Source organism: Pseudomonas alliivorans (genome assembly GCF_017826695.1).
Taxonomy (GTDB): Bacteria; Pseudomonadota; Gammaproteobacteria; order Pseudomonadales; family Pseudomonadaceae; genus Aquipseudomonas; species Aquipseudomonas alliivorans.
The window spans coordinates 229188-344530 of record NZ_JAFFZW010000005.1 but is presented as its reverse complement, the minus strand read 5'-3'; the positions used below and the strand labels follow the sequence as shown (position 1 = coordinate 344530).

Here is a 115343-nt window from a genome sequence, read left to right as displayed (position 1 = left end):
TTTCTGGCGCGACAAAGGCTGTCCGGCCTGCTCGGCTCGAATGCCTGCGCCGTCGATCATGTACAGCTTGCCGTCATGGCGCAGCAGGTTGTCCAAATGAAGGTCGTCCTGCCACAGGCCTTTGGCATGCAACAGGGCAATCGCCGAGAGTGCTTCGCCCAGCACGCTTTGCTGATCATCGGTCAACGGGGACTGGTGCTGCACGGCATTCCATGCATCGCCAAGGCTTGGTGCATTTTCGAGAAACTCGAACAACAGCCAGCCACCCTCGCCTTCCTGCAGCCCGTCGGCCAGCAGCAAAGGCGTAGTCACGCCCTGCTCGGCCAGCAGCCGTACGCCGCTCAGTTCACGCTGAAAATGCCGGGCGGCCTTGCTGCCGACCAGCAGCTTGGCCAGCACCGTGCGACCACGCCAGACACCTGCGCCTACGTAGCGCTGACCGGGCAGTACACGCAGCAGGGTCAACAATTGCAGTTCGGCGGCGCCTGCGGCATCGGCCAGGGTCAGGCTCATCGGCAGCTCGGGCGTGCGCCCGGCATTCTTGAGGTCGGACAAACGCATCAGCGGGTCTCTTTCTGGTCACGGTGTTGAAGGTCACGCTTGTGCTGGCCTCGCTGCCCGAGGCGCGCACGCCATTCGTTGACCCGTTCGCTGTCGGGACTGGCTTGCAGATAGGCAGCCAGCAATTCGCGCTGATCGGCTTCTGTCCACACCCGTGCGCGGCGCAACAGCGGCTCCAGATCCTTGACCCGGTCACGCTTGCCAAAGATGACCGGCCGGGTCTTTTCCAGATCGATCAGCTGCGCCTGACAGCCTGCTTGATCGGTGCGCAGAAAAATATGCTTGGGATAGAAACAGCCATGGATCTGCCCCGCGCCATGCAGCGTGCGCGCCAGCAGCCCACAGGCTTTCAGAATAGCCGATCGCGATGCGGCGCCCAGCTCCGTCCAGCCCTGCAGCAGTTCATCCAGATCGGTCCAGCCGTCGAGCGCGCGGGTCATCAGAATCGCCCGACGCTCGCCATCGACCCTGCTCTCGCCGTAAAACGCCGCCTGCAGGGCCGGGATACCCAGCTTCTGGTAGCGGCTGATGTTGCGAAACTCGCGGGAAAAGGACGGCTCGCCAAACGGATGATGCAACGTGTGGGTCAGGTAATTGCTCTGACGCTTGAGGTAAAAACCCTGGCCGTCCAGATCCAGCCGGAACACGCTGCTCCAGCCGCCTCGCCCGGTATTGGGCTCATCGACCGCGTCCAGCTTCATGCTCCACAGCGACTCGAAATCGGTCAGGCCATGACGCTCCAGCAGTGGCAGGTCGGCACTGGCAATGAAAACGCTCATTCGCGCCCCTCGAAAAAGCTGACGACATGGCGGATACGCTTTTTGTCAGAGGCGTTCAGACGCGCCCGCTGACGGTACTGCAGGTAGAAGCGCAGTCGCTGGGTGGCGGAAAGATGGTACTTGGCGACCTTGTCCAGGCACGCCAGATCCTTGGTGATCCGGTAGCGCAGCATGAAGCTCCACCAAAAGGCCCCGTTGGGGCAATCGATGAAGAACAGCCGGGCCTGATCGTCCACCAGCAGGTTGCGCCACTTCAGGTCGTTATGGGTGAAGTGATGGTCATGCATGATGCGCGTGTAGGACGCGAGCTGGCGGCTGATGCCATCCACCCACTGCCGATCGGACAGCAGCGGATCCTTGCGCAGCGCCAGCGCAGACATGTCTTCGGTGTTGGGCAATTCGCGGGTGATCAACGCACCACGGTCATAGGCTGCGCCGTTGCGCTCAAGGCCCCAGGCCACGACTTCGGCAGTGGGAATGCCCCACTTGGCGAAACGCTTGAGGTTCTGCCACTCGGACTTGACCCGGGGCCGCCCCAGATAACGTCGCAGGCCCTTGCCGGCACCCACGTAGCGTTTGACGTAGTAATTGATCCCGGCGCGCTGAACCCGGATCACCTCGGACAGCGGATCGCGGGTCAGGCGTTCGCCCTGCAAGGCAAACACGGCGTCCAGGCTTCCGAAGTCTTCAGCCAGAAACGCGTACGCAGGCTCCAGGTTCCAACCCGCCATCAGAGCGCATCCCCGTATCGCACTTTGCGCTGATAAAGCTTTTCGGCCTTGGCCTCAAGCCAGCCGAGCAGCTTCGCTTCCCTGGTCAATATTTCCCGCAACGGCTTCTGGAAATAACCCTTGAGAAAACGCAGTTTGTCGCGACGCGTCAGACCGATGTCCAGCGCCGAGAAATACAACGCCGCCAGGTCCTTGTTTCGCCAGCGCGGAGTGATCGCCCGGCGGGTCTGGGCGCGATGCAGGTCGATGACGGACAACTTGAAGTCGTCGGCCGTGACGGGCTTGTCGGTGTGCAACAGAAAATGGCAGATGTAACAGTCGCGGTGATTGACCCCGGCGCGGTGCATCATGCCGACCAGTCGGGCGACCTCGGCAATATACGCCCGCTTGAGGCGCGGCTCGGGCGGCTCGTTGCGCCAGTTGATGCTGACGTCTTCCAGGCTGGTGGTGGGTGCCAGCTCTTCGGTAACGATGAACGAGTGCTGCGCGGCCGGATTGTTGCCACGCTCGCCATAGGCCACGGCGGTCATGGTCGGCACACCGACTTCATGAAGACGCTCGATTGCGTCCCACTCCTTGCCTGCGCCCAGCACCGGCAACTTGGCGGTGACCAGATTCTTGGCAATTTCGCCCCAGCCGATCCCCCGGTGGATCTTCACGAAATAGCCGCGCCCGTCGACTTCGGTGCGCAGCGTCCGGCGACCTTCGAGCTCGCGATACACCTCACCGCTCAAGGCCTCGACCTCGGCGAATGCATCGCGCCCGGCCCACAGGGTCTTGAACGGTTCAGCAAGGAACAGCTTCATCAATAGTGCTCCGCCAGAATCACATCGGCAGCGTGCTGCGGCATGCTGTAAAGGTCCGCCGTATCAGCGAACGCCAGGCCGTTTCGGCTCCAGTTACTGCGCGCTGTATCGTCCTTGAGCATGTCTGCCAGATAACGATTGAGCTGCGCCTGGTCGAACGGTTCATCCAGCACCAGACCGCAGTCGGCTTCGGCGATGTAATGGGCATAGCCGCACACCGCGCTGACCAGAACGGGCAAACCTGCCACCAGTGCCTCAAGCAGCACGGTGCCGGTGTTCTCGTTGTAGGCCGGATGAATCAGAACGTCAGCGCCCATCAGGAAGCGCGGGATATCGCTGCGACCTTTCATGAAGGTCACTTGATCACCCAGGCCCAATGCAGCGCTTTGCAGCTGGAATACCTTGGGGTCGTCCTGGCCGATTACAAACAGCCGCGTGCGTTTCTTCAGCTCGGCCGGCAGTGCCGCCAGGGCCTTGAGGCTGCGATCCACGCCTTTTGTCTTGAAACCGGAGCCGATCTGCACCAATAACAGGTCATTGTCAGCGAGACCGAACTCCTGTCGAAAGCCCGAACGAATCTCCGGCGCTTCGGGTGGGGCACGGCGATCCGGTGAAATGCCGGGCGGCAGCAGATGAAAACGTGACAGCGGGGTGTCGTAGTGTTTGATGAACAGCGGCTGCTGCACTTCGGAAATCATCAGGACCTGGGTCTTGGCGTCCCTGGCGAACACAGCGCGTTCGTAATCGGCAAAGTGGCGGTAGCGTCCCCATTTGCGATACAGCGGGCTGCGCAGGTTTTGCGCCTTATCCTCGAAGCAGCCATCTGCCGCGTAATAAACGTCCAGACCCGGCATCTTGTTGAAGCCGATCAGACGGTCCACGGGGCGCCTGGCCAGATCCGCCTCCATCCACGCGCTGAGCTTCTCGTTGCGGCGATGGTTGAAAAAGGCTTTGACCGGCGCGACCAGAACCTCGAAGCCGGGCGGCACGTCGCCTTCCCAGATCAGGGTGTAGACGCGAATCTGATGACCGCGTTTCTGGCACTCCAGCGCGATGCGCATGAAGTCGCGTTGCAGTCCGCCGAACGGAAAGTATTTGTACAGGACGAAAGCCAGTTGCATCAGCCAGGTTCCTTTGCCAGCAACAGCGCGCCCAGTTGGCTCGCTACTCGCTCGGGATTCAGGCGAGTGAAGCACGGTGGCCACTCGCGTTTAAGGTCAAACCGGCGCTGATCTTCAGCGGTCGGCTGGTACGTGCATTTCTTTTGCAGGCACGGCGCGCAGCTCGGGTAATCGGCGGCCAGATGCACCTGAGATTTTCCATAGGCCCCGGTCAGCACCGGATTGGTCGGCCCGAACAGCGAGACGGTCGGTACATCCAGTGCAGCGGCCAGATGACCGATACCGGTGTCCACCGCCACGCAGGCCTGCGCCTGAGCCAGCACCCGCGCCACGCCCGCCAGATTCAATTTGGGTAACACATGCGCCGTCTCCAGCCCGTCGGCGATGCGCTCGGCGCGTGCCTTTTCAGCCGGATTGCCCCACGGCAGGCGAACCTGCAGGCCTTGAGCGGCCATCCGTTCAGCGAGCTGTCGCCAATACAGCTCCGGCCAATGCTTGGTGTCCCAAGTGGTGCCGTGCAAAAACAGCACGAAGGGAGCTTGGGGCGCGCCATCCTGAGCTGTCAGCTTATTCAACCCGTAGTCACCGATTTCAGTCGGAACGCTGTAGGCCAGCGCCTGAGCGAATAACTGCCGCAAACGCTCGACCGCATGCTGCCCCCGTGCCACCGGGTAGCGCTTGTCATAGAAACGGCTGGCCACCGGTTCGCGTGCCGAGTCACGGTCCAGACCGGCCACCGGCGCATCGACATAACGGGTCAGCCAGGCGCTCTTGAACAGACCCTGCGCGTCGATCACCAGGTCATAACGCTGCTCGCGCAGACGCGCCTTGAATCCGCGCCACTCGCCGCTTCTGAAGGTTTGCCACAGGTTCTTGCGCCAGCGGCGGATCGCCACCGGAATGACCCGGTCGACCGCAGGATGCCAGGCAGGAATCTCGGCAAAGCCTTCTTCCACCACCCAGTCGAAGCGGATGCCCGGCAGCGCGCGGGCCGCGTCGGTCAGCGCGGGCAGGGCATGGATCACATCACCCAGCGAAGACGTCTTGATCAGCAATACCCGCAACGTCAGATGACCTCTACCGGAGTGCTGTCCAGACGGCCCAGCGCCTGGATCACGGCGCCCGGCTCAAGCAGGCGCATGCAGTTGTAATGACCGAAGCGGCAGGTGCGATCAAAGCATGGGCTGCACTCGATACCCAACCGGACAACCTCGACCTCGTCGGCCAGCGGCGGGGTAAACGCCGGCGATGTCGAACCATACACGGCCACCAGCGGACGATTCAGCGCGGCCGCAACGTGCATCAGACCGGAATCGTTCGAAACGACCGAGTCGGCACACGACAGCAGATCAATGGCTTCGGCCAGCGAGGTCTGGCCGCTGAGATTGACGGACTCTTCACGCAGACCGGGAATCAGGTTCTCACGGATGGTCTCGCCGACCGGGTGATCCTTCTGCGAGCCGAACAGCCAGACCTGCCAGCCTTCGCGGATTCGCGCATCGGCGACCTGAGCGTAGTGCTCTGCGGGCCAGCGCTTGGACTCGCCGAACTCGGCACCGGGGCACAGCGCCAGCACCGGACGATCCAGCGTCAAACCAAACTTGGCCAACGCGGCATCGCGGGTTGCCGGGTCGATCTGCAGGCTTGGTTTGGGGTATGGCCGGGGCAGTTCTGCACCCTTGTCCCAGGCCAGCGCCATGAAGCGCTCGATCATCAGCGGATAACGCTGCTTGTCCAGCGTACGCACATCGTTGAGCAGCCCGTATCGGAACTCGCCACGCCAGCCGGTGCGCTGTTTGATGCCGGCGAAAAAAGGCACAAGCGCGGACTTCAGGGAATTGGGCAGCAGAATCGCCTGGTCGTACTGACCGGCCAGCGATTTGCCGATACGCCGACGCGTGGCCAGCTCCAGAGCACCGTGGCCGAGGGGAAAGCTGAGGGCGGCGCGCACTTCGGGCATACGCTCAAGCAACGGACGACTCCACTCGGGCGCCAGTACGTCGATCTGGCACTCGGGATGACGCTGCTTCAGGCACTGGAACAGCGTTTGCGCCATCACCATGTCACCGACCCAGCTAGGCCCAACGATCAGAATATTCATGCTTCATCCAAAAACGACCGGAAACGATCAGGGAGGCCGATCAGGCTGCGTGACATTCCCACACAACCTGTCGCCTCCCTGTCATAGCTTTATATAGTCTTGTTGTGAAAGGACGACATGTCGCCCGTTCAGCTCAACCCCATCTGCGCCCAGATCCGCATCACTTCACGCCGTTCGCAATGAAACTGATCGCCGCTGACCACACCCGCTTGTTTCTGCAAGGCCTGACGGTGCGCCGCCGAACGGTACGCCTTGTAGGCCTCGCGCAACAGGCTGGCATCGGCGTCGGGCAACAACCCGGCCTCTTCCAGCCCTTCGAGAATACGAATGTTATCGGTGTATTGCAGCAGCCCCGGATGCTCTCTGGACCACGCCAAGGCCGCGTATTGCACCATAAATTCGATATCGACGATACCTCCGGCGTCCTGCTTGAGGTCGAACGGCATGGAGGACTCGAAGGCATTGGCTCCCCTGCCCGCCGCCGTCAGACGGCTGCCGAGGTTGTCACGCATCTTGGCGCGCATCTCGCTGACTTCGGCACGCAGCTTGTCCAGATCCCGCTCGCGACCCAGTACGTCGGCGCGCACCTTCTCGACTTCACGGCCCAGGTCGGGGCTGCCGGTCAGGACGCGCGCGCGGACCAGCGCCTGATGCTCCCAGGTCCAGGCTTCCTTGTCCTGATAGCGGGCGAATGCGCCCAGCGAGCTGACCAGCAGCCCCGAGGCGCCGGACGGACGCAGACGCATGTCGACGTCATACAACTGACCGGAGTTGGTCTGAGTGGTCAGCAGGTGAATGATCCGCTGCCCCAGCCGGGTAAAGAACTGCGCGCTGTCGATCGGCCTGGCACCGTCGGTTTCGGTCTGCGGGTCGCCGTCATGAATGAACACCAGATCAAGGTCGGAGCCATGACCCAGTTCGATACCCCCCACCTTGCCGTACCCGACGATCACGAACCCCGGATCGCACAACGTGCCGTCAGGCCGCGATGGCGTGCCGTGCCTGGCCACGCTGTGACGCCAGGCCAGCGCCAGCACCTGTTCAAGGATCGCCTCGGCCAGCCAGGTCAGGTAGTCGCTGACCTTCATCAACGGCAGGCTGCCGGTAATTTCCGACGCCGCCACCCGCAGGCTGTGAGCCAGTTTGAAGTGTCGCAGCGCTTCCATCTGCTGCTCAAGGTCATCCTCGGGAATGCGGATCAACCGCTCGCGCAGTTCGGCGGCCAGTTCAGGCGCCAGTGGCGGATTGAACAGACGGCCTTCATTGAGCAGTTCGTCGAGCAGCAACGGGAAGCGGGCGATCTGCTCGGCGATCCACGGACTGGCTGCGCACAGGGTCAGCAAACGGCGCAGTGCATCGGGGTTCTCGGTGAGCAGCACCAGGTAGGCCGAACGCCGGGCCACCGCTTCCACCAACGGCAATACGCGTTCAAGCACCAGATCAGGTTTAGCGTGCTCCACGGCCTGGGCCAGCAGACGCGGGATGAAAGCGTCCAGCCGTTCGCGACTGAGGCGCTGCATCGAGCGCAGGTGCGGGCTGCTGCGCAGGTTCGCCAGATGTCTGATCGCCGTTTCGGCGTTGACGAAACCGGCCTGGGAAAGCTGGCGGCTGGCGGCCTCTTCGTCCTGGGACTCCTCCCACAATGGCAGCCACTCGCCGCCGACGATCACGTCACTGTCGTCTTCCTGCTCTTCATCCGGATCAGAATCCGGGTCGGCAATCACCTGACGGAAATGCCACGACACCCGCCCACGCCAGTACATCAGTCGTTCGTGAAAGCTCGCCCAGTCGGAAAAGCCCATCATCAATGCGATACGTGCCTGATCCTGCTCGTTGTCCGGCAGCATCTGGGTCTGACGGTCGGCAATTGCCTGAATGGCATGTTCGGTATAGCGCAGGAATTCATAGCCTTCGCGCAACTCTTCGGTCACGGCGCCGGGCAGATAGCCTTGCCCTTCGAGGGTTTTCAGCACCTTGAACAGCGGACGCTGCTGCAGGCTGAGGTCGCGACCGCCGTGAATCAGCTGAAAGGCCTGGGCGATGAACTCGACTTCGCGAATGCCGCCAGCGCCGAGCTTGATGTTCTCGGCCATGCCCTTGCGCTTCACTTCCTGCTGAATGAGCTGCTTCATGGTGCGCAGCGCTTCGATGGCCGAGAAATCCAGATAACGGCGATAGACGAACGGGCGCAGCATCTCCAGCAACTCGGCACCCGCCTTCTGATCGCCACCGACCACACGCGCCTTGATCATGGCGTAGCGTTCCCAGTCACGGCCCTGATCCTGGTAGTACTGCTCCAGCGCATTGAAACTGAGCACCAGCGCCCCGGATGAACCGTAAGGCCGCAGGCGCATATCGACGCGAAACACGAAGCCATCGACGGTCACCGGATCCAGCGCCTTGATCAGTCGCTGCCCCAGGCGAATGAAGAATTCCTGATTATCGAGAGGACGCTTCACGCCCACCGTCTCGCCGCCTTCCGGGTAGCCGAAGATCAGATCGATGTCCGAGGACAGGTTCAGCTCGACGGCGCCCAGCTTGCCCATGCCCAGGATCACCATCTGCTGCGGCAGCCCCGTGCGGCGCCCGGTGGGCGTACCGAACTGCTGACAAAGACGCTCGTGAAGCCAGTGGCAGGCCAGGTCGATGCAGGCATCGGCCATGTCCGACAGGTCGCGGCACGTCTCGATCAGATCCGCCTGGCGTGTCAGGTCGCGCCAGATAATCCGCACTTGATGCCGCATGCGTTGGCGACGTAGATTACGTCCCAGCTCATCGTCAGTGGTCGCGGTGCCCAATGCATTGGCTATTTGTCCACGCAACTCTCCTGCCGAAAAGCTACGCTCCAGTTCGCCCGCATCGGCCATGTCCAGCAGCATGCGCGGATCCCGGCAGATCTGTTCGGTGACGAAATCGCTGGCTGCGCAAACGCGGTCGAACGCCAGACGACGCGACTCGGGCCATGCGTCGAAAGAAGCCAGTGCCTCGGCAGACAAATCAGCGAGAGCTGTACGAAATGTCTGTTGTGCACGGGTAATCAATGGCAGCAGGATGGCCGGAAAATCGGTCAGTAAAGGTAGGCTCATGGTCTATCCTTGATCGGCGTGCGAAGGGCTACCTGCCATGACTGCGAGTTTCACCTGCCACCGCCGCTTGTCGAACAAAGGTTATAAATTGCTGGAAAAATCGTTTTAGAAGCATAAAATTCCGACTTTTTACCGCAATACTTTCGAAACACATCAACAGTAACGTTTTATCTCACAACACAACAGGAGCGATTTGGTCGCTTCTCTGTAGTTTTACTACTGGTTCAGTTACTCGGAGGGCTGAAATAGTCGTCGATTTGTAGTAAAACTACACGCCGCCGGGCCAACCTCCGGTAATCCAAGAATTTATGTCGTCTGCCCACAAGGCCAGTCGCAAACTCAGGCAACCGATTCTGGAAGCCTTTCCGCCCTGGAGCAAGCCATGCAAGACCTCGATCCCGTCGAAACCCAGGAATGGCTGGACGCCCTGGAATCGGTTCTCGACAAAGAAGGCGAAGACCGTGCTCATTACCTGATGACCCGTCTGGGCGAACTCGCCACCCGCAGTGGTTCGCAGCTGCCTTACGCCATCACCACGCCTTACCGCAACACGATTCCCGTCACCCACGAAGCACGCATGCCTGGCGACCTGTTCATGGAACGCCGCATTCGCTCGCTGGTGCGCTGGAACGCGTTGGCCATGGTTGTCAAAACCAACCTGAACGACCCGGATCTGGGCGGCCACATTTCGAGCTTCGCCTCCAGTGCCACGCTGTATGACATCGGCTTCAACTACTTCTTCCAGGCCCCGACCGAAGAGCACGGCGGCGACCTGATCTACTTCCAGGGTCACGCATCGCCAGGCGTCTACGCCCGTGCGTTCATGGAAGGCCGCATCACTGAAGAGCAGATGAACAACTTCCGTCAGGAAGTCGATGGCAATGGCCTGTCGTCCTATCCACACCCGTGGCTGATGAAAGATTTCTGGCAGTTCCCGACGGTATCGATGGGCCTTGGCCCGATCCAGGCGATCTACCAGGCACGCTTCATGAAGTACCTGGAACACCGCGGTTTCATCCCGGAAGGCAAGCAGAAAGTCTGGTGCTTCCTGGGCGACGGCGAGACCGACGAGCCGGAATCCCTGGGCGCCATCGCCCTGGCCGGTCGCGAGAAGCTGGACAACCTGATCTTCGTCGTGAACTGCAACCTGCAGCGTCTGGACGGTCCGGTTCGCGGCAACGCCAAGATCATCCAGGAACTGGAAGGCGTGTTCCGTGGTGCTCAGTGGAACGTCACCAAAGTCATCTGGGGCCGTTTCTGGGACCCACTACTGGCCAAGGACGTCGACGGCATCCTGCAGCGTCGCATGGACGAAGTCATCGACGGCGAATACCAGAACTACAAGGCCAAGGACGGCGCGTTCGTCCGTGAGCACTTCTTCAACTCGCCTGAACTCAAGGCGATGGTTGCCGATCTGTCCGATGACGAGATCTGGAAACTCAACCGTGGTGGCCATGACCCGTACAAGGTCTACGCGGCCTATCACGAAGCTGTGAACCACAAGGGTCAACCGACCGTGGTTCTGGCCAAGACCATCAAGGGTTATGGCACCGGCGCAGGCGAAGCGAAAAACACCGCGCACAACACCAAGAAGGTCGATGTCGACAGCCTGCGTCACTTCCGTGACCGCTTCGACATCCCGGTCAAGGATTCCGAGCTGGAAGCCCTGCCGTTCTACAAGCCGGAAGAAGGCAGCGCCGAAGCCCGTTACCTGAGCGAGCGCCGTGCCGCACTGGGCGGTTTCGTGCCACAGCGTCGTGCGCAGAGCTTCAACCTGCCGACGCCGCCGCTGGAAACCCTCAAGGCTATCCTTGACGGTTCGGGCGACCGCGAAATCTCCACCACCATGGCGTTCGTGCGTATCCTGGCCCAACTGGTCAAGGACAAGGAAATCGGCCAGCGTATCGTTCCGATCATCCCGGACGAAGCCCGTACCTTCGGTATGGAAGGCATGTTCCGTCAACTGGGCATCTACTCCTCCGTCGGCCAGCTCTACGAGCCAGTCGATAAAGAACAGGTGATGTTCTACCGCGAGGACAAGAAGGGCCAGATCCTCGAGGAAGGCATCAACGAAGCAGGCGCCATGTCCTCCTTCATCGCAGCCGGTACTTCGTACAGCAGCCACAACCAGCCGATGATCCCGTTCTACATCTTCTATTCGATGTTCGGTTTCCAGCGTATCGGCGACCTGGCCTGGGCCGCTGGCGACAGCCGCACCCGTGGCTTCCTGGTCGGCGGCACCGCCGGTCGTACCACGCTGAACGGCGAAGGCCTGCAGCACGAAGACGGTCACAGCCACATCCTGGCCTCGACCATCCCGAACTGCCGCACCTTCGACCCGACCTACGGTTACGAGCTGGCTGTCATCATTCGTGAAGGCATGCGCCTGATGTTCGAAGAACAGCAGGACGTTTTCTACTACCTGACCGTGATGAACGAGTCCTACACCCAGCCAGCCATGCCGGCCGGCGTGGAAGACGGCATCATCAAGGGCATGTACCTGCTCGAAGAAGACACCAAGGAAGCGGCGCACCACGTCCAGTTGCTGGGCTCGGGCACTATCCTGCGTGAAGTTCGCGAAGCGGCGAAAATCCTGCGTGACGAGTTCAACATCGGCGCTGACGTCTGGAGCGTAACCAGCTTCAACGAACTGCGTCGCGACGGTCTGGCGGTAGAGCGCAACAACCGCCTGCACCCAGGTCAGAAGCCTGAGCTGAGCTACGTCGAGCAGTGCCTGAACGGTCGCAAGGGTCCGGTCATCGCATCGACCGACTACATGAAGCTGTTCGCTGACCAGATTCGTCAGTGGGTTCCAACCAAGGAATACAAAGTACTGGGCACCGACGGTTTCGGCCGTAGCGACAGCCGCAAGAAGCTGCGTCACTTCTTTGAAGTCGACCGCCACTTCGTTGTGCTGGCAGCCCTGGAAGCCTTGGCTGATCGCGGCGATATCGAACCTAAAGTCGTGGCTGAAGCCATTGCCAGGTTCGGTATCGATCCAGAAAAACGCAATCCACTGGACTGCTAAGAGTCTGCTTCAAGAGCGCTGATCAGGGCGTGAACAGCCGAAGGTGCGGAATTTACCTCGCGTAAATGAGCATCCAAGGCTGTTTCGCCGTAACTGAACCAGCGTATTCGTGAGTGAACAGGTTCTCCCAAGGAGATACAGAGTGAGTGAGCTAATTCGCGTACCCGACATCGGCAACGGTGAAGGTGAAGTCATTGAATTGATGGTCAAGGTCGGTGATCGCATCGAAGCTGACCAGAGCGTTCTGACGCTTGAGTCCGACAAGGCAAGCATGGAAATCCCTGCCCCCAAGGCGGGCGTGATCAAGGCCATGAAGGTCAAACTGGGCGACCGCCTGAAAGAAGGCGACGAGTTGTTCGAGCTGGAAATCGAAGGCGAAGCGGCTGCCGCACCGGCCGAGGCCGCACCTGCTGCTGCCGCGTCGGTACAGGACATCCACGTGCCGGACATCGGCTCGTCGGGCAAGGCCAAGATCATCGAACTGATGGTCAAGGTCGGCGACAGCATCCAGGCCGATCAATCGCTGATCACCCTGGAATCCGACAAGGCCAGCATGGAGATTCCATCTCCTGCTGCGGGCGTTGTCGAAAGCATCGAAGTCAAACTGGACCAGGAAGTCGGCACCGGCGACCTGATCCTCAAGCTGAAAGTCGAAGGCGCAGCCCCTGCCGCCGCGCCTGCTCCGGCAGCCAGCGCACCGGCGGCCGCATCGGCCAAGACTGAAGCCGCGCCGGCTCCGGCCGCAGCACCTGCTCCCAAGGCGGACGCCGCGCCAGCACCGGCTGCACCGGCCAAAGACGGCGCCAAGGTCCATGCAGGCCCGGCAGTTCGTCAACTGGCCCGTGAATTCGGCGTCGAGCTGAACGCCGTCAGCGCCACCGGCCCGCACGGCCGCGTTCTGAAGGAAGACGTTCAGGCTTACGTCAAGGCCATGATGCAGAAGGCCAAAGACGCGCCGGCTGGCGGCGCAAGCGGCGGCATGGGCATCCAGCCGATTCCGGAAGTCGATTTCAGCCGTTTCGGCGAAATCGAAGAAGTGCCGATGACTCGCCTGATGCAACTGGGTGCGACCGGCCTGCACCGCAGCTGGCTCAACATCCCGCACGTCACGCAATTCGACCAGGCCGACATCACCGAACTGGAAGCTTTCCGCGTCGCGCAGAAAGGCGCTGCCGAGAAGGCAGGCGTCAAGCTGACCGTTCTGCCTCTGCTGCTCAAATCCTGCGCACACCTGCTCAAGGAGCTGCCGGACTTCAACGCCTCGCTGGCTCCAAGCGGCAAGGCTGTGATCCGCAAGAAGTACGTGCACATCGGTTTCGCAGTGGATACCCCGGACGGCCTGCTGGTCCCGGTCATCCGTGACGTCGATCAGAAGAGCCTGCTGCAACTGGCTGCCGAAGCCGCTGCACTGGCTGAAAAGGCACGCACCAAGAAGCTGACCGCCAACGACATGCAGGGCGCCTGCTTCACCATCTCCAGCCTCGGGCATATTGGCGGTACTGGCTTCACGCCAATCGTCAACGCGCCGGAAGTGGCTATCCTGGGTGTTTCCAAGGCAACCATCCAGCCAGTCTGGGACGGCAAAGCCTTCCAGCCAAAGCTGATGCTGCCGTTGTCGCTGTCCTACGATCACCGCGTGATCAACGGCGCGGCCGCTGCCCGCTTCACCAAGCGCTTGAGCGAATTGCTGGCGGACATCCGCACAATCCTGCTGTAAGCCCGAGCAGGCCTGCCTCACAGCGGGCCTTGCCGCACGTGTTTACGAGCTGCCACGCTCGAACCTCAACCCCGCCTTCAAGCGGGGCTTTTTTTGCCTGCCGGTTCCTTCGTCGACCTGACGCAGAGCCTCATGGGATTCGGGTGATCGTCCTCACGCTCCGGTGCCCGTCGCTCCGCGTGGGCATGGCTCCCGTGATGCGCTGCGTCACATTCAAGCGCGTCCTCGGCGGCGTTCCCACGCAAGAGCGTGGGAACGATCATCGTGTTCCTCCGTGAAGGCTTTTTGTATGACGATGAGCGCTGCGCGTGGAAGTGCAGCTCGGAAGCCAATGCCTGCACAACGCACGTCGAAACCATCAATTTCACGAGCCATCGGCTGTTTTATGCGCGACCATTTCCCCACTAACGACAGACCTCGGCTCCTTCAAAACTGAATCGTTTAGCCTATCCGATCATCTGCGCTGAAGAACTGGCCCTTGCGGCCGACACTTTTATAGCACTAAGCCACCGTGGTCTCTTGTAAGCATGGGCCGCATGATGCAACCTTGCCATACGCGGAAACAGGCCTTTGGCCCAACGCAATCAGTATTCCGGAAGCGAATTTGTTGATGAAGAGCCAGACCGATGCTGCCGGTAGATCCGCAGCCGAGGTAGTGACGCAATTGCCTGTGCCTTCGCGCCTGGGCATGCTGCGTTTCGAGCGGCTTAACGAAGCCAATTGGGCGCTGTTGTACCTCGACGCTAACTGTGAAAAACAGTTCGGCCTGCCTGCCGTGGATCTCTGCGCCCTGATTGGATCGCCCTACGCCAGTCTGATGGAGCCCGAAGCGCGCTACCAATTGCACGATGAGGTGCAACTGCAGCTGGCGACGTCCAACAATTACAGCATTCGCTATACCCTGCACACGCCCAGAGGCCCGGTTGGCCTGCTGGAAATCGGTGAAGCCTACAAGCAGCACAATCGCCATCTGTTGCGTGGCTATTTCCTCATCGTCGAAGACTCTCTCGCAGAAGGCGAAGTGGCTGTCGACAATGACCTGGAAACCCGCAACTCGCGCCTGCAGATCGCCCTGGAGCTGAACCAGCGCGCCCAGCGTGATCAATACGCGCATCTGGAGCGCGTCCGGGCTCAGCAGGACCTGATCCTGCGCCTGACGCGGCATCGCTACACCACCACCAATACCCTGCTGGAAGCGGCCGAGCTGATCACCAAAAGCGCCTGCGTCATCTACGACGTGGACCGCGCCAGCATCTGGAGCCTCAACGACAAGCGCATGGAGCCGATCGCCGATTACCACCGGCAGACTGGCGACTATCATCCTCGCTCGTTCATCGATGTCAGCCCGTACCCCGGCTACCTCAACGCCCTGCACACCAGCAGGGCGATTGATGCATTCAACATTCAGTCCGACCCTCGCACCCGGGAGCTGGCCGAAAGTCTCCACCCGCAGCAGACCAACGCCACCCTCGATGCGAGCATTCGCATCGACGGTCAGGTGGTGGGCGTGCTGTGCCTTGAGCAGACCGGTTCGACCCGTGAGTGGCAGTCCGACGAGATAGCCTTCGCCGGTGAGCTGGCCGATCAGTTCGCGCAGGTCATCAACAACCTCAACCGCCGGGCGGCGACCAACGCGCTGCACCTGTTCCAGCGTGCGGTGGAGCAAAGCGCCAATGCCTTTCTGCTGGTCAACTGCGACGGCGTGGTCGAGTACGTCAACCCAAGCTTCACGGCCATCACCCAATACAGCTCCGAAGAGGTGGCAGGTCGCAAGCTTTCTGAATTGCCGGCGCTGGAAAACCTCAACGAATTGCTGCTGGAAGCCAATTCCAGCCTGACGACCAGCAACAGTTGGCAGGGCGAGTTCAAGAGCCGCCGCAAGAATCTGGAACCCTACTGGAGCCAGCTGTCGATCTCCAAGGTGTACGGCGACAACCGCGAGCTGACGCATTACATCGGCATTTACGAAGACATCACCCAGAGCAAGCTGGCCCAGCAGCGCATCGAACGCCTGGCCTACACCGATAACCTGACCAACCTGGGCAACCGGCCGGCGTTCATCCGCAATCTGGACGAGCGCTTCGACCGCGACACCGATACGCCCATGAGTCTGCTGCTGGTCGATATCGACAACTTCAAGCGCATCAACGACAGCCTTGGCCACCAGACCGGCGACAAGCTGCTGATCAGCCTTGCACGCCGCCTGCGCAATACCTTGAGCCCGACCGACGTACTGGCACGCTTTGCCAGTAACGAATTTGCCGTGCTGCTCGATCACACCGATCAGGAAGCGGGTCAGAACATCGCCAGCCAGGTCCTGGCAACGCTGGACAAGCCGATGTTCGTCGATAACCAGTTGATCAGTGTGACCGGCTCTGTAGGCCTGGCCTGCGCGCCACTGCACGGGCGCGATCCGCAGACCCTGATGAAAAATGCGGGCCTGGCGCTGCACAAGGCCAAGGCCAACGGCAAACATCAAGTACAGGTGTTCACCGAAGCACTCAACGCTGAAGCCAGCTACAAGCTGTTCGTCGAGAACAACCTGCGCCGTGCCCTGACGCAGAACGAGCTGGAAGTCTTCTATCAACCCAAGCTGTGCCTGCTGTCCGGCAGGCTGATCGGAATGGAAGCGCTGCTGCGCTGGAACCACCCTGAAAAGGGCATGATTCGTCCCGATCAGTTCATCAGCGTGGCGGAAGAAACCGGCCTGATCATTCCCATCGGCAAGTGGGTCGCACGCCAGTCCTGCCGTATGAGCAAAGACCTGACCGCAGCCGGGTTCGGCAATCTGCAAGTGGCCATCAACGTGTCGCCCAAACAGTTCTCCGACCCCGATCTGGTGTCCTCGATTGCCTCGATCCTCAAAGAGGAAGAGCTGGATGCGTCGCTGCTGGAACTGGAACTGACCGAAGGCCTGCTGCTGGAAGCCACCGAAGACACGCGCCAGCAACTGGACTCGCTGAAGAAACTCGGCCTGTCGCTGGCCATGGATGACTTCGGCACTGGCTACTCGTCTTTCAGCTACCTGAAGAAATTTCCCATCGACGTGATCAAGATCGATCGCAGCTTCATCCGTGATATCCCGGATGATGAAGACGACATGGAAATCACCTCGGCAGTCATCGCCATGGCCCACAACCTCAAGCTCAAGGTGGTCGCCGAAGGCATTGAAACCGCCGCCCAGCTGGCGTTCCTGCGCCGTCACCGCTGCGACGTCGGGCAGGGTTATCTGTTCGACAGACCCATCCCGGGCGAAGAGCTGATCAAAAAACTGCAGCGTTACCCGCGCCGACCGCCGGCCTGATCCCTCTTCCTGCACCTTGCCCAGTCGGGCACACTGTCGGTCTGTTTTTACACGGCAGCACTTGTTTCTGCGTGTAACAGGACTTATGTAGAGGTATTCATCTGTCCTGGCCCCTGCTGCCTGTCTCTAAACGAGAGGATATGGTTCATGACTCTGCGCTCGGAAATTCTAGTGAACAAGAACGTACTGCCTACCAAAGAACAAGCACTGCCGGGCCGTGAAACACCCATGGCGCTGCCCGAGACCCATTACGTCAACGGCAATCCTCTGCTGGGGCCGTTCTCCAACAACGTGGAATTCGCCATCTTCGGCATGGGTTGCTTCTGGGGCGCAGAACGTCGCCTGTGGCAACAGGAAGGCGTCGTGAGCACTGCGGTTGGTTACGCAGGCGGACACACGCCGAACCCGACCTACGAAGAAGTCTGCTCAGGCCTGACAGGCCACACCGAAGTGGTGCTGGTGGTCTACGAGCCTGAAAAGATCAGCTATGCGTCGCTGCTCAAAGTGTTCTGGGAAGCTCACAACCCGACCCAGGGCATGCGTCAGGGCAACGACATCGGCACTCAATACCGCTCGGTGATCTACTGCACCACGCCTGAACAACTCGATACGGCCAAAACCAGTGCCGAAGTCTTTCAGGCAGAACTGAGCAAGGCCGGTCTGGGCGGAATCACCACTGAAATCGAAGAGGCGCCGACGGTGTTCTTCGCCGAGGCGTATCACCAGCAGTATCTGGCCAAGAACCCACAGGGCTACTGCGGCCTGGGCGGCACCGGGGTTTGTCTGCCGGCTTGATCGCTACGCACTGATCGTGCCCACGCCAAGCGTGGGCATGCATCCAGAGAGGCGTTACCACGCGGGCGCGTGAGAACACTCAGTCACGCGCGCTCCATCACTCCGCAATCAACCAATCCATCTTCCAGCCGCCCTGGGTCTGGCCCAGTTTGTCGGCCAGATACGGCATCAGTTCGCGCAGCTCTTCTTCAAGACCCCATGGCGGGTTGGCGATGGCCAGGCCTGAGCCGTTGAGGCTGGCCGGGGTGTCCAGCGGGTGGACGTACAATTCGACGCGCAACAACTTGGGTGCGCCGGTTTCGGCGAGATCCTGATAGAAGCGTCTGAGCAGGCGCGGGTCCTTGATCGGATACCAGATCGCCGCCACTGTCTGACGCATGCGGCCGATGGTTTCCTTCAGCGCCACGGCGCAGCGCTTCATTTCGTCCAACTGTTCGAACGGCGGATCGATGAGCATCACCGCACGCTTCTCGGCCACCGGCAGTAATGCACGCGGCACATGCCAGCCTTCACCCAGGTGAACGGCAACGCGGCGGTCGCCCTTCATGTTTTCCTTGAGCAGACGTCCGTCTTCCGGGTGCTTCTCGTTGAGCAGCACACGCTCGCGCTCGCGGGTCAGGCGGCGGGCCAGCTCGGGGGAGCCGGGGTAATAGCGCAGCTCGCCATCGGGGTTCATGTCGCGCAGCACTTGAAGATAATCGGCAGCCAGCGCAGGCACGTCCTCCGCCTCCCAAAGACGGCCAATGCCTTCCAGCCATTCGCCGGTACGGGTGGCCTGATCACCTTTGAGGTCGTAAAGCCCGAGGCCTGCGTGGGTGTCGAGGTAGGCGAACGGCTGCTCCTTGCGCGCCATGAGGGCGATCAAGCGAGTCAGTGCGATGTGTTTGAACACGTCGGCGTGGTTGCCGGCGTGGTAGGCGTGACGGTAATTCATGGCAGCTCCTGGAAGGCTGCGCAGTTTAGCAAAACTGAGCGATGAACAAGAATTTGTAACGAATTTGCAGGACCAGTCCCTTTCATTTGCAGGACATTTCCGAGAAACTCCCTGGCCCTTGTGTCTGTCAATCCCGGTCACTACTCTGCGCCGGTCGCTGCAAATTCAGCGATGAGGAGTAGTAGCCCTCGGTGTGATTAGGCGCAATGCGCCACCTGTGAAAGGCGCTTTTTTATGGCCTGCATTTTATGGTGGCCGTGCGTCAGGGCATCTTCGGGTGCACCGGTTCCTAATCACCGGGCTACTACCTGCGCATGGCCGCCACCTTCGATTAGTAGCCGATGGTGACGACCTACCGATATTCGATTAGGAGTCATCTGAAATGCTGAAAATGGTCCCCGCCCTGCCCGCTTTCAAAGCCAACCCCGACCTGAGTCAGGAAGACGCGCTCATGCACGCCAGCGACCTGCTGCGCTGCGCCGTCACCAGCGCCTATGAATTCAGCGACAGCATGAGCGGCGCGCAACGCGACCTGACCCTGTCGATCATGCACCTGACGGAAATGGCCAAGACCATGGTGGACCTGACCCTCGACAACATGGCCACCGACTGAAAACGACACGCTCATAGCCAATCCAGCCATTGTCGGCTCAAGAGGGTTGCCCGCGCACAAGGCTGCTACCAGAATCGAGGGAAATTGAACAAGGAAAGACACGCCATGATGCACGCGGACCTGATTGATCAAGAAGACCTGATTGGCCAATTCAGGGCGCTGGGCTTCGACATGCCCGGCGGCGCTACAGCCGAACAGGCCTGTGCCCACGTCGTACGCGGCCTCAACGCCGAACGCGCCACCGCGCTGCGGCGTCTGGTCGAACAACTCCTGACCGGCAGCGCAACCATCCTGCCCGCCGTGCGCCAGGCCATCGACCAGCAATTGTTGCCCGCGCTTGCGGCTTACAGACAGAGTCAGGGCTGAGCCGGGTGTGACGCGAAGCGCGTCTTCAGACAAAACCTGCCTGACTGACGAAACCTGATCAGGTAGGAAGCGGCTTGCCGGCGAAGCGGCTTTTCAGACACAAGGCCAGTGATTGAACTGACGCTATCGCCGGCAAGCCGCCCACGGTCCAGTGTCTGCGGCGAGCCCGCACTCACCCCTGCGACAGGGTCTTGGCAATCACATCAACCGTCGCACTGACCTGATCTTCATACCGCGCCAGTTCGCCCTTGTGCTTGTCCTTCAGGTCGATCTGTTGGGAGCACAAGTTCAGCGCGGCCAGCACCAGCAGGCGGTCGCCGATCAGGGTCGGGTATTTGCGTTTGGTGTCGGCCAGCGAGGCGTTGAGCATGGCGGCGGCTTGAAGAAGTTTGACGTCCTCGCCTTCCGGCGCCTTCACCGAATACTGATTGCCCAGGATGGACAGGACCGTCACCCCGTTTCTGTCGAAGTTCATGCCTCGACAGCGCTGGCGCTGGTCGCCCGATCAACCAGTGCCTGAATGCGGGCGGCGGTGCTGCCCTGCTTTTCTTCCTGCTCCATCAGGCTCAATTGCAAGCTGTCGTTTTCATCCCTGACTTTGGCCAGCTCGGCGGTGAGCTGGGCATTCGTGTTTTGCAGGTTCTGGTTCTGTTGCACCAGATCACCGACAAGGTGTTCCAACTGGCTTAGGGAGGCTTCCAACATTCTGATTACTCGAGCAAATTTCAACGGGCGCACACGATAAAGAAAAGTCACTGCGCATGCCAGCGCTCAGGCCCTGCGGCGCTGGCGTCTTACGCCATGGACACGTCTGTAACGGAACGCATGGGGGGCTTGTGACTGCGATTCGGGGATCTTGTTCCGGCTGTTCGTCAGAGCATTTCTGCCTGCGACATAAACGCACAGCCCGTGGGCAAGATGCCATATGCCGGAACCCCCTATCGCCAGTACTTTCAAGGCTTTGCGAGGGTAATCGTCCATGGATGAAAAAAACGTCATGAATCGAACGTCGACAGGGCAGCCCATTACGCTCAAGTCCTCAGTGGTTCGACCGATAGGCACGCATTCACGTTACTTATTGTTTCTGCCGCATGGATTGCGCACCCTGACTCTGGAAGCCTTCTATGTCCCTTCGCAATATGAATATCGCCCCGCGCGCCTTTCTCGGTTTTGCCATGATCGGCGCGCTGATGCTGATCCTCGGCGTTTTCGCGCTTTCCCAGATGAGCAAGATCCGCGGCGCGACCGAGGTGCTGGCCGATAACAATGTGCCCAGCATCAAGAGCCTTGATCGTTTTGCAGAGGTCAGCATCCGTTTGCGAGTGCTGTCGTACCGTTTGCTGGTAAACCGCGAGCCGGACATCCAGCAGAAGACCATCGAACTGCTGGCCATGCGTAACAAACAGATCAACGATGCCCAGGCCATTTACGAAAGACTGATCAGCGACCCGAACGAGCGCAACCTTTACAACCAGTATGTGCAGTTGCTAGGACAGTACCGTGAGCTCGAGTCGCGCATGAAGACACTGACGCTCGCCAACAAGGTCGATGAGCTGCAGGATCTGCTCAATAAGGACATGCTCAGCAACTCCGACCAGATGAATGCCGTACTGATCAAACTGGTCGAGATCAACACCGCGCAGTTGATACAGGTGAAGAAGCAGGCTGCCGAAGAATACGACTCGGCGTTCGACATGGTCATCGCCCTGCTGGTCGCGGCTACCCTGTTGACCCTGGTGTTTGCCTGGATGCTGATCAAAAGCATCACGACACCGATCGCCGCTGCGCTGAACGCTGCCGAAACCATTGCCCAGGGCAATCTGACTCAGCCGATCAAGGTTGATGGAACTGATGAAGCCGGTCGCTTGTTGCAGGCCATGAAAACCATGCAGGACAAGCTGCGCGACACATTGCAGCGCATCTCCGGTTCGGCCACACAGCTGGCATCTGCCGCCGAAGAACTCAATGCCGTGACCGATGAAAGCGCGCGCGGTCTGGTGCAGCAGAATAACGAGATCGAGCAGGCAGCGACTGCGGTCAATGAAATGACCAGCGCGGTGGAGGAAGTGGCGCGCAACGCGACCAGCACTTCTGAAGCTTCACGCAACGCCACCGCTTCGGCAGGTGACGGTCGTGATCTGGTCCTGGAAACCGTCGGTGCCATTGAACGCATGAGCGGCGATGTGAAGGAAACCGCCGAACTGATCAGCAATCTGGCGAATGAATCCCGTGACATCGGCAAGGTGCTGGACGTGATTCGCGGTCTCGCGGACCAGACCAACCTGCTGGCGCTCAACGCGGCCATCGAGGCTGCCCGTGCCGGTGAAGCCGGTCGTGGGTTTGCGGTCGTGGCTGACGAAGTCCGCGCTCTCGCCCACCGCACTCAGCAGTCGACCAGTGAAATCGAACGCATGATCGGCAGCATTCAGGGCGGTACCGAGCAAGCTGTAACATCGATGCGCAACAGCACGGAGCGGGCCGAATCGACCTTGAGCATCGCCAAGGGCGCAGGCCTGGCACTGGATACCATCAACACCGCGGTGGAAGAGATCAACGAGCGCAATCTGGTGATCGCCAGCGCGGCCGAAGAACAGGCGCAGGTGGCGCGTGAAGTGGACCGCAACCTGGTCAACATCCGCGACCTGTCCGCACAGTCCACCACCGGCGCCAACCAGACCAGCGCAGCCAGCACAGAGCTGTCGCGTCTGGCGGTTGATTTGAACAGCATGGTGGGGCGCTTCAGCCTCTGATCAGCGCCTCGCCAGTGCTCTGCGTCCGCTCAGGAGTGTGACGCAGAGCGTGCGGTCCTGAGCGCGATCACATCTCTACAGCCTGACACTCGCAAACGTCGATTCATTGCGTGCCTGACTGAGTGCCGACATCGGCCCTGACAGCGGTGCCAGTACCAGTGCCTGCGGGATCGGCATCATGGCGACCTGCTGTGCGGTGTTGGAGCCTACGCGCTCATCGCGCGGCGGGATGCCGAAGTATTCGCGGTAGCACTTGGAGAAATGCGGCGTGGAGACAAAACCACAGACCGACGCCACTTCGATGATCGACATCGGCGTCTGCTTGAGCAGTTGCCGTGCACGGATCAAACGCAGTTTCAGGTAATAGCGCGATGGCGAGCAGTGCAGGTATTTCTGGAACAACCGCTCCAGCTGCCTGCGGGAAACGGCGACGTAGACGGCCAGTTCGTCGAGGTCGATCGGCTCTTCGAGATTGGCCTCCATCAGCGCAACGATTTCCTGAAGCTTGGGCTGATTGGTGCCCAGCATGTGCTTGAGCGGCACGCGCTGGTGGTCCTGCTCGTTGCGGATGCGCTCGTAGACGAACATCTCGGAAATGGCCGCCGACAACTCGCGGCCATGATCGCGACTGATCAGGTGCAGCATCATATCCAGCGGCGCTGTGCCGCCGGAGCTGGTGAAACGATTACGGTCGAGGGTAAACAGACGTGTGCTCATCGCCACTCGTGGGAAGGCTTCCTGCATGGACGCCAGACACTCCCAGTGCACGCTGCAATCAAAACCGTCCAGCAGACCTGCACAGGCCAGCGCCCAGCTGCCGGTGCACACCGCACCCAGACGACGGGACTGACGCGCCTGACTTTGCAGCCAGCTCACGTGCTCGCGGGTAACGGTGCGCTGAATGCCAACACCACCACAGACGATCACGGTGTCCATGACGGGCGCCTGATGCATCGCCGCATCCGGAGTGATCTGCAGGCCGTCACTGGCCCAGACCTGACCACCGTCCACGCTCAGGGTCGTCCAGCGATACAGCTCACGGCCGGACAATTGGTTGGCCATTCGCAGAGGTTCTACCGCTGACGCAAGGGAGATCAGTGTGAAGTTGTCCAGCAGCAGGAAGCCGATGGATTGTGGGGCGCGGTTCTGGGGTTGAGCCCCTTGATTGAACGATGTCATCACATTATCTCCTCTCACGTGGCGGGGTCGGCCTCAGGCGAGGCTCTTGTTATAGCCCTCATCCGTCGAGGGCTTTGTAATGACATCGCAAATCCCGTGCCTGAATTTGACCAGCCATTCAATAATCCCTGAAAACGACGTCGCGATGCGTCTATCCGGTAGCGACGTGCCTGTCTGTTTGCGACGTGGAGATCCGCGCAGTGCGGTGCCGTGTGAGCAATTCGGTAGCACTCGAAGGAAACGGCACACGTGTAGGCGCTTGAGGAGTGCTACTCAAAGCACAGGGAAGCAGGCAAGGTGCCAGCCCGGATTTCGCGCTAAAAGGTGGCGGCTTTCGGCGCCGGTGTTCGAAAATCGAGCAGCCCTTCAAAGTATCAGGATCGGGTCATGACTTTGCCATCCCGGAACTAACCCGGAACAACCCCCTCAAAAAGACCGCGCTCGCGAAGGCGCTGCTCGTCATGAACGGGCTCATGACCGTTTTCAGGCCCGATAGCCTCGGTCCGGCTCTGCTACGCTGGAGCCGCATCGCCCGCAGCATGTACGTTCACGCAAGTGCTCGACGCCCGGCACCGACATGCCCATACCCATCAGCGCCACAGGCCTCGAGCAGCACAGCCAGAAGACGTTTTTGGCCGTTTTCTGGCTGCTCTACCCCTGCATAAGTGCGCTTGCACGATGGAATAAATCTGTAAGCGACCTTGCGCACACTGGATGCGACCCCGCCTGTACTGGATACGACGCCCCCAGTATGCGTTTGATTTTGCCTGTTACATGATCGGCCTCGACTCGATCGCCAGGCGCAGTGATGGAGCTTCGCGAAATGCTTCGCCAACACATAAGTCGCGTCAGCGCTCACCTGATGAAACGGTGAGTGGGTGACCAAGAAGAAACTTGAAGGAGTCCACCCCGATGAAAGGTTCCAAACCGTTACTGTTGGCCGCCACGCTCTGTATACCGGTGCTGGCTCAGGCCGCCGAACCAGAAGCCTGTCATACCGTGAACTTCTCCGATGTCGGCTGGACCGACATCACCGTCACCACCGCAGTGACCAGCGCCGTACTCGAATCGCTCGGCTACAAGACCAAGACCACCATGATCTCCGTTCCCGTGACCTACAAATCGCTGGCGGATGGCAAGAACATGGACGTGTTTCTGGGTAACTGGATGCCGACCATGGAAAACGACATCAAGGCTTATCGCGAAGCCGGCACCGTCGAGACCGTACGCGCTAACCTGGAAAACGCCAAGTACACGCTGGCCGTTCCTGAAGCACTCTACGACAAGGGTCTGAAAGACTTTTCCGACATCGCCAAATTCAAGAAGGAACTGGGCGGCAAGATCTACGGCATCGAGCCCGGCAACGATGGCAACCGCTTGATCCAGAGCATGATCGACAAGAATGCCTTCGGCCTCAAGGACGCAGGCTTCAAGGTGGTCGAGTCCAGCGAAGCGGGCATGCTGTCGCAGGTTGATCGTGCCACGCGTCGCAATACCGACGTGGTGTTCCTGGGCTGGGAACCGCACCCGATGAACAAGCGCTTCAAGATGAAGTACCTGACGGGCGGCGACGAATTCTTCGGCCCCAACTACGGCCAGGCGACTATCTACACCAACACCCGCAAGGGCTATACACAGGAATGCAGCAACGTAGGCCAATTGCTCAAGAACCTGTCGTTCACGCTGGACATGGAAAGCACGCTGATGGGTAACGTGCTCGACGACAAGATGAAGCCGGATGCCGCCGCCAAGGCGTGGATCAAGAAGAACCCTCAAGTGCTCGACACCTGGCTGGCGGGTGTGAACACCGTTGACGGCAAACCAGGCCTGGAGGCTGCCAAGGCCAAGCTGACCCAGTAAGCCGACAGCAGGCGGGCCGGCCCCGCCTGCTGTCTTCACTTTCCCCCGCAAGCGGACAATCACTATCATGCTGACTGATCATAAAATCCCTTTGGGCGAGTACATCGCGGCGTTCGTCGACTGGTTGACACGCAATGGTGCCGACTACTTCGATGCGATTGCCTCGACACTGGAAATGATGATCCACGGGCTGACCTTCGCCCTCACCTGGTTCAACCCGCTGGTACTGATTGGCCTGATCGCCGCACTCGCCCATTTCATCCAGCGCAAATGGGGCCTGACGGTCTTCGTCATTCTTTCGTTCCTGCTGATCCTGAACCTGCATTACTGGCAGGAAACCATGGAAACGCTGGCACAGGTGCTGTTCGCCACCATGGTCTGTGTCGTGATCGGCGTGCCGCTGGGCATCATTGCCGCGCACAAGCCGATGTTCTACACGGTCATCCGCCCGCTGCTCGACTTGATGCAGACGGTGCCCACTTTCGTTTACCTGATTCCGACGCTGACGCTGTTCGGTCTGGGCGTGGTGCCCGGCCTGATCTCGACGGTGGTGTTCGCCATCGCCGCGCCGATCCGCCTGACTTATCTGGGCATCCGCGACGTGCCTCATGAATTGCTGGACGCGGGCAAGGCCTTCGGCTCCTCGCGCCGCCAACTGCTGACACGCATCGAACTGCCCTACGCCATGCCCAGCATCGCGGCCGGTATCACCCAGTGCATCATGCTGTCACTGTCGATGGTGGTGATCGCCGCGCTGGTCGGTGCCGACGGTCTGGGCAAACCCGTGGTCAACGCATTGAACACCGCTGATATCGCCTTGGGCTTCGAGGCGGGCCTGGCGATTGTGTTGCTGGCAATCATGCTCGACCGCATCTGCAAACAACCCGAAGCCAAGGTAGGGTCCGACGCATGAGTATTATCAAATTCGACAAGGTAGACGTCATCTTCTCCAAGGACCCGCGTGAGGCCCTCAAGCTGCTGGACGAAGGCCTGACGCGTGACCAGATCCTCAAGAAAACCGGGCAGATCGTGGGTGTGGAAAACGCCACACTGGAGATCGAGAAAGGCGAAATCTGCGTGCTGATGGGCCTGTCCGGTTCCGGCAAGTCCAGCCTGTTGCGCTGCATCAATGGCCTCAACACCGTGAGCCGTGGCTCGCTGTTCGTCGAGCACGAAGGCTCGCAGATCAACATAGCCAATTGCACGGCGGCTGAACTGAAGATGATGCGCACCAAACGCATCGCCATGGTCTTCCAGAAGTTCGCCCTGATGCCCTGGCTGACCGTGCGCGAGAACATCAGCTTCGGCCTCGAAATGCAGGGTCGCCCTGAAAAGGAACGGCGCAAGCTGGTGGACGAAAAGCTGGAACTGGTCGGCCTGACGCAATGGCGCAACAAGAAGCCGGACGAGCTTTCCGGCGGCATGCAACAGCGCGTTGGCCTGGCCCGTGCGTTGGCCATGGACGCCGACATTCTGCTGATGGACGAACCGTTCTCGGCGCTCGACCCGTTGATCCGTCAGGGCCTGCAGGACGAACTGCTGGCGCTGCAAAGCAAGCTGAGCAAGACCATCGTGTTCGTCAGTCATGACCTGGATGAGGCGCTGAAACTGGGCAGCCGCATCGCAATCATGAAAGACGGCCGCATCGTTCAGTACAGCGTGCCGGAGCAGATCGTCCTCAATCCTGCAGACGAGTACGTGCGTACCTTCGTCGCTCACACCAACCCGCTGAACGTGCTGTGCGGCCGCAGCCTGATGCGCACGGTCGATCAATGCACCCGAGTCAACGGCTCGGTGTGTCTGGATCCGGGCGGCGACTCCTGGCTGGATCTGGCCGAAGGCAATGTCATCAAAGGCGCACGCCAAGGCACCGGCGCGCTGGACTTGCAGAACTGGACGCCGGGCCAGGACGTCAACACGCTGGACCGCCGCCCCACCCTGGTGCACTCCAACATCGGCATGCGCGACGCGTTGCAGATCCGCTACCAGACTGGCAACAAACTGGTGCTGCAGGACGGCAATCAGGTCGTCGGCATCCTCGGCGACACCGAGCTGTATCACGCACTGCTGGGCAAGAACCACGGCTGACCGCACTGCATCAGGACTCATGCGCCTGATGCAGCAGCATGATCAGACCCTTTGGGATGCATGACGTCCCGACTGCATCCTGAGCCTGAAACGCGGGAATGATCACTCATCTCCCGCGCTCTGATCACGCCCAATGTTTTTTATTGATTGATCGTTCAATTAAAAATCTTTAGACTGTGCCAGCCATTTCGGTATAACGATCACTTCAGCCACTCGGGAGAATCGCGCTTATGCCAAAGGTCGGTATGCAACCCATCCGCCGCCAACAGTTGATCCAGGCCACGCTTACTGCGGTCGATCAGGTCGGCATGGGCGACGCCAGTATCGCGTTGATCGCCCGCCTTGCAGGTGTTTCGAACGGCATCATCAGTCACTACTTTCAGGACAAGAACGGCCTGATCGCAGCCACCATGCGCCATCTGATGAATGCACTGATCCAGACCGTCAGAGACCGCCGTCAGGCCCTGACCGACGATAGTCCGCGTGCGCATCTGCAAGTGATCATCGAAGGCAACTTCGACGCCAGCCAGGTCAATGGCCCGGCCATGAAAACCTGGCTCGCCTTCTGGGCAACCAGCATGCACCACCCGTCGCTGCACCGTTTGCAGCGCATCAACGACCATCGCCTGTATTCGAATTTGTGCGGTCAGTTCCGTCGCGCCTTGCCGCTGGAACAGGCACGCAACGCAGCCCGCGGGCTCGCAGCCCTGATCGATGGGCTGTGGCTGAGAGGCGCGCTGTCAGGCGATGCATTCGACACCGAGCAAGCGCAACGGATCGCTTACGAATACATGGATTTTCAATTGGCGAAATCGGCGAACTGAGCGCTTTCGAAGCGCCATCACCGAACGACTGCACCACCGTGTTGCCCAATGTTTCCGGCACACTGAAATCAGTCATCGCCTCCCCCACTGAATTTGCGAGGACTTTATGGCCCGTTTTGAATTGCAAAAACTTTACATCGACGGCGGTTATGTCGATGCCAGCAACTCCGAGACCTTCGACTCCATCAACCCGGCGAACGGCGAAGTGCTGGCCAAGATCCAGCGCGCCAGTCAGGAAGATGTCGAGCGCGCCGTGGTCGCCGCTGAAAAGGGCCAGAAAATCTGGGCCGCCATGACCGCAGTCGAGCGTTCGCGCATCCTGCGTCGTGCCGTCGACATCCTTCGAGAGCGCAACGATGAACTGGCCGCTCTGGAAACACTGGACACCGGCAAGGCCATCTCGGAAACCCGTTACGTCGACATCGTCACCGGCGCTGACGTGCTGGAGTACTACGCAGGCCTGGTGCCCGCCATCGAAGGCGAACAGATCCCGCTGCGCGATTCATCCTTTGTCTACACCCGCCGCGAGCCGCTGGGTGTGGTGGCCGGGATCGGCGCGTGGAATTACCCGATCCAGATCGCCCTGTGGAAATCCGCGCCAGCGCTGGCCGCAGGCAACGCGATGATCTTCAAGCCAAGTGAAGTCACCTCGCTGACCACCTTGAAACTGGCCGAAATCTACACCGAAGCGGGCGTACCGGACGGCGTGTTCAACGTGCTGACCGGCAGCGGCCGTGAAGTCGGCACCTGGATCACCGAGCACCCGCGCATCGAGAAAGTCTCCTTCACCGGCGGCACCGACACCGGCAAGAAAGTCATGGCCAGCGCTTCGAGTTCGTCGCTCAAGGAAGTGACCATGGAGCTGGGCGGCAAATCGCCGCTGATCGTGTTCGAAGACGCCGATCTGGATCGCGCTGCCGACATCGCGATGATGGCCAACTTCTACAGCTCGGGTCAGGTCTGCACCAACGGCACACGCGTATTCGTACCGAACGCACTGAAGGCCGAGTTCGAAGCGAAGATCCTTGAGCGTGTGAAGCGCATTCGTGCCGGTAACCCGGAAGACGAAAACATCAACTTTGGCCCACTGGTGAGCTTCGAGCACATGGAAAGCGTGCTGGGCTACATCGCCAAGGGCAAGGAACAGGGCGCACGTCTGCTGTGTGGCGGCGAGCGACTGACTGGCGGTGAGTTCGCCAAAGGCGCCTATGTCGCGCCAACCGTGTTCACCGATTGCACCGACGAGATGACCATCGTGCGCGAAGAGATCTTCGGCCCGGTGATGAGCATCCTCGGCTACGACACCGAAGACGAAGTGGTCCGCCGCGCCAACGACACCGATTTCGGTCTGGCGGCCGGCATCGTGACCCGCGACCTGAACCGCGCTCATCGTGTGATCCATCTGCTGGAAGCCGGCATCTGCTGGATCAACGCCTGGGGCGAGTCGGCGGCACAAATGCCGGTCGGCGGTTACAAGCAGTCGGGTGTGGGCCGTGAAAACGGTATCAGCTCGCTGGCCCAGTACACACGAATCAAGTCGGTACAGATCGAGCTGGGTGACTACGCGTCGGTTTTCTGAGGTTCGTTGAGTTGAATTTCGTCTGAGGCGAGGCCTTCACGAGCCATCTCGTGAAGAGGCCCGCCTCAAGTAGCGCACTAGCATGGGGTGCTAGGGGTCGAGCCACAAGCTGCTCGACCCGCGCTGATTTGCATTTGCCCCACCTACCTTGAAGAGGGCGCATTTATGTCCCAGGAATTCGATTACATCATCATTGGTGCCGGTTCGGCCGGTAACACTCTGGCAGCCCGTCTGACCGAAGACGAAGGCGTCACCGTTCTGCTGCTGGAAGCCGGTGGCCCGGACTACCGTCTGGATTTCCGTACCCAGATGCCTGCGGCTTTGGCGTTTCCGCTGCAAGGCCGCCGCTACAACTGGGCGTACGAGACCGAGCCAGAGCCGCACATGAACAACCGCCGCATGGAGTGCGGTCGCGGCAAGGGCCTAGGCGGCTCGTCGTTGATCAACGGCATGTGCTACATCCGTGGCAACGCGATGGACTATGACGGTTGGGCGAAGGAACCCGGTCTGGAAGACTGGAGCTACCTCGACTGCCTGCCGTACTTCCGCAAGGCCGAAACCCGCGACATCGGTGCCAACGACTACCACGGCGGCGACGGTCCGGTGAGCGTCACCACGCCCAAGGCTGGCAACAATCCGTTGTTCCACGCCATGGTCGAAGCAGGCGTACAGGCCGGTTACCCGCGTACCGACGACCTTAACGGTTATCAGCAGGAAGGCTTCGGCCCGATGGACCGTACCGTGACGCCCAAGGGCCGCCGCGCCAGCACGGCGCGTGGCTATCTGGACGAAGCGAAAAAGCGCTCGACCCTGACCATCGTCACCCATGCCCTGACCGACCGCATCCTGTTCGAAGGCAAGCGTGCCACAGGCGTGGCGTATCTGGTGGGCGACAGCGACACCCGCCATGAAGCCCGTGCCCGCAAGGAAGTCCTGCTGTGTGCCGGCGCCATCGCGTCGCCGCAGATCCTTCAGCGCTCCGGCGTCGGCCCGGCCGAGCTGCTCAACAAGCTGGACATTCCTGTGGTTCACGATCTGCCGGGCGTCGGTCAGAACCTTCAGGATCACCTGGAGATGTACCTGCAATACGCCTGCACTCAGCCTGTGTCGCTCTACCCTTCCCTGATGTGGTGGAACCAGCCTGCAATCGGTGCGGAATGGATGTTCCTCGGCACCGGCATCGGCGCCAGCAACCAGTTCGAAGCCGGTGGCTTTATCCGTTCGAGCGAAGCGTTCGAGTGGCCGAACATTCAGTATCACTTTCTGCCGGTAGCGATTAACTACAACGGCACCAAGGGCGTGCAGGAGCATGGGTTCCAGGCTCACGTCGGCTCAATGCGTTCGCCAAGCCGTGGCCGCGTGCACGTCAGGTCCAAGGACCCGCGCGAGTACCCTAGCATTCTGTTCAATTACATGGCGTCCGAGCAGGACTGGCAGGAATTCCGTGACGGCATCCGCCTGACACGCGAAATCATGCAGCAGCCTGCGCTGGATCCGTACCGTGGTCGTGAAATCAGCCCCGGTATTGACGTGCAGTCGGACGAGGCGCTGGACCAGTTCGTGCGTGAACATGCGGAGACGGCCTATCACCCGTCTTGCTCCTGCAAGATGGGCACCGACGAGATGGCTGTGGTCGATGGTCAGGGTCGCGTGCATGGCATGCAGAGCCTGCGCGTGGTGGATGCGTCGATCATGCCGATCATCACCACCGGCAACCTGAACGCGCCAACGATCATGATCGCCGAGAAAATCGCCGACAAGATCCGCGGCCGCCAGCCCCTGCCGCGCAGCACTGCGGACTACTTCGTGGCTGGCGACAAGCCAGCGCGTGGCAAGCCGCTGCGCGAGGTCACGCACCAGGCATAATTGATCACGCCTGGGCTCTGCGCCCAGCGTCATACACCTGTCTTGCTGCAACCACCGGACGGTGGGAGGCGGCCTGCCGGCGATGCTTTTCAAGCAGCGACCTATCGGTGACTGAACGTACGCCATAGCTGGCAAGCCGCCTTCCAGGGGATATGCACTCAGTCAGATACTTCGTCCAAGGGCCACGCAAGCGTCTATCTCAACCTTATGGGTGCAGCGCGGCCCGTCCTCGGGTTAATCTCCGTCTTCAAGGCAATCGGTCCACAAGACCGTCCGGACTTCACCGACCGCCCTCAAGAAGGAGCTTGTCTGCATGTTCGATTTCTCCGCTCAGCTCAAGCAGCGGTTTGCTGCCCTCAAGAGTGATGCGCAATTCTTTTCCGTGCGTTATGTCCGTCGAAACGGTCAGCGTCTGTCTGTGCGCAAGAACGTGGCCGAGCCGCCTTCGCTGTTCGCCGATGAAGGGGCAATGCTGACGGTGCGCTTCAATGGCGTCGAAACTTACGCCGCGACCCATGATATTTCCCAAAACGGTCTGCAGACCGCCCTGAATCAGGCCGAGGCCATGGCTCGCCGTCTGGCGCCACATGCGTTGCTGGACCTGAGCGAACAGCCCGTGTCCACTGCAAAGGCCGACTACTTCTCGCCAAACTTCAACCAGGCTTTCCCGTCGCTGAGCGACTGCATCGGCCTGCTGATGAGCGAGTCCACGGCCGTCCCGAAAGACGACCGGCTCGTCAACTGGCAAGCCGAGTTGGGGCTGGAAACGGTCGAACAGATTTACTTAAACAGCGCAGGTGCCGAATTGCGCCAGGCGCAGCGCTTTGTCTTTCCGGGCGTGAGCGTCACGGCCTACGACGGAACCGACAGCCAGACCCGCAGCCTGGGGGGCCAGAACTTTGGCCAGCAGGGCGGCGTTGAAGTGCTGAGCAACTGTGGTTTGATCGGCGCGGCAGCGACAGTCGCCGATCAGGCGTTACAGCTGATACTGGCGCCCAACACACCGTCCGGCCAGCGCGACCTGCTGTTGATGCCGGACCAGATGGTGCTGCAGATTCACGAATCCATCGGCCACCCGCTGGAACTGGACCGGATTCTGGGCGACGAGCGCAATTACGCAGGCACCAGCTTCGTCAAGATGTCGGATTTCGGCACCCTGCAGTACGGCTCCAACCTGCTCAACGTGACGTTCGACCCGGACATCCCCGAGCAGCTCGCCAGTTATGGCCATGACGACGAAGGCACAGCGGCCAGCAAGCAATTCCTGATCCGCGACGGCCTGCTGCAACGTCCGCTGGGTGGCGCACTGTCGCAATACCGCAGCGGCCTGGACGGCGTGGCCAACAGCCGCGCCAGCAGTTGGAACCGACCGCCCATCGATCGCATGGCCAATTTGAACATCGAACCGGGTGATCAATCGATGGACAGCCTGATCGGCAACATCGAGCACGGCATTCTGATGTCGAGCAACCGTTCGTGGTCCATCGACGACGCGCGCAACAAATTCCAGTTCGGCTGCGAATGGGGCCAGTTGATCGAGAACGGCGAACTCAAAGGCGTGGTGAAGAACCCCAACTATCGGGCGATTTCCGCACGCTTCTGGAAGAGCCTCAGCGCAGTGGGCGATGCCAGCACCTTCAAGGTGCTGGGCACGCCGAACTGCGGCAAGGGTGAGCCTAACCAGGTGATCCGGGTCGGCCACGCGACGCCCGCGTGTGTCTTCAGCCAGGTCGATGTGTTTGGAGGAGATGCCTGATGACTCAGCAACAGCAATTCGAGGCGCTGGTCGCCTTGCTCAAGGCGGCCATCCGCCCGACCGAACAGTTCACCCTGGCCTATGACGCCGAGGCGTCGGATTTCATTCGTTTCAACCACGGCCAGGTGCGCCAGGCCGGGCAGGTGCAGCAGGCCATTCTGAGCTTGAAACTGATTGATGACGGCCGCCACGCCAATCTGGAAGTGACGCTGTCCGGCGATAACGACACCGATGCCCAACGTCTGACCGATGCCCTTCAGCAACTGCGCGAAACGTTGCCGCTGCTGTCGAAGGACCCGTATCTGCTGCCCAACACGCAGGCGTGGCAAAGCAATAACGTTCAGGAGAATCCGCTGCCTGACAGCGGGCAGGTCGTAGAACGGATCAGCGAACTGGCTCAAGGACTGGACCTGGTCGGTTTCTATGCTTCAGGCCCGCTGTACCGGGGTTTCGCCAGTTCATGGGGTGCGCTGGGCTGGCATCAGGCCAACAGCTTCAACTTCGACTGGAGCCTGTTTCACGAAAACGGTCAGGCCGTGAAGGCCAACTATGCTGGTCATGACTGGGACAACGAGGCGTTCAGCCGTCGCTTCGAGCAGGCCCGCGAGCAACTGGATTATCTGGGTCGCCCGCTGCATACCCTCGAACCCGGCCAGTACCGTGCCTATCTGGCTCCGGCGGCGCTGGACGAAGTCATCGGCATGCTGAGCTGGGGTGGGTTTTCTGCGCAGGCGATTGCCAGCAAACGCAGCCCTTTGCAGCGCCTGTACAACGGCGACGCGCAGTTCAGTCCATTGGTCAGCATCCAGGAAAAGGTCAGTGGTTCGCTGTCGCCTGCGTTTTCGCGTGAGGGCTACCCGCGCAAGGATCTGTCCCTCGTCGCGGACGGCAAGGCGGGCGAGCAACTGGTGGACTCCAGCAGCGCCGCCGAATACGACCTGCAGGCCAACGGTGCCGATTACGGCGAATGGCCCAGTGCGCTGGACATTGCCGGCGGTTCACTGGAGCTGGATCAGGTGCTGCAAAAGCTCGGCACTGGCCTGTACATCAGCAACCTCTGGTACCTGAACTTCTCCGATCAGGCTGCAGGACGCCTGACCGGCATGACACGTTTCGCGACCTTCTGGGTCGAGGACGGCAAGATTGTCGCGCCGGTCAGCACCATGCGTTTCGACGACAGCGCTTACAGCCTGCTGGGCAGCGCACTGGAAGATCTGACGCATGAAAGGGAACTCATTCTGCAATCGAGTACCTACAGTCAGCGCCAGACAGGATCCATTCAATTGCCCGGTGCTTTGATAAGCCGACTGACCCTCACGTTATAGCCAGGAGCTTATGGCCAACTCTGCCACGCACGTCATGGACGACAAGACCCTTCGCTGGATGCCTTGGGTCATCGCCATCGCTTTTTTCATGCAAAGCCTGGACGGCACGATTCTCAACACCGCCCTGCCGTCCATGGCTCACTCACTGGCTGAAGACCCACTGCGGATGCAGTCGGTGGTCATCGCTTACATGCTGACCATTGCGCTGCTGATCCCGGCCTCGGGCTGGATTGCCGACCGGTTCGGGATCAAGCGCATCTTTTTCAGTGCCATCCTGCTGTTCAGCTTCGGCTCTCTGCTGTGCGCGCTGTCCAATTCGCTGGGCATGCTGGTGGGTGCACGGGTGATTCAGGGGCTGGGCGGCGCGTTGATGGTGCCTATCGGGCGGCTGATCGTGCTGAGGGTCTATCCGCGTTCGGAGCTGGTGCGGATCATGGGTTTCATCACGGTGCCGGGGCTCATCGGACCGTTGCTCGGTCCGACACTGGGCGGCTGGATGGTGGAATACCTGAGCTGGCACTGGATTTTCCTGCTTAACATCCCGGTCGGCATCATTGGCTGCTATGCGGTCAAGCATTTCATCCCGGACATCCCCGGCGGCGGGCGCACCCGCTTCGACGGGGTCGGGTTCATTCTGTTCGGCGCAGCCATGGTGCTGATCACCATTGCACTCGAGGGGCTGGGCGAACTGAAACTGCCGCACATGCGGGTGGTGCTGCTGTTGTTCGCCGGAATGGGCTGCCTGGCGGCTTACTGGCTGCGGGCAGGACACATCGACGCGCCGCTGTTCGCGCCCTCACTGTTTCGTACCCGCACCTTCGCAGTCGGCATCATGGGCAACCTGTTCGCCCGACTCGGCAGCGGCGCGCTGCCGTTTCTGGTGCCGTTGCTGCTGCAGGTCGCGTTGGGCTATTCGCCGTCCGAGGCAGGCATGAGCATGCTGCCGCTGGCCGCCGCCGGAATGTTCGCCAAAACCGTGGCGCGCTGGCTGATCGAACATTTGGGCTATCGCACCCTTCTGACCAGCAACACGCTGCTGCTGGGCATACTGCTGGCGAGTTTCGCACTGGTCGAGGTGGACACCCCGTACTGGGTGTTGCTGGTGCACCTGGGACTTCTGGGCGCAGTGAACTCGCTGCAATTCACCGCGATGAACACCGTGACCCTGATCGATCTGAATGACGCCAGCGCGGCCAGCGGCAACGGCCTGCTGTCGGTGGTGGCGCAACTGTCGCTGAGTCTGGGAGTGGCCAGCGCCGCCGCCTTGCTGGGCGGCTTCAGTGACGAAGTGGCGACAGGCGAGGTCAGCGACGTGCTGGGCGCGTTCCATATGACCTTCCTGAGCGTCGGCATCCTGGCGATGTTCGCGGCGGGGATTTTTCTGCAACTGCCTGCAGGTGAGGGGCGCAAGAAGGTGTGACGCGCCTGCCACCTGGGAGGCGGCTTGCCGGCGATGGCGTCAGTTCAATCACTGATAGGTCGCGCCGGAATACGCATCGCCGGCAAGCCGTCTCCCACAGTCCATTGAACCGGGCCCAATAAGCTGGACAGCCATTTATCGACATCGCCATCTGAGCCGCCCCCGGGACCTGATACACTGCGCGACATTTTTGTTTTGCAGGTCCATCGTCGTGACAAACACCGCTTTCAATACTTTGCCTCTGTCCGCTGCCATGCTGGCTAACCTGGAGTCGCTTGGTTATGCCGAAATGACACCGATTCAGGCGCAGAGCCTGCCGGTGATCCTCAAGGGCATGGACCTGATCGCTCAGGCCAAGACCGGCAGCGGCAAGACCGCCGCCTTCGGCATCGGCCTGTTGAACCCGATCAATCCACGCTTCTTCGGCTGTCAGGCACTGGTCCTGTGCCCGACGCGCGAACTGGCCGATCAGGTGGCCAAGGAAATTCGTCGTCTGGCCCGTTCGGAAGACAACATCAAGGTGCTGACCCTGTGTGGTGGCGTGTCGTTCGGCCCGCAGATCGGTTCGCTGGAGCACGGCGCGCACATCATCGTCGGCACACCGGGCCGCATTCAGCAGCACTTGCGCAAAGGCTCGCTGATACTGGACGGCCTGAACACGCTGATCCTCGACGAAGCCGACCGCATGCTGGACATGGGCTTCTACGACGCCATCGCCGACATCATCGAGCAGACCCCGCAGCGTCGTCAGACCCTGCTGTTCTCGGCCACCTACCCGGTCGGCATCAAACAACTGTCGTCGAAGTTCATGCGCGATCCACAGACCGTGAAGGTCGAGGCGCTGCACGCTGACAGCCAGATCGAGCAGATTTTCTACGAAATATCCCCCGAGCAGCGTCTGGAAGCGGTGGTCAAGGTGCTGGGCCATTTCCGCCCGACTTCCTGCGTCGCGTTCTGCTTCACCAAGCAGCAGGTTCAGGAAGTGGTCGATCACCTGACTGCCAAGGGCATGTCTGCCGTCGGCCTGCATGGCGACCTGGAGCAGCGTGACCGTGATCAGGTGCTGGCGATGTTTGCCAACCGCAGCACCTCGGTGCTGGTCGCGACTGACGTGGCGGCACGCGGTCTGGACATCGATGCACTGGACATGGTGATCAACGTTGAGCTGGCACGCGATTCGGAAATCCACATCCACCGCGTTGGCCGGACCGGTCGTGCAGGCGAGAAAGGCATCGCGGTCAGCCTCGTGGCACCGTCGGAAAGCCAGCGCGCCCGAGCCATCGAAGAGCTGCAGAAAGCACCGTTGAACTGGCAGCAATACGATCAGCTGAGCATCAAGGAAGGCGGCAAACTGCTGCCGGCCATGACCACGCTGTGTATCGGCTCGGGTCGCAAGGACAAACTGCGTCCAGGCGACATCCTTGGTGCGCTGACAGGCGAAGCCGGTATTCCGGGTACGCAGGTCGGCAAGATCGCGATCTTCGACTTCCAGGCTTACGTAGCGGTCGAGCGCAGCATGGCCAAACAGGCGCTGGAGCGCTTGAACAACGGCAAGATCAAAGGCAAGTCGCTGCGCGTGCGGATTTTGTAACCCAAAAAGGATGATGATCGTGCCCGCGCTCCCGCCCGGGCACGCAGCCCGTGACGCATTGCGTCACCTCCAGAAGCGGACGCGCGGCGTCCATGCAGTCGATTCCCGAGGACCATGCTGTGCCCGTTACTGACGTTGTAATCATTGGCGCTGGCGCCGCAGGTTTGATGTGTGCGTTTACCGCGGCCAGTCGTGGGCGCAAGGTGATGCTGATCGATCACGCCAACAAACCCGGCAAGAAGATCCTCATGTCGGGTGGCGGGCGGTGCAACTTCACCAACATGTACACCGAGCCTGCCAACTTCCTCTCGCAGAACGCGCATTTCTGCAAGTCGGCGCTGGCACGCTACACCCAGTGGGACTTCATCGAGATGGTCGCCAGACATGGCGTGCCCTATCACGAGAAAAAGCTCGGCCAGCTGTTTTGCGACAACAAGTCCAGCGACATTCTGGAAATGCTGCTGGAAGAGTGCCGTCAGGCCGGTGCCAGCCTGCACATGGACACCTCGGTGCAGCAGATCGAAAAGACCGACTCGGGCTACCGCCTGCAAACCACGCTCGGCACGCTGGATTGCCAGTCACTGGTGATCGCCACCGGCGGACTGTCGATCCCGACGCTGGGCGCGACCGGGTTCGGCTATCAGGTCGGCAAACAATTTGGCCATACGCTTCTGCCAACGCGCGCAGGCCTTGTGCCATTCACCATCACCGATCAGCTCAAGGCATTGTGCACCGAGCTGTCGGGCACTTCGGTGGATTGTCTGGTGAGCTGCAACGACACCTGTTTCCGCGAGAACATACTGTTCACCCATCGCGGCCTCAGCGGCCCGGCGATCCTGCAGATTTCCTCGTTCTGGCAGCCCGGCGACACGGTTGAAATCAACCTGCTGCCCGATCACGACGTGCCTGCCTGGCTCGCACAACAACAGGCTGAGCGCCCCAACAGCGAGCTGAAGACGCTGCTGGGTGAGATCTTTACCAAGAAGATGGCCAACCTGATCGCCGAGCACTGGTTCGTGTCCAAACCGATGAAGCAGTACACCCACGCTGAACTGGCCGACATCGCCGCGAAGCTGGCGAGCTGGCAAGTCATCCCGGCGGGCACCGAAGGTTACCGCACCGCCGAGGTCACGCTGGGTGGGATCGACACACGTGAAGTGTCGTCCAAGACCATGGAGTCGCTGAAATCGCCCGGTCTTTATTTTGTCGGTGAAGTGCTGGACGTCAGCGGCCACCTGGGCGGCTTCAATTTCCAATGGGCGTGGGCATCGGCCTACGCTGCAGCGCAATACGTGTGACGCAACACTGAATGCCGGTATAAATTTTGCGAGCCGGATGTACAGCCAGCCGTTTGGTCTGTACATATCCTCCTGCAGGATCGATTAATTGAGCACAAGGCCGTCAGCTTATTCATGGCATCGAAATCGCTTCGTCATACTTTCCGCCGTTTGTGGGCGCTGGATAAATTCAGTTATAGCGTTCGAGTCTTCATTGCCCTGACCGGCAGCATGGCGCTGTGCTGGTATCAGAACGAAATGGCTTTGCTGATCCCGCTGTTCCTGGGGATTATCGCCAGCGCCCTGGCCGAGACCGACGACAGTTGGCAAGGCCGCCTCAACGCGCTGGCCGTGACGCTGGTGTGTTTCAGTGTTGCCGCCCTCGCTGTCGAATTACTGTTTCCCTACCCTTGGCTGTTCGTCTGCTCGCTGGCGCTGGCCAGTTTCTGCCTGACCATGCTCGGCGCACTGGGCGAGCGCTACGGCGCGATTGCCTACGGCACGCTGATTCTGTCGGTCTACACCATGATAGGCGTGGACCAGCGCGGCGGAGAGGTGCTGGATTTCTGGCATGAACCGATGCTGCTGGTGGCCGGCGCCGCATGGTACGGCCTGCTGTCAGTGCTGTGGCAGATGCTGTTTTCCAACCAACCGGTGCAGCAGGCGCTGGCCAGGTTGTTCCGCGAGCTGGGACAGTACCTGAAGCTCAAATCGACGCTGTTCGAGCCCATCCGTACCCTGAACGTGGAAGCCCGGCGTCTTGAACTGGCGCAGCAGAACGGCAAGGTGGTCGCCGCACTCAACGCGACCAAGGAGATCATTCTGCATCGGGTCGGCAGCGGTCGGCCGGGCTCGAAAGTCAGCCGCTACCTGAAGCTGTATTTCATCGCCCAGGACATCCATGAGCGCGCCAGCTCATCGCACTATCCCTACAACTCGTTGACTGACGCGTTTTTCCACAGCGACGTGCTGTTCCGCTGTCAGCGTCTGCTGCGCCAGCAAGGCAGTGCGTGCGAGGCGTTGTCCGAATCCATCCAGTTACGTCAGCCGTTCGTCTATGACCCCAACTTTGCCGAGGCCATGGAAGACCTGCATGCCTCGCTCGAACACCTGCGCATCCAGAGCAACCCGGCCTGGCGCGGGCTGTTGCGTTCGTTGCGCGCCCTGGCCGCCAACCTCACCACTCTGGACCGGTTGATCAGCGACGCCAGCAACCCGGATGCGTTAGCCGACGCCACCGACAGCAGCCTGCTGGACCGCTCGCCGCGCAACCTCAAGGACGTGTGGACACGCTTGCGCCTGCAGATGACGCCCACTTCCCTGCTGTTTCGTCACGCGCTGCGTCTGCCGCTGGCCCTGACGATCGGTTACGCGATGGTGCACCTGATTCATCCTTCGCAGGGCTACTGGATCATTCTGACCACGGTCTTCGTCTGCCAGCCAAGCTACGGCGCGACCCGGCGCAAACTCGGGCAGCGGATCATCGGCACCGCCATCGGTCTGACCGTCGGTTGGGTGTTGTTCGATCTGGTCACCAGCCCGATTCTGCAATCGATGTGCGCAGTGCTGGCCGGCGTGGTGTTCTTCGTCAACCGGACCACGCGCTACACGCTGTCGACGGCTGCGATCACGGTCATGGTGCTGTTCTGTTTCAATCAGGTGGGCGATGGCTACGGGCTGTTCCTGCCACGCCTGTTCGATACGCTGCTGGGCAGCCTGATCGCAGGGCTTGCGGTGTTCCTGTTCCTGCCTGACTGGCAGGGTCGACGCCTGAACAAGGTGCTGGCCAATACCCTGACCTGCAACAGCATCTATCTGCGTCAGATCATGCAGCAATACGCCAAGGGCAAGAGCGACGATCTGGCGTATCGGCTGGCCCGACGCAATGCACATAACGCCGATGCGGCGCTGTCGACGACGCTGGCCAACATGCTGATGGAGCCAGGACACTTCCGCAAGGAAGCCGACGTCGGATTCCGTTTTCTGGTGCTGTCGCATACGCTGCTGAGCTATCTGTCCGGCCTGGGCGCGCACCGTGACACGCAGCTACCCGGCGATGTTCACGAGTACCTCATCGACGGCGCAGGCGCCAGACTGGCCGCCAGCATCGACGAAATTGCCCGCGGTCTCGCCGAGAAACAAAGTGTTGCCGTGCAGAGTGATGAAGAAGAGGCACTGGCCGGGCAGCTTGAGCAGATTCCGGAAGAGATGGATGAAAGCCAGCGACTGGTGCAGACACAGCTCGCGCTGATCTGCCGCCAGCTGGCACCTCTGCGCACCCTCGCCGCTCATTTGATCAAAGCGCCGCAGGCTGTCCCAGACCATGCCGTATGAACAGCTCGTCGTAACTGCCGTCGGCTTTCATGGCGGCAATTTCCCGGTCGAAGTCCGCGACAATCTCGGCATGCTTCGGGTGCTTCAGACTGACCAGAATATGCAGGCCGTTCTCGCTCACTGAGCCGGGCAGAAATTCCACCCGGTCACGTACTTCCTCCGCCTCCAGCGACAGGCTGTAGCGGGCCACGTATTCGTCTTCGATCGCCAGGTCCACGCGCTCGGCCGCCAGCATGCGGATTGCCGTGGAGAAATTCTGCACCGGCACCTTTTGCAACAGCGGGTCGTTGTCGAATTCAGGCGAGTAGGCATAGCCGCGCACGATCGCGATCAGGTAGGCGTGCAGTTGCTGATGATTCAGGAGCGTTATGGGCGAGTCTTTTCGCTTGAGCAGGCGTATGCGGTTGACCAGATAAGGCTGGGAAAACTGCCCGATCAGCGTTCTGTCTTCGCTGAACCAGGCATTCACCAGCACATCATGACGCCCCTCGCTCACGCCCAGCAGGGCTCTGGCCCATGGCGCCTGCTGATACTCGACCGTGTAGCCGGCACGCTTGAGCGCGGTGCTGACAATGTCGGTCGCAAGCCCGCCGTTTTGCAGCAGAGCGTCGGTGAACGGCGGCCAAGGGTCAGCAACGATGCGCAGCCTTTCACCGGCATTGGCGGATGCCATCGCCAACATCACCAGCAACCCCAACACTCGAAGCAGGTACGGCATGCTTTGATTCCTGGAAGGACAGCTTGCCGGGTCGATATCTGACAACGGCGAGTCCACCCTTCATAAGGATGACTCTGACCCTGAGTGAAGACCCAAAACCGCTATAAAACAAGTCAAAAACAGGCAGCAATGCCTGCTTCGTCGCGGCGCAGGATCGGCTCGTTTGCAGACGATCGGGCTGGCCGCTGTTGCGATGCCCACCAGCACGATAGGATTGCCTCCCTGTATACAGTTTCAAGCCTTGAACACCGGGGCTGTTTGACCTGCGCGAGCGCGGATCAAGAGCTGACGAAGCGTTTCCGATTTCCGAAAAGTACGCCCATGCGAAATGATGAAAATATCCACCCCGAAGCCGCAGTCGCTCCGGGCTATCTGGCCAACCATGCTGAACGCGTTTTCAACCGGGCCGTCGAGGCCGCACTCAGGCCTCACGGCATCTCGCTGGCGTTGCTGGGGCCCCTGCTCTGGCTGTCATGGCGAGGCCCGATGCTTCAACGCGATCTGGTGCATGCCTCTGCCATCAAGCAGCCTGCCATGGTGGCGATTCTGGACAAGCTGGAGGCTGCAGGATTTGTCGAGCGCGCGCCCCTGCCAGAGGATCGCCGGGCATCGACGGTCAGCATCACAGAGCAAGGAAAACAGATCGCGGCCGTGGGCAAGCAGGTCCTGCTGGACACCAATGCACGCGGTGTTGACGGATTTACGCCTGAAGAGGCCACAGCGCTCGTAACGCTGCTTCATCGCTTCATCGGCAATCTCGAATAACGGGCAACATATATCACAAGTGATTGACTTTATATCATGCGTGATATTAAGTGCGGGCATTAGGAGTCATTCTCATGCCCAAACGAATTCTTATCAGCGGCGCAAGCGTCGCAGGCAACACCACCGCCTGGTGGCTCTCGCGTAACGGCTTTGATGTGACCGTCATCGAAAAGGCGCCCGCCTTTCGTGATGGCGGCCAGAACGTGGACGTACGCGGCGCAGGCCGAGAGGTTCTGCGCCGCATGAATCTGGAGCAAGCGGCGCTCGCCCTCAATACTGGCGAAGCAGGCACTGACTGGGTCGATGAGCAGGACAACGTCATTGCCCGCTTTGCCGTCGAAGACATCGGCGATGGTCCGACGGCTGAACTGGAAATCATGCGCGGCGACATCGCGCATATGATTTATGTACCTGCCAGCACCCGCGCCACCTATCGTTTTGGCGAGCGCATTGAAACGCTCGAACAGGACGCGTCCGGCGTAACCGTCAACTTCGCCAGCGGCATGCAGGAACGCTACGACCTGGTGATCGTTGCCGAAGGCGTCGGCTCGCCCACCCGCGAAAAGATGTTCCCGGGAGAGAGCACGCCCCGCTGGATGGACATCACCATCGCCTACTTCGGCATTGCCAAAACGGAACAGGATGGTGAGTTTGCCCGGCAATACAACACGCTCGGCGGCATCGGCGCGACGTTGAAGCCAGGTCGGGGAAACAGGGTCCATGTCTACATGGGCATGCAGAAGAAACCGGAAGGCGAAAACCTGTGGAGCCAAGAACGCCAGAAGCAGTTTCTGGCCGAGAAGTTTGCCAATGCGGGCTGGCATTTTCCGCGCATTCTGGACGGGATGTTCAAAACCGATGACTTCTACTTCGATGTGCTGCGTCAGGTCAGGATGGACCGCTGGTCCAACGGCCGCGTCGTTCTGACGGGCGACGCGGCATGGTGCGCCACGCCGCTTTCCGGCATCGGCACGACGCTGGCGGTGGTCGGAGGGTATGTGCTGGCGGGTGAGCTGTCGAAAACAGACGATCTTTCCGCTGCGTTGGCAGCCTATGACCGCGTGATGCGACCATTCGTGAAGGAAGGACAAGGCCTGCCGAAAGCCGTCCCGCGCATGCTCTGGCCCCACACCCGCAGAGGACTGGCGCTGCTGCGTGGTGCCATGCGGCTGGCGGGCAGACCTTCAGTGAGAAAGATTTTTTCACGGCTATTTCTTCGTGACTCCGAAAAAGTGAAATTGCCGGATTACGCAAACGATCAGGCCAGGTAACCGGCAGCAGGCTTGAACGGCAGGTCGCGAACGCGCGCGCTTGTTCGCCCATCTGCCAGCGTTTATTGGGAATGACGCCAGATGCGTTTAGACTTCGCTTCTGGTTTCTCTGCGAGTCGGCAACATGTCTATCAAATGGATCTGCAAACACCACACCGAGCTGAACATCCAACAGCTTTATGCCGTGCTGAAACTGCGCGCCGAGGTGTTCGTGGTGGAACAGCAATGTGTGTACCTGGACGTCGACGGACAGGACCTTACAGGCGACACCTGCCACCTGATGGCGTGGCAGGAAGATCAACTGGTCGCGTACCTGCGCCTGCTCGACCCTATCCAGCAAGGCGGCGACGTGACCATCGGCCGCGTGGTCACGGCACCCTCGATTCGCAGCAAGGGCATCGGCCATGAGCTGATGGTCCAGGCACTGGAACACGCCGAACGCAAATGGCCAGACCAGCCCATCTACCTGTCAGCACAGGCGCACCTGCAGGGCTACTACAGCCGTTATGGCTTCAATCCGGTGGGCGAGGTCTATTTGGAAGACGACATCCCCCACATCGGCATGCGTCGGGATCTGGAGTGAGGCAGCCGATCTGCATCAGCGTCAATACTGGCTATGCGGCGGAATCTCAGAATCCATATCCGTAGATCGAGCCACCCGCAGCGCGGCGAACGCACGCTTCGTCACGGATAACCCAACACCGCCTTGATCGTGGTCAGGTGATGAGTGATCCAGTCGCGATCGATGGCGCCCCAGTCGATGATGCGGTATCGCCCGGCATGGTTGCGGGCGCCGTCCTGTTGTTCAAACTCGCACTGGATGTCCAGATCAGCCAGTGCGGCGATGGTGTCCTGTGCGGTGCGGCGTGGCATGCCAGTCACTTTTTCCAGTTCCGGGACGCTGCTGGCGAGCTGACAGTCGATCAGGTACGCCACGTAAAGGCGGCGGTAGAAACTGCTTTTGGTCTTGCTGACCTCCATCGTCGTATCCTTCAATGCGTTGTTCAGGTGATCGATCCAGAGGCGGATTGCAGGTCGCGGTACGTCAGGTAAACGCGCAAGTCGAATTCCAGCTGGTGGTAAGCGGGCAGCATGTGTTCACACAGTTTGTAGAACGCCTTGTTATGGTCCGACTCACGAAAGTGCGCCAGCTCATGCACCACGATCATTTGCAGAAATTCCGGCGGCGCGTCCTTGAACAGCGACGCCACGCGAATCTCGTTCTTGGCCTTGAGCTTGCCGCCCTGCACTCTTGAAATTTTAGTATGCAAGCCAAGCGCACGATGGGTCAGGTCCAGACGATTATCGAATAGAACCTTGTCGATACTGGGCGCATTGCGCAGATGATCCTGCTTCAACGCCAGCGCATAGGCATACAGGGCCTTGTCACTCTGCACCTGATGACGCGCCGGGTAGCGTTGCTGCAGGTAGTCGGCAAGCCGACCCTGCGCGATCAGTTGATGCACCTGATCCTGCAGCGCCTGAGGGTAGGCCTGCAGGTATTTGAGTGGAGCGTGGCTGGTCATGACGTCGGGGCACAGGCTTGAAAAGACGCCAGTCTACCGCACTCAGCCCCGTTTCAAGCCTGGCACCTCAAACTGTGCCGGGAAGTGCAGCGTTTCCTCCGCCAGCATCGGATGGGCGATGAAAAACCCCTGTACGGCCTGGCAGCCGCTGTCGGCCAGCCACTGGTACTGCTCCTGGGTCTCGACGCCCTCGGCAATGATCAGCATGTCGAGGTTGCGGGCCAGATCAATGATGCTGCGCGCCATCGCAGCCTCTCGCGGCGAGCCCAGAATATTGGCCACGAAATGCCGGTCCAGCTTCAGCGTGTCCAACTGCAGATTGCGCAGATGCGACAACGAGCACTCGCCGACACCGAAGTCGTCCAGCGCGATCCGTACCCCGATGTCATGCAACTCGGCCAACTGCTTGTGGCTGTGTGAGAGGTTGTGCACCAGCGAGCTTTCGGTGATTTCGACCTCCAGCTGACCCGGCCTGAGGCCGAACCGATCCATGGCGCGCTTGAGTTCCGACACCAGATTAGGCATGCAGAACTGCGTGGGGCTGACACAGACGCTCAGTACGACATCGGACGAAAACACGCCGTTCCAGACTTGCCGCTGCTCCGCGCCCTGATCGAAGATCCAGCTGCCCAGCTTGTTGATCAGCCGGGTTTCTTCCAGCAACGGAATGAACAAGGCCGGAGGGACATCCCCCACCGCAGGGTGCTGCCAGCGCAACAGCGCCTCGAACCCGCGCAGTCGGCCGTCCGCCACATGGATCTGAGGCTGATAGACAACCGAGAAATCCTTGCCGTCGATGGCCGTGCGCACACTTTCTTCCAGCATCAGTCGCGAACGGGCACGGCCGTTCATGTTCTGGTCATAGAACCGGTACTGCTGTCGCCCTGCCCGTTTGGCCTCGTACATGGCGATATCCGCAGCGCGCAGCAATCCGTCCAGGTTGGCCCCGCAATCGGGATAGGTGGCAATCCCGACGCTGGCGCCCATGCTGATCTCAACACCGTCGATATGCCGACGACCCGAGACACGTTCGATCAGCTTTTCCGCGATTTTGGCTGCCTGTTCGGGGTAGTCGAGCCCGTCGATGACCACCGTGAACTCGTCACCACCGATACGCGCCAGAACATCGTAGGGCCGCATGCTTTCTTTGAGTTGGTCCGCCACCCAGAGCAGAATCTCATCACCCGCGTCATGGCCCAGCGCGTCATTGATCTGCTTGAAGCCGTCGAGGTCCATGTACAGCACCACGAGGTACTTGCCGACCTGATCGTTGCGCCCGAGCATGCCCTCGACAGCCTGATAGAAACCGCGTCGATTGAGCAGCCCGGTCAGGGCATCGGTGACGGCCTGCTTTTCCAATTGCTGATACAGGTCACGCACCACTGACATGTCGAGAACGGTCAGGACCATGGCTTTCTGCTCGGCAGGCAACGCCGCGCAGGACAGCGCGACCGGCAACTGACGCCCCTCGGTCGTCCTCAGGATCGCGTCATGCACACGATAGGTATCGGCACGTCGATAGTGCTTGTAGAAACCCGAATCCAGCCAGCCTGCGACCTGTGGCTCCTGAATGTAATCCAGCAGCCGAGTGCCACACAGTTGTTCGACGGTGGCGCTCAGCAGAAAACAGATGGCGGGGTTGGCGAAGCTGATAATGCCTTGTTCATCCACGACCAGAATGCCTTCAGCCACATTGGCCAGCACCGAGGCATTGAACGCTCGGGCCGACTCCAGTTCCTGCGACAAAGCCTGCAGTGCACGACGGTTGCGCTGCTGCTCCAACAGGGTCTGAACCTTGGGCTTGAGTATGTTCGGGTCGAAGGGCTTGAACAGGTAATCCGTCGCGCCGCTGGCATACCCCTTCTGAACCGCATCCTTGCTCTGCTCGTTGGCGGTGAGAAAGATGATGGGCGTGAGACGGGTACGCTGGCTGCCCCGCATCAGACGGGCCACCTCGAAGCCGTCCATGCCTGGCATCTGCACGTCCAGCAGCACCAGATCCACCTCCTGCTCCAGCAGAATGGTGAGGGCCTCGATGCCTGAACTGGCGGTGACGATATGCCAGTCCGTCCTTTGCAGGACAGCGCACATCGTGACCAGGTTTTCCGGATAGTCATCTACAACCAGTAACACTGAGGAGCCATCGGCTGGCCCGAATTGCGCGCGTTCCATGCTGCTTCTCTAATCTGTGGTACGACGCCTGAAGTTCAGGAAGACCGCCATACATATGAAATCAACTCTAGCCGTGTCTTGGAAAAAGCAGAAGCTAGCTATCTGTTTGCCATCATCAAACTTCAATTAACCGACTAACGGTCATTTCCTGTAGGCCCCACCCACACTGCCCTGTAGGAAAAGTGACAGCACTTTGACGTCATTCAACCGGCAATTTTGCATTAACAAATTGTCCTACAACCCGTATAAAGCCACGCTGAAACCCTCTGGCTAGAGGCCTCCCCTGCTGGCAAACAGACATATTCGGATGGACCAAAATGATAGATCTTGCGACGTGGCAACTCAGCATTCCGGTAGGCTCGCCACCCAAGACCATTGAGACCTCACAATTGGTAAAGGGTTACGACGGCAAATACTTCGAATCCACCTCAAAATCGATTTTTTTCTGGGCACCTGTTACGGGTTCCAAAACCGAAAACGCCAAATACGCACGCAGCGAGCTGCGTGAAACCTGGCCTGACGGCACTTTGCGTAACTGGATGTACGGCGATGCGGATAATTTCCTGAATGCCACGCTGGAAGTGGATCAGGTGCCTTCTTCCGGCAAGATCGTCATCGGTCAGATACATGCGTACGAAAGTACCGAGCCGATGCTCAAGGTCGAGTATCAGTACAAGGAACAGGACAAGGCGGGCGATATCGTGGTGAAGGTGCGCAAACGCTTCGACGACGATAAGAGCAAGGTCTACAAGATTGCCGAAGGCGTGCCGCTCAACGAGAAATTCAAGTACATCATCCACCTGAGCCCAGGCGGCCAGCTGAGCGTCAGCACGCGGGACGTGAACTGGGATACCCAGATCAGCTCGAGCTGGCGAGACAAGCCGCTTTATTTCAAGGCGGGCGTCTACACCCAGGATCACACCGGCTACAGCAGCGAAGGCGGCAAGGCCACGTTCTACAACCTGGACATCGACCACAACAAGACCTGAACGACACGCCACTCCATAAACGAAAACGGCCCGCACTCATCAGAGCACGGGCCGTTCTTTATGGACGCTGAAACGTGGCGGATCAGCGGTTGGCCTGGAAGTCCTTCTCGGCCGCCAGGAAGCGCGCCTGCATCGATTCGGAAGCGCCCTTGCCGATCAGGCTGAACACCACGATGGCGATACTGGCGAAGATGAAGCCAGGAACGATTTCGTACAGGCCCATCGTGCTGAACTGCTTCCAGAGCACGACGGTCGCGGCACCTACGATCACACCAGCCAGCGCGCCGTTACGGGTCATGCCTTTCCACAGTACCGAAATCAGCACCACCGGACCGAACGCAGCGCCAAAGCCTGCCCATGCATAGCTCACCAGACCCAGCACGCGGTTTTCCGGGTTGGCGGCCAGCAGAATGGCGATGATCGCGATCAACAGCACCATGCCACGGCCGACCCAGACCAGTTCCAGCTGCGAAGCGCCTTTGCGCAGGTAGGCTTTATAGAAGTCTTCGGTAAGCGCGCTGGAGCACACCAGCAACTGGCAGCTCAGCGTGCTCATGACCGCTGCAAGAATGGCCGACAGCAACACACCTGCAACCCATGGGTTGAACAGCAGCTTGGCCAGCTCGATGAACACCCGCTCAGGGTTTTCGGTGACAGGACCTGCAACATCCGGGTTCGCGGAGAAGTACGCGATGCCGAAGAAGCCAACGGCCACGGTGCCGCCCAAGCAAAGGATCATCCACGCCATCGAGATCCGCCGGGCACTGGCGATCGACTTCACGGAATCTGCCGCCATGAAGCGCGCCAGAATGTGCGGCTGGCCGAAGTAACCCAGGCCCCAGGCCAGCAACGAGATGATGCCGATAAAGGTGGTGTTCTTGAACATGTCGAAGCTGGTCGGATCCTTCGCTTCGATAGCCAGGAAGGTCGTGTCCACACCGCCTGTCGCGAGCAGCACGATGATCGGTGTCAGGATCAGCGCGAAGATCATCAGCGTGGCCTGCACGGTATCGGTCCAGCTCACGGCCAGAAAACCGCCGACGAAGGTGTACGCGATGGTCGCTGCCGCACCGGCCCACAGGGCGGTTTCATAGGACATGCCAAAGGTGCTTTCGAACAGCCGTGCGCCGGCGACAATGCCAGAGGCACAATAGATGGTGAAGAACACCAGGATCACGACAGCCGAGATGATGCGCAGCAAGCCGCTGTTGTCTTCGAAACGGCTGCTGAAATAGTCCGGCAGGGTCAGGGCATCACCATTGTGCTCGGTCTGCACACGCAGACGACCGGCCACGAACAACCAGTTCAGGTAGGCACCAGCGATCAGGCCGATGGCAATCCAGCTCTCCGACAGACCCGACATGTAGATGGCACCCGGCAACCCCATCAGCAGCCAGCCGCTCATGTCCGAAGCACCGGCCGACAAGGCGGTAACCACGCTGCCCAGGCTGCGCCCGCCAAGAATGTAATCCGAAAGATTGTTGGTGGAGCGATAGGCCATCAAGCCGATCAGGACCATTGCCGCGATGTAGATCACGAACGTGATCAAGGTTGGGTTACTGACACTCATGAGTTCTGCCTTGGCATTGTTTTTATGTTGGCACCTGATGACCAAGGGGTGACAACTGAAACTCAGCCTGCCCACGCCCTTGCACCCGACACCGCGCTGACTGTCCACTTCATTCGAATGAAAGGTCAATGACTACGGTTGCACCGTGGGAACGAATCCTATTAAACAACTTAAACAAGGTGCAACCACTTTCATCAGGCAAGTTGCACCTGCTCTGAAAAACCCGATTCGGGTGTTAAGACGCCCTATTTTGGGGCGGCAAACCGCCTTTGATCAAATAAATCCGCACCTCGAAAGAGCAACTCACTGTTTTTAATCACAAACCGGCAAAACCAGAGCGAAATATTTTGAAAAATAAGGTTGCACCCGGTTGCACCTCATACCAGTGCGAGGCTAATCTGCATCAAAGCCGATGCCACGTCAGTAGTGGCTACAATGAGGACAATACATGGCCACCACCACGCTGGGCGTCAAGCTGGACGACCCGACCCGCGAGCGATTGAAAGCAGCCGCCCACTCCATCGACCGGACTCCGCACTGGTTGATCAAGCAGGCGATCTTCAATTACCTGGAAAAGCTGGAGAGTGGTGCAACCCTGCTGGAACTGAACGGTTCGTCGAGCAAGGACAGCGATGATCGTGGCGAGCTGGCCGACGACGCGGGCCTGCAATGCTTTCTGGATTTTGCCGAAAGCATCCAGCCGCAGTCTGTTCTGCGTGCCGCCATCACGTCCGCTTACCGTCGCCCCGAGCCTGAAGTGGTGCCCATGCTGCTGGAGCAGGCGCGTCTGCCGGTACCGATGGCTGAAGCTGCCAACAAACTCGCGGCCTCCATCGCCGAGAAGCTGCGCAACCAGAAAAGCGCTGGTGGCCGTGCCGGTATCGTTCAAGGCCTGCTGCAGGAATTCTCGCTGTCGTCGCAGGAAGGCGTCGCCCTGATGTGTCTGGCCGAAGCGCTGCTGCGTATTCCGGACAAGGGCACTCGCGACGCACTGATTCGCGACAAGATCAGCAACGGCAACTGGCAGCCGCACCTGGGCAACAGCCCGTCGCTGTTCGTCAATGCCGCCACCTGGGGCCTGTTGCTGACCGGCAAGCTGGTCGCCACGCACAATGAAACAGGCTTGACCTCATCCCTGAGCCGCATCATCGGCAAGAGCGGCGAACCCATGATCCGCAAGGGCGTGGACATGGCAATGCGCCTGATGGGCGAGCAGTTCGTTACCGGCGAAACCATCGGTGAAGCACTGGCCAACGCCAGTCGTTTCGAGGCCAAGGGTTTTCGTTATTCCTATGACATGCTGGGTGAAGCCGCTCTGACCGAACACGACGCGCAGAAGTATCTGGCGTCTTACGAGCAGGCTATCCATTCCATTGGCAAGGCCTCACACGGTCGCGGCATTTATGAAGGCCCGGGCATCTCCATCAAGCTGTCCGCGTTGCACCCTCGCTACAGCCGCGCCCAATACGAGCGCGTAATGGAAGAGCTGTACCCGCGCCTGCTGTCCCTGACCCTGCTGGCCAAGCAATACGACATCGGCCTGAACATCGACGCTGAAGAAGCGGACCGCCTGGAGCTCTCGCTGGACCTGCTCGAACGCCTGTGCTTCGAGCCGCAACTGACCGGTTGGAACGGCATCGGTTTCGTGATCCAGGCGTACCAGAAACGCTGTCCTTACGTGATCGACTATGTGATCGATCTGGCCCGTCGCAGTCGTCATCGCCTGATGATTCGTCTGGTGAAAGGCGCTTACTGGGACAGCGAGATCAAGCGCGCTCAGGTCGAGGGCCTGGAAGGCTATCCGGTGTACACCCGCAAGGTGTACACCGACGTGTCTTACATCGCCTGCGCCCGCAAGCTGTTGGCAGCACCGGAAGTCATCTATCCGCAATTCGCCACACACAACGCACACACACTGGCAGCGATCTACCAGATTGCCGGTCAGAATTATTACCCCGGCCAGTACGAATTCCAGTGCCTGCACGGCATGGGCGAACCGCTGTACGAACAGGTTGTAGGCAAGGTCGCCGATGGCAAGCTGAACCGTCCGTGCCGTGTGTACGCACCGGTCGGCACCCATGAAACGCTGCTGGCTTATCTGGTGCGTCGCCTGCTGGAGAACGGTGCCAACACATCATTCGTCAACCGCATCGCCGACCACAGCATCTCCATTCAGGAACTGGTGGCCGATCCGGTCAGCCAGATCGAAAGAATGGCAACGCAGGAAGGCGGTTTCGGCCTGCCGCACCCGCGCATCCCGTTGCCACGCGACCTGTACGGCAGCGAACGCGCCAACTCCAGCGGCATCGACATGGCCAACGAACACCGTCTGGCGTCGCTGTCTTCGGCCTTGCTGGCCACTGCACACAACGACTGGAAAGCCGCACCGATGCTGGGCTGCCCGGCCAGCGAAGGCGTTGCCAACGCGGCACTGAACCCGTCCGATCTGCGTGACGTGGTCGGCCATGTCCAGGAAGCCACCGTTCAGGATGTCGACAACGCCATCCAGTGCGCCCTGAGCGCCGGTCCGATCTGGCAGGCCACGCCGCCCGCCGAACGTGCCGCCATTCTGGAACGTGCCGCCGACCTGATGGAAGGCGAGATCCAGCCGCTGATGGGCCTGTTGGTCCGCGAAGCGGGCAAGACCTTCGCCAACGCCATTGCCGAAGTGCGCGAAGCCGTGGACTTTCTGCGTTATTACGCCGTCCAGGCACGCAATGATTTCACCAATGACGCCCACCGCCCGCTGGGTCCTGTGGTCTGCATCAGCCCGTGGAACTTCCCGCTGGCGATTTTCAGCGGTCAGGTGGCAGCTGCACTCGCCGCTGGCAATCCAGTGCTGGCCAAACCTGCCGAGCAGACGCCACTGATCGCCGCCCAGGCGGTGCGTCTGCTGCTGGAAGCCGGTATTCCTGAAGGCGTGGTGCAACTGCTGCCGGGTCGCGGTGAAACCGTCGGTGCCGGGCTGGTCGGCGACGAGCGCGTCAAAGGTGTGATGTTCACCGGCTCCACCGAAGTCGCCCGTCTGCTGCAACGCAATGTGGCCGGTCGCCTGGATTCGCAGGGTCGTCCGGTTCCGCTGATCGCCGAGACCGGTGGCCAGAACGCGATGATCGTCGACTCCTCGGCGCTGACCGAACAGGTGGTGATCGACGTCGTCTCCTCGGCCTTCGACAGTGCCGGTCAACGCTGCTCGGCACTGCGCGTGCTGTGCCTGCAGGAAGACTCCGCCGACCGCGTCATCGAAATGCTCAAGGGTGCGATGGCCGAAAGCCGTCTGGGCAACCCTGAGCGTCTGTCCGTGGACATCGGTCCGGTGATTGATGCCGAAGCCAAGTCCGGCATCGAGAAACACATTCAGGCCATGCGCGACAAGGGCCGCACCGTGTATCAGGTGGCCATCGCCGACAGCGCCGAACTCAAGCGCGGCACTTATGTGATGCCGACGCTGATCGAGCTGGAAAGCTTCGACGAACTGCAACGTGAAATCTTTGGTCCCGTGCTGCACGTGGTGCGCTACAAGCGCAAGGAACTGGACCAGTTGATCGCTCAGATCAACGCGTCCGGTTATGGCCTGACGCTGGGTGTGCACACTCGGATCGACGAGACTATCGCCAAGGTGATCGACAACGTCCATGCCGGTAACGTCTATGTGAACCGCAACATCGTCGGTGCCGTGGTGGGTGTTCAGCCGTTCGGTGGCGAAGGCCTGTCCGGAACCGGTCCGAAAGCGGGAGGCCCGCTGTACCTGTACCGCCTGCTGTCGACCCGTCCACAGGATGCCATCGAGAAGTCGTTCGTGCGCGGCGACGCATTGTCGGCTCCGGACCTGCGTCTGCGTGAAGCGATGAGCAAGCCGTTACAGGCACTGAAAACCTGGGCAACCAGCCATCAGAACGCTGCACTGGACGTGCTGTGCAGCCAGTACGCCGAGCAATCGCAGAGCGGCATCACCCGTCAATTGGCGGGCCCGACCGGCGAGCGCAACAGCTACGCGATCCTGCCGCGCGAACAGGTGTTGTGCCTGGCGGATGACGAAACCGATCTGTTGACCCAACTGGCCGCAGTGCTGGCGGTGGGCAGCTCGGCGGTCTGGCCGGAAACCGAGATCAGCAAACCGTTGCGCGCCCGTCTGCCTAAAGAAATTCAGGCACGCATCAAGCTGGTCCCTGACTGGACCAAGGACGAAGTGATCATCGATGCGGTCCTGCACCACGGCGACTCGGACCAGTTGCGCGCCATCTGCGAGCAGATCGCCCAGCGCAGCGGTGCAATCGTCGGCGTCAATGGCCTGTCTCACGGCGAGACCAACATCCCGCTGGAGCGTCTGGTGATCGAACGTGCGTTGAGCGTCAACACCGCAGCGGCGGGGGGTAATGCGAGCTTGATGACGATCGGCTGATACAGGGCAGCGTTCTCTGGATACTGGAACCAGGCCGGGAGGACTGCAAGGCGCTGAAAGTGCGGGCATCGCGCGTCATCCACGGGTAGTCTCGTGTGTGCGTGATGCCTGCAGAAACGTGACTTCCAGCGTCATCCTTTCATTGGCAGACCTGAACTATTTGTCACTTGTGCATGAATCAAACAACGGCGCCTAATACGTGAAAATCCCGACATAAGAACAACCTTCTGGTACCCGCTACCATGCAACGTTTGATTTCGTTGGCGTTAGGTTTGATGTTGTATGTTGGCCAAGCGCATTCCGAGACGAACGTGCGCGAAGAACAACTTCTTCTGCCGATACACGCAGGAGCCCATGTAGAGAACATAGAGGCACTGGTTGTCCGTCCGGTTGACGGCGAAAAGCTTCCCATCGCGCTCATTGTCAACGGTTCATCGGCCGAAGATCCGTCAGCGGCCCATGCTGACTGGCTCTCGAGCATGGCACATGACTTCGCTCATCGAGGCTGGCTGGCCGTCTCAATGGTATGGCCAGGGTATGGTCATTCGACAGGCAGGTTCATGAATGAGGGGGGAAACTGCGCAGCCCCTCAAGTGGCCGACTTTCTAGAGGCGCACGGGGAAGAACTCGGCGCTGCGTTGGCGGCTCTGCGCCAGCGACCGGATGTTGACCCAACGTTGGCGCTGGGTGTCGGCATATCCATAGGTGGGGCTTCGATGCTAAACCTGGGTGCCCGATCCGGACATCCGCTGGCGGCAATAATCAATATTTCAGGGGGTGTCTACCACTATTCCAAAGCGGGGACCGCCGATCCGGACTGTTCTTTATACCAGGCGGACCTGATACGAACGGTCACGCGATTCGGCGCTGGGAATTCGACCCCCACGCTTTGGATTTATGCCAAAAACGATCCTTTTTTTGGCCCGGATCTGGTCGATCAAATGATCGCAGGTTACCGCTCGCAGGGTGGGGTAGCTGATCTCGTCATGCTTGCGCCATTTGGCAAGGACGGGCACACACTTTTCAAAAATGAAGCCAGTGTACTTATCAACCCTCACATCGACGATTTCCTGAGGCGCAACCGGTTACCCGCGATGAACCATAGTGCGTTAATGCCTCTTCTCTCAAGACTGATACCCACTGAATCCACCAGAGCGCAGACCTATCTCCTCAGCGTCACAGAAAAGGCGATGGCAATGTCCGGAAACTCCAGCAAAATTTACTGGTACTACGGTGCTCGCACAATCGATGAGGCGCGAGAAAAAGCGCTCACTCGCTGCCGGAAAGACAATGGTGACTCCTGTCGAATCGTCGTAGAAAACCAAAGCCTGATAGCTGGCTGGCAGGCTGTGGTGAGCCCGCCGAGCAAGTAGAGGTGTCAAATTGACGTATCGCGAAGCGTTGGGTTTATTCAACAGGCCGTGAAACGCTGCCCTTCCTATCGGGCAAGTCCCGCGATACCCACTGCCCACTGCCCTTCATCACCCGCATCAATCTTGCTACCCCCTCCTCGTTCAGCCGCCTAGACTGAAGCGACATCCAGTCAAGGTGCGTTGCCATGTCCGAGTCGCTGCTCAGTTCCCGTAATCTGGCTTTCGAGTTGTATGAAGTGCTGGATGCCGAAGCCCTGATTCGCCGCGAGCGCTTTGCCGAGCACACGCGCGAGACGTTCGATGCGGCGATTGGCACGGCACGGACCATTGCCGAGAAGTACTTCGCGCCGCACAACCGCAAGGCTGACGAGAACGAGCCACGCTATGAGCATGGCGCCGCGGTGCTGATCCCGGAGGTCAAGCCTGCGGTGGATGCTTTTCTGGAAGCGGGTTTTCTCAATGCAGCACGCGATTTCGAGGCAGGCGGCATGCAGTTGCCGACGCTGCTGTCGCAAGCCTGCTTCGCGCACTTTCAGGCCGCCAACGCCGGGACCACTGCGTATCCGTTCCTGACCATGGGCGCGGCGAATCTGATCGAAAGTTTCGGCAATGACGAGCAGAAACAGCGTTTTCTGCAACCGATGATCGAAGGCCGTTTCTTCGGCACCATGGCGCTGACCGAACCTCACGCAGGCTCTTCCCTGTCCGACATCCGCACCCGCGCCGAACCCGCCGCAGAGGGTTCCTACCGGTTGCGCGGCAACAAGATTTTCATCTCGGGTGGCGATCACAACCTGTCGGAAAACATCGTGCATATGGTGCTGGCCAAGCTGCCGGATGCACCCGGTGGGGTGAAAGGCATCTCGCTGTTCATCGTGCCCAAGTTTCTGGTCAATGACGACGGCAGCCTCGGCAGACGTAACGACGTGCTGCTGGCCGGGCTGTTTCACAAGATGGGCTGGAAAGGTACGACTTCGACTGCGCTCAATTTCGGCGACAACGGTGAGTGCGTCGGCTACCTGGTCGGCAAGCCGCATCATGGCCTGAGCTACATGTTCCAGATGATGAACGAAGCGCGCATAGGTGTCGGCATGGGTGCGGTCATGCTCGGTTACGCAGGCTATCTGTACTCGCTCGATTACGCACGCGAGCGGCCTCAGGGTCGGCTGCCGGACAACAAGAGTCCGGACAGCGCACCCGTGTCGATCATCCAGCACACCGATGTACGCCGCATGCTGCTGACCCAGAAAGCCTACGTGGAAGGCGCATTCGACCTGGGCCTGTACGCCGCCCGCCTGTTCGACGACGCGCAGACGGGCGAGACCGAACAGATGCGCCAGCAAGCCCACGAACTGCTGGACCTGCTGACCCCCATCGTCAAATCCTGGCCGTCGGAGTTCTGCCTCAAGGCCAACGAGTTGGCGATCCAGATTCTCGGCGGTCACGGTTATACCCGCGAGTATCCGGTCGAGCAGCATTACCGGGACAACCGGCTGAATCCGATCCATGAAGGCACCCACGGCATTCAGTCGCTGGACCTGCTGGGCCGCAAACTGGCGCAGAACGGCGGTGCCGGTCTCAAGCAACTGGTCAGGCTGATTGCCGACACCGCACAACGCGCCAGCGCCCACAGTCAGCTCGATCATCTGCGCCAGCCGCTGGAGCAACTGGTAACCGCCCTGCAAGGCGTGACCGTCGGCCTGCTGACCGACCTGGCACAAGGCAACGTAAATGTCGCACTGGCCAACTCGGCGCTCTACCTCAAGGCATTCGGGCATACCGTGATCGGCTGGCGCTGGCTGGAACAGGCCATTCGTGCCGAAGAAGGACTGAGCAAAGGCAACGCGGCCGACGTCGATTTCTATAAGGGAAAACTGCAGGCCGCGCGGTACTTCCTGACATGGGAAGTACCGGCGTGTCATCACGAACTGGCGATACTGCAAGCCCGTGATGACGTATGCCTGTCGATGCAGAACGAGTGGTTCTGATTCGGCGCCAGGCGGGTGTCATTCACGCAGCCACTGCGGGAGGCGACTTGTGGGCGATGCGGTGAATCAAGCGCAATATCAGCAGCTGAACTGACACTGTCGCACCCTGCCTGCTTCAGAACGTTTACATCACAATGAACCCTGTCCCTGAGGCGGGAAGAAGGTATCGACCAGCGCTTTCGCGTCATCACCCAGTTTCGCGGCGTAGGCCTCGCGACTGAAGAGTTCTCCGGTACGCAGGTCGTAGGCGGGGCCGGTGACCTGCTCCACCGGCACCTGCCTGAGCTGAACGTTCATGAAGCGGTAGTTGGCACCTGCCACTTCTTCAACACGGCTTATCTCGAAATAGTTGCCCGGCAGGAACAACGATTCGACTTCACTCGGGCTGTTGGAAAACGGGCTGATCGGGGTTGCCGTCAGATATTCCTTGGCGGGCAGTTCGAAAACGACCGATGTGTCATCAAAGACGATTTCCCCTTCGTGCAAGGTCGACACCACGCCACCCTGGCTGCTGGCGAAGACGCGTGCGATATAGGGATTCTCGCTGAACGAGGTGATATCGGTATTGACCAGGACATCCCCGACCTTGAGGTTGCCCTTGCGGAAAACCTCGCCCGAGGTGCCACGCTCGCCACTGCCGCCGCGATACAACGGCACATCGTTGTTGTGCTGGATCTCCCCGACATCTTCGACCAATGTCTCCAGTGCCTCGATCTGATCCGCCCCTTCAGGTATGCCTGTGCGCAGAAACTGGTTATAGGCGTCATCGTCTTCGGTGTATCGAGTGATCGCCCCGCCGTAGTAATCATCTTCAGGTGTCTTGAAGACCCGATGCTTGTCCTGCCACGCGTCGATGACGACATCTTCGCCCTCGGAATCGGAAACCACTTCCTCGTCAGAGGCCATCTCATAGATGTTGATCACGTCCCTTTGCCGGTGGTTGCCCGCGATGGAGAGGCGCTGTTCTTCCGCCACATTGAACTGCATGTGCGTATCCCAGAAGTCCGAGGACGTAGTGATGTAAGGCTTGGCACCCTCAACAGGAGGGTTGCCGCCACGCAGCACAGGCTTGCGAATCAGTTCCCATTCATCCAGCTCATTCAGGCGCACAGGACGCGCGCCGTTGAAGGCAAAGGGATTCTCAGGATCGACAATGGCCCAGGTCTTGAAGTCCTGCAGATAACGAACCCGATAGGGAAAGTCCCCCAACATGATCCAGGTCTGGTCATTTCCCAGAACATGGATGCCTCGGGCATGCTCTCCCACGGCAGGCGGCGCATCTTCCAGCAGTTCGTTACCTTCAAGGCCGGCCAGCGCGACCGCTTCGTCTTCAGGGACCGGCGCAAGCTCGGCGCTGCGACCGATACTCACCAGCATCGGCAAATTGAAGAGCAGGTAGACCGAATTGAGAACCGCTCCGAGCACGCCGGACTTTCGCAGTTGCGCAGTGCGCCCGTTGACGGCCTGATCGATGTTCAGTCCGACGCTTGCGATACCTGCGCCCACCAGACTCAACGCGATCGGCCACGCCAGCGACGACACGCCACCCGCCAGCCTGATGAACGCACTCAGGTAGCCAATCCACATCTGCTTGCGCAGGCTGGCACTGCTGGTCAACTGGTGGTGAATATCCTCGTTCATCTCCTGGTGCGCCGCGTCGCGCAGATGCTCGAACACAGGTTTCGGACTCGCCGGGACGTGGCGACCGATCAACGTTTGATCGACAGACCATGCTTTCGCAAAGCGTTTGGCGAGCTTTGCGCCCAACGCCCTCTTCTGTTGCTCTTCACGCACGAAGTGCGACACCAGCGCTGCCCTGTCGGCAGGCTGGGCGACCCGGGATTGCAGCCACTGATAAAGAGCCTGTTCGTTGGCAAACCGCTGAAACGCCGGCTGAGCGCCCGCGGTGTAGAGAATCTGCCTCCCATGGGCGTCAGTGACCAGCAACATGTCCCTCGATGCATGGCCGGCGAGTTCCAACACTCGCAGGGATACGCCGGACGTGAACGCCTTGTCTTTCTGCACTGCCGCCCATGCATCAGAGGTGTCGCCGCTGCCATTGACGGCAGTGAGCACAGTTTCGAAGTCATCCGTCTGCAGTTGTTTTTTGCTGACCGCAAGGCCTGCCGAGGACAACAGGCTTATCCTGGCGAAGGTACAGAAATCCTGACCATGATCACGCCAGAAAGCATCGGCCTTGCGCTTGCACTCGACGGCAAAATCCTGCGCCCAGAAATCCTTCAGCACATCGCTGGGCAGAACCGGTACTTCGTTGTGCTCGTTGTAGAAACGCTCGCCGGGACCTGCGTGATAGAAGCCGCTGTAGGTGTTCATCTCGTCGACGGCAACGTTGTCACTGGCGCTGAAGCGATGCATCACCAGCTCAATCAGGGTCATCGATTCGGAGGGCGGACCGACATGTTCCCATCCGGAAAACGTGCGGCCGCTGTTATCTGCATTCGTGAATCGATGCCAATAGACCTTGCCCGGATCGAGCACCTTGTCGGTGTGCCGGGCAATGATCGTGCGCGCAGCCTGAAAGGCCAGGCTGTAAAGGTCCGGATAAGCGCCCATCAGCGCGGCCGCGCGCGCTTTGAGCGCCTTGTCTGTCCAGACATCGACAGCATCCGTTGTCGTCGGGGTGTTGTGAGTTGTTGAGTGCATGACGTCCTGTCTTTGCTCTTGAGGAAAGTCATGCACTAAACCAGCTTGTCGGGACCCGTTTGAGGTAACTATTTACGTTGAAGCCAGGCGGCCGTCATGACAGAACCGACCCATCCTGCGGATAAAACACGTCTACAAGCGGTTTACCTGCCGCACCCAGCCGGGCGGCATAGCGCTCGCGGCTGAACGGTTCACCGGTGCGCATGTCCAGCAGTTTGCGTCCGGCCACAGGTGCAGGCACTTCCTTGATTCGCACCCTCATGAACCGGTAGAACGCGCCCCGTACCTCATCGAGGTGTTCGATCAAAAAGTAGCGTCCGGGCAGGAAGATCGACTCTGCCTCTCTGGGGCTGGATGAAAAGGGCGCGATGGGCGTTGCGCCCAGGTACTGTCCGGCAGGCAGTTCAAAAACCACCGATGTGTCATCAAAGCTGACCGGGGCCGAAATGGATATGGCGTTGACGCCCGCCTGGCTACTGGCGAAGGTTCTGGCCTGATAGGGGTTTTCGCTGAACGAGGTGATATCGGTATTGGTCAGTACATCACCGACCGCGACCTGACCGCTTCGAAAGAACTGACCTGACGTGCCCCGCTCGCCGCTTCCACCGCGATACAGCGTGACGTCATTATTGAAGCCCAGCGTCCTGACATCCTCGACGAAGCGTTTGATGTCCTCAACCTGCTCGGCGATATCAAACGCGCCCGTCGGCTGGCCTTCTCCAAACACAGCCCCTGTGCGCAGGTAGTGATTGTAGATCCCTCCGTTATGGGTGTAACGGCGAATGCTCTGCGCCTGGTAGGTCGCATCGTGGGTCCTGAACACCCGGTGCTTCGCGCCCCACAGATCAATGTGCACGTCTTCGCCCTCGGAGTCGGAAACCACCTCTTCATCCGGCTCCATCCGAAAGATATCCATGACCGCTTCCTGACGTGCGATAGCCACCTCCGCCAGACTCCTTTCATCGTAAACGTTGATCAACATGTAGTGATCCCAGAACGCTGACCCCGTCGTGCCATAGGGAAGTGAGGCTGGCTGAGCGTCTGCCGCCGAAGGCACGTCCTGAGGCGAGCCGCCCGACAGGCCCGGTCTTGCGAGCGGTTGCCACTCGCCGTGCTCATCCAGCGCCACCAAAGGGCCGGCAGAAAAGGCAAAGGGGTTATGCGGATCAATCACCTGCCAGCGCCCCAGCGACTCATTGAAGCGTACGCGGTAAAACAATCCGCTCAGCCTGATCCAGGTTTCGCCGTTGACACGTTGGTAGACGCCTCGCAGCCTTCCTTCGGCCACAACGGGCATTACACCTTCGAGCGTCACTTGGTTGCCGTTGAGATTGGCAAGGGTGTCTGCAAGCGACGGTGGTGCCAGCGTGTCGGGCAAACCCTCCGCCGCACGACTCAAGCCCGTCACCAACGGCAGGTTGAACGCCAGATAAAGAGCATTGCAGATGCAGCCCAGCACCCCGGCCTTGCGTTGCGCTGACGTTTTGCCGAGCACCGCCTGATCAATGTTCAGCCCGAGGTTGAAAGCGCTCGCCCCGATCACTGCCAGGGCGACCGGCCAGCCCAGCAGCGCAAGATTGCCGGTGACTTGCAGGAAAGCGTCGAGATAGCCCATCCACAGTCGCTTGCGCAGTTCGACGTTACTGGCCAGCAAGACATGGGCATCAGCGGTCATTTCGTCTCTCGCCCTATCGCGCAGAGATTCAAAAGGATCGCCGGGGATGGGCGCCTGGATCTGATTGACCAGCCCTTGCCCCGAATGCCAATCGTGAGCGAGCAGGCCTTCGATACACCGGTCGAACGCAGCGCCAGACGTCTGCTCGGCTGAAGGGCGAATGAAGTGGCTGCGCATTTCGCTGCGCGTCCGGGCGGCGGCGAACTGCGCCTTGAGCCAGTCGAACAGTTCCTGCGGCCCGGCAAACCGGTGAAAAGGCTTGCTGTCACCGGGTACGTAGAGAATCTGCGCGCCGCGCTCATCAACGATGCGCAGCACATCCCGCGCCTTGAAGCCACCGACATCCAGCCAGTGAAACGCTGCTTTTGTGCCGGATGCCATGACAGCGCCAAGGGACGTCAGGGTCGGCGTGTCGCTGTTTTCATCCAGCATCAAACTGATCAGCCATTTGAAGTCAGCCGCCGGGATCTGTCTGTTGCGAAGGCATCGCCCTGCCGCCGCCAGAAAGTCGGCCTTGGCCAACAGGCAGAACGTTTGCCCATGAAGGCTCCAGAAATGCTGCAGTTTGCGCCGGTAACCGGTGCTGAAATCCAGCGCCCAGAAATCATTCAGTACGTCCTGAGCGAGCAATGGCACTTCGCAGGTTTCATTGAACGTGCCATGGTCAGCCTTTACCGAATAAAAACCGCCCCAGGACGAAAGCTCGTCACTGGCAACCTGATCCTGCGGACTGAAGCGGCGTATCACCAGTTCGACTATCGTCATTGACTCCACCGGCGTGCCGAAATGCTCCCAGCCGGTAAACGTGCGAGGACTGCTGACAGCAGTGCTGAACCGGTGCCAGTAGACGTTATCGGGGTTGAGTCGTTTGCCCGTTCGCTTGTAGACAATGGCCTGCGCAGCCCGCCGCGCCATGTCGTACAGGTCGGGATAGTCGGTAACGTACTCGTGGGCTTTTTTTCGAAGCTGTTGCAGGTCTGTAAGGTGTGACCGTGTTGTTTCAGAAGTCATGGCTTCCTGTTCCTCTTGGGATGGAAGCCACACGTGATCAGATCCAGGGGGCGCATCGACTGTAAATAGTTATGACATCAGTCAGGCAGACGAACCGGTGGCAGCAGGGACCGCGATACGCTATGTATTAATCGGCAAAACTTTGACAGCCAGCCATTTCAACAGGTTAGAATCCCTTGGCACGCGGACTGCATGGTCAGTTTTCGCTCTCATCGTTTTCGATTCGTTTTCTATGGAGTACCGCCCTTGGATGCCACCACCATCAACAGCCTGTTCCTGATCGGCGCGTTGCTGGTAACGGCGAGCATTCTGGTCAGCTCCCTTTCCTCGCGTCTCGGCATCCCGATCCTGGTCATCATCCTTGCCGTGGGCATGGTGGCGGGCGTCGATGGCGGCGGCATCATCTTCGACAACTACGCAACGGCCTATCTGGTCGGCAACCTCGCACTGGCCGTCATCCTGCTCGATGGCGGCCTGCGAACCCGGGTGGCCAGTTTCCGGGTGGCGCTCTGGCCTGCCCTGTCGCTGGCCACGGTCGGGGTGCTGATCACCACCGTGCTGACCGGCATGGTCGCGGCCTGGCTGTTCAACCTGAACATGATTCAGGGCCTGCTGATTGGCGCCATTGTCGGCTCGACCGACGCGGCTGCGGTGTTCTCGCTGCTGGGCGGCAAAGGCCTGAACGAGCGGGTCACGGCCACGCTGGAAATCGAATCCGGCAGCAATGACCCGATGGCGGTATTCCTGACCGTGACCCTGATCGGCATGCTTGCCAGCGGTCAGACCGGTTTGCACTGGGGCCTGCTTGGGCATTTGATTCAGGAGTTCGGCATCGGCGCAATCATTGGTCTGGGCGGCGGCTGGATCATGCTGCAACTGGTCAACCGCATCAATCTGGCAGCCGGCCTTTACCCGATTCTGGTGATCGCGGGCGGTCTGGCGATCTTTGCCCTGACCAACGCCATCCACGGTAGCGGCTTTCTGGCGGTGTACCTGTGCGGTCTGGTGCTGGGCAACCGTCCGATCCGCAGTCGCCACGGCATTCTGCATATGCTCGACGGCATGGCCTGGCTGGCGCAGATCGGTATGTTTCTGGTGTTGGGTCTGCTGGTTACACCTCACGACCTGCTGCCTATCGCCATTCCGGCGCTGGGTCTGGCGCTGTGGATGATTCTGGTGGCGAGACCGCTGTCGGTCATGGTCGGCCTGCTGCCGTTCAAAGCCTTTCATGGTCGCGAAAAGGCGTTCATCGCCTGGGTCGGCCTGCGTGGCGCGGTGCCGATCATCCTGGCGGTGTTCCCGCTGATGGCCGGGCTGCCCAATGCGCAGCTGTACTTCAACCTCGCATTCTTCATCGTGCTGGTATCGCTGCTGCTGCAAGGCACGAGCCTGCCGTGGATGGCAAAACTGCTGAAAGTGACGGTTCCGCCGGATCCTGCGCCTATCTCCCGCGCCGCCCTTGAAGTGCATGTCACCAGCGAGTGGGAGCTGTTCGTCTATCGCCTCGGAGCAGAAAAATGGTGCATCGGCGCGGCCCTGCGTGAGCTGAAGATGCCTGAAGGCACCCGTATCGCGGCCCTGTTTCGCGGCCAGCAACTGCTTCACCCGTCCGGCAGTACCACGCTGGAAGTCGGCGATCTGCTCTGCGTGATCGGCCACGAACATGACCTGCCCGCGCTGGGCAAACTGTTCAGCCAGGCCCCGCAACGCGGTCTGGACCTGCGTTTCTTCGGCGATTTCGTGCTCGAAGGCGATGCACAACTGGGTGATGTAGCGGCGCTCTACGGCTTGAAGCTCGACGGCATAGACCCCGGTATGCCGCTCAGCCAGTTCATTGTGCAGAAGAATCGCGGTGAGCCGATTGTGGGCGACCAGATCGAATGGAATGGAACTATTTGGACAGTTGCCGTCATGGACGGGAACAAGATCCAGAAAGTGGGCGTCAAATTCCCCGAAGGAAGCCGCCCGGGTCCCGGATTGTTCCTTTAAACTGCCAACCCACACGTACCATCACGCGACCGGTGTCTATGTTTTCCCTGCGCTCTCTTTGTGCTGCCGCACTGTTTACGCTTTGTCTTTCCACGTTTCCCGCCCTTGCTGCCGACCCGCCCACAAGCGAGGCCGTGCAGCAGAGTCTGGACAAGATCGCCGACCGCAAACTGCCGGACGCCGACCAGAAAGCGCTGCAACAGGTGCTCGAGCAAACCCTGGGGTTTCTGGCCAGCAAGCAGGAAAGCGAGCAGAAGCTGACCGCGCTCAAGCAACAACTCAATCAGGCACCCAAACAGACCGTCGAGAACCAGCGTGAGCTGAGTCGCCTGAAGGAAAGCAAGATCGTCCCGATCGCGCAGCGCTACGGCGGCCTCGATGTGCCGCAGCTGGAGCAGATGCTCAGCCAGCGCAGCACTCAACAGAGCGATCTGCAGAAAGAACTCAATGATGCCAACAGCCTGAGCATTACCGCCCAGACACGTCCGGAGCGTGCCCAGGCGGAAATCAGCGCCAACCAGAACCGCATTCAGCAGATCAACGCAATCCTCAAGCTGGGCAAGGACAACGGCAAGACCCTCAGCGCCGATCAGCGCAACCTGCTCAACGCCGAGCTGGCGTCGATCAATGCCCTGAACCTGTTGCGTCGTCAGGAGCTGGCTGGCAACAGTCAGTTGCAGGATCTGGGCAACAGCCAGCACGACTTGCTCACCGAGAAAGTCGCGCGGCAGGAGCAGGAAATCCAGGACCTGCAGACCCTGATCAATGACAAACGCCGTGCCCAGTCGCAGAAAACCGTGGCCGACCTGTCCCTTGAAGCCCAGAAATCCGGTGGCAGCAGCCTGCTGGCGACCGAAAGCGCCGCCAACCTGCAACTGTCCGACTACCTGTTGCGTGGCACCGACCGACTCAACGAACTGACCCAGCAGAACCTCAAGACCAAACAGCAGCTGGACAACCTGACGCAAACCGATCAGGCCCTGAGCGAGCAAATCAATGTGCTCAGCGGCAGCCTGCTGCTGTCCAAGATTCTCTACAAGCAGAAGCAGTCGTTGCCGCATCTGGAACTGGACAAAGGCCTGGCGGACGAAATCGCCAACATTCGCCTGTATCAGTTCGAGATCAACCAGAAGCGCGAGCAGATGAGTACACCTACGGCCTATGTCGAGAAGCTGCTCGCCACTCAGCCCCCGGAAAACATCACGCCGCAACTGCGCAGAACCCTGATGGATCTGGCGATCACCCGCAGCGACCTACTGGAACGCCTGAACCGCGAGCTCAGTACGTTGCTCAATGAATCCATCACCCTGCAACTGAACCAGAAGCAACTGACCAGCACCGCAATCAGCCTGCGCTCCACGCTGGACGAGCAGATGTTCTGGATTCCCAGCAACAAGCCGCTGGACATCGAGTGGTTCCAGAACATCTGGCCGCGCCTTGAAAAACAGGTCGCCACCCTGCCCTGGACGTCCAGCCTCAGCGAACTGTCGGATGGACTGACGCAGCGCCCACTGCTGTTCCTGCCTCTGCTGTTGCTGATCGGTGTTCTGACCTGGCGGCGCAAGGCGCTGTATCAGCGCCTGAACCGCCTGCATGCCGACATTGGTCACTTCAAGCGTGACAGCCAGTGGAAAACCCCGCTGGCCCTGCTGATCAACGTGCTGCTGGCCATGCCTGTCGCCTTGGGCCTGGCCCTGTGCGGCTATGCACTGCAGATCGATGCACGCGGGCAGAACGCCAACCTCGGCGAGGCGCTGTTGCAGATCGCGTTGGCCTGGCTGGTGTTCTACACCGCCTACCGCGTGCTTGCACCGTCGGGTGTTGCGCAGCTGCATTTCCGCTGGGAGACGGCGCAGGTCGAGTTCCTGCGCGGCTGGGTTCGTCGCCTCGGGCTGGTCGTTCTGGCATTGGTCGCGGTCGTGGCGGTGGCCGAACACCAGCCTGCCGCGCTGGCCGACGACGTGCTGGGGATCGGCGTGGTGCTGACCTGCTACGCACTGATGGCCTGGCTGCTGGGTCGCCTGCTGGTCTCAAGCCCGACCCACCACAATGCTTCGCTGTTTCGCAAAGCTGTGGGTATGGCGTTTACCGCGCTGCCCATCGCCCTGTTCGTGGCGGTGTGCTTCGGCTACTACTACACGGCACTCAAGCTAAGCGACCGACTGATCGACACGCTGTACCTGCTTATGCTCTGGCTGGTGGTGGAAGCCACCTTCGTGCGCGGCCTGGGCGTCGCGGCACGCCGTCTGGCCTACCAGCGCGCCCTGGCCAAACGTCAGGCTGCTCGCGAAAGCGGCGACAGCGACGCACCGGTCGAAGAGCCGAAACTGGACATCGAACAGGTCAACCAGCAGTCGCTGCGTCTGATTCGTCTGGCCTTGCTGGGCGGCTTCATCGGCGCGCTGTATCTGGTCTGGGCCGACCTGATCACGGTATTTGCCTACCTCGACAACATTACCCTGTACGAGTACACCAGCGGCACCGGCGCCAACATGAGCATGGTGCCGATCAGCCTCGGCGACTTCATCGGCGCGGTGGTGATCATTGCCATCACCTTCGTGCTGGCAGGCAACCTGCCCGGCCTTCTCGAAGTGCTGGTGCTGTCACGCCTGAATCTGGCGCAGGGCAGTGCCTACGCAACAACAACATTGCTGTCCTATGCGATTGCCGGCATCGGTTTCGTCACCACGCTCTCGACACTCGGCGTGAGCTGGGACAAGTTGCAGTGGCTGGTGGCCGCGCTATCGGTCGGTCTCGGTTTCGGTATGCAGGAGATCTTCGCCAACTTCATCTCCGGCATCATGATCCTGTTCGAACGACCGGTGCGGATCGGCGACACCATCACCATCGGTAACCTGTCGGGTACGGTCAGCAAGATTCGCATTCGTGCCACGACCATCACCGACTTCGATCGCAAGGACATCATTGTCCCGAACAAGACGTTCATCACCGGCCAGCTCATCAACTGGTCGCTGACCGACACCATCACCCGCGTGACCCTCAAGCTGGGCGTGGACTACGGCTCGGACCTGGATCTGGTTCGCGAACTGCTGCTGCAGGCGGCCCGCGAGAACCCTCGGGTACTGAAAGAGCCTGAACCAATCGTGTACTTCCTGAATTTCGGCGAAAGCACTCTGGACCACGAACTGCGCATGCACGTGCGCGATCTGGGCGACCGCAACCCGGTTCTGGACGAGATCAACCGGTTCATCAACCGCGAGTTCAAGAAGCAGAAGATCAACATCTCGTTCCGCCAGATGGAGATCTACCTCAAAAATACTCAGGGCAAGGAATACAAGATGGTGCCCGTGGACTCCGAGGAGAAGACCGTGCTGCCGACCGAAAAGGGCACGCCGCCGGTCAACACCAAAGTGGCGCCTGCAACCAAGGATGCGCCCGAGCCGCCTGAACTCAGGCTCGACTGATCGGGTCAACCCCAGCAGAATGCCCTCACATTTTGCTGGAGATGGCCTGTGAAAGCCCTCGACGAACTCGTCTTCGACAACCGCTTCGCCCGTCTGGGCGACGCGTTCTCCACCTCGGTCCTGCCTGAACCCATCGCCGAACCGCGTCTCGTGGTTGCCAGCAAGGCCGCGCTGTCCTTGCTGGACCTTGACCCGAGCCAGGCCGAAACACCCCTCTTCGCGGAAATCTTTGCCGGCCACAAGCTCTGGCAGGAAGCCGAACCGCGAGCGATGGTCTATTCCGGCCATCAGTTCGGTTCATACAACCCACGTCTGGGCGATGGTCGAGGACTGCTGTTGGGCGAGGTCTACAACGAGGCAGGCGAGCACTGGGACCTGCACCTCAAGGGTGCCGGACAAACGCCGTATTCGCGCATGGGCGATGGCCGCGCCGTACTTCGTTCGTCTATCCGCGAGTTTCTGGCCTCCGAAGCACTGCACGCCTTGAACATCCCGAGCAGCCGCGCCGCCTGTGTCATCGGCTCCAGCACGCCGGTCTGGCGGGAAACCGAGGAACGCGCCGCGATGGTCCTGCGTCTGGCCCACAGCCATGTGCGCTTCGGCAGTCTCGAGTATTTCTACTACACCAAGCAGCCGGAGCAGTTGAAGCAACTGGCCGAGCATGTACTGACGATGCACTACCCAGAGTGCCGAGAGCAGCCTGAACCGTATCTGGCGATGTTCCGGGAAATCGTCGAGCGCAACGCCGAGCTGATTGCCAAGTGGCAGGCCTACGGTTTCTGTCATGGCGTGATGAACACCGACAACATGTCGATTCTGGGCATCACCTTCGACTTCGGTCCGTTCGCGTTTCTGGACGACTTCGATCAGCACTTCATCTGCAACCATTCCGATCACGAAGGACGCTACTCCTTCAGCAATCAGGTGCCGATTGCGCAATGGAACCTGAGTGCGCTGGCTCAGGCACTGACGCCGTTCATCAGCGTCGACGCCTTGCGCGAGACCATCGGATTGTTTCTGCCGCTCTATCAGGCGCATTACCTGGACCTGATGCGCCGTCGCCTCGGCCTGACTCACGCCGACGAACAGGACGAACTGCTGATCAGCCGCCTGCTGCAACTGATGCAGAACAGCGGCGTCGATTACACCCTGTTCTTCCGCCGACTGGGCGATGCACCGGCCGCCGAAGCTTTACGCGTCCTGCGTGACGATTTTGTCGACATCAACGGCTTCGACGGGTGGGGCGAGACCTATCTGGCGCGCATCGCCCAGGAAGGCGGTACCTCGGAAGACGAACGCAAAATACGCATGCACGCGGTCAACCCGCTGTACATCCTGCGCAATTACCTGGCGCAAAACGCGATTCAGGAGGCTGAACAGGGTGACTACGAAGAAGTCCGCCGCCTGCACGATGTGCTCTGCAATCCCTTCACCGAACAACCCGACATGGACCGCTACGCCCAGCGCCCACCGGACTGGGGCAAGCATCTGGAGATCAGCTGTTCATCGTGACGTGAGCCATGCACCCGGCTCACCGAGTGCGCAAGCCGCGTCCGCTTTCAGCCGCGCAGGGATGGATCGGCCAGCCCTGCATTCACCAGCCAATGCTCCAGCCCTTCCAGATCAGGGATACGAGCCACGGTGTCGCCGACCTGCACCGCCGCCAGTTCCAGTTCGGTCAGGGGCACGTCGACGTAGCTCAGTTGGCTGTCGACCTTGCAGGAGCGCGGGATACCTTGCGTCAGCAGTGCAATGAACCTGACGTCATGGCGTCCGCCCAGCGCATTGAGCACGACTATTCTTGCTCGTCCGCCTACACGTGTACGGCCACCACAGGCCGCTTCGAAGCTGAGTAATGGCAAAGTCCGTTCGCGCCAACTGATCGGCCCGAGGTACCACTCAGGCGCGCCCGGTTCGGCGCTGCAGTCCTGGTAATCGATCAACTCGGCAACGGCGACGTTGGGCAGCAGAAGGTGACGATCGCTCAACGGCAGGATCAACCCGGTCAGGCTGGTCAGCCGCTGGGTCTGGAACGAACTTTCAGACATGAGCCTGGCTCCAGTGCGCGATGCTGTCCAGCAGCACATTTTCCTGATACGGCTTGCTCAGGTATTCGTTGACGCCAAGGGCCATCGCCCGGTCGCGGTGCTTCTTGCCGGAGCGGGAGGTGATCATAATGATCGGCAGATCCTTGAGCTGCTCGTCGCGGCGGATCTGGCTGGCCACTTCAAAGCCGTCCATGCGCGGCATTTCGATGTCCAGCAACATGATGTCCGGCGTGTGTTCCTGCAGCAGTGCCATGGCATCGACACCGTCCTTGGCGGTCAGCACGTGCATGCCGTGGCGCTCCAGCAACCGGCCGGTCACCTTGCGCACCGTGACCGAGTCATCCACCACCATGACCAGCAGCGGCCTGGCCTGTTCGATCTCGTGGAACGTCTTCGCAGGTCCGTCCATTGGCGGTCTGTGCAGACGTCCCTGCAGCGTACGAATCTGCGCCATCAGGTCAAGAATCAGCACCACACGGCCGTCGCCCAGAATGGTTGCACCGGAAATACCCTGAACCCTGGCGAATTGCGGACCGAGATTCTTGACCACGATTTCCCGCGACCCCGCCAGCGCATCGACCTGCACGGCCACCCACTGATCCTGAAGATGCACCAGTAACACCGGCAGCGGCTCGAGCTGGCCGATGAAGCGTGGCGGACTGTTGTCGATCAGTTCACCCAGATAGCGCAACTCGTAACTGCGCCCGCCGTACTGATAGCGTGGCGGGCTGGTCTGGTAGCAGGCGTCCAGTTCATTGGGCATGACCCGCACGATGCCATCCACCGTATTGAGCGGCACGGCGTATTGCTCATCGCCGCAGGTGACCATCAGCGCACGGTTGACCGAGACCGAGAATGGAAGGCGAATCCTGAAGCGGGTGCCCTTGCCCGGTGTCGAATCGATCACCATCGAGCCGCCCAGTTGCTTGACCTCGGCGTGCACCACATCCATGCCCACGCCACGCCCGGAAATCTGCGTGATGATGTCGGTCGTGGAGAATCCGGCCTGAAGGATGAATGGCAGGACCTCGTGATCGGCCAGATCGGCATCGGGATGGATCATCCCGCGTTTGATCGCCTTGCGGCGCACGGCGGCCAGATCGACACCCGATCCGTCATCGCTGAGCTCGATCAGGATATCGCCGCCCTCGTGCATGAGTTCCAGCGTGATCAACCCCTGATCGGACTTGCCTGCCGCCAGGCGCTTTTCAGTGCTCTCAAGGCCGTGGTCAACCGCGTTACGCAGCATGTGCTCCAGCGGCGCGACCATCCTTTCCAGCACATTACGGTCCATTTCGCCGTCAGCGTTGGCCACTTCGAACTGCACTTTCTTGTTCAACTGGGTCGCCACTTGCCGCACCACACGCCGCAAGCGCGGGACCATCCGCTCGAAAGGCACCATGCGCGTTCGCATCAGGCCTTCCTGCAACTGGGTATTGACCCGTGCCTGCTGCGACAACAGCATTTCCGCGTCACGCGTACGTGCGCCAAGGGTTTCCTTGAGGTCCATCAGGTCGGAGGCCGACTCGAACAGCGCGCGAGACAGCTGCTGCAACTGGGAGTGGCGGTCCATTTCCAGCGGATCGAATTCTTCATAGCCAAGACGCTCGGCCTGCACCTGCTCACGACTGAGAATCCGACCCTGGGTTTCCATGTCCAGACGCCGCAGTTGATCGCGCATCCGCTCGATGGTCGTTTCCATTTCCACCAGCGCGACCTGAGCGTCGAGCATCTGCTGTTCGATACGTCCCCGAAAGATCGAGGTCTCACCCGCCAGGTTGACCAGGTTCTCCAGCTGTTCAGCCGGCACCTTGATCGTCTCTGGCACATTGCGCTCGGATTCGGCATCGGCTGCGGGCACCGGTGCGGCAACCGGTTCCGGCTCAGGCGCGCTCACCAGCGGCAGACGTTGCCCCGGCTCCTGGCTGGCGAGGTTTTGAATGTTCTGAATCAGCAGAGTCGCATCAGGCAGCGGCTTGTCGGTCCGCACGGCGTCAAGCATGTCGGCCAGCACGTCATGACCGCTCTGCAACAGGCTCATCATCAGCGGATCAGCCTGCAGGGCTCCCGATGACAGCCCTTCATAGAGGGTTTCGAGTTCATGGGCGAGATCACCGATCGGCGCTATCTCGACCATGCGTGCCCCGCCCTTCAGCGTATGCAGATCACGCAGCAGGTTCTCGACTTCCAGGGTGTTCTGCGGATCGGCCTGCCAGCGCGACAGGGATGCGCCGGAGCTTTCGAGCAGGTCGAAACCTTCTTCGAGAAAGATTTCCAGCAATTCGGTATCGCGTTCCTGCGGCTCGTCGACGCGAATCGTTGACGCAGCCGGCTCGGGCTCACTGACCTCACCGTTGCGGCATTGAATCAAGGCGTCGATCAATGACGTCGGATCGCTGAGCGCTTCCTGGCGAAACAACTGTTCCAGCATGATTGCCAGTTCGTCGTGACTCTTGAGCAGCAGTTCGGCCAGTTGCGGCGAATGGTTGAAGCGTCGGTCGATCAGCCCCTCGTAGAGGTTTTCCAGCTCATGGGCCAGATCGCCTACTTCGGCGACTTCTGCCATCCGCGCACCGCCTTTCAGGGTGTGCAGATCGCGTTGCAGCGACGACAGCGGCAACGGATTTTCGGGCTCGTCCAGCCAGCGCTGCAAGGCCTGCCCGGCACTGTCGAGGATGTCGACCGCTTCTTCGAGAAATATCTCGACGATCTCGTCGTCCAGACTGGCCACTTCAGGCTGCAGTACGCCGGATTGCGGGGCCTCGCTGGCCAGTTGGGCGGTGGCGGCATTGAGTTCGGTGACACTCAATGTCTGATGTCCGTCGCTTTTGATCAGCCCGGTAGCAGAAGGGTCCAGTGCCTGTTCGAGCAGTTCGTGCAAGGCCCGCACACACTCGGGACGCGGGTCGACATCCTGCCCGGCCGCGACCTGATCGAGCATATTGATCAGCGCTTCATGAGCCCGCTCGGCATCGTCGAAGAACTGATCGCTGACCGCCAGGCTGCTCTCCTCCACTGCGCCATACAGGTCGAGCAGGGCTTCGCACAGTTCATCGACCTGGGGCAGATCGGCCAGATGCGCGCCGTGCCAAAGGGTGGTCAGTTCGTCGAGCAGCGCGCTGAGCTCCTGCCGCTCGCCGGGATGTTCACGCCAGCGTCGCAACAGGTTTTCCGCATCCAGCACGATGTCCATGCCTTCGGCGAGGAAGCTGGCGATCAGCTTGGGATTACGCTTGATACGCAGGCCGTTGTCCGACTCGCGCAGCGCGGCCGTAAGCCGGTCGTTGAGCAGCGAGCAGGCCGCCTCGATCAGGGCAGGCGCACCCGGAATCGGTGCCAGCGGCTGGCTGTCCAGTTGCTCCAGCCCCTTGCGCAACAACGGCTCGGCGCTGCGCAGCAGGCGGATTTCAGGCATGCCGATGGCGATCAGGTTGGCCTTGTACTCGCGCACCAGTTGATCCAGCGGGCTGACCAGTTCAGCCATCGGCAACACGCCTGCCATGTGCGCGCTGCCCTTGAGGGTATGCAGGGCGCGCAGCAGGCTGTCGCTGATTGATGCCGAGGGTGAATGTTCGGCGCTTTCAAGGAAGCGATCCAGCGTCCCCAGATGCCCGAGGGCCTCCTGACGGAAAATCTCCAGCAACTGCGGATCGATGACTTCGACCCTGGCTTCGCCCGGCTGCACCGGCAACGCAGGCGGCTCCAGCCCGTTGGCCAACGCATGAGCGCGCGCGGCCAGCAGGTCGACATCGTCGCGCTGACGCTGGGCTCCTTCGGCGTAATTCCTGACGACCCGCGGCAGCAGTGCCAGCACATCCGTCAACAGCTGCTGGACCTGCGGAGCAGGCAACACATCGCCCTCCAGCACGCGGTTCAGAAGGTTTTCCACAGCCCAGGCCAGTTCGCTCAGAATCAGCGCCCGCACCATCCGGCCGCTGCCCTTCAAGGTGTGAAAGGCACGGCGCACTTCGGTCAGTGCGACCACATCCCACTGATCGCCCTTGCCCAGCGAGGCAAACCAGCGAGGCAGGTACTCACGCAGTGCGTCCAGCACTTCGTCAGCCTCCTCCAGAAACACTTCGCGCAGTTCCTCGTCTACGGCGTCTTCACCGGAAGGCGGTGGCAGCAGGCTGGTGGGCGCGTTGCGGGCTGGCGGGTTGACGGCCGAAACCGGTCTGGCCAGAACCTGAGCGATGGTCTGCGTCGGGCTGACCAGTGCCTTGCGGTCGTCCAGCGCCAGCAGTTCGTCCTGAGTGATGACTTCATCGAGCAGCGGCACTTCCAGCATGTCCGGCGCTGGCGTGTAGCCCAGCCGGGCCAGACTCTGCTGCGCCATGTCGAGAATCTGATCACCCGGCGCCTCATGGTCTTCGCCCATGCGTTCCAGGTAGTACTCGACGCAGGAGAGGGTGTCAGCCAGAGAGTCCAGTTGCACCGCGCCGGGACGCGTCTCGTCTACCAGCAGGTGCTCCTGAATGTATTCGTTGCACGCCGCCAGCAGACTGGCCGCCCGCGCCAGCGGGATCATCGCCAGCGCGCCGCGCACCTGGACCAGCAAGGCGCACAGCGGGTCGAGACGCTGTCGGTCCCATTCGCTGTCGATGTATTCGAGAATCACATCCTTGGCCTGCTGCAGCACCACACGCGCTTCGCGAATCACCAGTTGGTGGATCTGGGTCAGGTCGGTGGTCGGCAGGCGACTGTCTTCACGACTGTCCTGCTCGGTGCTGCCCGCCATGCCGGCCAGGGTCGATTCGACGTACAGCAAGGCACCCGCCACATCCATCAGCGCGGCGTCGCTGGGTTCGCGCTGTCCATGCGCCATGCCCTGCACCACCGAGAGCTGGTCGATGATGACCTTGCGCGGCTGACCGAAACCGAGCACCGCCAGGGTGTCGGCGATCTGCCGCAGCGGTGGCAGCAAGGCATTCAACTCACTGACATGCTCCCGGTCGCCGCGCACGAACACATCCAGCCGTTCCTTGACCCGCACCAGCCCTTCGCACAGGGCCACGATGACGGAGCGCAGGGCATCGCGGTCCGGCCCCGCCATGCGGGCGCGCTCCTGGTCGACCACGTCGTTGCCGGGCAGCGCGTCGGCCAGTGCGTACTGGTCCTTGAGATCGAGCATCTTCGGCGCGAGGCTGTCGGACTTGGCGATGTAAAACAGCAGGCTTTTCAGCAGTTCTTCAGGCGCAGGCTGATTGATGCCTACAATGCCCTGTTCGGCCAGGCGCTTGAGTTCCTTGTCGGCATCCTTGAGCAGGCTGCGCAGCGCCGGGCTATTGGTGAAGTTGCCGTTGAGCATGGTCTCGACCAGCGCCGTGGCGATTCGCCAGAGCGGCCCCAGCGGCGCGTCCTCGCAGAGCTGTTCCAGACGGGCAAAGACCTTGGCCATGTAGCCGAGTTGCGTCTTGACGCCCTGCTCGCGCATCAGGCCCGCCAGCGCGGCTTGCAATGTCTGACGCAACTTGCGCAACAAATTGGGCAGATCAGGTGTATTACGCCGGGCCAGTTCTTCCTCGCCCAGCGCAGGGACGACGACCAGTTGCGGGGCGAACAGGCTGGTTTCCGACAGCAGGCTTTCGCCCCGGGCGCTGCGCAAATCGTTGAGCAGCGGCAGGACCACCAGCGGCAGATCCCGGCGCGCCGAATGAATGCGCTCCAGATACACCGGCAACTGGGTCATGGCCTGAATCAGCAACTGCTCGGATTCGACCGGATGGCTGACACGATCCTGCTGCACGGCCAGCACCAGTTGCTCGATTTCCTCGGCCAACAGCGCCGCGCCGTAGAATTCGATCATCTGCAGGCTGCCATGCACCTGATGCACAAGGTTCAGGCACTCGGCTATCGCCGCCGCGTCGGCAGGGTTCTCGATGAACTCATCCAGTGCGTGACGTGCCTGCGTGAGCGTCTCGGCGATCTCGCCCTTGAGCCACTCCAGCGCCACGTAGTCGTGACGATCAGCCATGACAAATACCGCCCTTTACCCGGTCCAGATCGTTCATTGAGTGAACATCATCCGATTTTTTTCGATGGCGGCAAGGTGAAACCCGACACTGAACGGCGCATTTCGCTGGCCATCTTCGCCAGATTGCCAATGCTCTCGGCGGTTGCCGCGGTCCCCGAGGTGGTCTGTGAGGTGGTCTGCTGGATCACGCTCATGGTCTGGGAAATCTGGCCGGCCGACTCGGCCTGCTGTCGCGCGGCATCGGTGATACTTTCGATCAGCTCGGCCAGCACTCTGGACACGCCTTCGATCTCTTCGAGCGCGACGCCGGCATCCTGCGCCAGCCGTGCACCACGCACCACTTCACTGGTGGTCTGCTCCATGGAGATGACCGCCTCATTGGTGTCGTTCTGGATCGCCCGAACCAGCGTCTCGATCTGATTGGTGGCCGACGACGAACGTTCGGCCAGGCGTTGGACTTCGTCGGCAACCACGGCAAAACCACGCCCGGCATCACCGGCCATGGACGCCTGAATGGCGGCGTTGAGGGCCAGAATGTTGGTCTGATCGGCAATATCGTCGATCAGGCTGACAATGTCGCCGATTTCCTGAGAGGACTCGCCAAGACGCTTGATGCGCTTGGAGGTGTCCTGAATCTGCTCGCGGATGTTGTCCATGCCCCGAATGGTGTTATGCACCACCTCATTGCCCTTGTTGGCGATGGTCACCGAGCGCTCGGCCACCGATGAGGATTCCGAAGCGTTCGCCGACACCTGATCGATGGACGCCGCCATGTCGTTGATGGAGGTCGAGGCCGCGCTGATTTGCAGCGCCTGATGCCTGGAAGCCGCCGACAGTTGCATGGCCGTGGCCTGGGTTTCGGCAACGGCCGAGGCCACCTGCTCTGCCGTGAGATTGATGGTGACCACCAGCTCACGCAACTGGTCGATGGAATAATTGATGGAGTCAGCGATGGCGCCGGTGAAGTCTTCGGTCACCGAGGCCGTGACGGTCAGATCGCCATCGGCCAGGTTTTCGATCTCGTCGAGCAGGCGCATGATCGCATTCTGATTGCGTTCGCTTTTCTGCGCGGTTTCACGCAACTGGCGGTTGGTTTCGCGAACCATCACCAGCGCAATCAGGATGATCGACATCAGCGCCAGCAGACCCAATACATAACCGCCCACCGTGTTGACGGTACGTCGGTTGGCCAGGTTTTCCAGGCTGTTGGCCAGCACCGAGGTCTCGTCCAGCAGGGTTTGCGAGGTATTGAAAATATTGCCCGACGCTTCACGCACCCGGTACAGCTCGGGCGAGGTTTCCAGGATTTCGTCCACCGAGCCGGAGACGAACTCGAACAATTCGGCAATTTCGGCCAGCCGCGCTCGCGCATCCCGATCTTCGACCTGGGCAATGCGCAGGGTCGCGTTGCCTTCCAGCATGCCATTGAGCACACGTCCGAACTGACTGGCGTCACGGCCAAAGGCATCGGCAGCCTGCACGGCGGTTTCATCCCCCGCCAGCACGGTGTTGACCGAACCCAGAATCCGCTCGGCCAGCAAGGCCTGACGCTGGGCGACCACGACCTGCGCGGCAGGCGCTTTGCTCTGCAGAAGGATTTCGACGACCTTTTCGTACTCGGCCTGCAATTGCGGGATGGTCTCGGCCAGGGTTGCGGCCACCTGATGCAGCGACAACACGGTCTGCTCGCTGGCCAGAATCACATCGGTGTTCTTGCGCAGCGCTTCCCAGTCGTTCTGTACGTTGCGCAGCTCGTCGCGGATCGATGACGGTGCGGCGGGCAGGCTGGTGTTGGGGTCGCCTTTTCTCAGGTAGCCCCAGCGCAGGTCGAAGTCGTTGCGCGCATCGGCCAGCAGTTTGAACGCCTGGGCCTTGCCTGCCGCCGCTTCGGTGGCGTTTTTCGCGATGCGCTGGGACAGCACGCGCAGCTCTCCGGCGTGCCCGATGTACTGCTTGTCGTAGTTCGACTGAGTATTGAGGTAAGCGAAGTTGGCGAACAGCAACATGATGAACACGATGAGCGCGAAGAACAGCACGATAATTTGCGTACGACTGCGTGCGCCTTCCAGTGACCTGCCTGTCTTACTCATGAAATCAGGCCCCCGCCTGGACCAACTGCGATTCGTGACACAAAAACCGGCCCGCCCACGGCGAGCCGCTGCGACCTTTTAGAACGCCACATCCACAAACTCCGCAGACTGCACCAGCGCCCACGGACTGAACACCAGCCAAGCCTGTTCACGAATGAACTGCCCGCGCAGAAACGGCAACAGATGCGGATCCAGCGTGGCCTGCGCTTCGGAAATCAGGCTCAACTGACTGAAATGCTGCATGCCGAAGACTTCGTCCACCAGCAGACCGGCGAACGCATCCTGATATTCGACCACCAGCACGCGGCGCTGCTTGCGCACGGGCGACAGTTCCTGCCCGAAGAAGCCGCAAAGGTCGGTCAGCGGCAACAGTCGTCCACGCAGATTGGCAATGCCCACCACCCAGGGTTTGACCCCATGCAACGCGGCGTGTCTTGGCTCGTGCAGGATTTCGGCGATCTCGCCAATGGGCGCCACAAAACGCTGCTCGCCCATTCTGAACCCGATACCGACCCAGTCCTGCTGATGAGCTTCCTGCAAAGGCAGGCCGGCCGCCAGCGACCGACAGCGCCGGTCGATGTCCAGAAGCATTTCAAAGGCTGTGCGTGGCTCGGCCATGGCGATTCCGGCAATCAGCCGGCCAGCACCGCGTTCAGGGTTTTCATCAGGGTGTCTTCATCCACCGGTTTGGTCAGGTAGTCGCGCGCGCCCTGGCGCTTGCCCCAGACCTTGTCGGTTTCCTGATCCTTGGTAGTGATCATGATCACCGGGATCATGGCAGTGTCGGCATCCTTGGTCAGCTGACGCGTGGCCTGAAAGCCGTTGAGCCCCGGCATCACGATGTCCATCAGCACGGCGTCGGGTTTTTCCTGACGGGCCAGGGCCACGCCGTCTGCGCCGTTTTCAGCCTTGAGCACCTCATGGCCATGCTTCTCCAGCATGCCGGTGAGTTTGTACATTTCAGTCGGCGAGTCATCGACGATCAATATTCGAGCCATGGGTGTTCCCCGTCAGGTTGCGAGCACGCGTTCTTCAATGGCGCGAGCGTCACGGTATGTGTTGTTCTACTGCAACGAAACTCGGCACATGGGCCTTGATCGCGCTGAGCAGTTCTTCCTTGCTGAACGGCTTGGTCAGAAACTGATCCGACCCGACAGCCCGCCCCCTGGCCTTGTCAAACAGCCCGTCCTTGGAAGACAGCATAATGACAGGCGTGGACTTGAACGCTCGATTGTTCTTGATCAGGGCACAGGTCTGATAGCCATCCAGACGCGGCATCATGATATCGACGAATATGATGCGCGGGTGGTTATCGGCAATCTTGGCCAAGGCGTCGAAACCGTCGACGGCCGTGATGACTTCACAGCCGACGTTTCTCAGCAGCGTTTCGGCGGTACGGCGAATGGTCTTCGAGTCATCGATGACCATGACTTTCAAGGCTGTGGGATGTTGTTCCATATCTGCTCTTCCATCGCCGCAGCGAATTTTTGCGTGTACTGCAAAGCACTGGGAGCCTGATGGTATGGCTTCACTGATCCGGAAGGATCCTGGACTTGGTGTGAGGCCTTTTTAGCACACTCCTCCCTCTCAATCCATAAACTGCGCCGCCCCTTGACCGGGAGCACTCGGAGCGCCACCCTGACGCCAATTTCACGGCCGTATCGGCCCTTATCGATCAGAGGATATTGCCCATGAGCGTTCGCCTAGGGATTGTCATGGACCCCATTGAGCGCATCTCCTATAAAAAGGATAGCTCGCTCGCCATGCTGCTGGCTGCACAGGCGCGTGGCTGGGAGCTGTTCTACATGGAGCAGAAGGACCTGTATCAGAACGCAGGTCAGGCCCGTGCGCGCATGAAGCCGCTCAAGGTGTTCGCCGATCCGGGCAAATGGTTTGAATTCGAGGCTGAAGTCGACGCAGGCCTGGACGATCTGGACGTGATCCTGATGCGCAAGGATCCGCCGTTCGACATGGAATTTGTCTACGCGACTTACCTGCTGGAGCAGGCCGAGCGCGCCGGTGTGCTGGTGGTCAACAAACCGCAGAGCCTGCGTGACTGCAACGAGAAGCTGTTTGCCACGCTGTTCCCGCAATGCACCCCGCCGACGCTGGTCAGCCGCCGCGCCGACATCATCCGCGAGTTCGCCGAACAGCACGGCGACGTGATCCTCAAGCCGCTGGACGGCATGGGCGGCGCGTCGATCTTCCGGCACCGTGCGGGCGATCCGAACCTGTCGGTCATTCTGGAAACCCTGACTGCCCACGGCACCCAGCAGATCATGGCGCAGGGTTATCTGCCCGCGATCAAGGACGGCGACAAACGCATCCTGATGGTCGACGGCGAACCAGTTCCTTACTGCCTGGCGCGTATTCCGGCAGCAGGCGAAACCCGTGGCAATCTCGCGGCAGGCGGCCGTGGTGAAGCGCGTCCTCTCAGCGACAAGGATCGCTGGATCGCCGAGCAGATCGGCCCGACCCTGCGCGAAAAAGGTCTGTTGTTCGTGGGTCTGGACGTGATCGGTGAGCACCTGACCGAAATCAACGTGACCAGCCCGACCTGCATCCGTGAAATCGACAACGCCTTCGGCACCGACATTGGCGGGCTGCTGATGGATGCAATCGGGAAGAAGCTGCAGGCGCGCACTGCCTGATTGTCAGGTTGCACCGCGTGAAGACTGGCGCCTTGGCGCAGCAGATCAGACAGTGGGAGGGCGCTTGCCCGCGATGAACGATAATGCGGTTCTCCTGATACACCGCGTCGATGGCATCGCCGGCAAGCCGCCTCCCTCGGCTTAGTACTTGCTGCACAACGTGACACGATGACTGCCGGGCCTTTCATGCACCGAGCCCCCTTCGTCCGATCCGGACCAGAGCTTCAGGCTACATTGCGTTATCATGCGTCACCTGTAACACGACACGGACTTTGACATGCAGGCTGACGAGATGCTGAACCGCCTATGACATCGATGGCCAGAAACGACCTCCCGCTGGAACTCGCCAACGTCGGCGTGCGTCCGGCTGATCGTCTGGGCTTCACCATGATGATCGCGGCGTTGATCCATCTGGCGATCATTCTCGGGGTGGGCTTTACCTATGTGAAGCCGGAGCAGATCTCGCAGACGCTGGAAATCACCCTCGCCACGTTCAAGAGCGAGGAAAAGCCCAAACAGGCCGACTTCCTCGCTCAGGACGACCAGCAGGGCAGCGGTACGCTGGACAAGGCTGAAACGCTCAAGACCACCGAAATCGCGCCCTATCAGGACACCAAGGTCAACAAGGTCACGCCGCCACCGGCCAGCAAGCCGGTGGTCAAGCAGGAAGCGCCCAAGACGGCTGTTGCGACGACGGCACCCAGCCCTCAGAAAACCGTCGCCAAGCGCGAAGAGGTCAAACCCGACCCAGCGGTCAAGGCCGCGCCGACCTTCGACAGCTCCGAGCTGAGCAACGAAATCGCTAGCCTTGAAGCCGAGCTGTCTGCAGAACAGCAGCTTTATGCCAAACGCCCGAAGATCCATCGCCTGAACGCGGCCTCGACCATGCGCGACAAGGGTGCCTGGTACAAGGATGACTGGCGCAAGAAAGTCGAGCGGGTCGGCAACCTCAACTACCCTGAAGAGGCGCGTCGCAAGCAGATCTATGGAAACCTGCGACTGCTGGTCTCGATCAATCGCGACGGTTCGCTGTATGAAGTGCTGGTGCTCGAATCCTCCGGGCAACCGCTTCTGGATCAGGCGGCGCAGCGAATCGTGAGGCTTGCCGCGCCATTTGCGCCGTTTACCGGCGATCTGGCTGACATTGACCGGCTCGAGATCATTCGCACCTGGAAATTCGCCCGCGGGGACAAGCTTTCCAGCAATTGACGCTTTTTTGCCAATACCGCCAGCGCACGCACAACTGACAGTTGTCAGGCACGCGGCTCAGCGCCACACTAGGGCTCATGAAAAAAGTCTCTCCGAGTTACCTAAAGCATCAGTTCTTGATCGCCATGCCGCACATGCACGACGAGAACTTCTCGCAGACCTTGACTTACATCGTCGAGCACAACGCCAATGGCGCAATGGGACTGGTGATCAACCGCCCGCAAAGCCTGACCCTGGCCGATGTGCTCGAACAATTGCGACCGGAGCTGCCTGCGCCGGTACGCTGCCAGCAGATTCCCATTCATTCCGGCGGCCCGGTGCAGACCGACCGCGGCTTTGTGCTGCACCCCAGTGGCCAGATTTTTCAGGCGACGGTCGACTTGCCCGGCGGCATTTCACTGTCCACGTCCCAGGATGTGCTGTTCTCGATCGCTGACGGTTATGGCCCCGATCAAAATGTGATCACCCTGGGCTATGCCGGATGGGACGCCGGCCAGCTGGATGCCGAAATGGCCGCGAACGCCTGGCTGACCTGTTCGTTCGACCCGGGCATCCTGTTCGACGTGGACAGCGACCAGCGTCTCAATGCCGCTGCCGCACGACTGGGCGTCAATCTCAATCTTCTTTCGACCCAAGCGGGACACGCCTGATGGCTGCATTGCGCCTGCTGCTGGGGTTTGATTTCGGCACCAAACAGATCGGCGTTGCGGTCGGCCAGGCCATCACCGGTCAGGCCCGTGAGCTGTGTACCTTGAAGGCGCAGAATGGCATCCCGGACTGGGACAAGGTTCAGGCACTCATCAAGGAATGGCAACCCGACGCCATTGTGGTCGGCCTGCCGCTGAACATGGACGGCACGCGCAGTAATATGAGCGATCTGGCCGAAAAGTTTTCCCGCAAGCTCAATGGCCGTTTCGGCGTGGCGGTGTACACCCACGATGAACGCCTGACCACCTTCGAAGCCAAGGGCGAGCGCATGGCCCGAGGCGGCCAGAAAGGCAGCTACCGCGACAACCCGGTCGACGCCATCGCCGCCGCCCTGCTGCTGCAAGGCTGGCTCGACGAGCACCCCGAGCTGCTGAATGCGTGACTTTTTGCGTCCGCACAGCTTCGAGATACCCGGATTCCACGTTTACGCCTGAGCCGCGCCGCATGGTCGGACGCTGTCAGAGCCCCAAGGAGCAACCATGAGCCTGCCCAATCCCGCCGAACTGATTCGTCAGATGGCCACTGACCTGAACGCTCATCTGAGCAAGCGCGGCATCAGCGACCCTCGCTTCATCGGTATTCGTACCGGCGGCGTATGGGTTGCGCAGGCGCTGCTCAAAACGCTCGATAACCCGGCGCCGCTCGGCACGCTGGACGTTTCCTTCTACCGTGATGACTTCAGCCAGAACGGCCTGCACCCGCAAGTGCGCCCATCGGAGCTGCCGTTCGAGATCGAAGGCCAGCATCTGGTGCTGATCGACGATGTGCTGATGAGCGGCCGCACCATCCGCGCGGCCCTCAATGAGTTGTTCGACTACGGTCGCCCTGCCAGTGTCACGCTGGTGTGCCTGCTGGACCTGGAAGCCGGTGAACTGCCGATCAGGCCCAATGTGGTAGGCGCGACGCTGTCTCTGGCACCACAGGAACGCATCAAGCTGTCCGGCCCCGAGCCTCTTGCACTCGAACTTCAAGACCTCTCTACCGCCCTCTAAGAGTCCATTGCGATGACGCCTCTCGACGCCAAGCGCCCGCTGCAGTTGAACCATCAGGGTCAACTGCGCCATTTTCTGTCTCTGGACGGCTTGCCTCGCGAGCTGCTCACCGAAATTCTCGACACAGCCGACTCGTTTCTCGAAGTCGGTGCCCGAGCGGTGAAAAAAGTCCCGTTGTTACGTGGCAAGACGGTGTGCAACGTGTTCTTCGAGAACTCGACCCGTACGCGGACCACCTTCGAACTGGCGGCCCAGCGCCTGTCTGCCGACGTGATCACGCTGAACGTGTCGACTTCGTCCACCAGCAAGGGCGAAACGCTATTCGACACCCTGCGCAACCTTGAGGCCATGGCAGCCGACATGTTCGTCGTGCGTCATGCCGATTCGGGTGCAGCGCACTTCATTGCCGAGCACGTCTGCCCGGACGTGGCGATCATTAACGGCGGCGACGGCCGTCACGCTCACCCTACCCAGGGCATGCTCGACATGCTGACGATTCGTCGTCACAAGGGCGGTTTCGAGAACCTTTCGGTGGCCATCGTCGGCGACATCCTGCACTCACGCGTAGCGCGCTCCAACATGCTGGCGCTCAAGGCGCTGGGCTGCCCGGACATCCGTGTGATCGGACCGAAAACCCTGCTGCCGGTCGGTATCGAGCAGTATGGCGTGAAGGTCTACACCGATCTCAACGAAGGTTTGAAGGACGTGGACGTGGTCATCATGTTGCGTCTGCAACGCGAGCGCATGACCGGCGGCCTGCTGCCCAGCGAAGGCGAGTTCTACCGCCTGTTCGGCCTGACCACAGCGCGTCTGGCGGTTGCGAAGCCGGATGCCATCGTCATGCACCCCGGCCCGATCAATCGCGGCGTGGAAATCGAGTCGGCAGTGGCCGACGGGGCTCATTCGGTGATCCTCAATCAAGTGACTTACGGCATCGCGGTACGCATGGCGGTGCTGTCCATGGCCATGAGCGGACAAACCGCACAACGACAGTTCGAGCAGGAGAACGCCCTGTGAAGCTCAGTATTCTCGGCGCTCGCGTCATCGACCCGGTCAGCGGTCTGGATCAAGTCACGGACCTGCACATTGAAGCATGCAAGCTTCTGGCAATCGGCGCGGCACCGGCCGGTTTCGAAGCGAGCCAGACCATCGACGCCACCGGCCTTGTCGCCGCGCCCGGTCTGGTCGACCTCAATGTATCCCTGCGCGAGCCGGGTTACAGCCGCAAAGGCAGCATCGCCAGCGAAACCCGTGCCGCGACGGCTGGCGGTGTGACCAGCCTGTGCTGCCCGCCGCGTACCAAACCGGTACTGGATACCTCGGCAGTTGCCGAGCTGATTCTGGACCGTGCTCGCGAAGCCGGTTTCAGCAAGGTCTTCCCCATCGGTGCGCTCAGCAAGGGCCTGGAAGGCGAGCAACTGGCCGAACTGATCGCCCTGCGCGATGCAGGCTGCGTTGCGTTCGGCAATGGCCTGAGCAGCTTCAACAACACGCGCACGCTGTGCCGGGCGCTGGAATACGCGGCCACGTTCGACCTGACCGTAATTTTCAACTCGCAGGATCGTGATCTGGCCGAGGGAGGGCTGGCTCACGAAGGCCCGACCGCGAGCTTCCTCGGTCTGGCGGGCATTCCGGAAACGGCCGAAACCATTGCTCTGGCTCGCGACCTGCTGCTGGTCGAGCAAAGTGGCGTGCGCGCCCACTTCAGCCAGTTGACCAGCGCTCGCGGCGCGGCCCTGATTGCACAGGCACAGGCGCGCGGGCTGCCGGTGACGGCGGATGTGGCGCTGTATCAGTTGATCCTGACCGACGAGGCACTGATCGACTTCTCCAGCCTTTACCACGTACAGCCGCCACTGCGCACCCGCGCCGACCGTGACGGTTTGCGTGAAGCCGTGAAGTCAGGGGTGATTCAAGCCATCTCCAGCCACCACCAGCCTCACGAGCGTGATGCCAAGCTCGCGCCATTCGGTGCGACCGAGCCTGGCATCAGCAGCGTCGAGCTCCTGTTGCCGCTGGCCATGACGCTGGTCGAAGACGGCCTTCTGGACCTGCCAACCCTCATCGCACGTTTAAGCAGCGGCCCTGCCGCCGCCCTGCGCCTGCCTGCGGGCAAACTGAGCGCCGGGGCGCCGGCAGACATCGTCCTGTTCGACCCGGCCGCTTCGACCCTTGCAGGCGAAAGCTGGTTGTCCAAAGGCGAGAACTGTCCTTTCATCGGCCACTGCCTGCCGGGCTCGGTGCGCTACACACTGGTGGACGGGCGGATCAGCTATAGCCGTTGAAGCACCTCCTGATCCTAACCACGCTCCGCGTCCGGCCGTAAGGTGGGACGCAGAGCGTTAGGGAGGCATGCCCACCCGATGTCAGCCGCGTCGTGCATTCTCCATCGAGACCTGGTTATTAAGCGTCCAGAAGTCATACAGGATGCCGACCAGAAACAACCCGCCTGTGCACAGATAGATAACTCCGGTGATCCACTTGCCCATGTACATGCGGTGCACACCGAACAGGCCGAGGAAGGTCAGCAGGATCCAGGCGAGGCTGTAGTCGGTCGAGCCCGAAGTGAAGCGCAGGTCGGCTTCGCGATCCATCGACGGAATCAGGAAAAGGTCGATCAGCCAGCCGATGCCAAGCAGCCCGAACGTGAAGAACCAGATCGTCCCGGTCACAGGCTTGCCGTAGTAGAAACGGTGCGCGCCGAGAAATCCGAAAATCCACAACAGATAACCCATGACCTTGCTGTGCGTATCGGAGCGATAGCCGTTCATTTGTATCCTCTCTGAGCCAATAGAAAAAAATAAATAACATTTTTGTGACTCCACTGTCGTCATCCGACGTATGGCATCCGACTCCCTTCTACACCGTCAAACCCTTGTCGCCAAAGGGATTACGGAGAAAAGAGAAAGAGTCTTTCGCGCATTTTGCAATGATGCCACTGTGAATCACTCGACAAATGGGGTCAGAATTTTCAAAAAAGCTGTTATAAAGTTGCGCGCTGACCACTATGAGCCTTGCCGAATGCGTCCTTTTTTCAAGACATGGCTAACCATTTGCCTGTTTATGCCACTGGCCGCCCACGCCACCAATCGTGAGCAACAGCTTCCTGCGAGCTTCTCGGGTTACACCGCTAAAAGTCACCTTACGCCCGCGATCGCAACGCGCAATGCGCCTCAGGAAGCCACCGTCATTCCACATGCAACGCGAACCACCCGCGCCGTTCAGACGCCGGTTTCGCGAAAGAATTCCGCCAAGGCTGCCCACGTTCAGGCACTGAACGCTGGCAATGCCAAACAGGGCAACGCCGTTGTGAAACGTGCGCTGCAGACGGTCGGCACGCCCTATCGCTGGGGCGGTACAACGCCAGGCAAGGGTCTGGATTGCAGTGGGCTGGTGAAATACGCGTACAGCGACGTTCGCGAAGTGGATTTGCCACGCACGTCCAATGCCATGGCTCAAGGCCACGGCCAGACGGTGGATCGCAAGGATTTGAAACCGGGTGACTTGCTGTTCTTCAACATCAAGAGCCGCAACGTCAACCATGTGGCGATTTATCTGGGCGACAACAAGTTCGTCCATGCACCGCGTCGTGGCAAGGCTGTCACTGTGGACACGCTGAACAAGCCGTACTGGAACAGCCACTACAAGATCGCCAAGCGCGTACTGCCCAAGCAGACCACGCAAATGCGGGTTGTGCAGCGCTGATATCCCCAAGGCCTGCCTCTGCGCAGGCCTGTCTCATCTCCCCCCCTTTCCAATCCTAGAAGTTGTCGGACACCTTGGCACGCTCGCGCGCGCTTTCGCGTGTGATCAGGCCTTTCTTCACCAGATCGGCCAGGCACATGTCCAGCGTCTGCATGCCCAGTGAGCCTCCGGTCTGGATGGCCGAATACATCTGGGCCACCTTGTCTTCGCGAATCAGGTTACGGATCGCAGGCGTACCCATCATGATTTCATGAGCAGCGATCCGGCCGCCGCCGACCTTCTTGAGCAGTGACTGCGACACGACGGCGTGCAGCGACTCGGACAGCATCGAGCGGATCATGGATTTTTCCTGGGCCGGAAACACGTCCACCACCCGGTCGATGGTCTTGGCCGCTGACGTCGTGTGCAGCGTGCCGAACACCAGGTGACCGGTTTCAGCAGCGGTCAGGGCCAGACGAATCGTTTCGAGATCGCGCAGCTCGCCCACCAGAATCACGTCCGGGTCTTCACGCAATGCCGAGCGCAAAGCCTCCGAGAACCCGAGCGTGTCGCGATGCACTTCGCGCTGGTTGACCAGGCACTTCTTGGATTCGTGGACGAATTCGATCGGGTCCTCGATGGTCAGGATGTGGTGATGCTTGTTGCAGTTGAGGTAGTCGATCATCGCCGCCAGCGTGGTCGATTTACCGGACCCGGTTGGACCTGTGACCAGAATCAGGCCGCGAGGCACGTCTGCAATCTTGCGAAACACATTGCCCATGCCCAGATCTTCCATGCTCAGGATCCGGGAGGGAATGGTCCGGAACACCGCACCGGCGCCACGATTCTGGTTGAACGCATTGACACGGAACCGCGCGACACCCGGCACTTCGAACGAGAAGTCGGTTTCCAGAGACTCCTCGAAGACCTGGCGCTGCTTGTCGTTCATGATGTCGTAGATCAGCGCCTTGACTTCTTTGGCATCGAGCGGAGGCAGGTTGATCCGCCGCACATCGCCGTCGACACGGATCATCGGCGGCAGGCCTGCAGAGAGGTGCAAGTCCGACGCGCCCTGTTTGGCACTGAAGGCCAGCAGCTCGGTAATATCCATACAGCTCCTCAATCACATAGAATGCCGCAGACTTTAGCCCTGCTGGCGCAAATCAATGTCCACGATAGCAGCGAACATTTCAACGCTCGAACAGCGAATTCGTACAGCGTCTCTCGCGGCGCAGCGCGATCCGGCCTCGGTTGGCCTGCTGGCGGTGAGCAAAACCAAGCCCTCCAGCGCGTTGCGGGAAGCCTACGCTGCCGGATTGCGTGACTTTGGCGAGAATTATTTGCAGGAAGCCCTCGGCAAACAGGCCGAATTGGCCGACCTGCCCTTGTGCTGGCACTTCATTGGCCCCATTCAATCGAACAAGACGCGCGCAATCGCAGAAAACTTCGCCTGGGTACATTCCGTGGATCGCTTGAAAATTGCTCAACGCCTTTCCGAGCAGCGCCCTGAAGGTCTGGAGCCGCTCAACATCTGCATTCAGGTGAATGTCAGTGGCGAGGCCAGCAAGTCCGGCTGCACGCCAGAAGATCTGCCTGCACTGGCCGCGGCCATCAGCGCCCTGCCGCGCCTGAAGCTGCGCGGCCTGATGGCGATTCCCGAGCCGACCGAAGACCAGGCCGAGCAGGCAGCGGCCTTTGCGGCTGTGCGCACGCTGCAGGATCACTTGGACCTGCCGCTCGACACCCTATCCATGGGCATGAGCCACGACCTGGAAGCCGCCATCGCTCAAGGCGCGACCTGGGTACGGATCGGCACCGCCCTCTTTGGCGCCCGCGACTACGGTCAGCCCTAACTTTTCAGACAAGGACCCCCTTTCATGAGCAAGACGCGTATCGCCTTCATCGGCGCCGGAAACATGGCCTCCAGCCTGATCGGCGGATTGCGGGCCCAGGGTGTGGAAGCGAGCCTGATCTGTGCAAGCGCACCGGGTGCTGAAACCCGTGAGCGCATTTCGACCGAGCACGGCATCAAAGTCTTCGCCGATAACGCCGAAGCGGTCAAGGGTGCGAACGTTGTGGTGCTCGCGGTCAAACCACAGTTGATGAAAGCCGTGTGCGAAGCCCTCAAATCCAGCCTGGAAGCGCATCAGTTGATTGTTTCGGTTGCTGCCGGCATCACCTGCGCCAGCCTCACCCAATGGCTGGGCGACCAGCCGGTGGTACGCTGCATGCCCAATACGCCTTCGCTGTTGCGTCAGGGTGCCAGCGGCCTCTACGCCACCGCGAATGTCACCGCGACACAGCGCGAACAGGCCGAGCAGATGCTGTCCGCCGTCGGGATCGCCGTCTGGGTCGAGCAGGAAAAGCACATGGATGCCGTCACTGCGGTATCCGGCAGCGGCCCTGCTTACTTTTTTCTGATGATGGAAGCCATGACCGCCGCAGGTGTGAAACTGGGCCTGCCGGAAGACATCGCTAAAAAGCTCACCCTGCAAACCGCACTCGGCTCGGCGCTGATTGCCACTGGCAGTGAGGTGGATGCAGGCGAATTGCGCCGTCGTGTTGCCTCGCCGGGCGGGACCACAGAAGCAGCGATCAAGGCATTTCAGGCGGGTGGTTTCGAAGCGTTGGTGCAAACCGCGCTGACCGCAGCCGACCACCGCGCAGCCGAACTGGCTGAGCAACTGGGCAAATAACTTCAGGTCTTTTTCGGAGCAGATTGATGATCGGATTGAACACCGCTGCAATTTTCGTCCTGCAAACCCTCGGCAGTCTGTATTTGATGCTCATCCTGCTGCGCTTCGTGCTGCAACTGGTACGCGCCAACTTCTACAACCCGCTGAGCCAGTTCATCGTCAAGGCCACTCAGCCGCTGCTCAAGCCGCTGCGACGTATCATTCCGAGCATTTTCGGACTGGACATGTCGTCTCTGGTGCTGGCGATCATCGTCCAGATGATTCTGATGGCCCTTACCCTGCTGCTGATTTCCGGCACCACGGGCGATCCGCTGCATCTGCTGCTTTGGTCGATCATCAGCGTAACCGCCCTCTTCCTGAAGATATTCTTCTTCGCCCTGATCGCCAGCGTGATCCTGTCCTGGGTCGCGCCGGGCAGCCACAATCCTGGTGCGGAACTGGTCAATCAGATCTGCGAACCGGCACTGGCCCCCTTCCGCAGAATCGTGCCAAACCTGGGTGGCCTCGATATCTCGCCGATCCTGGCCTTTATCGTGCTCAAGCTGCTGGACATGTTGGTCATCAACAACCTTGCGGCCATGAGCGATATGCCAGAAGTGCTGCGTTTGTTGATGTAATCCGTCGATAAAGATCGTACCCATACGCTGTGTGGGTACGCTCTGCCGCTGGAATGCATGTCCAGGTCCGCTCCACCACTGACCCAGTCCGCCTGACGGCTATTCCCTTATTGCCGCTACACCCCACGGTCTTTAGACTTACGCCTCATTCAAGCGAGAACAGGGTCGATGCCCACGGTCTTTCCCCATGATTCTGTCGGTCTGGTCACACCGCAACTGGCCCATTTCAGCGAGCCTCTGGCGCTGGCGTGTGGTCGTTCGCTGCCGGCCTACGACCTGATTTACGAAACCTACGGTCAACTCAATGCCACGGCCAGCAATGCCGTGCTGATCTGTCACGCGCTGTCCGGGCATCATCATGCGGCGGGCTTTCACAGCGTCGACGATCGCAAGCCCGGCTGGTGGGATAGCTGCATCGGTCCCGGCAAGCCTATCGATACGAATAAGTTCTTCGTTGTCAGCCTGAACAATCTGGGCGGCTGCAACGGCTCGACCGGCCCCAGCAGCATCGACCCGGACACCGGCAAGCCTTTCGGCGCCAACTTCCCGGTCGTGACCGTGGAAGACTGGGTCAACAGCCAGGCCCGACTGGCCGACGTGCTGGGCATCGCCCAGTGGGCTGCGGTCATCGGCGGCAGTCTGGGCGGTATGCAGGCGCTGCAATGGACCATCAGTTACCCGGAACGCGTGCGTCACTGCCTGGCAATCGCCTCGGCACCCAAGCTGTCCGCGCAGAACATCGCCTTCAACGAAGTCGCCCGCCAGGCCATTCTCACGGACCCCGAATTCCACGGCGGCTCGTTCCAGGAACGTGGCGTGATCCCCAAGCGAGGCCTGATGCTGGCACGTATGGTCGGCCACATCACCTATCTGTCGGATGACTCGATGGGTGAAAAATTTGGCCGCGGCCTGAAGAGCGAAAAGCTCAATTACGATTTTCACAGTGTCGAATTTCAGGTCGAGAGCTACCTGCGTTATCAGGGTGAAGAGTTCTCCGGGCGTTTCGACGCCAATACCTACCTGTTGATGACCAAAGCGCTGGATTACTTCGACCCGGCAGCGAACTTCAACGATGACCTGGCCAAAACCTTCGCCAACGCCACCGCAAAATTCTGCGTGATGTCTTTCACCACCGACTGGCGCTTCTCTCCAGCCCGCTCCCGCGAACTGGTGGATGCGTTGATGGCCGCCCGCAAGGACGTCTGCTACCTGGAAATCGATGCGCCTCAGGGTCACGACGCCTTTCTGATCCCTATCCCGCGCTATCTGCAGGCTTTCAGTCATTACATGAATCGAATTTCGCTGTGAGGATGTCATGAGAGCCGATCTGGAAATCATCCAGGAATGGATTCCCGCTGGCAGCCGTGTGCTTGACCTGGGTTGCGGTGACGGCGAGCTGCTGACTTGGCTGCGTGACCACAAGCAGGTCACTGGCTACGGCCTTGAAAACGACGCAGACAACATCGCCCAATGCGTCGCCAAGGGCATCAATGTCATTGAGCAGGACCTGGACAAAGGGTTGGGCAACTTTGCCAGTAACAGTTTCGACATCGTGGTCATGACTCAGGCACTGCAAGCCGTGCATTACCCGGACCGGATCCTCGACGAAATGCTGCGGGTCGGTCGGCAATGCATCATCACCTTCCCGAACTTCGGCCACTGGCGCTGCCGCTGGTATCTGGCGAGCAAGGGCCGCATGCCCGTCTCCGAGTTTCTGCCGTACACCTGGTACAACACACCGAACATCCACTTCTGCACCTTCGGCGATTTCGAAGAACTGTGCCGCGAGCGTGATGCACAGGTCCTCGACCGACTGGCCGTCGATCAGCAGCATCGCCACGGATGGGCCAGCAAGCTATGGCCTAATCTGTTGGGTGAAATCGGTATTTACCGGGTCACCAGCCCTGGGCTGACGGACCACAGGATCGCCGTGTAACACTGCGTTTTCGAGGAAAACGACATGCGTCGCCTGATGCTGTCTCTGCTGATTACCAGCCTCGGCCTGCCCGTACTGGCAGCCGACGCTATCAAGGGCAACCGTCAGGAACGCTTCGGCGACGTCACGGTTCACTACAACACCTTCAATTCGACGGTGCTGCAGCCGGACATCGCCAGAGGCGCCGAGTTGATTCGCAGCAAGGAACAGGGCGTTATCAATATCTCGGTGATCCGCGATGGCAAGCCGCAGGCGGCGCAGGTCAGTGGGACGATCAGGGATCTGGCCAACGTTTCACTGCCGCTGAAATTCAAGCCGGTCATCGAATACGGCGCGGTGAGCTACGTGGCGCAGTACCCTGTGCCACAGCAGGAAGTCCGAATTTTCGACATTACCGTCCAGACGGGCGGCACTATCCACCGTTTCAGTTTTAACCAGGAACTCTTTCCGGGCCAATGATGAACCTTACCCAACTCGTACTGGCCAGCCACAACGCTGGCAAGCTCAAAGAACTCCAGGCCATGCTCGGCGACAGCGTCACCCTGCGCTCGGTAGGCGAATTCAGCCAGATCGAGCCGGAAGAGACCGGCCTGTCGTTCGTCGAGAACGCCATCCTCAAGGCCCGCAATGCCTCGCGCCTGTCGGGCCTGCCTGCTCTGGCAGACGACTCGGGTCTGGCCGTGGACTTTCTGGGCGGCGCGCCAGGGATCTATTCCGCGCGCTACGCCGATGGCAAGGGCGACGCGGCCAACAACGCCAAGCTGCTGGAAGCCCTGAAAGACGTTCCGGACGAGCAACGCGGCGCGCAGTTCGTGTGCGTACTGGCACTGGTCCGGCACGCCGATGACCCCCTGCCGATTCTATGTGAAGGCCTGTGGCACGGGCGGATTTTGCATGCGGCCAGCGGCGAACACGGCTTTGGCTACGACCCGCTGTTCTGGGTGCCGGAGCGCGACTGCTCCAGCGCAGAGCTTGGACCGGCCGAAAAAAACCAGCTCAGCCACCGCGCCCGCGCGATGGTGCTGCTGCGCGACCGCCTGGGCCTGAAATGATCCACGATCCGCCTGCGCAGCCGCTGTTCCTGGGCGAGACCGGTTTTTCGTCCGAAAGCCCGCGCCCTGCATTGCCGCACCTGCCACCGCTGTCGCTGTATATCCACATTCCGTGGTGCGTGCGCAAATGTCCGTACTGCGACTTCAACTCCCACACGGCAAGTCCGGTTCTGCCGGAGCAGGAATACGTCGATGCATTGCTGGCCGATCTGGATCAGGACCTGCCACACGTTTACGGCCGCGAGTTGCAATCGATCTTCTTCGGAGGCGGCACGCCCAGCCTGTTCAGTGCCGACGCGCTGGGACGCCTGCTGAAAGGTGTGGAACAACGCATTCGGTTCGCCAGCGACATCGAAATCACCCTGGAAGCCAACCCCGGTACGTTCGAGCAGGCCAAGTTCAGCGCCTATCGCGCACTGGGCATCAATCGGCTTTCCATCGGCATCCAGAGCTTTCAGGAGTCCAAACTCAAGGCGCTGGGCCGGATTCACAATGGCGACGAAGCGATCCGCGCAGCGGACATGGCGCGTCAGGCCGGTTTCGACAACTTCAATCTGGACCTGATGCACGGCCTGCCAGATCAGTCGCAGGACGAAGCGCTGGATGACCTGCGCCAGGCCATCGCACTGAAACCGACGCATCTGTCCTGGTATCAGCTGACACTGGAGCCCAATACGGTGTTCTGGAACCAGCCACCTGTGCTGCCGGAAGACGACATCCTTTGGGATATTCAGGAAACCGGTCAGCAACTGTTGGCCGATCATGGCTACGCGCAATACGAAGTCTCGGCCTATGCACAACCCGGCAAACCGGCGCGGCATAACCTGAACTATTGGGCGTTCGGTGACTTCATCGGTATCGGTGCGGGTGCGCACGGCAAACTGAGTCATCTGGACGGGCGTATTGTCCGCACATGGAAGACACGACTGCCCAAGGATTACCTGAACCCGGACAAGCCTTTTCAGGCGGGCATGAAGCTACTGCCGCTGGACGAATTGCCATTCGAATTCCTGATGAACGCACTGCGCCTTACAAAGGGCGTTGACGCTGCATTATTTCAGGAAAGAACGGGTCTAAGCGTCAACTCACTGGTCAGCGCTCGTAAACAGGCGGAGCAGCGCGGTCTGTTGCAGACCGATCCGACACGTTTGGCAGCGACGCCGCAAGGCCAGCTTTTCCTCAACGACTTGTTGCAATACTTTCTGATCTAAGGAACCTGCATGGATCTCGTACTCGATCTGCTCGCCACCGTGTCACGCTGGAGTCGCAGCAACCTTTCAGAAATCGCTCTGGCGCTGGTGGGCTGCCTGCTGGTGCTGTTCGGCTCGGATGTCAAAGGCTGGCTTGAACAGCGCGTGGGCAGCATGGCAGGTGCCTTGCGCATCCCGATCATGGCCCTGCTGTGCACCGTCGGCAGCGGCCTGGCCCTGATCTACGCCACCCCTTGGGTCGTGCGCGGCCTGAGCCAGTTCAACAACTACAGCCTTGCGCCGGTGCTGTTGGTGGTCCTGGTGCTGATCGGGGTGGTGGCGGACAGGAAGTGATGGTTTTTTGCGTCCGCTTCAGGATGTGACATCGAGCGTCACGGGATGCGTTCCCAAGACAGAGCACTCAGCGTCATGCATAAGTCTTGCTGCACCAACTGACAGTGGGAGGCGGCTTGCCGGCGATGCTTTTTCTGAAGCGACCTATCGGCGACTGAACGGATGCCATCGCCGGCAAGCCGCCTCCCACGGATACGCATCCAGTCAGACACTTTAGCTTTGGCCCCGTTTTGCGCGTGTATAACGCTGAGCACTCCGCATGGTGGCGGCGCCCAGGGCCCTCAGACGGTCAATCAACCTTCTCGAACTTCAAATCCCAGACCCCATGACCCAGACGTTCGCCACGGCGTTCGAACTTGGTGATCGGGCGTTCGGCCGGGCGTGGCACGTACTGGTTGTCTTCGGCCTGATTGCGGAAACCCGGAGCGACGCTCATCACTTCCAGCATGTACTCGGCGTAAGGACCCCAATCGGTCGCCATGTGGAACACGCCACCGGTCTTCAGCTTGCTGCGTACCAGCGCCGCGAACTCAGGCTGCACGATGCGGCGCTTGTGATGACGGCTCTTGTGCCACGGATCCGGGAAGAACAGCATCAGGCGATCCAGGCTGTTGTCCGCAATGCAGCGGTTGAGCACTTCGATGGCGTCGCAGTCATAGACCCGCACGTTGGTCAGGCCCTGAGTCAGCACCCCATTGAGCAATGCGCCGACACCGGGATAATGCACTTCAACACCGATGAAATCCTGCTCAGGCGCAGCTGCGGCCATTTCCAGCAGCGAATGCCCCATGCCGAAGCCGATTTCCAGGGTGCGTGGCGCGGAGCGGCCGAACACCTGATCAAAATCGACCGGCGCATCCGTCAAGGACAGGCCGAACTTTGGACGCCCCTGATCCAGACCGCGCTGCTGGCCTTCGGTCATGCGTCCAGCACGCATCACAAAACTCTTGATGCGGCGGTGTTGGCGCTCTTCGCCTTCTTCGGTAGCAGGCGACTCTGGGTGCGGAACGTGCGAATCAGTCATCAACGGGCTCTTACTTGATCAGGCCATCCAGCGGCGAAGATGCGCTGGCATAGAGTTTTCGTGGCATGCGCCCGGCGAGGTACGCCAGACGACCGGCAATTACAGCGTGCTTCATGGCTTCGGCCATCATGATCGGCTGCTGGGCGTGGGCGATGGCGGAGTTCATCAACACAGCCTCGCAACCCAGTTCCATCGCGATGGTTGCATCGGAAGCGGTACCGACACCGGCATCGACCAGCACCGGCACTTTGGTTTCTTCCAGGATGATCTGCAGGTTATAGGGATTGCAGATCCCCAGACCGCTGCCGATCAGGCCGGCCAGCGGCATGATGGCGATGCAGCCGATCTCGGCCAGTTGGCGGGCAATGATCGGGTCATCACTGGTGTAAACCATCACGTCGAAACCGTCCTTGACCAGCACTTCGGCGGCCTTGAGCGTTTCGATTACGTTGGGGAACAGGGTCTTCTGATCAGCCAGGACTTCCAGCTTGACCAGATTGCGGCCATCGAGCAGTTCGCGGGACAAGCGGCAGGTGCGCACCGCCTCGACCGCATCGAAGCAGCCGGCGGTGTTCGGCAGGATGGTGTAGCGATCCGGCGGCAGCACATCCAGCAGGTTTGGCTCGCCCGGGTTCTGGCCCAGGTTGGTACGACGCACGGCAACGGTGACGATCTCGGCACCCGAGGCTTCAATGGCCAGACGGGTCTGCTCCATGTCCACATATTTGCCGGTGCCCACCAGCAGGCGCGACTCAAAGGTCCGACCGGCCAGAACGAAGGGCTTGTCGCTGCGAACATTGTTCATCGGAAATCCTCTTCAACTTGCAGATTAGGGGGCATCGCCGTCCAGTGCCGCGAACTAGCCGCCGCCAATGGCGTGGACCACTTCGACCTGATCACCTTCGGACAGGGCGGTGGTTTCGTGCTGGCTGCGCGGCACGATATCCAGATTCACTTCCACTGCGACGCGACGTCCGGTGAGCTCCAGACGGGTCAGCAGCGCCTCGACGGTTGCACCGTCAGGCAATTCAAAGGATTCACCGTTCAACTGAATGTGCATGCGAGAGCAGCCATCATTTTAGGGGGTCAGCATTCTAGCCCGATCAGCCGGTATGACCAAATCAAAGCCACGCCATTCGTCTCAAGCAACCTCGGTAATCTGCGCCGCGATCAGGGCGCAGAACCCAGTCGCCATGCCGCCAGCCCAAGGGTCGCCCAGCCAAACAGAAACGCCAGACCACCGAACGGGGTGATGATGCCCAGCTTGCTGATGCCAGTCAGGGTCAGCGCGTACAGGCTGCCGGAGAACAGCAGAATGCCGATGGCAAACGAAACGCCAGCCCAGGTGACCAGTCGTCCGGGAAGCTGCGCCGCGAGCACAGCCACACCAAGCAGCGCCAACGCATGAACGAGCTGGTACAGGACGCCGGTCTGGAAGATGGTCAGGTATTCGGCTGTCAGACGCCCTTTCAGGCCATGAGCGGCAAAGGCACCGAGGGCCACGCCCGTAAAACCGAAGAAGGCGGCCAGCATTAAAAAGCTACGAAGCATCAGGAACTCCAGTGAAAAATCGTCCGAAGGCGCACGGTCTGTATAATGGCCCGCTCAACGGGTTCGGCCAAGCCATCTCTATGCTGCAGTCTCTCTTTCGTCGCCTCCTCAAAGCCCTGCTATGGTTCGCTGCCGGCAGTGTCATTCTGGTTCTGATCTTCCGCTGGATACCGCCGCCGGGCACCGCGTTGATGGTGGAGCGCAAGGTCGAATCCTGGTTTGACGGCCAGCCTATCGACCTGCAGCGCGACTGGCAGCCGTGGGACAAGATTTCCGACAACCTGAAAATTGCCGTCATCGCTGGCGAAGACCAGAAATTTGCCGAGCATTGGGGCTTCGATGTCGACGCGATCCAGGCCGCCATCCTGCACAACGAACGCGGCGGCTCGATCCGCGGTGCCAGCACGCTGAGCCAGCAAGTCTCGAAAAACCTGTTCCTGTGGTCCGGCCGCAGCTACCTGCGCAAAGGCCTGGAAGCCTGGTTCACCATGCTCGTTGAGCTGCTGTGGTCCAAGGAGCGCATTCTTGAGGTTTACCTCAACAGTGTCGAATGGGACGAAGGCGTGTTCGGTGCCCAGGCCGCTGCGCAGCACCACTTCCGCGTCAACGCGAGCGCCCTGACGGTCCAGCAGGCCAGCTACCTCGCCGCCGTACTGCCCAACCCCCGCGAATGGAGCGCCAGCCACCCCAGCAGCTACGTCTCCCGCCGCGCTGGCTGGATCCGTCAGCAGATGCGGCAATTGGGTGGGGGTGGGTATCTGGCGAATTTGAATCATAGCCGCCGGTTTTGATGGGCACGAACCCTATGGAAGCGTGCCTTGAGCAGCGATCCCAAGATTGCGGCATGTTTCTTCAACAGGTTTGACGGGCTGTTCGTGAGCAAGCTCACTTCCACAGGATTGACGCTTCGCCTCCCGTTGTTTACATCTAAAAGTCCTGGCAATCGGACCATCGGGACGCAAAGCGTTCCGAGCGGTACACCCGCGCACAGCGTTGGCACGATCAATTCAAGAGTTCCGCTTTACCAAACTAAGCACGGCGCGATCAACATGTAGAGCCTGTTCATCCCGCCCTGTCCCAACTGACGCTCTGCGCAGATGCGGTACTTCTGCAAGGTTGTGCACAGCAAAAATGAAAGAATGAAACCGCCCCACCACTACGTATGATTATTTACTTACTCTCGTAGTATCCATCTCATTTTACCTCGGCACCTTGTTTAGGAATCTAAAATATTTAATCTGACTTCTTGATAGAACGTCGGAAACGTACCCTTGAGCAAAAGAAGACATCAAACATGGCGCCACACAGGCGGAGATGGAGGCGGATATAGATACATCGATGATCTGACAGAAACTGAACTCGCCGCTCGCAACGCTGAAGAGAAACTTTATAGAGAGAGAGCAGAGAGAGAACAGGCGTATCTGGATCGAGCCATAAGAGAGTCAAAAGAGCGATCCATCATATTAGCGCAGCGTAAAAAGGAAGAAGACCAGCGCTGCGGCTATGTCTTCTCCAAATCCCGAAAGCTGCCAAACGGCGTCATCGACGGTATGACGCGTTGCGACTTCAGCGTTGTTGAAGTCCTGGAGGATTATGGCGACTGGGCGGCCCTTGGTACCGGCGTTGCAATAGGGTCGGGACCTGCAAGTCTGAAACTTCTGACCCCTGCGTCCAGTTCAACAAATATTGCTGCGAGACTTGGCGGCAGCTTGTCTCTTGAAGTCATCGCTAAAACAGTTAGCCCCGCCGTAACAAGAGGCGCTGTGGTTGGCACACTCGCGCTTCTGATGCCAGCCAATACGGACAAAGACAGTGCGTTTTACAAGCGCGAGCAGTACGACCTCTTAACGCTTGGCCGAACGCAAGTACGACTTAACGTCAAGCAGCTGTCGGATGGCAGTGTAGATGCCTATGGATTCTACACAGGCAACCATCCGGAGTGGCAGAAGGTTCCGATCGTTAAAGCGGTCCCGCGCGGCGAAGAATTCGTGGCAGAACTGGATCAAGGCATCAATCTGATCTGGACACCGGCAACGGATACAAGTGAAGTGCTAGGCGTTCCTGCACTTGAGGCCAAGTCATTTCCAAAACTGATCTTGGTTTATCCGACCAGCGAGCGGGCGCAACAGAATCACGAAAATCCAGTGCTCCCCGTCGATTATCGGGATGCGATTCTGGTTTTCCCTGTAGATACTGGCTTACAGCCTATCTATGTTGCGCTGAGTCTGTCAGAAACAGGCTACCATCCTCCGCCAAAATCACTTCAAGGTTTTCCTGAGGCAGTAAATATAAAGCGTTTTACTTCTGTCAAGGGCGGTGGGGGATTGAGAAAGCGATGGAGGATCGCAAAAGGGCTGATTCTGGAGTGGGATTATCAGCATGGAATGGTAGAAATGTACAATAAACGAGGGAAACACTTAGGCGAATTCAACCCTGAAACAGGTACACAGACCAAAGATGCTGACCCTAAAAGGAGTATTGAACCATGAAGTACCTACTTGAAGCATTCGATAAAAAAACCGAGATACTGGCGTTTGAGAGGGAAATCCCCGCCGGCAATGATGAACAACTCAAAAGCATCATGGGCTGGACATCCGAGCAGTTGGGCTATGAAGGCTACAACCTTGACGATGCTCAATTGAAAGCCATCGTTAAGATTCTAGGTGACGACAGCCACGACCCAAACTACGACTATCAATTGACATGCAACGTTGACGACTATTAACAAAGACGGCCTTACTCGAATTGAGGGAGCTTTTTACCGCTTCACGTTACGCTGCTATTGGAGTACTGAGCGTATGCATCGCACTCTTCTTCTCAAGATGATGAATACGCTCAGTGAAGACGCTTTACTTCTGGCCAGATAACTTGGCACAGGCCAAAGCGGCCGGACCTAAAAGTATCGAAACAATGAAATACCTACTTGAAGCATTCGATAAAAAAACTGAATTTCTCGCTTTCGAAAAAGAAATCCCCGCCGGCAATGACGAACGGCTCAAAAGCATCATGGGCTGGACATCCGAGCAGTGGGGCGATGAAGGCTACAACCTGGACGCCGCTCAGTTGGCAGCCATCGTCAAGCTCATCGGTGATGAAACCCATGACCCAAATTACTTCTACCAACTGACATGCAACGCTGACGACCTTTAAACAAAAACGCCCCGATCAGATCGGGGCGTTTTGCGTTACCGGCTACGTTACGCGGCTATCGACGTCTTGAGCTTGTTCATCGCACTCTTTTCGAGCTGACGAATACGCTCGGCGGAGACGTTGTACTTCTGCGCCAGGTCGTGCAGCGTGGCTTTTTCTTCTGCCAGCCAGCGCTGGTAGAGGATGTCGCGGCTGCGTTCGTCCAGCACGTCCAGCGCCTGATGAAGATTGGCGGTGGAGTTGTCGGTCCAGTCGGAATCTTCCAACTGACGCGCCGGGTCGTAACGATGGTCTTCCAGGTAGTTGGCCGGCGACTGGAATGCACTGTCGTCGTCAGCTTCGGCTGCCGGGTCGAAGGCCATGTCGTGGCCGGTCAGGCGGCTTTCCATCTCCCGCACTTCACGTGGCTCGACGCCCAGGCTTTCAGCGACGCGATGCACTTCGTCGTTGTTCAGCCAGGCCAGACGCTTCTTCTGGCTGCGCAGGTTGAAGAACAGCTTGCGCTGCGCCTTGGTCGTAGCGACCTTCACGATGCGCCAGTTGCGCAGGATGAACTCGTGAATTTCAGCCTTGATCCAGTGCACGGCGAAAGACACCAGACGCACACCCATTTCAGGGTTGAACCGCTTCACGGCCTTCATCAGACCGACGTTACCTTCCTGGATCAGGTCAGCCTGAGCCAGACCGTAACCGGAATAGCTGCGTGCGATGTGCACGACAAAACGCAGGTGGGCGAGAACCATCTGCCGAGCCGCCCCCAGATCCTGCTCATAATAGAGACTCTCAGCCAGTTCACGCTCCTGCTCGGGCGTCAGCAGCGGAATGCTGTTGACCGTATGCACGTAAGCCTCAAGGTTCGCACCCGGGACTAAGGCATAAGCAGGTTGCAAAGAATTGGTCATACGAAAAAACCTCCAGCGCACATAAATGTGCAGTTCAGCACTGCCAGATTGACTTGGAACCGCGAGACAAGTTCCTTGATTTTCAGAAGCCAATCTGGTGAAACCATTTAAGCTCTACCGTGGCGCCAGTTCACGCAAGTGACGGGCGACCGCAATCCAAGCACCGATATACCCTAACAACACCGCTCCAAGCAAGAGCGAAAAACCATCGCCCATCGGCACACCTGTGAGCGCGAAGTCACTTCCGTACAGCCCCGCCAATCCGGTCACAGCACCATTCAGCCAGTTCAGGCCATAGGCAAGTACGCCCCAGGACAGGATGCCCGCCCCGAAACCGTACAGCGCGCCCATATAAAGGAAGGGCCTGCGCACGTAGCTGTCAGTCCCGCCCACCAGCTTGATCACTTCGATCTCGGTGCGACGGTTCTCGATGTGCAGACGTATTGTGTTACCAATTACCAACAGCAAAGCCGAGACCAGCAGAACCGTCAAGCCGAACACAAACCGGTCGCCCAGCTTGAGGATGGCTGCCAGGCGCTCGACCCAGACCAGATCGAGCTGGGCCTGCTGCACCTTGGGCAGCTCGGCAAGGCGCGCGCGCAAGGCTTCCAGCGCAGGCTTGTCGACTTCATCGGGTGTTACCAGCACGACGCCGGGCAACGGGTTTTCCGGCAGTTCCTTGAGCGCCTCGCCCAGTCCGGACTGCTGCTGAAACTCGCCCAGTGCCTGCTCGCTGCTGATGTACTCGGCATCCGCAACACCGGGCATCGCCTTGATCTCGTCGCGCATGCGAGTGCCATCGGCTGTGCTGGCGTCCAGGTTCAGGTAGATCGATATCTGCGCTGCTCGCTGCCAGGAACCGCCCAGACGCTCGACGTTGCTCAACAGCAGCGACAAGCCCATGGGCAGACTCAGGGCGATGGCCATCACCAGACAGGTAAAGAAGCTGCCGATGGGCTGCTTGCCCAGACGACGCAGGCTGTCGACCAGACTGGAGCGATGGCTTTCGAGCCAGGCTGAAAGCAGAGTGCTGAAGTCCGGCCCGTCATCGTCGTGATCATGGCGTTGTTTTTTCTGTTTTCCGGGTGCGGGATCAGCGGCCTTGGGCGCGACGCGCTCCGCAACCTTAGGACTGCGTGTGGCACTCATACCCCGGCCTCCCCGTCGCCGATCAGACGACCGCGTTGCAGGGTCAGCATGCGGTGCCGCATGCGAGCGATCAGTGCCAGGTCATGACTGGCGATGAGCACACTGGTGCCCAGTCGGTTGATGTCTTCGAACACACCCATGATTTCCGCTGCCAATCGTGGATCGAGGTTACCGGTCGGTTCGTCCGCCAGCAGCAAGGCCGGGCGGTGAACGATGGCGCGGGCAATACCGACGCGTTGCTGTTGGCCGGTGGAGAGGTCACCGGGGTACAGGTCAGCCTTGTCGGACAACGCCACGCGATCCAGCGCCGAATCGACGCGCTTGGCGATTTCAGGCTTGGACAGCCCGAGAATCTGCAAGGGCAGCGCGATGTTGTTGAACACTGTGCGATCAAACAGCAACTGGTGATTCTGAAACACCACACCGATCTGCCGACGCAGGAACGGGATCTGCGCATTGCTGATCTGGCCAAGGTCCTGGCCAGCCAGCATCAGTTTGCCGGTTGTCGGGCGTTCCATGGCCAGCAACAGGCGCAGCAGCGTGCTCTTGCCCGCCCCGGAATGACCGGTCACGAACAGAAACTCGCCGCGACGTACTCGAAAGCTCAGTTCATGCAACCCGACATGTCCATTCGGATAGCGCTTACCGACCTGCTCGAAACGAATCATGGACGCTCCCGCTCCGCAAACAGAGCCTGAACAAAGGGTTCGGCTTCGAAGGTGCGCAGGTCATCAATACCTTCGCCCACGCCGATGTAACGAATGGGCAGCCCGAATTGCTTGGCCAGCGCGAAGATCACGCCGCCCTTGGCGGTGCCATCGAGCTTGGTGAGGGCAAGACCGGTCAGTGTCACCGTCTGATTGAACTGCTTGGCCTGGTTGATCGCGTTCTGACCGGTGCCCGCGTCGAGCACCAGCAGCACTTCGTGCGGCGCATCTGCGTCGAGCTTGCCGATCACGCGGCGCACCTTTTTCAACTCTTCCATCAGGTTGTCTTTGGTGTGCAGACGACCTGCGGTGTCCGCGATCAATACGTCGATACCCCGCGCTTTGGCGGCCTGCACGGCGTCGAAGATGACCGAAGCGGAGTCAGCGCCCGTGTGCTGGGCGATGACCGGAATCCTGTTGCGCTCGCCCCAGACCTGCAACTGCTCGACGGCAGCGGCACGGAAGGTATCGCCTGCGGCCAGCATGACTTTCTTGCCTTCAAGCTGCAGTTTCTTGGCCAGCTTGCCGATGGTGGTGGTCTTGCCTGCGCCGTTGACGCCTACGACCAGAATCACGAACGGCTTGTGCTCGGCCTTGATGACCAGCGGCTGCTCGACCGGCTTGAGCATCGTAGCCAGCTCGCCTTGCAGCGAGGTATAGAGCGCCTGAGCATCCGTCAGCTGTTTCCGGGCGACCTTCTGGGTCAGGCTCTGGATGATGACCGACGTCGCCTCCACACCGACATCGGCCGTCAGCAGGCGGGTTTCAATTTCTTCGAGCAGGTCATCGTCGATGGCCTTCTTGCCCAGAAACAGGCTGGCCATGCCTTCGCCGATGCTGGCGCTGGTTTTCGAAAGGCCCTGCTTGAGACGGGCAAAGAAGCCGACCTTGCCGGTTTCAGGCTCTTGAACCGGAGCCGTGACAGGCGCGAGCGCCTGAACAGGCTCGACGGCCTGCGGAGCCGGCTGCGCAACTGGCGCAGAGACAACGGGTTCGACCACAGGTTCTGCGACAGGCGCAGGCTCGAGCAGTACCGGCTCGGGAACGCTGACCGGCACAACATCGGCGACAGGCGCCTGCTCCGGCCGAGGCTCTGGAGCAGGTACCGCTGCGTATTGAGGTGTCGACGATACGTGATGCTGTTCGGGAATCGGTGGCGTGACGTGGGGCTCGAGCTCGTCGATCAACGCCACCGACTCTTCGGCCACCGGCAACGTCAGCCAGGGCTGCGGCGAAGGCTCGCCCGGCTCCACATGCGGCTGCGGCTTCGCAGCCTGGGGAACGGATTGAGGGGCAATCAGAGGCTCAACCTGCGGCGTCGCTTCAACGACGGGTTCAGGCTGTGCAGCAGTTGACTCTTGCGGCGCCGGCTCGGCTTCCTGCGGCTTTTTACGCAGCCATCCGAACAGGCCTTTCTTCTCTCCAGCGGCAGCTGGGGTCTTCTTGTCGTCGTTAGAACCAAACATGGAGGACGGCTATCTCAAGGTTGCGGGACGCCAGAGCGCGATCCGGAAAATTCTGACAGTAAAAACAGACTGTATTTAGGACTGCATGTTCACTTTGCAGCCCTCTGTTGGGATATGGTTCAGCTTCGTTTCAAACAGGTTCACCCGCATTTGACAGGTGAAAGCTGTTTCTCACGAAACACCCCATTATCCTAACATCCTCGCGCCTGCCGACGCTAAGTTCAGGCGGTCGCACCAGATCAGGTTCAAATTCACGGATGAATACCTTAACCCGCAGTGCTGCGGCATTACCGCTCAGCACACACGATCTAGCGTTGACGGCATCGACCATCGATCCGCAACCCACTCACGAATTCACCCTCGACAACGGTCTCAAGATCATTGTCCGCGAAGACCACCGGGCTCCGGTGGTGATTTCCCAGCTCTGGTACAGGATCGGTTCCAGCTACGAGATGCCGGGGCAGACAGGTCTGTCACACGCCCTTGAACACATGACGTTCAAGGGCAGCAGCAAGACCGGACCGGGCGAGTATTCGCTGATCCTGCGAAACCTGGGCGCTGAAGAGAACGCATATACCAGTGATGACTGCACCGTCTACCACCATACACTGGCTCGTGATCTTCTGGGTGTAGCGCTGGAGTTGGAAGCAGATCGCATGACGACTCTGACGTTGCCCGCCGACGAGTTCAGCCGCGAAATCGAAGTCATCAAGGAAGAGCGGCGCATGCGCAGCGAAGATGATCCGCAGGGCAAGGCGCTTGAACGCTTCTACGCTCTCGCCTTCCCCTCCAGTGGTTACCACAATCCGACCATTGGCTGGATGGCCGACCTTGAGCGCATGACGATCGGAGAACTGCGCCGCTGGTATGAAGCCTGGTACGCACCCAACAATGCCACGCTGGTGGTGGTCGGTGACGTACAGCCGGGCGAAGTCAAAGCACTGGCAGAACGATTCTTCGGCGCTATTCCACGCCGCGACCTGCCACCGTCGAAAACACCGTTGGAGCTTACCGAACCGGGCGAGCGCAAAATTACCCTGCACGTCAACACCCAACTGCCCAGACTGATCTACGGCTTCAACGTTCCAGGCATGGCCACGGCTGAAGACATGCGCTCGGTCAATGCACTGCGTCTTATCGCAGCATTGCTGGACGGCGGTCGCAGCGCACGTATTGCAACGCAACTCAAACGCGGCGAAGAGCTGGTGTCTGGAGCCTCCACAAGCTACGACGCGTTCACGCGCGGCGACAGCCTGTTCATGATCAAGGCTGTCCCCAATCCCCAGAAGAAAATAACCCTGGCGGACGTCGAAGCCGGCCTCTGGCGCCTGCTGGTGGACCTGAAGACCATACTGCCTTCTGCTGAAGAACTTGAACGCGCCCGGGCACAGGTCATTGCAAACATGGTTTACGAGCGTGACCTGATCGAGAGCCAGGCCACCATGATCGGAACACTGGAAACCATTGGCCTGCCCTGGAAGTTGATGGACGGCGAGCAAGAAGCACTCCAGAGCGTGACGCCGCAGGACATCCAGAATGCCGCCAACCTCTATTTCACCCGCGAGCGCCTCAGCATCGCCCATGTGCTGCCAGAGGAGAAAGTCCAATGAACACGCGCACCGATATACCTCGTACGATTTCTGGCCGGGTCATGGCCGATACCTCCATTGCCCAGTCCGATCTGACAGATGAGGCAACCACACCGCCTCTGGGCAGCAAACTGGAGACCCTCAAAGAGCTGGATGGCAAGGCACCGGCTCGCCGTGCGCTGAACATCCAGACATGGAACACCGCTGAGGGGGCCAAGGTGTTGTTCGTCGAGGCACACGAACTGCCGATGCTGGACATATTTATGACCTTCGCTGCAGGCAGTAGCCAGGATGACAGGACACCGGGCATCGCCAAGCTGACCAGCCACATGCTCGACAAAGGCATCAATGGCAAGGACGCAACCGCAATCGCACAGGGCTTCGAGGCTCTGGGAGCCCAACTTGAAACCGGGGCATATGAGGACAGGGCCACGGTTTGGCTGCGCACCCTGAGTGCGGTGCAAAAGCGTGAGCCAGCCTTGAAACTTTTCAGCGAAGTCGTCGGCAAGCCTACCTTCCCGAGCGATGCGGTGACGCGCCTGAAGAGCCTGATGATTGCCAATATCGAGAATGGCAAGCGGGACCCCGGCGTCATTACCTGGGATGAACTGTACAAAAAAATCTATGGTGATCATCCCTATGCCCATCGAACCAATGGGCATGAAAAAAGCATCAACGCAATTACCCAGGCGCACTTGAAAGCATTCCACGCCAAGGGCTATGCCGCTGGCAATGCCGTGATTGCGATGATCGGCGATCTTTCCAGGGAAGAGGCTCAGGTCATCGCAGCGCAGGTTTCAGCGTCGCTGCCAAAGGGGCCGAAACTTGCGAAAGCGGACGATCCGGTCGAACCCAAAGCAAGCGCAACGCACATCGAGTTCCCCTCCAGCCAGACGCAAATGTTGCTGGGCCAGTTGGGCATCACGCGTAACGACCCGGATTATGCTGCACTGATGGCGGGCAATTCGATATTGGGCGGGAATGGTTTTGGCGGCCGTCTGATGACTGAATTACGTGAAAAACGCGGTCTGACCTACAACGTTTGGTCCAGCTTCCAGACCCCAAAGGCTCCTGGCGTTTTCATGATCGAGTTGCCGACCCGCGCCGAGATGAGTGAAAACACCTTGAAGCTGGTTCAGGAGCTTGTGCGTGACTTCCTCGCCAATGGTCCGACCCAGAATGAGCTGGAGCACGTCAAACGCAAAATAATCGGCAGCTTCCCGCTGGAGGTAGCGGGCAACGGCGCCATTGGCTCCCGATTGGCCGATATTGGTTTCTACGATCTGCCGATATCGTATTTCGATGACTACATGGCAGCCATCCAGAGCCTGACGGTCGAGCAAGTCAGGACCGCAATGAGCAAACACCTGAGTGCTGACAAGATGATCGTAGTGACCGCAGGCCCTACCGTAACGCAGCAAGAGCTACCTGCGCCAATCGAAAAGCCAACGTCTCAAGCGGCTGACGCCAAAGCGCACTAACTGCCATTACGATGTAAAACCTGCCTTTCTGGCTTCGACCCTCCATCAGGTTGCCGACCTGAACCCGCAATCTGATGGAGAACCGCCACAGGCCTTTCTTCCCTTCGGCCACATTCGGAATTCTTCAGTCATCGCTGGAACCGGGCAGAAAGAACAGCTATCTCAGGATTGCCGAGCGTCACGAGGGCGATTCTGAAAGATTCTGACATGCAAAAAAGGCTGCGTTCCGGGCTGCGTGCTCGCTGGGCAATCTCTTCTACGGGTATCGTGCAGCTTCGTTTCAAACAGTTTTCACTCGCATTCAGCCAGTGAAGACTGTTTCTCATGCGTACGGACCAGTATCCTAATACCCCCGCGCCTGCCGACGCTAAGTTCACGCAGGCCGTCCTACAGGTTCAAACCACGAATGAATGTTCTAGCCCGCCGTGCTGCAGGCCTGTTGTTCAGCACAATCTGTTTGCCGCTGACAGCATTGGCCGCCGATCCGCAACCCACTCATGAATTCACCCTCGACAATGGCCTGAAGGTCATCGTCCGCGAAGATCACCGTGCGCCTGTGGTGGTTTCCCAGATCTGGTACAAGGTTGGCTCCAGCTACGAGACACCGGGCCAGACCGGTCTGTCCCACGCCCTCGAACACATGATGTTCAAAGGCAGCAGCAAGACCGGGCCGGGCGAGTCTTCTCTGATCCTGCGCGATCTGGGTGCCGAAGAGAACGCTTTCACCAGCAACGACTACACCGCCTACTATCAGGTCCTGGCCAGCGATCGCCTGAGCGTCGCGCTGGAACTTGAAGCCGACCGCATGGCGACCCTGAAGCTGCCGCCCGACGAGTTCAGCCGCGAGATCGAAGTCATCAAGGAAGAGCGCCGCATGCGCACTGACGACAAGCCGCTTGGCAAGGCGCTGGAACGCTTCAACGCGCTGGCCTACCCCGCCAGCGGCTATCACACCCCGACCATCGGCTGGATGGCCGACCTTGAGCGCATGAAGGTCGAGGAACTGCGCCACTGGTACGAAGCCTGGTACGCACCGAACAACGCCACACTGGTGGTGGTCGGCGACGTCAAGCCGGATGAGGTCAAGGCCCTGGCTGAACGCTTCTTCGGCCCTGTCCCGCGTCGTGACGTGCCGCCGTCGAAAAAACCGCTTGAACTGGCCGAGCCCGGCGAGCGCAAGATCACTCTGCATGTGAAAACCCAACTGCCGAGCCTGCTTTACGGCTTCAACGTGCCCAGCGTGGCCACGGCGGAAGATCAGCGCTCGGTCAATGCCCTGCGCCTGATTGCAGCGCTGCTCGATGGCGGCTACAGCGCACGCATTCCATCGCGACTGGAGCGCGGCGAGGAAGTGGTGTCGGCGGCATCCTCCCGCTACGACGCCTTTGCCCGTGGTGACAGCCTGTTCATGATCAGCGCCACACCCAACGCCCAGAAGAAGAAAACCCTGGCTGACGCAGAAGCCGGTATCTGGCGCCTGCTGGACGACCTGAAAACCAAGGCACCTTCTGCTGAAGAACTGGAGCGTGTAAGGGCCCAGGTCATCGCTGGCGTGGTCTACGAGCGCGATTCGATTACCAGCCAGGCGACCATGATCGGCGAACTGGAAACCGTCGGCCTGTCCTGGAAATTGATGGACGGAGAACTGGAAGCCCTGCAGAGCGTGACGCCTCAGGACATCCAGAAGGCTGCCAACACCTACTTCACACGCGAGCGCCTCAGCATCGCGCACGTTCTGCCTGAGGAGAAAGCCAAATGATCAAGCGCAACGCTCCACGTCATGCGCTGCTTGGCCTGATCCTGGCCGGTACCTTTGCCATCCAGCCTGCTCTTGCGGACGACGTTGCCGCACAGCCACTGGGCAGCAACCTGCAAACGCTCAAGGAACTGGATGGCAAGGCACCGGCTCGCCGCGCGCTGAACATCCAGACCTGGAACACCGCCGAAGGCGCAAAGGTGCTGTTCGTCGAATCCCGCGAACTGCCGATGATCGACATGCGCCTGATCTTCGCCGCAGGCAGCAGCCAGGATGAGAAGACGCCCGGCATCGCCCTGCTGACCAATGCCATGCTCAACGAAGGCGTCAAGGGCAAGGATGTGAGCGCCATCGCCCAGGGCTTCGAGGGTCTGGGTGCAGAGTTTGAAAACGGCTCCTATCGCGACATGGCCGTCACGTCGTTGCGCAGCCTGAGCGCCCCCGACAAGCGTGAACCCGCCCTGAAACTGTTCAGCGAAGTGGTCGGCAAGCCCACCTTTCCGGCCGACTCGCTGGCGCGCATCAAGAACCAGTTGAGCGCCAGCTTCGAATACCAGAAGCAGAACCCCGGCACCATCGGCAGCAAGGCGCTGTTCCAGAAGCTGTACGGTGACCACCCCTACGCACACCCGAGCGATGGCGATGCCAAAAGTATCAATGCCATCACACTGGCTCAGCTCAAGGCATTCCACGCCAAGGGCTACGCTGCTGGCAATGCGGTGATCGCGCTGGTGGGTGATCTGTCGAAGGAAGAAGCACAGGCTGTTGCAGCAGAGGTTTCGGCCGCACTGCCAAAAGGTCCTGAGCTGGCGAAAGTTGCCGACGCGGTAGAGCCAAAGGCCGGCGTCACGCACATCGAGTTTCCCTCCAACCAGACCCTTTTGATGCTGGCCCAACTGGGCATTACGCGTAACGACCCGGATTATGCCGCGTTGACCGTAGGCAATTCGGTCCTGGGCGGCGGCGGTTTTGGCAGTCGCCTGATGACAGAAGTGCGCGAAAAGCGCGGTCTGACCTACGGCGTTTCGTCCGGTTTCAGTGCCATGCAGGCCCAAGGGCCTTTCATGATCAACCTGCAGACCCGCGCCGAGATGAATGAAAACACCTTGAAGCTGGTACAGGGCATTGTGAAGGACTTCCTCGCCAACGGTCCGACCCAGAAAGAACTCGACGACGTGAAGCGCGAACTGACCGGCAGCTTCCCGCTGACCGCAGCCAGCAATTCCGCCATCGTCGCGCAGCTGGGCGCCATCGGCTTCTATGATCTGCCGCTGACTTACCTCGAGGACTACATGACCGCCGCCCAGAGCGTAACGGTCGAGCAGGTCAAGGCAGCGATGAACAAGCATCTGGATGTCGACAAGATGGTCATTGTGACCGTCGGCCCGACCGTGCCGCAGAAAGAACTGCCGGCGCCGACCGACAAACCCACTCGTCAACCTGCAGGGGTTCCGGAGCACTGATGGCCAATCCACGTCCGAAGGGTCATAACGGCCTGGGTCAGCTTCGCATCATCGGCGGCGAATGGGGCAGTCGCAAGCTGACATTCCCCGACGCCCCCGGCCTGCGCCCGACGCCTGATCGCGTGCGCGAAACCCTGTTCAACTGGCTGGCGCCTTATATCGCGGGCGCCAGGGTGCTGGATGTTTTTACCGGCAGTGGCGCGCTGTATTTCGAAGCGTTGTCGCGCGGTGCAAGCATGGGCCTAGCGCTGGACAGCAACGCCACAGCCATCGCCAGTCTGCGCCAGAACCTGACCGCGCTGAACTGCACCACCGGCCAGGTTTCCCACACCGACGCACTGCGCCATCTGGAAACCGCCGTGGCCTCGCCGTTCGACGTGGTCTTCCTGGACCCGCCCTTCCACCAAGGTTTGCTGGCCTCGGCCTGCAACCTGTTGGAAACCCGTGGCTGGCTCGCCGACCAGGCGTGGATCTACACCGAAAGCGAAACGCCGCCCTCGACGACCGGCCTGCCAGGCGCCTGGCGGCTGCATCGCGAGAAAAAAGCCGGACAGGTGTATTACGCACTTTGGCAGCGGGGATAGGATTTAGGCAATCGTTAGAATAGCCATAGGCTATCCAGGTGTGGAAGGCGGCTTGCCGGCGATGGGATATCTGATGAGACACCTCATAGCTGGACTGACGCCATCGCTGGCAGGCCGCCTCCCACAGTCCGATGTTTGCTGCGAGACGTTGCCAATGACGAGGGTCGTGCAGCCAGGCGAACGGTCAGCATGAGCCACCACTCGACCCGCCCCCTCTTACATCCCGCTCCAGTTAGTGGCAACGTACGATCTGTCAGCCACCGAATTCATCGACGAGCAAGACTGTGCCTACCAGCCCCACTTCTCTGTTCCATGTCACTCCGTTCACACCAGCGTCCGGCCTGGGCAACCCGCATCTGCAAACACTGTGGGGGCCGCTGTGGCGCAAGCGGACGTTGCTGGCGCGCACGCGTGAACGGATGTGGCTGCAGGACGGGGACTTTCTCGACATGGACTGGCATGGGCCGCATCGGGTCGATGCGCCGCTGGTGCTGGTGCTGCATGGCCTGACCGGTTCATCGAACTCGCCTTATGTGGCCGGCCTGCAGAAAGCGCTCGCGACGCAGGGTTGGGCAAGTGTGGCGTTGAACTGGCGCGGCTGCTCCGGCGAGCCGAACCTGCTGTCGCGCAGTTACCATTCCGGCGCAAGCGAAGACCTGGCCGAAGTCATCGCGCACCTCAGATCACTGCGCCCTCTGGCGCCGCTCTATGCCGTGGGTTATTCGCTGGGTGGCAATGTGCTGCTCAAGTACCTGGGTGAATCCGGCGCGAACAGTGAGTTGCTCGGCGCAGTAGCGGTCTCGGTACCGTTTCGGCTGGATGAGTGCGCCAATCGGATCGGACAGGGGTTCTCCAAGGTTTATCAGCGGCACTTCATGCGTGAGATGCTGGCCTACATCCGCGACAAGCAGAACCGCTTCCAGAACGAAGGTCTCAGCGAAGGGCTGGCGGAACTGGCAGCGCTGGGCTCTCTGGAAAACATGCGCACCTTCTGGAACTTCGATGGTCGGGTGACAGCGCCACTGCACGGTTTTACCGATGCCCAGGATTATTACCGCAAAGCCTCGAGCCGCTATTACCTGGGCCAGATTCAGACGCCGACGTTGATCATCCAGTCAGCGGACGACCCCTTCGTCTTCCCGCACAGCCTGCCCGAGCCTGAGGAGCTTTCACCCTGCACGGAGTTCGAACTGCAAGCCAAGGGAGGACATGTCGGGTTCGTCGAGGGCTCGCTGCGCAATCCGGGCTATTACCTGGAGCGACGCATTCCACTGTGGCTAAGCATCGCCCACGAACGGGATAACCCTTACCTGAGCTGACGCCGAATCAACCTGCGCCTGTGGCGATTTCACGCGTCGGATCGGTGATCCAGTCGCTCCACGAACCGGCATACAGCGTCCCCAGTGGATAGCCGGCCAGGCACAGTGCGAACAGGTTATGACAGGCGGTGACACCCGATCCGCAGTATGAAACCAGACTTTGCGCAGGTCGCCCTTGGAGCTGCTCGGCAAATCGCTGCTTGAGCTGCTCGGGCGGCAGAAAACGTCCGTCAGTCCCAAGGTTCTCATTGAACGCGGCGCATTGCGCACCGGGAATATGCCCGGCAATCGGGTCGATGGGCTCGACTTCTCCACGAAAACGGGCTTCGGCACGGGCATCGATCAGGGTCATTTCCGGGCGGCCCAGACGGCCTTGCAGACGGCTGGCACTGAGCACCAGCGACATGTCCGGCTCACCCGTGAAATCGCCCGTTTCGCCGCGCGGCGCATCCAGGCTCAGCGGCAGACCCGCCGCATGCCACGCCTTGAGGCCGCCGTCCAGCAGGTACACACCTTCGCGCTTGCCCAGCCAAGTCAACAGCCACCACGCGCGAGCGGCGTACATGCCGGGCCCGTCGTCATAGAGCACGATATCGCTGTCATTGCAGATGCCCCACGTCCGGAGCCTTTCCACCAGCGTGGCAGGGTCCGGCAGCGGATGACGGCCCGTCC

At 60.1% G+C, this 115343-nt stretch carries 92 protein-coding genes and 1 pseudogene (2 of these 93 cut by a window edge); 57 read left to right on the top strand and 36 right to left on the bottom strand.

What is annotated here, in order from left to right:
- The 8 genes from JTJ32_RS16270 to glnE form a co-directional block, all read right to left on the bottom strand.
- A protein-coding gene (locus JTJ32_RS16270) for a lipopolysaccharide kinase InaA family protein (RefSeq protein WP_210042646.1) crosses the window boundary here: on the bottom strand, window positions 1-561 show its 5' end (the start). 885 nt of this gene lie to the left of the window's left edge; 561 of the gene's 1446 nt are visible here — the first part of the coding sequence; its start codon is at window positions 559-561; its stop codon lies beyond the left edge, outside the window.
- Window positions 561-1340: a lipopolysaccharide kinase InaA family protein gene (locus tag JTJ32_RS16265; RefSeq protein WP_099229476.1), complete on the bottom strand. Its 780-nt coding sequence runs from the start codon at window positions 1338-1340 to the stop codon at window positions 561-563. The genes JTJ32_RS16270 and JTJ32_RS16265 overlap by 1 nt, the downstream gene beginning before the upstream one ends.
- A complete protein-coding gene (locus JTJ32_RS16260; RefSeq protein ID WP_099229475.1) occupies window positions 1337-2071 on the bottom strand; it encodes a lipopolysaccharide kinase InaA family protein in 735 nt (244 codons plus the stop codon). Before JTJ32_RS16260 ends, JTJ32_RS16265 begins: the two co-directional genes overlap by 4 nt.
- The gene (rfaP, locus tag JTJ32_RS16255) at window positions 2071-2877 is read right to left on the bottom strand and encodes a lipopolysaccharide core heptose(I) kinase RfaP (RefSeq protein ID WP_099229474.1); all 807 of its coding nucleotides are present in this window, start codon (window positions 2875-2877) and stop codon (window positions 2071-2073) included. The genes JTJ32_RS16260 and rfaP overlap by 1 nt, the downstream gene beginning before the upstream one ends.
- Window positions 2877-3998 (bottom strand): glycosyltransferase family 4 protein, encoded by a 1122-nt coding sequence (locus tag JTJ32_RS16250; RefSeq protein WP_099229473.1) that lies wholly within the window; start codon window positions 3996-3998, stop codon window positions 2877-2879. Before JTJ32_RS16250 ends, rfaP begins: the two co-directional genes overlap by 1 nt.
- A complete protein-coding gene (gene waaC / locus JTJ32_RS16245) occupies window positions 3998-5062 on the bottom strand; it encodes a lipopolysaccharide heptosyltransferase I (protein WP_210042644.1) in 1065 nt (354 codons plus the stop codon). Before waaC ends, JTJ32_RS16250 begins: the two co-directional genes overlap by 1 nt.
- A gap of 2 nt (window positions 5063-5064) precedes the next feature.
- Window positions 5065-6099: a lipopolysaccharide heptosyltransferase II gene (gene waaF, locus JTJ32_RS16240; RefSeq protein WP_099229471.1), complete on the bottom strand. Its 1035-nt coding sequence runs from the start codon at window positions 6097-6099 to the stop codon at window positions 5065-5067.
- Between the two features lie 128 nt (window positions 6100-6227).
- Entirely contained in the window at window positions 6228-9185 is a 2958-nt protein-coding gene (glnE, locus tag JTJ32_RS16235; RefSeq protein ID WP_210042642.1) for a bifunctional [glutamate--ammonia ligase]-adenylyl-L-tyrosine phosphorylase/[glutamate--ammonia-ligase] adenylyltransferase, read from the bottom strand.
- A 382-nt stretch (window positions 9186-9567) separates the two neighbouring features.
- On the opposite strand from glnE, the gene aceE reads away from it, so the two are divergent.
- The 4 genes from aceE (at window position 9568) to msrA (ending at window position 18029) form a co-directional block, all read left to right on the top strand.
- Complete coding sequence (aceE, locus tag JTJ32_RS16230; protein WP_099229469.1) at window positions 9568-12213, top strand: pyruvate dehydrogenase (acetyl-transferring), homodimeric type; 2646 nt, start codon at window positions 9568-9570, stop codon at window positions 12211-12213.
- Between the two features lie 142 nt (window positions 12214-12355).
- Complete coding sequence (aceF, locus tag JTJ32_RS16225; protein ID WP_210042641.1) at window positions 12356-13930, top strand: dihydrolipoyllysine-residue acetyltransferase; 1575 nt, start codon at window positions 12356-12358, stop codon at window positions 13928-13930.
- A 610-nt stretch (window positions 13931-14540) separates the two neighbouring features.
- On the top strand, window positions 14541-17234 hold the full coding sequence (locus JTJ32_RS16220) for a sensor domain-containing phosphodiesterase (RefSeq protein ID WP_210042639.1): 2694 nt from the start codon (window positions 14541-14543) through the stop codon (window positions 17232-17234).
- Window positions 17235-17381: 147 nt separating this feature from the next.
- Window positions 17382-18029, top strand: coding sequence for a peptide-methionine (S)-S-oxide reductase MsrA (gene msrA / locus JTJ32_RS16215; RefSeq protein WP_099229466.1), 648 nt, complete (start codon window positions 17382-17384; stop codon window positions 18027-18029).
- 97 nt (window positions 18030-18126) lie between these two features.
- Here msrA and JTJ32_RS16210 read toward each other — a convergent pair whose 3' ends face one another.
- The gene (locus JTJ32_RS16210; protein WP_210042637.1) at window positions 18127-18963 is read right to left on the bottom strand and encodes a 23S rRNA (adenine(2030)-N(6))-methyltransferase RlmJ; all 837 of its coding nucleotides are present in this window, start codon (window positions 18961-18963) and stop codon (window positions 18127-18129) included.
- 382 nt (window positions 18964-19345) lie between these two features.
- On the opposite strand from JTJ32_RS16210, the gene JTJ32_RS16205 reads away from it, so the two are divergent.
- Window positions 19346-19576 (top strand): DUF6124 family protein, encoded by a 231-nt coding sequence (locus JTJ32_RS16205; protein WP_184321848.1) that lies wholly within the window; start codon window positions 19346-19348, stop codon window positions 19574-19576.
- A gap of 105 nt (window positions 19577-19681) precedes the next feature.
- The gene (locus JTJ32_RS16200) at window positions 19682-19942 is read left to right on the top strand and encodes a hypothetical protein (protein WP_004888058.1); all 261 of its coding nucleotides are present in this window, start codon (window positions 19682-19684) and stop codon (window positions 19940-19942) included.
- 172 nt (window positions 19943-20114) lie between these two features.
- On the opposite strand, the gene JTJ32_RS16195 is transcribed toward JTJ32_RS16200, so the two are convergent.
- A complete protein-coding gene (locus JTJ32_RS16195; protein WP_004888061.1) occupies window positions 20115-20417 on the bottom strand; it encodes a cell division protein ZapA in 303 nt (100 codons plus the stop codon).
- Entirely contained in the window at window positions 20414-20647 is a 234-nt protein-coding gene (locus JTJ32_RS16190; RefSeq protein WP_004888063.1) for a hypothetical protein, read from the bottom strand. Before JTJ32_RS16190 ends, JTJ32_RS16195 begins: the two co-directional genes overlap by 4 nt.
- Window positions 20648-21066: 419 nt before the next feature.
- On the opposite strand from JTJ32_RS16190, the pseudogene JTJ32_RS26785 reads away from it, so the two are divergent.
- Together JTJ32_RS26785 and JTJ32_RS26780 are read left to right on the top strand one after the other, a co-directional pair.
- Window positions 21067-21837 (top strand): annotated as a pseudogene (locus JTJ32_RS26785) (MCP four helix bundle domain-containing protein); the annotation flags it as partial.
- A complete protein-coding gene (locus tag JTJ32_RS26780; RefSeq protein WP_408004601.1) occupies window positions 21820-22692 on the top strand; it encodes a methyl-accepting chemotaxis protein in 873 nt (290 codons plus the stop codon). The pseudogene JTJ32_RS26785 and the gene JTJ32_RS26780, both read left to right, overlap by 18 nt.
- 75 nt (window positions 22693-22767) lie before the next feature.
- Here JTJ32_RS26780 and gbdR read toward each other — a convergent pair whose 3' ends face one another.
- Window positions 22768-23871, bottom strand: coding sequence for a choline metabolism transcriptional regulator GbdR (gene gbdR, locus JTJ32_RS16180; RefSeq protein WP_004888066.1), 1104 nt, complete (start codon window positions 23869-23871; stop codon window positions 22768-22770).
- 912 nt (window positions 23872-24783) lie between these two features.
- Here gbdR and JTJ32_RS16175 point away from each other — a divergent pair.
- The 12 genes from JTJ32_RS16175 (at window position 24784) to yccS (ending at window position 41791) form a co-directional block, all read left to right on the top strand.
- Complete coding sequence (locus JTJ32_RS16175) at window positions 24784-25731, top strand: choline ABC transporter substrate-binding protein (RefSeq protein ID WP_099229462.1); 948 nt, start codon at window positions 24784-24786, stop codon at window positions 25729-25731.
- A gap of 64 nt (window positions 25732-25795) precedes the next feature.
- Window positions 25796-26644, top strand: a complete 849-nt coding sequence (choW, locus tag JTJ32_RS16170) for a choline ABC transporter permease subunit (protein ID WP_180274405.1) — start codon at window positions 25796-25798, stop codon at window positions 26642-26644.
- Window positions 26641-27819 carry a choline ABC transporter ATP-binding protein gene (choV, locus tag JTJ32_RS16165; protein ID WP_210042633.1) on the top strand — a complete coding sequence of 393 codons (1179 nt, stop codon included), beginning with the start codon at window positions 26641-26643 and terminating at the stop codon, window positions 27817-27819. The genes choW and choV overlap by 4 nt, the downstream gene beginning before the upstream one ends.
- Before the next feature lie 230 nt (window positions 27820-28049).
- A complete protein-coding gene (gene betI, locus JTJ32_RS16160; RefSeq protein WP_099229460.1) occupies window positions 28050-28643 on the top strand; it encodes a transcriptional regulator BetI in 594 nt (197 codons plus the stop codon).
- Between the two features lie 106 nt (window positions 28644-28749).
- Window positions 28750-30222, top strand: a complete 1473-nt coding sequence (gene betB, locus JTJ32_RS16155; RefSeq protein ID WP_210042632.1) for a betaine-aldehyde dehydrogenase — start codon at window positions 28750-28752, stop codon at window positions 30220-30222.
- Window positions 30223-30387: 165 nt separating this feature from the next.
- Window positions 30388-32088, top strand: coding sequence for a choline dehydrogenase (gene betA / locus JTJ32_RS16150; protein WP_210042629.1), 1701 nt, complete (start codon window positions 30388-30390; stop codon window positions 32086-32088).
- Between the two features lie 313 nt (window positions 32089-32401).
- Window positions 32402-33844: a TldD/PmbA family protein gene (locus JTJ32_RS16145; protein ID WP_210042627.1), complete on the top strand. Its 1443-nt coding sequence runs from the start codon at window positions 32402-32404 to the stop codon at window positions 33842-33844.
- Entirely contained in the window at window positions 33844-35169 is a 1326-nt protein-coding gene (locus JTJ32_RS16140; protein WP_099229456.1) for a TldD/PmbA family protein, read from the top strand. Before JTJ32_RS16145 ends, JTJ32_RS16140 begins: the two co-directional genes overlap by 1 nt.
- Window positions 35170-35179: 10 nt before the next feature.
- Window positions 35180-36589, top strand: a complete 1410-nt coding sequence (mdtD, locus tag JTJ32_RS16135) for a multidrug transporter subunit MdtD (protein ID WP_210042626.1) — start codon at window positions 35180-35182, stop codon at window positions 36587-36589.
- Window positions 36590-36800: 211 nt separating this feature from the next.
- Window positions 36801-38180, top strand: coding sequence for an ATP-dependent RNA helicase DbpA (dbpA, locus tag JTJ32_RS16130; RefSeq protein WP_210042625.1), 1380 nt, complete (start codon window positions 36801-36803; stop codon window positions 38178-38180).
- 119 nt (window positions 38181-38299) lie between these two features.
- Complete coding sequence (locus tag JTJ32_RS16125) at window positions 38300-39478, top strand: BaiN/RdsA family NAD(P)/FAD-dependent oxidoreductase (protein WP_099229601.1); 1179 nt, start codon at window positions 38300-38302, stop codon at window positions 39476-39478.
- Between the two features lie 114 nt (window positions 39479-39592).
- Entirely contained in the window at window positions 39593-41791 is a 2199-nt protein-coding gene (yccS, locus tag JTJ32_RS16120; protein WP_099229453.1) for a YccS family putative transporter, read from the top strand.
- Here the strand turns inward: yccS and JTJ32_RS16115 are convergent.
- Entirely contained in the window at window positions 41754-42509 is a 756-nt protein-coding gene (locus tag JTJ32_RS16115; RefSeq protein ID WP_210042624.1) for a substrate-binding periplasmic protein, read from the bottom strand. The genes yccS and JTJ32_RS16115 overlap by 38 nt on opposite strands.
- 321 nt (window positions 42510-42830) lie before the next feature.
- On the opposite strand from JTJ32_RS16115, the gene JTJ32_RS16110 reads away from it, so the two are divergent.
- The 3 genes from JTJ32_RS16110 to JTJ32_RS16100 all read left to right on the top strand — a co-directional run bounded on the left by JTJ32_RS16110 (window position 42831) and on the right by JTJ32_RS16100 (window position 45128).
- Window positions 42831-43274 carry a MarR family winged helix-turn-helix transcriptional regulator gene (locus JTJ32_RS16110; protein WP_210042623.1) on the top strand — a complete coding sequence of 148 codons (444 nt, stop codon included), beginning with the start codon at window positions 42831-42833 and terminating at the stop codon, window positions 43272-43274.
- A 74-nt stretch (window positions 43275-43348) separates the two neighbouring features.
- Window positions 43349-44545 (top strand): FAD-dependent monooxygenase, encoded by a 1197-nt coding sequence (locus JTJ32_RS16105; RefSeq protein ID WP_210042622.1) that lies wholly within the window; start codon window positions 43349-43351, stop codon window positions 44543-44545.
- A gap of 124 nt (window positions 44546-44669) precedes the next feature.
- The gene (locus tag JTJ32_RS16100) at window positions 44670-45128 is read left to right on the top strand and encodes a GNAT family N-acetyltransferase (RefSeq protein ID WP_099229449.1); all 459 of its coding nucleotides are present in this window, start codon (window positions 44670-44672) and stop codon (window positions 45126-45128) included.
- Window positions 45129-45229: 101 nt separating this feature from the next.
- On the opposite strand, the gene JTJ32_RS16095 is transcribed toward JTJ32_RS16100, so the two are convergent.
- The 3 genes from JTJ32_RS16095 to JTJ32_RS16085 are packed head-to-tail and all read right to left on the bottom strand — an operon-like array spanning window position 45230 to window position 48243.
- The gene (locus JTJ32_RS16095) at window positions 45230-45526 is read right to left on the bottom strand and encodes a winged helix-turn-helix domain-containing protein (protein ID WP_210042621.1); all 297 of its coding nucleotides are present in this window, start codon (window positions 45524-45526) and stop codon (window positions 45230-45232) included.
- 23 nt (window positions 45527-45549) lie between these two features.
- On the bottom strand, window positions 45550-46071 hold the full coding sequence (locus tag JTJ32_RS16090) for a YgjP-like metallopeptidase domain-containing protein (RefSeq protein WP_099229447.1): 522 nt from the start codon (window positions 46069-46071) through the stop codon (window positions 45550-45552).
- Window positions 46072-46113: 42 nt separating this feature from the next.
- Window positions 46114-48243 (bottom strand): two-component system response regulator, encoded by a 2130-nt coding sequence (locus tag JTJ32_RS16085; protein ID WP_099229446.1) that lies wholly within the window; start codon window positions 48241-48243, stop codon window positions 46114-46116.
- 317 nt (window positions 48244-48560) lie between these two features.
- On the opposite strand from JTJ32_RS16085, the gene JTJ32_RS16080 reads away from it, so the two are divergent.
- A complete protein-coding gene (locus tag JTJ32_RS16080; RefSeq protein ID WP_099229445.1) occupies window positions 48561-49232 on the top strand; it encodes a polysaccharide lyase family 7 protein in 672 nt (223 codons plus the stop codon).
- A gap of 82 nt (window positions 49233-49314) precedes the next feature.
- Here the strand turns inward: JTJ32_RS16080 and putP are convergent, their stop codons facing one another.
- Entirely contained in the window at window positions 49315-50802 is a 1488-nt protein-coding gene (gene putP / locus JTJ32_RS16075; RefSeq protein ID WP_210042620.1) for a sodium/proline symporter PutP, read from the bottom strand.
- A 448-nt stretch (window positions 50803-51250) separates the two neighbouring features.
- On the opposite strand from putP, the gene putA reads away from it, so the two are divergent.
- The 3 genes from putA (at window position 51251) to JTJ32_RS16060 (ending at window position 58565) form a co-directional block, all read left to right on the top strand.
- The gene (gene putA / locus JTJ32_RS16070; protein ID WP_210042619.1) at window positions 51251-55204 is read left to right on the top strand and encodes a trifunctional transcriptional regulator/proline dehydrogenase/L-glutamate gamma-semialdehyde dehydrogenase; all 3954 of its coding nucleotides are present in this window, start codon (window positions 51251-51253) and stop codon (window positions 55202-55204) included.
- Between the two features lie 242 nt (window positions 55205-55446).
- Window positions 55447-56577, top strand: a complete 1131-nt coding sequence (locus JTJ32_RS16065) for a DUF4189 domain-containing protein (protein ID WP_210042618.1) — start codon at window positions 55447-55449, stop codon at window positions 56575-56577.
- Between the two features lie 185 nt (window positions 56578-56762).
- A complete protein-coding gene (locus JTJ32_RS16060) occupies window positions 56763-58565 on the top strand; it encodes an acyl-CoA dehydrogenase (protein ID WP_210042617.1) in 1803 nt (600 codons plus the stop codon).
- A 129-nt stretch (window positions 58566-58694) separates the two neighbouring features.
- Here the strand turns inward: JTJ32_RS16060 and JTJ32_RS16055 are convergent, their stop codons facing one another.
- The gene (locus JTJ32_RS16055; RefSeq protein ID WP_210042616.1) at window positions 58695-61229 is read right to left on the bottom strand and encodes a dermonecrotic toxin domain-containing protein; all 2535 of its coding nucleotides are present in this window, start codon (window positions 61227-61229) and stop codon (window positions 58695-58697) included.
- A 94-nt stretch (window positions 61230-61323) separates the two neighbouring features.
- Window positions 61324-63915: a dermonecrotic toxin domain-containing protein gene (locus JTJ32_RS16050; RefSeq protein ID WP_210042615.1), complete on the bottom strand. Its 2592-nt coding sequence runs from the start codon at window positions 63913-63915 to the stop codon at window positions 61324-61326.
- A 246-nt stretch (window positions 63916-64161) separates the two neighbouring features.
- On the opposite strand from JTJ32_RS16050, the gene JTJ32_RS16045 reads away from it, so the two are divergent.
- Genes JTJ32_RS16045 through selO form a run of 3 tightly spaced genes read left to right on the top strand, consistent with a single transcriptional unit; the run spans window position 64162 to window position 70841 of the window.
- Window positions 64162-65904 (top strand): potassium/proton antiporter, encoded by a 1743-nt coding sequence (locus JTJ32_RS16045; RefSeq protein ID WP_099229439.1) that lies wholly within the window; start codon window positions 64162-64164, stop codon window positions 65902-65904.
- A 38-nt stretch (window positions 65905-65942) separates the two neighbouring features.
- Complete coding sequence (gene mscK / locus JTJ32_RS16040; protein ID WP_099229438.1) at window positions 65943-69329, top strand: mechanosensitive channel MscK; 3387 nt, start codon at window positions 65943-65945, stop codon at window positions 69327-69329.
- Between the two features lie 48 nt (window positions 69330-69377).
- Entirely contained in the window at window positions 69378-70841 is a 1464-nt protein-coding gene (gene selO, locus JTJ32_RS16035) for a protein adenylyltransferase SelO (protein ID WP_210042614.1), read from the top strand.
- Between the two features lie 47 nt (window positions 70842-70888).
- Here the strand turns inward: selO and JTJ32_RS16030 are convergent, their stop codons facing one another.
- The 6 genes from JTJ32_RS16030 to pilG all read right to left on the bottom strand — a co-directional run bounded on the left by JTJ32_RS16030 (window position 70889) and on the right by pilG (window position 80899).
- Window positions 70889-71377 (bottom strand): chemotaxis protein CheW, encoded by a 489-nt coding sequence (locus tag JTJ32_RS16030; protein ID WP_210042612.1) that lies wholly within the window; start codon window positions 71375-71377, stop codon window positions 70889-70891.
- On the bottom strand, window positions 71370-77351 hold the full coding sequence (locus JTJ32_RS16025; protein ID WP_210042610.1) for an Hpt domain-containing protein: 5982 nt from the start codon (window positions 77349-77351) through the stop codon (window positions 71370-71372). Before JTJ32_RS16025 ends, JTJ32_RS16030 begins: the two co-directional genes overlap by 8 nt.
- A gap of 47 nt (window positions 77352-77398) precedes the next feature.
- Window positions 77399-79441 (bottom strand): methyl-accepting chemotaxis protein, encoded by a 2043-nt coding sequence (locus JTJ32_RS16020; protein ID WP_210042608.1) that lies wholly within the window; start codon window positions 79439-79441, stop codon window positions 77399-77401.
- 78 nt (window positions 79442-79519) lie between these two features.
- A complete protein-coding gene (locus tag JTJ32_RS16015; RefSeq protein ID WP_210042607.1) occupies window positions 79520-80059 on the bottom strand; it encodes a chemotaxis protein CheW in 540 nt (179 codons plus the stop codon).
- A gap of 14 nt (window positions 80060-80073) precedes the next feature.
- Window positions 80074-80439 (bottom strand): twitching motility response regulator PilH, encoded by a 366-nt coding sequence (gene pilH, locus JTJ32_RS16010; protein WP_004884368.1) that lies wholly within the window; start codon window positions 80437-80439, stop codon window positions 80074-80076.
- A 49-nt stretch (window positions 80440-80488) separates the two neighbouring features.
- Complete coding sequence (gene pilG, locus JTJ32_RS16005) at window positions 80489-80899, bottom strand: twitching motility response regulator PilG (protein ID WP_099229432.1); 411 nt, start codon at window positions 80897-80899, stop codon at window positions 80489-80491.
- A 233-nt stretch (window positions 80900-81132) separates the two neighbouring features.
- Between pilG and gshB the strand changes: the two genes are divergently transcribed.
- From gshB to JTJ32_RS15970, 7 genes are all read left to right on the top strand, one after another.
- Window positions 81133-82092: a glutathione synthase gene (gene gshB, locus JTJ32_RS16000; RefSeq protein ID WP_099229431.1), complete on the top strand. Its 960-nt coding sequence runs from the start codon at window positions 81133-81135 to the stop codon at window positions 82090-82092.
- Window positions 82093-82398: 306 nt separating this feature from the next.
- A complete protein-coding gene (locus tag JTJ32_RS15995; protein ID WP_099229430.1) occupies window positions 82399-83301 on the top strand; it encodes an energy transducer TonB in 903 nt (300 codons plus the stop codon).
- A gap of 77 nt (window positions 83302-83378) precedes the next feature.
- Window positions 83379-83951: a YqgE/AlgH family protein gene (locus JTJ32_RS15990; protein ID WP_099229429.1), complete on the top strand. Its 573-nt coding sequence runs from the start codon at window positions 83379-83381 to the stop codon at window positions 83949-83951.
- Complete coding sequence (gene ruvX / locus JTJ32_RS15985; RefSeq protein ID WP_004884373.1) at window positions 83951-84391, top strand: Holliday junction resolvase RuvX; 441 nt, start codon at window positions 83951-83953, stop codon at window positions 84389-84391. The genes JTJ32_RS15990 and ruvX overlap by 1 nt, the downstream gene beginning before the upstream one ends.
- Before the next feature lie 97 nt (window positions 84392-84488).
- Complete coding sequence (pyrR, locus tag JTJ32_RS15980) at window positions 84489-85001, top strand: bifunctional pyr operon transcriptional regulator/uracil phosphoribosyltransferase PyrR (protein WP_184321894.1); 513 nt, start codon at window positions 84489-84491, stop codon at window positions 84999-85001.
- A 12-nt stretch (window positions 85002-85013) separates the two neighbouring features.
- Complete coding sequence (locus JTJ32_RS15975; RefSeq protein WP_004884375.1) at window positions 85014-86018, top strand: aspartate carbamoyltransferase catalytic subunit; 1005 nt, start codon at window positions 85014-85016, stop codon at window positions 86016-86018.
- Window positions 86015-87286 (top strand): dihydroorotase, encoded by a 1272-nt coding sequence (locus tag JTJ32_RS15970; RefSeq protein ID WP_099229427.1) that lies wholly within the window; start codon window positions 86015-86017, stop codon window positions 87284-87286. Before JTJ32_RS15975 ends, JTJ32_RS15970 begins: the two co-directional genes overlap by 4 nt.
- An 81-nt stretch (window positions 87287-87367) precedes the next feature.
- Here JTJ32_RS15970 and JTJ32_RS15965 read toward each other — a convergent pair whose 3' ends face one another.
- Window positions 87368-87772 carry an NINE protein gene (locus JTJ32_RS15965; RefSeq protein WP_210042606.1) on the bottom strand — a complete coding sequence of 135 codons (405 nt, stop codon included), beginning with the start codon at window positions 87770-87772 and terminating at the stop codon, window positions 87368-87370.
- 250 nt (window positions 87773-88022) lie between these two features.
- Between JTJ32_RS15965 and JTJ32_RS15960 the strand changes: the two genes are divergently transcribed.
- Complete coding sequence (locus tag JTJ32_RS15960) at window positions 88023-88706, top strand: C40 family peptidase (RefSeq protein ID WP_184321896.1); 684 nt, start codon at window positions 88023-88025, stop codon at window positions 88704-88706.
- A 55-nt stretch (window positions 88707-88761) separates the two neighbouring features.
- Here the strand turns inward: JTJ32_RS15960 and JTJ32_RS15955 are convergent, their stop codons facing one another.
- Window positions 88762-89796, bottom strand: a complete 1035-nt coding sequence (locus JTJ32_RS15955; protein ID WP_210042605.1) for a type IV pilus twitching motility protein PilT — start codon at window positions 89794-89796, stop codon at window positions 88762-88764.
- 55 nt (window positions 89797-89851) lie between these two features.
- Here JTJ32_RS15955 and JTJ32_RS15950 point away from each other — a divergent pair, with 55 nt between their 5' ends.
- From JTJ32_RS15950 to JTJ32_RS15910, 9 genes are all read left to right on the top strand, one after another.
- Window positions 89852-90538 carry a YggS family pyridoxal phosphate-dependent enzyme gene (locus tag JTJ32_RS15950; RefSeq protein WP_184321898.1) on the top strand — a complete coding sequence of 229 codons (687 nt, stop codon included), beginning with the start codon at window positions 89852-89854 and terminating at the stop codon, window positions 90536-90538.
- A gap of 24 nt (window positions 90539-90562) precedes the next feature.
- Window positions 90563-91381, top strand: coding sequence for a pyrroline-5-carboxylate reductase (gene proC, locus JTJ32_RS15945; RefSeq protein WP_184321900.1), 819 nt, complete (start codon window positions 90563-90565; stop codon window positions 91379-91381).
- A 26-nt stretch (window positions 91382-91407) separates the two neighbouring features.
- On the top strand, window positions 91408-91998 hold the full coding sequence (locus JTJ32_RS15940) for a YggT family protein (protein WP_099229421.1): 591 nt from the start codon (window positions 91408-91410) through the stop codon (window positions 91996-91998).
- A 168-nt stretch (window positions 91999-92166) separates the two neighbouring features.
- A complete protein-coding gene (gene metX / locus JTJ32_RS15935; RefSeq protein WP_099229420.1) occupies window positions 92167-93306 on the top strand; it encodes a homoserine O-succinyltransferase MetX in 1140 nt (379 codons plus the stop codon).
- Between the two features lie 7 nt (window positions 93307-93313).
- Window positions 93314-93934, top strand: a complete 621-nt coding sequence (gene metW, locus JTJ32_RS15930) for a methionine biosynthesis protein MetW (RefSeq protein ID WP_004884384.1) — start codon at window positions 93314-93316, stop codon at window positions 93932-93934.
- 24 nt (window positions 93935-93958) lie between these two features.
- Window positions 93959-94393: a DUF4426 domain-containing protein gene (locus JTJ32_RS15925; protein ID WP_184321904.1), complete on the top strand. Its 435-nt coding sequence runs from the start codon at window positions 93959-93961 to the stop codon at window positions 94391-94393.
- Window positions 94390-94986 carry an RdgB/HAM1 family non-canonical purine NTP pyrophosphatase gene (gene rdgB / locus JTJ32_RS15920; protein ID WP_180274393.1) on the top strand — a complete coding sequence of 199 codons (597 nt, stop codon included), beginning with the start codon at window positions 94390-94392 and terminating at the stop codon, window positions 94984-94986. The genes JTJ32_RS15925 and rdgB overlap by 4 nt, the downstream gene beginning before the upstream one ends.
- Window positions 94983-96197, top strand: coding sequence for a radical SAM family heme chaperone HemW (gene hemW / locus JTJ32_RS15915; RefSeq protein WP_099229418.1), 1215 nt, complete (start codon window positions 94983-94985; stop codon window positions 96195-96197). Before rdgB ends, hemW begins: the two co-directional genes overlap by 4 nt.
- Before the next feature lie 9 nt (window positions 96198-96206).
- Entirely contained in the window at window positions 96207-96530 is a 324-nt protein-coding gene (locus tag JTJ32_RS15910) for a DUF3392 domain-containing protein (RefSeq protein WP_004884392.1), read from the top strand.
- A 289-nt stretch (window positions 96531-96819) separates the two neighbouring features.
- Here JTJ32_RS15910 and trmB read toward each other — a convergent pair whose 3' ends face one another.
- From trmB to JTJ32_RS15890, 4 genes are all read right to left on the bottom strand, one after another.
- The gene (gene trmB, locus JTJ32_RS15905; RefSeq protein WP_213014107.1) at window positions 96820-97467 is read right to left on the bottom strand and encodes a tRNA (guanosine(46)-N7)-methyltransferase TrmB; all 648 of its coding nucleotides are present in this window, start codon (window positions 97465-97467) and stop codon (window positions 96820-96822) included.
- A 97-nt stretch (window positions 97468-97564) separates the two neighbouring features.
- Window positions 97565-98359, bottom strand: a complete 795-nt coding sequence (locus JTJ32_RS15900; RefSeq protein ID WP_184321910.1) for a thiazole synthase — start codon at window positions 98357-98359, stop codon at window positions 97565-97567.
- 54 nt (window positions 98360-98413) lie between these two features.
- On the bottom strand, window positions 98414-98614 hold the full coding sequence (thiS, locus tag JTJ32_RS15895) for a sulfur carrier protein ThiS (RefSeq protein WP_210042604.1): 201 nt from the start codon (window positions 98612-98614) through the stop codon (window positions 98414-98416).
- A gap of 110 nt (window positions 98615-98724) precedes the next feature.
- On the bottom strand, window positions 98725-99105 hold the full coding sequence (locus tag JTJ32_RS15890; RefSeq protein ID WP_024686367.1) for a DUF423 domain-containing protein: 381 nt from the start codon (window positions 99103-99105) through the stop codon (window positions 98725-98727).
- 80 nt (window positions 99106-99185) lie between these two features.
- Here JTJ32_RS15890 and mtgA point away from each other — a divergent pair, with 80 nt between their 5' ends.
- From mtgA to JTJ32_RS15870, 4 genes are all read left to right on the top strand, one after another.
- Complete coding sequence (mtgA, locus tag JTJ32_RS15885; RefSeq protein ID WP_210042667.1) at window positions 99186-99896, top strand: monofunctional biosynthetic peptidoglycan transglycosylase; 711 nt, start codon at window positions 99186-99188, stop codon at window positions 99894-99896.
- A 480-nt stretch (window positions 99897-100376) separates the two neighbouring features.
- Window positions 100377-101594, top strand: a complete 1218-nt coding sequence (locus JTJ32_RS15880) for a colicin E3/pyocin S6 family cytotoxin (protein ID WP_210042603.1) — start codon at window positions 100377-100379, stop codon at window positions 101592-101594.
- Window positions 101591-101830 (top strand): DUF7683 domain-containing protein, encoded by a 240-nt coding sequence (locus JTJ32_RS15875; protein WP_210042602.1) that lies wholly within the window; start codon window positions 101591-101593, stop codon window positions 101828-101830. Before JTJ32_RS15880 ends, JTJ32_RS15875 begins: the two co-directional genes overlap by 4 nt.
- A gap of 113 nt (window positions 101831-101943) precedes the next feature.
- Window positions 101944-102255: a DUF7683 domain-containing protein gene (locus JTJ32_RS15870; protein WP_408004598.1), complete on the top strand. Its 312-nt coding sequence runs from the start codon at window positions 101944-101946 to the stop codon at window positions 102253-102255.
- A 47-nt stretch (window positions 102256-102302) separates the two neighbouring features.
- Here the strand turns inward: JTJ32_RS15870 and rpoH are convergent, their stop codons facing one another.
- The 4 genes from rpoH to ftsY all read right to left on the bottom strand — a co-directional run bounded on the left by rpoH (window position 102303) and on the right by ftsY (window position 106479).
- Window positions 102303-103157 carry an RNA polymerase sigma factor RpoH gene (gene rpoH / locus JTJ32_RS15865; RefSeq protein ID WP_004884403.1) on the bottom strand — a complete coding sequence of 285 codons (855 nt, stop codon included), beginning with the start codon at window positions 103155-103157 and terminating at the stop codon, window positions 102303-102305.
- A gap of 114 nt (window positions 103158-103271) precedes the next feature.
- Entirely contained in the window at window positions 103272-104306 is a 1035-nt protein-coding gene (gene ftsX, locus JTJ32_RS15860) for a permease-like cell division protein FtsX (protein ID WP_210042601.1), read from the bottom strand.
- Entirely contained in the window at window positions 104303-104974 is a 672-nt protein-coding gene (ftsE, locus tag JTJ32_RS15855) for a cell division ATP-binding protein FtsE (protein ID WP_004884405.1), read from the bottom strand. Before ftsE ends, ftsX begins: the two co-directional genes overlap by 4 nt.
- Window positions 104971-106479, bottom strand: a complete 1509-nt coding sequence (gene ftsY, locus JTJ32_RS15850) for a signal recognition particle-docking protein FtsY (RefSeq protein WP_210042599.1) — start codon at window positions 106477-106479, stop codon at window positions 104971-104973. The genes ftsE and ftsY overlap by 4 nt, the downstream gene beginning before the upstream one ends.
- Window positions 106480-106736: 257 nt before the next feature.
- Here ftsY and JTJ32_RS15845 point away from each other — a divergent pair, with 257 nt between their 5' ends.
- From JTJ32_RS15845 to JTJ32_RS15820, 6 genes are all read left to right on the top strand, one after another.
- Window positions 106737-108089 carry a M16 family metallopeptidase gene (locus JTJ32_RS15845; RefSeq protein ID WP_210042598.1) on the top strand — a complete coding sequence of 451 codons (1353 nt, stop codon included), beginning with the start codon at window positions 106737-106739 and terminating at the stop codon, window positions 108087-108089.
- Window positions 108086-109549: a M16 family metallopeptidase gene (locus JTJ32_RS15840; RefSeq protein WP_210042597.1), complete on the top strand. Its 1464-nt coding sequence runs from the start codon at window positions 108086-108088 to the stop codon at window positions 109547-109549. The genes JTJ32_RS15845 and JTJ32_RS15840 overlap by 4 nt, the downstream gene beginning before the upstream one ends.
- 406 nt (window positions 109550-109955) lie before the next feature.
- Entirely contained in the window at window positions 109956-111308 is a 1353-nt protein-coding gene (locus JTJ32_RS15835; RefSeq protein WP_099229409.1) for a M16 family metallopeptidase, read from the top strand.
- On the top strand, window positions 111305-112768 hold the full coding sequence (locus tag JTJ32_RS15830; protein WP_210042596.1) for a M16 family metallopeptidase: 1464 nt from the start codon (window positions 111305-111307) through the stop codon (window positions 112766-112768). The genes JTJ32_RS15835 and JTJ32_RS15830 overlap by 4 nt, the downstream gene beginning before the upstream one ends.
- Window positions 112768-113352 carry a 16S rRNA (guanine(966)-N(2))-methyltransferase RsmD gene (gene rsmD / locus JTJ32_RS15825; protein WP_210042595.1) on the top strand — a complete coding sequence of 195 codons (585 nt, stop codon included), beginning with the start codon at window positions 112768-112770 and terminating at the stop codon, window positions 113350-113352. Before JTJ32_RS15830 ends, rsmD begins: the two co-directional genes overlap by 1 nt.
- Window positions 113353-113636: 284 nt before the next feature.
- On the top strand, window positions 113637-114671 hold the full coding sequence (locus tag JTJ32_RS15820; RefSeq protein ID WP_210042594.1) for a hydrolase: 1035 nt from the start codon (window positions 113637-113639) through the stop codon (window positions 114669-114671).
- 7 nt (window positions 114672-114678) lie between these two features.
- Here the strand turns inward: JTJ32_RS15820 and JTJ32_RS15815 are convergent, their stop codons facing one another.
- A protein-coding gene (locus JTJ32_RS15815; RefSeq protein ID WP_210042593.1) for a sulfurtransferase crosses the window boundary here: on the bottom strand, window positions 114679-115343 show its 3' portion. 193 nt of this gene lie beyond the right edge of the window; 665 of the gene's 858 nt are visible here — the last part of the coding sequence; its start codon lies beyond the right edge, outside the window; it ends in the stop codon at window positions 114679-114681.

Excerpts from the sequence above, each read along its gene's own strand:
- JTJ32_RS16265 (WP_099229476.1), bottom strand. The coding sequence starts at position 1,340 with ATGAGCGTTTTCATTGCCAGTGCCGACCTGCCACTGCTGGAGCGTCAT.
- JTJ32_RS16260 (WP_099229475.1), bottom strand. The coding sequence starts at position 2,071 with ATGGCGGGTTGGAACCTGGAGCCTGCGTACGCGTTTCTGGCTGAAGAC.
- rfaP (WP_099229474.1), bottom strand. The coding sequence starts at position 2,877 with ATGAAGCTGTTCCTTGCTGAACCGTTCAAGACCCTGTGGGCCGGGCGC.
- JTJ32_RS16250 (WP_099229473.1), bottom strand. The coding sequence starts at position 3,998 with ATGCAACTGGCTTTCGTCCTGTACAAATACTTTCCGTTCGGCGGACTG.
- waaF (WP_099229471.1), bottom strand. The coding sequence starts at position 6,099 with ATGAATATTCTGATCGTTGGGCCTAGCTGGGTCGGTGACATGGTGATG.
- glnE (WP_210042642.1), bottom strand. The coding sequence starts at position 9,185 with ATGAGCCTACCTTTACTGACCGATTTTCCGGCCATCCTGCTGCCATTG.
- aceE (WP_099229469.1), top strand. The coding sequence starts at position 9,568 with ATGCAAGACCTCGATCCCGTCGAAACCCAGGAATGGCTGGACGCCCTG.
- JTJ32_RS16220 (WP_210042639.1), top strand. The coding sequence starts at position 14,541 with ATGAAGAGCCAGACCGATGCTGCCGGTAGATCCGCAGCCGAGGTAGTG.
- msrA (WP_099229466.1), top strand. The coding sequence starts at position 17,382 with ATGACTCTGCGCTCGGAAATTCTAGTGAACAAGAACGTACTGCCTACC.
- JTJ32_RS16210 (WP_210042637.1), bottom strand. The coding sequence starts at position 18,963 with ATGAATTACCGTCACGCCTACCACGCCGGCAACCACGCCGACGTGTTC.
- JTJ32_RS16205 (WP_184321848.1), top strand. The coding sequence starts at position 19,346 with ATGCTGAAAATGGTCCCCGCCCTGCCCGCTTTCAAAGCCAACCCCGAC.
- JTJ32_RS16200 (WP_004888058.1), top strand. The coding sequence starts at position 19,682 with ATGATGCACGCGGACCTGATTGATCAAGAAGACCTGATTGGCCAATTC.
- JTJ32_RS16195 (WP_004888061.1), bottom strand. The coding sequence starts at position 20,417 with ATGAACTTCGACAGAAACGGGGTGACGGTCCTGTCCATCCTGGGCAAT.
- JTJ32_RS16190 (WP_004888063.1), bottom strand. The coding sequence starts at position 20,647 with ATGTTGGAAGCCTCCCTAAGCCAGTTGGAACACCTTGTCGGTGATCTG.
- JTJ32_RS26780 (WP_408004601.1), top strand. The coding sequence starts at position 21,820 with ATGAAAACCATGCAGGACAAGCTGCGCGACACATTGCAGCGCATCTCC.
- gbdR (WP_004888066.1), bottom strand. The coding sequence starts at position 23,871 with ATGACATCGTTCAATCAAGGGGCTCAACCCCAGAACCGCGCCCCACAA.
- JTJ32_RS16175 (WP_099229462.1), top strand. The coding sequence starts at position 24,784 with ATGAAAGGTTCCAAACCGTTACTGTTGGCCGCCACGCTCTGTATACCG.
- choV (WP_210042633.1), top strand. The coding sequence starts at position 26,641 with ATGAGTATTATCAAATTCGACAAGGTAGACGTCATCTTCTCCAAGGAC.
- betI (WP_099229460.1), top strand. The coding sequence starts at position 28,050 with ATGCCAAAGGTCGGTATGCAACCCATCCGCCGCCAACAGTTGATCCAG.
- betB (WP_210042632.1), top strand. The coding sequence starts at position 28,750 with ATGGCCCGTTTTGAATTGCAAAAACTTTACATCGACGGCGGTTATGTC.
- betA (WP_210042629.1), top strand. The coding sequence starts at position 30,388 with ATGTCCCAGGAATTCGATTACATCATCATTGGTGCCGGTTCGGCCGGT.
- JTJ32_RS16145 (WP_210042627.1), top strand. The coding sequence starts at position 32,402 with ATGTTCGATTTCTCCGCTCAGCTCAAGCAGCGGTTTGCTGCCCTCAAG.
- JTJ32_RS16140 (WP_099229456.1), top strand. The coding sequence starts at position 33,844 with ATGACTCAGCAACAGCAATTCGAGGCGCTGGTCGCCTTGCTCAAGGCG.
- mdtD (WP_210042626.1), top strand. The coding sequence starts at position 35,180 with ATGGCCAACTCTGCCACGCACGTCATGGACGACAAGACCCTTCGCTGG.
- yccS (WP_099229453.1), top strand. The coding sequence starts at position 39,593 with ATGGCATCGAAATCGCTTCGTCATACTTTCCGCCGTTTGTGGGCGCTG.
- JTJ32_RS16115 (WP_210042624.1), bottom strand. The coding sequence starts at position 42,509 with ATGCCGTACCTGCTTCGAGTGTTGGGGTTGCTGGTGATGTTGGCGATG.
- JTJ32_RS16110 (WP_210042623.1), top strand. The coding sequence starts at position 42,831 with ATGCGAAATGATGAAAATATCCACCCCGAAGCCGCAGTCGCTCCGGGC.
- JTJ32_RS16105 (WP_210042622.1), top strand. The coding sequence starts at position 43,349 with ATGCCCAAACGAATTCTTATCAGCGGCGCAAGCGTCGCAGGCAACACC.
- JTJ32_RS16100 (WP_099229449.1), top strand. The coding sequence starts at position 44,670 with ATGTCTATCAAATGGATCTGCAAACACCACACCGAGCTGAACATCCAA.
- JTJ32_RS16095 (WP_210042621.1), bottom strand. The coding sequence starts at position 45,526 with ATGGAGGTCAGCAAGACCAAAAGCAGTTTCTACCGCCGCCTTTACGTG.
- JTJ32_RS16090 (WP_099229447.1), bottom strand. The coding sequence starts at position 46,071 with ATGACCAGCCACGCTCCACTCAAATACCTGCAGGCCTACCCTCAGGCG.
- JTJ32_RS16085 (WP_099229446.1), bottom strand. The coding sequence starts at position 48,243 with ATGGAACGCGCGCAATTCGGGCCAGCCGATGGCTCCTCAGTGTTACTG.
- JTJ32_RS16080 (WP_099229445.1), top strand. The coding sequence starts at position 48,561 with ATGATAGATCTTGCGACGTGGCAACTCAGCATTCCGGTAGGCTCGCCA.
- putP (WP_210042620.1), bottom strand. The coding sequence starts at position 50,802 with ATGAGTGTCAGTAACCCAACCTTGATCACGTTCGTGATCTACATCGCG.
- putA (WP_210042619.1), top strand. The coding sequence starts at position 51,251 with ATGGCCACCACCACGCTGGGCGTCAAGCTGGACGACCCGACCCGCGAG.
- JTJ32_RS16065 (WP_210042618.1), top strand. The coding sequence starts at position 55,447 with ATGCAACGTTTGATTTCGTTGGCGTTAGGTTTGATGTTGTATGTTGGC.
- JTJ32_RS16060 (WP_210042617.1), top strand. The coding sequence starts at position 56,763 with ATGTCCGAGTCGCTGCTCAGTTCCCGTAATCTGGCTTTCGAGTTGTAT.
- JTJ32_RS16055 (WP_210042616.1), bottom strand. The coding sequence starts at position 61,229 with ATGCACTCAACAACTCACAACACCCCGACGACAACGGATGCTGTCGAT.
- JTJ32_RS16050 (WP_210042615.1), bottom strand. The coding sequence starts at position 63,915 with ATGACTTCTGAAACAACACGGTCACACCTTACAGACCTGCAACAGCTT.
- mscK (WP_099229438.1), top strand. The coding sequence starts at position 65,943 with ATGTTTTCCCTGCGCTCTCTTTGTGCTGCCGCACTGTTTACGCTTTGT.
- JTJ32_RS16030 (WP_210042612.1), bottom strand. The coding sequence starts at position 71,377 with ATGTCTGAAAGTTCGTTCCAGACCCAGCGGCTGACCAGCCTGACCGGG.
- JTJ32_RS16025 (WP_210042610.1), bottom strand. The coding sequence starts at position 77,351 with ATGGCTGATCGTCACGACTACGTGGCGCTGGAGTGGCTCAAGGGCGAG.
- JTJ32_RS16020 (WP_210042608.1), bottom strand. The coding sequence starts at position 79,441 with ATGAGTAAGACAGGCAGGTCACTGGAAGGCGCACGCAGTCGTACGCAA.
- JTJ32_RS16015 (WP_210042607.1), bottom strand. The coding sequence starts at position 80,059 with ATGGCCGAGCCACGCACAGCCTTTGAAATGCTTCTGGACATCGACCGG.
- pilH (WP_004884368.1), bottom strand. The coding sequence starts at position 80,439 with ATGGCTCGAATATTGATCGTCGATGACTCGCCGACTGAAATGTACAAA.
- pilG (WP_099229432.1), bottom strand. The coding sequence starts at position 80,899 with ATGGAACAACATCCCACAGCCTTGAAAGTCATGGTCATCGATGACTCG.
- gshB (WP_099229431.1), top strand. The coding sequence starts at position 81,133 with ATGAGCGTTCGCCTAGGGATTGTCATGGACCCCATTGAGCGCATCTCC.
- JTJ32_RS15995 (WP_099229430.1), top strand. The coding sequence starts at position 82,399 with ATGACATCGATGGCCAGAAACGACCTCCCGCTGGAACTCGCCAACGTC.
- JTJ32_RS15990 (WP_099229429.1), top strand. The coding sequence starts at position 83,379 with ATGAAAAAAGTCTCTCCGAGTTACCTAAAGCATCAGTTCTTGATCGCC.
- ruvX (WP_004884373.1), top strand. The coding sequence starts at position 83,951 with ATGGCTGCATTGCGCCTGCTGCTGGGGTTTGATTTCGGCACCAAACAG.
- pyrR (WP_184321894.1), top strand. The coding sequence starts at position 84,489 with ATGAGCCTGCCCAATCCCGCCGAACTGATTCGTCAGATGGCCACTGAC.
- JTJ32_RS15975 (WP_004884375.1), top strand. The coding sequence starts at position 85,014 with ATGACGCCTCTCGACGCCAAGCGCCCGCTGCAGTTGAACCATCAGGGT.
- JTJ32_RS15965 (WP_210042606.1), bottom strand. The coding sequence starts at position 87,772 with ATGAACGGCTATCGCTCCGATACGCACAGCAAGGTCATGGGTTATCTG.
- JTJ32_RS15960 (WP_184321896.1), top strand. The coding sequence starts at position 88,023 with ATGCGTCCTTTTTTCAAGACATGGCTAACCATTTGCCTGTTTATGCCA.
- JTJ32_RS15955 (WP_210042605.1), bottom strand. The coding sequence starts at position 89,796 with ATGGATATTACCGAGCTGCTGGCCTTCAGTGCCAAACAGGGCGCGTCG.
- JTJ32_RS15950 (WP_184321898.1), top strand. The coding sequence starts at position 89,852 with ATGTCCACGATAGCAGCGAACATTTCAACGCTCGAACAGCGAATTCGT.
- proC (WP_184321900.1), top strand. The coding sequence starts at position 90,563 with ATGAGCAAGACGCGTATCGCCTTCATCGGCGCCGGAAACATGGCCTCC.
- JTJ32_RS15940 (WP_099229421.1), top strand. The coding sequence starts at position 91,408 with ATGATCGGATTGAACACCGCTGCAATTTTCGTCCTGCAAACCCTCGGC.
- metX (WP_099229420.1), top strand. The coding sequence starts at position 92,167 with ATGCCCACGGTCTTTCCCCATGATTCTGTCGGTCTGGTCACACCGCAA.
- metW (WP_004884384.1), top strand. The coding sequence starts at position 93,314 with ATGAGAGCCGATCTGGAAATCATCCAGGAATGGATTCCCGCTGGCAGC.
- JTJ32_RS15925 (WP_184321904.1), top strand. The coding sequence starts at position 93,959 with ATGCGTCGCCTGATGCTGTCTCTGCTGATTACCAGCCTCGGCCTGCCC.
- rdgB (WP_180274393.1), top strand. The coding sequence starts at position 94,390 with ATGATGAACCTTACCCAACTCGTACTGGCCAGCCACAACGCTGGCAAG.
- hemW (WP_099229418.1), top strand. The coding sequence starts at position 94,983 with ATGATCCACGATCCGCCTGCGCAGCCGCTGTTCCTGGGCGAGACCGGT.
- JTJ32_RS15910 (WP_004884392.1), top strand. The coding sequence starts at position 96,207 with ATGGATCTCGTACTCGATCTGCTCGCCACCGTGTCACGCTGGAGTCGC.
- trmB (WP_213014107.1), bottom strand. The coding sequence starts at position 97,467 with ATGCGTGCTGGACGCATGACCGAAGGCCAGCAGCGCGGTCTGGATCAG.
- JTJ32_RS15900 (WP_184321910.1), bottom strand. The coding sequence starts at position 98,359 with ATGAACAATGTTCGCAGCGACAAGCCCTTCGTTCTGGCCGGTCGGACC.
- thiS (WP_210042604.1), bottom strand. The coding sequence starts at position 98,614 with ATGCACATTCAGTTGAACGGTGAATCCTTTGAATTGCCTGACGGTGCA.
- JTJ32_RS15890 (WP_024686367.1), bottom strand. The coding sequence starts at position 99,105 with ATGCTTCGTAGCTTTTTAATGCTGGCCGCCTTCTTCGGTTTTACGGGC.
- mtgA (WP_210042667.1), top strand. The coding sequence starts at position 99,186 with ATGCTGCAGTCTCTCTTTCGTCGCCTCCTCAAAGCCCTGCTATGGTTC.
- JTJ32_RS15875 (WP_210042602.1), top strand. The coding sequence starts at position 101,591 with ATGAAGTACCTACTTGAAGCATTCGATAAAAAAACCGAGATACTGGCG.
- rpoH (WP_004884403.1), bottom strand. The coding sequence starts at position 103,157 with ATGACCAATTCTTTGCAACCTGCTTATGCCTTAGTCCCGGGTGCGAAC.
- ftsX (WP_210042601.1), bottom strand. The coding sequence starts at position 104,306 with ATGAGTGCCACACGCAGTCCTAAGGTTGCGGAGCGCGTCGCGCCCAAG.
- ftsE (WP_004884405.1), bottom strand. The coding sequence starts at position 104,974 with ATGATTCGTTTCGAGCAGGTCGGTAAGCGCTATCCGAATGGACATGTC.
- ftsY (WP_210042599.1), bottom strand. The coding sequence starts at position 106,479 with ATGTTTGGTTCTAACGACGACAAGAAGACCCCAGCTGCCGCTGGAGAG.
- JTJ32_RS15845 (WP_210042598.1), top strand. The coding sequence starts at position 106,737 with ATGAATACCTTAACCCGCAGTGCTGCGGCATTACCGCTCAGCACACAC.
- JTJ32_RS15840 (WP_210042597.1), top strand. The coding sequence starts at position 108,086 with ATGAACACGCGCACCGATATACCTCGTACGATTTCTGGCCGGGTCATG.
- JTJ32_RS15835 (WP_099229409.1), top strand. The coding sequence starts at position 109,956 with ATGAATGTTCTAGCCCGCCGTGCTGCAGGCCTGTTGTTCAGCACAATC.
- JTJ32_RS15830 (WP_210042596.1), top strand. The coding sequence starts at position 111,305 with ATGATCAAGCGCAACGCTCCACGTCATGCGCTGCTTGGCCTGATCCTG.
- rsmD (WP_210042595.1), top strand. The coding sequence starts at position 112,768 with ATGGCCAATCCACGTCCGAAGGGTCATAACGGCCTGGGTCAGCTTCGC.